Origin of the sequence: Blautia sp. OF09-25XD, from assembly GCF_003482095.1 — a bacterium.
GTDB lineage: Bacteria > Bacillota > Clostridia > Lachnospirales > Lachnospiraceae > Fusicatenibacter > Fusicatenibacter saccharivorans.
Map to the genome: position 1 here is coordinate 1 of NZ_QUMG01000016.1, position 100,907 is coordinate 100,907.

At 47.9% G+C, this 100,907-nt stretch carries 97 protein-coding genes, 7 pseudogenes and 1 riboswitch; of the genes and pseudogenes, 99 read left to right on the plus strand and 5 right to left on the minus strand.

The features are described 5' to 3' along the window. Positions 1–443: 443 nt before the first annotated feature. From DXA93_RS12575 to DXA93_RS12630, 13 genes and pseudogenes are all read left to right on the plus strand, one after another. On the plus strand, positions 444–926 hold the full coding sequence (locus tag DXA93_RS12575; RefSeq protein WP_158583298.1) for a helix-turn-helix domain-containing protein: 483 nt from the start codon (positions 444–446) through the stop codon (positions 924–926). A gap of 195 nt (positions 927–1,121) precedes the next feature. Next, positions 1,122–1,649, plus strand: coding sequence for an acyclic terpene utilization AtuA family protein (locus DXA93_RS20005; protein ID WP_330427357.1), 528 nt, complete (start codon positions 1,122–1,124; stop codon positions 1,647–1,649). After that, the gene (locus DXA93_RS12580; RefSeq protein ID WP_330427358.1) at positions 1,568–2,473 is read left to right on the plus strand and encodes an acyclic terpene utilization AtuA family protein; all 906 of its coding nucleotides are present in this window, start codon (positions 1,568–1,570) and stop codon (positions 2,471–2,473) included. The genes DXA93_RS20005 and DXA93_RS12580 overlap by 82 nt, the downstream gene beginning before the upstream one ends. A gap of 4 nt (positions 2,474–2,477) precedes the next feature. Next, complete coding sequence (locus tag DXA93_RS12585; protein WP_055227777.1) at positions 2,478–2,777, plus strand: AtuA-related protein; 300 nt, start codon at positions 2,478–2,480, stop codon at positions 2,775–2,777. 4 nt (positions 2,778–2,781) lie between these two features. Next, positions 2,782–4,476, plus strand: a complete 1,695-nt coding sequence (locus tag DXA93_RS12590) for a CocE/NonD family hydrolase (protein WP_158583299.1) — start codon at positions 2,782–2,784, stop codon at positions 4,474–4,476. A 149-nt stretch (positions 4,477–4,625) separates the two neighbouring features. Then, positions 4,626–6,299 (plus strand): alpha-glucosidase, encoded by a 1,674-nt coding sequence (locus DXA93_RS12595; protein WP_118601085.1) that lies wholly within the window; start codon positions 4,626–4,628, stop codon positions 6,297–6,299. 113 nt (positions 6,300–6,412) lie between these two features. Then, entirely contained in the window at positions 6,413–8,911 is a 2,499-nt protein-coding gene (locus tag DXA93_RS12600; RefSeq protein ID WP_158568555.1) for a GH39 family glycosyl hydrolase, read from the plus strand. A 165-nt stretch (positions 8,912–9,076) separates the two neighbouring features. Continuing rightward, positions 9,077–10,627: a carboxylesterase/lipase family protein gene (locus DXA93_RS12605; RefSeq protein WP_117761434.1), complete on the plus strand. Its 1,551-nt coding sequence runs from the start codon at positions 9,077–9,079 to the stop codon at positions 10,625–10,627. Between the two features lie 350 nt (positions 10,628–10,977). Beyond that, positions 10,978–14,816 (plus strand): annotated as a pseudogene (gene rpoB, locus DXA93_RS12610) (DNA-directed RNA polymerase subunit beta). Positions 14,817–14,854: 38 nt separating this feature from the next. Further along, positions 14,855–18,578: pseudogene (rpoC, locus tag DXA93_RS20675) on the plus strand (DNA-directed RNA polymerase subunit beta'). Between the two features lie 308 nt (positions 18,579–18,886). Then, a complete protein-coding gene (locus tag DXA93_RS12620) occupies positions 18,887–19,123 on the plus strand; it encodes a hypothetical protein (RefSeq protein ID WP_055266947.1) in 237 nt (78 codons plus the stop codon). Between the two features lie 21 nt (positions 19,124–19,144). Beyond that, entirely contained in the window at positions 19,145–20,359 is a 1,215-nt protein-coding gene (locus DXA93_RS12625; protein WP_118640553.1) for a hypothetical protein, read from the plus strand. A 380-nt stretch (positions 20,360–20,739) separates the two neighbouring features. Further along, positions 20,740–21,831 carry a polysaccharide deacetylase family protein gene (locus DXA93_RS12630; protein WP_117761431.1) on the plus strand — a complete coding sequence of 364 codons (1,092 nt, stop codon included), beginning with the start codon at positions 20,740–20,742 and terminating at the stop codon, positions 21,829–21,831. Positions 21,832–21,918: 87 nt separating this feature from the next. On the opposite strand, the gene typA is transcribed toward DXA93_RS12630, so the two are convergent. After that, complete coding sequence (typA, locus tag DXA93_RS12635) at positions 21,919–23,748, minus strand: translational GTPase TypA (protein ID WP_055220803.1); 1,830 nt, start codon at positions 23,746–23,748, stop codon at positions 21,919–21,921. A gap of 405 nt (positions 23,749–24,153) precedes the next feature. Between typA and DXA93_RS12640 the strand changes: the two genes are divergently transcribed. From DXA93_RS12640 to DXA93_RS12685, 10 genes are all read left to right on the plus strand, one after another. Next, positions 24,154–24,783, plus strand: a complete 630-nt coding sequence (locus tag DXA93_RS12640; RefSeq protein WP_055220802.1) for a single-stranded DNA-binding protein — start codon at positions 24,154–24,156, stop codon at positions 24,781–24,783. Between the two features lie 55 nt (positions 24,784–24,838). Continuing rightward, positions 24,839–25,013: riboswitch (Lysine riboswitch) on the plus strand. Between the two features lie 151 nt (positions 25,014–25,164). Further along, positions 25,165–26,055 carry a 4-hydroxy-tetrahydrodipicolinate synthase gene (dapA, locus tag DXA93_RS12645; RefSeq protein WP_022461866.1) on the plus strand — a complete coding sequence of 297 codons (891 nt, stop codon included), beginning with the start codon at positions 25,165–25,167 and terminating at the stop codon, positions 26,053–26,055. Positions 26,056–26,090: 35 nt separating this feature from the next. Next, positions 26,091–26,852 (plus strand): 4-hydroxy-tetrahydrodipicolinate reductase, encoded by a 762-nt coding sequence (dapB, locus tag DXA93_RS12650; RefSeq protein ID WP_117510456.1) that lies wholly within the window; start codon positions 26,091–26,093, stop codon positions 26,850–26,852. Positions 26,853–27,243: 391 nt separating this feature from the next. Continuing rightward, positions 27,244–28,173 carry an ABC transporter permease gene (locus DXA93_RS12655; RefSeq protein WP_022461864.1) on the plus strand — a complete coding sequence of 310 codons (930 nt, stop codon included), beginning with the start codon at positions 27,244–27,246 and terminating at the stop codon, positions 28,171–28,173. A 12-nt stretch (positions 28,174–28,185) separates the two neighbouring features. Then, entirely contained in the window at positions 28,186–29,106 is a 921-nt protein-coding gene (locus tag DXA93_RS12660) for a carbohydrate ABC transporter permease (protein ID WP_022461863.1), read from the plus strand. A gap of 209 nt (positions 29,107–29,315) precedes the next feature. After that, positions 29,316–30,899 carry an ABC transporter substrate-binding protein gene (locus tag DXA93_RS12665; RefSeq protein WP_022461862.1) on the plus strand — a complete coding sequence of 528 codons (1,584 nt, stop codon included), beginning with the start codon at positions 29,316–29,318 and terminating at the stop codon, positions 30,897–30,899. A gap of 188 nt (positions 30,900–31,087) precedes the next feature. Next, on the plus strand, positions 31,088–32,062 hold the full coding sequence (locus DXA93_RS12670; RefSeq protein ID WP_055227760.1) for a LacI family DNA-binding transcriptional regulator: 975 nt from the start codon (positions 31,088–31,090) through the stop codon (positions 32,060–32,062). 21 nt (positions 32,063–32,083) lie between these two features. Next, positions 32,084–33,805, plus strand: a complete 1,722-nt coding sequence (locus DXA93_RS12675; RefSeq protein ID WP_022461860.1) for a glycosyl hydrolase 53 family protein — start codon at positions 32,084–32,086, stop codon at positions 33,803–33,805. 4 nt (positions 33,806–33,809) lie between these two features. Then, positions 33,810–35,876, plus strand: coding sequence for a beta-galactosidase (locus tag DXA93_RS12680; protein ID WP_022461859.1), 2,067 nt, complete (start codon positions 33,810–33,812; stop codon positions 35,874–35,876). Positions 35,877–35,896: 20 nt separating this feature from the next. After that, a complete protein-coding gene (locus tag DXA93_RS12685) occupies positions 35,897–37,891 on the plus strand; it encodes a beta-galactosidase (RefSeq protein ID WP_022461858.1) in 1,995 nt (664 codons plus the stop codon). Positions 37,892–37,960: 69 nt separating this feature from the next. On the opposite strand, the gene DXA93_RS12690 is transcribed toward DXA93_RS12685, so the two are convergent. Beyond that, entirely contained in the window at positions 37,961–38,878 is a 918-nt protein-coding gene (locus tag DXA93_RS12690; protein WP_022461857.1) for a metallophosphoesterase family protein, read from the minus strand. A gap of 203 nt (positions 38,879–39,081) precedes the next feature. Here DXA93_RS12690 and DXA93_RS12695 point away from each other — a divergent pair. Beyond that, a pseudogene (locus DXA93_RS12695) lies at positions 39,082–39,725 on the plus strand (DUF4317 family protein). 131 nt (positions 39,726–39,856) lie between these two features. Here DXA93_RS12695 and DXA93_RS12700 read toward each other — a convergent pair. Continuing rightward, a complete protein-coding gene (locus DXA93_RS12700; RefSeq protein WP_117761427.1) occupies positions 39,857–40,285 on the minus strand; it encodes a hypothetical protein in 429 nt (142 codons plus the stop codon). A 167-nt stretch (positions 40,286–40,452) separates the two neighbouring features. Here DXA93_RS12700 and DXA93_RS12705 point away from each other — a divergent pair, with 167 nt between their 5' ends. From DXA93_RS12705 to thiI, 11 genes and pseudogenes are all read left to right on the plus strand, one after another. Beyond that, positions 40,453–40,686 carry a MarR family transcriptional regulator gene (locus DXA93_RS12705; protein WP_022461854.1) on the plus strand — a complete coding sequence of 78 codons (234 nt, stop codon included), beginning with the start codon at positions 40,453–40,455 and terminating at the stop codon, positions 40,684–40,686. 37 nt (positions 40,687–40,723) lie between these two features. Next, positions 40,724–41,368: a chloride channel protein gene (locus DXA93_RS18970; protein WP_256372651.1), complete on the plus strand. Its 645-nt coding sequence runs from the start codon at positions 40,724–40,726 to the stop codon at positions 41,366–41,368. A 14-nt stretch (positions 41,369–41,382) separates the two neighbouring features. Further along, complete coding sequence (locus tag DXA93_RS18975; protein WP_256372473.1) at positions 41,383–41,946, plus strand: chloride channel protein; 564 nt, start codon at positions 41,383–41,385, stop codon at positions 41,944–41,946. A 265-nt stretch (positions 41,947–42,211) separates the two neighbouring features. Beyond that, positions 42,212–43,102, plus strand: coding sequence for a glucose-1-phosphate thymidylyltransferase RfbA (gene rfbA / locus DXA93_RS12715; protein WP_022461852.1), 891 nt, complete (start codon positions 42,212–42,214; stop codon positions 43,100–43,102). A 180-nt stretch (positions 43,103–43,282) separates the two neighbouring features. Continuing rightward, positions 43,283–44,151: pseudogene (rfbD, locus tag DXA93_RS12720) on the plus strand (dTDP-4-dehydrorhamnose reductase). Between the two features lie 495 nt (positions 44,152–44,646). Beyond that, positions 44,647–46,008 carry an MFS transporter gene (locus DXA93_RS12725; RefSeq protein ID WP_243109228.1) on the plus strand — a complete coding sequence of 454 codons (1,362 nt, stop codon included), beginning with the start codon at positions 44,647–44,649 and terminating at the stop codon, positions 46,006–46,008. Between the two features lie 112 nt (positions 46,009–46,120). Further along, positions 46,121–47,077, plus strand: coding sequence for a 50S ribosomal protein L11 methyltransferase (gene prmA / locus DXA93_RS12730; protein WP_022461849.1), 957 nt, complete (start codon positions 46,121–46,123; stop codon positions 47,075–47,077). A 42-nt stretch (positions 47,078–47,119) separates the two neighbouring features. Continuing rightward, positions 47,120–47,872 carry a 16S rRNA (uracil(1498)-N(3))-methyltransferase gene (locus tag DXA93_RS12735; protein WP_022461848.1) on the plus strand — a complete coding sequence of 251 codons (753 nt, stop codon included), beginning with the start codon at positions 47,120–47,122 and terminating at the stop codon, positions 47,870–47,872. After that, positions 47,872–49,025, plus strand: a pseudogene (locus DXA93_RS12740) (cysteine desulfurase family protein). Before DXA93_RS12735 ends, DXA93_RS12740 begins: the two are co-directional and overlap by 1 nt. Positions 49,026–49,041: 16 nt before the next feature. Next, complete coding sequence (gene thyX / locus DXA93_RS12745; protein ID WP_022461846.1) at positions 49,042–49,698, plus strand: FAD-dependent thymidylate synthase; 657 nt, start codon at positions 49,042–49,044, stop codon at positions 49,696–49,698. A gap of 9 nt (positions 49,699–49,707) precedes the next feature. Further along, entirely contained in the window at positions 49,708–50,886 is a 1,179-nt protein-coding gene (gene thiI / locus DXA93_RS12750) for a tRNA uracil 4-sulfurtransferase ThiI (protein WP_082424694.1), read from the plus strand. A gap of 133 nt (positions 50,887–51,019) precedes the next feature. Here the strand turns inward: thiI and DXA93_RS12755 are convergent, their stop codons facing one another. Continuing rightward, positions 51,020–51,253 (minus strand): HPr family phosphocarrier protein, encoded by a 234-nt coding sequence (locus DXA93_RS12755; protein ID WP_022461844.1) that lies wholly within the window; start codon positions 51,251–51,253, stop codon positions 51,020–51,022. A 162-nt stretch (positions 51,254–51,415) separates the two neighbouring features. Here DXA93_RS12755 and mtaB point away from each other — a divergent pair, with 162 nt between their 5' ends. From mtaB to DXA93_RS12780, 5 genes and pseudogenes are all read left to right on the plus strand, one after another. Further along, on the plus strand, positions 51,416–52,750 hold the full coding sequence (gene mtaB / locus DXA93_RS12760) for a tRNA (N(6)-L-threonylcarbamoyladenosine(37)-C(2))-methylthiotransferase MtaB (RefSeq protein WP_119208524.1): 1,335 nt from the start codon (positions 51,416–51,418) through the stop codon (positions 52,748–52,750). A gap of 236 nt (positions 52,751–52,986) precedes the next feature. Next, positions 52,987–53,921: pseudogene (murB, locus tag DXA93_RS20975) on the plus strand (UDP-N-acetylmuramate dehydrogenase). A 29-nt stretch (positions 53,922–53,950) separates the two neighbouring features. Further along, complete coding sequence (gene rapZ, locus DXA93_RS12770; RefSeq protein ID WP_055227737.1) at positions 53,951–54,832, plus strand: RNase adapter RapZ; 882 nt, start codon at positions 53,951–53,953, stop codon at positions 54,830–54,832. 10 nt (positions 54,833–54,842) lie between these two features. Beyond that, on the plus strand, positions 54,843–55,781 hold the full coding sequence (gene whiA / locus DXA93_RS12775; protein WP_055227735.1) for a DNA-binding protein WhiA: 939 nt from the start codon (positions 54,843–54,845) through the stop codon (positions 55,779–55,781). Next, entirely contained in the window at positions 55,778–56,041 is a 264-nt protein-coding gene (locus tag DXA93_RS12780) for an HPr family phosphocarrier protein (RefSeq protein ID WP_055227733.1), read from the plus strand. The genes whiA and DXA93_RS12780 overlap by 4 nt, the downstream gene beginning before the upstream one ends. 98 nt (positions 56,042–56,139) lie before the next feature. On the opposite strand, the gene DXA93_RS12785 is transcribed toward DXA93_RS12780, so the two are convergent. After that, positions 56,140–56,895: a GNAT family N-acetyltransferase gene (locus DXA93_RS12785; protein WP_055220765.1), complete on the minus strand. Its 756-nt coding sequence runs from the start codon at positions 56,893–56,895 to the stop codon at positions 56,140–56,142. Positions 56,896–57,082: 187 nt separating this feature from the next. On the opposite strand from DXA93_RS12785, the gene DXA93_RS12790 reads away from it, so the two are divergent. The 59 genes and pseudogenes from DXA93_RS12790 to DXA93_RS13075 all read left to right on the plus strand — a co-directional run bounded on the left by DXA93_RS12790 (position 57,083) and on the right by DXA93_RS13075 (position 100,591). After that, positions 57,083–58,129, plus strand: coding sequence for a hypothetical protein (locus tag DXA93_RS12790; RefSeq protein ID WP_119208526.1), 1,047 nt, complete (start codon positions 57,083–57,085; stop codon positions 58,127–58,129). Between the two features lie 509 nt (positions 58,130–58,638). Further along, the gene (gene rpsJ / locus DXA93_RS12795) at positions 58,639–58,956 is read left to right on the plus strand and encodes a 30S ribosomal protein S10 (RefSeq protein ID WP_117510469.1); all 318 of its coding nucleotides are present in this window, start codon (positions 58,639–58,641) and stop codon (positions 58,954–58,956) included. A gap of 193 nt (positions 58,957–59,149) precedes the next feature. Next, on the plus strand, positions 59,150–59,785 hold the full coding sequence (rplC, locus tag DXA93_RS12800) for a 50S ribosomal protein L3 (protein ID WP_022461666.1): 636 nt from the start codon (positions 59,150–59,152) through the stop codon (positions 59,783–59,785). Between the two features lie 26 nt (positions 59,786–59,811). Next, complete coding sequence (gene rplD, locus DXA93_RS12805; RefSeq protein WP_055220759.1) at positions 59,812–60,432, plus strand: 50S ribosomal protein L4; 621 nt, start codon at positions 59,812–59,814, stop codon at positions 60,430–60,432. Beyond that, positions 60,432–60,731: a 50S ribosomal protein L23 gene (gene rplW / locus DXA93_RS12810; RefSeq protein WP_022461664.1), complete on the plus strand. Its 300-nt coding sequence runs from the start codon at positions 60,432–60,434 to the stop codon at positions 60,729–60,731. Before rplD ends, rplW begins: the two co-directional genes overlap by 1 nt. A 61-nt stretch (positions 60,732–60,792) precedes the next feature. Then, positions 60,793–61,638 carry a 50S ribosomal protein L2 gene (rplB, locus tag DXA93_RS12815; protein ID WP_055266980.1) on the plus strand — a complete coding sequence of 282 codons (846 nt, stop codon included), beginning with the start codon at positions 60,793–60,795 and terminating at the stop codon, positions 61,636–61,638. Positions 61,639–61,649: 11 nt separating this feature from the next. Next, complete coding sequence (gene rpsS / locus DXA93_RS12820; protein ID WP_022461662.1) at positions 61,650–61,931, plus strand: 30S ribosomal protein S19; 282 nt, start codon at positions 61,650–61,652, stop codon at positions 61,929–61,931. Positions 61,932–61,964: 33 nt separating this feature from the next. Beyond that, positions 61,965–62,351 carry a 50S ribosomal protein L22 gene (gene rplV, locus DXA93_RS12825; protein WP_022461661.1) on the plus strand — a complete coding sequence of 129 codons (387 nt, stop codon included), beginning with the start codon at positions 61,965–61,967 and terminating at the stop codon, positions 62,349–62,351. Between the two features lie 12 nt (positions 62,352–62,363). Continuing rightward, positions 62,364–63,020, plus strand: coding sequence for a 30S ribosomal protein S3 (rpsC, locus tag DXA93_RS12830; protein WP_022461660.1), 657 nt, complete (start codon positions 62,364–62,366; stop codon positions 63,018–63,020). Between the two features lie 2 nt (positions 63,021–63,022). Then, on the plus strand, positions 63,023–63,460 hold the full coding sequence (rplP, locus tag DXA93_RS12835) for a 50S ribosomal protein L16 (RefSeq protein WP_022461659.1): 438 nt from the start codon (positions 63,023–63,025) through the stop codon (positions 63,458–63,460). Beyond that, positions 63,450–63,659 carry a 50S ribosomal protein L29 gene (gene rpmC, locus DXA93_RS12840; protein WP_022461658.1) on the plus strand — a complete coding sequence of 70 codons (210 nt, stop codon included), beginning with the start codon at positions 63,450–63,452 and terminating at the stop codon, positions 63,657–63,659. The genes rplP and rpmC overlap by 11 nt, the downstream gene beginning before the upstream one ends. A gap of 16 nt (positions 63,660–63,675) precedes the next feature. Next, positions 63,676–63,933, plus strand: coding sequence for a 30S ribosomal protein S17 (rpsQ, locus tag DXA93_RS12845; RefSeq protein WP_022461657.1), 258 nt, complete (start codon positions 63,676–63,678; stop codon positions 63,931–63,933). A gap of 35 nt (positions 63,934–63,968) precedes the next feature. Then, complete coding sequence (gene rplN / locus DXA93_RS12850; RefSeq protein WP_022461656.1) at positions 63,969–64,337, plus strand: 50S ribosomal protein L14; 369 nt, start codon at positions 63,969–63,971, stop codon at positions 64,335–64,337. 10 nt (positions 64,338–64,347) lie between these two features. Then, positions 64,348–64,689, plus strand: a complete 342-nt coding sequence (gene rplX / locus DXA93_RS12855; RefSeq protein WP_022461655.1) for a 50S ribosomal protein L24 — start codon at positions 64,348–64,350, stop codon at positions 64,687–64,689. 20 nt (positions 64,690–64,709) lie between these two features. Continuing rightward, the gene (gene rplE, locus DXA93_RS12860; RefSeq protein WP_022461654.1) at positions 64,710–65,249 is read left to right on the plus strand and encodes a 50S ribosomal protein L5; all 540 of its coding nucleotides are present in this window, start codon (positions 64,710–64,712) and stop codon (positions 65,247–65,249) included. A 16-nt stretch (positions 65,250–65,265) separates the two neighbouring features. After that, a complete protein-coding gene (locus DXA93_RS12865; RefSeq protein ID WP_022461653.1) occupies positions 65,266–65,451 on the plus strand; it encodes a type Z 30S ribosomal protein S14 in 186 nt (61 codons plus the stop codon). Between the two features lie 24 nt (positions 65,452–65,475). Continuing rightward, on the plus strand, positions 65,476–65,877 hold the full coding sequence (gene rpsH / locus DXA93_RS12870; protein ID WP_022461652.1) for a 30S ribosomal protein S8: 402 nt from the start codon (positions 65,476–65,478) through the stop codon (positions 65,875–65,877). Between the two features lie 81 nt (positions 65,878–65,958). Beyond that, positions 65,959–66,498: a 50S ribosomal protein L6 gene (rplF, locus tag DXA93_RS12875; RefSeq protein ID WP_022461651.1), complete on the plus strand. Its 540-nt coding sequence runs from the start codon at positions 65,959–65,961 to the stop codon at positions 66,496–66,498. 17 nt (positions 66,499–66,515) lie between these two features. Then, positions 66,516–66,884, plus strand: coding sequence for a 50S ribosomal protein L18 (rplR, locus tag DXA93_RS12880; protein ID WP_022461650.1), 369 nt, complete (start codon positions 66,516–66,518; stop codon positions 66,882–66,884). Between the two features lie 20 nt (positions 66,885–66,904). Further along, entirely contained in the window at positions 66,905–67,414 is a 510-nt protein-coding gene (gene rpsE, locus DXA93_RS12885; protein WP_022461649.1) for a 30S ribosomal protein S5, read from the plus strand. A gap of 14 nt (positions 67,415–67,428) precedes the next feature. Next, positions 67,429–67,611, plus strand: a complete 183-nt coding sequence (gene rpmD, locus DXA93_RS12890) for a 50S ribosomal protein L30 (RefSeq protein ID WP_022461648.1) — start codon at positions 67,429–67,431, stop codon at positions 67,609–67,611. Between the two features lie 12 nt (positions 67,612–67,623). Next, positions 67,624–68,064: a 50S ribosomal protein L15 gene (gene rplO, locus DXA93_RS12895; RefSeq protein WP_022461647.1), complete on the plus strand. Its 441-nt coding sequence runs from the start codon at positions 67,624–67,626 to the stop codon at positions 68,062–68,064. Continuing rightward, positions 68,064–69,380 (plus strand): preprotein translocase subunit SecY, encoded by a 1,317-nt coding sequence (gene secY / locus DXA93_RS12900; RefSeq protein WP_118750449.1) that lies wholly within the window; start codon positions 68,064–68,066, stop codon positions 69,378–69,380. The genes rplO and secY overlap by 1 nt, the downstream gene beginning before the upstream one ends. 167 nt (positions 69,381–69,547) lie before the next feature. Then, on the plus strand, positions 69,548–70,192 hold the full coding sequence (locus DXA93_RS12905; protein ID WP_022461645.1) for an adenylate kinase: 645 nt from the start codon (positions 69,548–69,550) through the stop codon (positions 70,190–70,192). A gap of 3 nt (positions 70,193–70,195) precedes the next feature. Further along, a complete protein-coding gene (map, locus tag DXA93_RS12910) occupies positions 70,196–70,966 on the plus strand; it encodes a type I methionyl aminopeptidase (protein ID WP_022461644.1) in 771 nt (256 codons plus the stop codon). Further along, positions 70,963–71,214: a KOW domain-containing RNA-binding protein gene (locus DXA93_RS12915; RefSeq protein ID WP_022461643.1), complete on the plus strand. Its 252-nt coding sequence runs from the start codon at positions 70,963–70,965 to the stop codon at positions 71,212–71,214. Before map ends, DXA93_RS12915 begins: the two co-directional genes overlap by 4 nt. A 3-nt stretch (positions 71,215–71,217) precedes the next feature. Beyond that, positions 71,218–71,436: a translation initiation factor IF-1 gene (infA, locus tag DXA93_RS12920; protein ID WP_022461642.1), complete on the plus strand. Its 219-nt coding sequence runs from the start codon at positions 71,218–71,220 to the stop codon at positions 71,434–71,436. Between the two features lie 685 nt (positions 71,437–72,121). Continuing rightward, complete coding sequence (locus DXA93_RS12925; RefSeq protein ID WP_147399555.1) at positions 72,122–72,685, plus strand: hypothetical protein; 564 nt, start codon at positions 72,122–72,124, stop codon at positions 72,683–72,685. Then, positions 72,673–73,593 carry a VanW family protein gene (locus DXA93_RS12930; RefSeq protein ID WP_119208531.1) on the plus strand — a complete coding sequence of 307 codons (921 nt, stop codon included), beginning with the start codon at positions 72,673–72,675 and terminating at the stop codon, positions 73,591–73,593. Before DXA93_RS12925 ends, DXA93_RS12930 begins: the two co-directional genes overlap by 13 nt. Before the next feature lie 93 nt (positions 73,594–73,686). Further along, the gene (locus DXA93_RS12935; RefSeq protein ID WP_055220743.1) at positions 73,687–73,890 is read left to right on the plus strand and encodes a hypothetical protein; all 204 of its coding nucleotides are present in this window, start codon (positions 73,687–73,689) and stop codon (positions 73,888–73,890) included. Continuing rightward, complete coding sequence (gene rpmJ, locus DXA93_RS12940) at positions 73,887–74,000, plus strand: 50S ribosomal protein L36 (protein WP_003022746.1); 114 nt, start codon at positions 73,887–73,889, stop codon at positions 73,998–74,000. Before DXA93_RS12935 ends, rpmJ begins: the two co-directional genes overlap by 4 nt. 295 nt (positions 74,001–74,295) lie before the next feature. Beyond that, positions 74,296–74,664 (plus strand): 30S ribosomal protein S13, encoded by a 369-nt coding sequence (gene rpsM / locus DXA93_RS12945; protein WP_022461573.1) that lies wholly within the window; start codon positions 74,296–74,298, stop codon positions 74,662–74,664. Positions 74,665–74,714: 50 nt separating this feature from the next. Beyond that, positions 74,715–75,107 carry a 30S ribosomal protein S11 gene (gene rpsK, locus DXA93_RS12950; protein ID WP_022461574.1) on the plus strand — a complete coding sequence of 131 codons (393 nt, stop codon included), beginning with the start codon at positions 74,715–74,717 and terminating at the stop codon, positions 75,105–75,107. Positions 75,108–75,123: 16 nt separating this feature from the next. Beyond that, positions 75,124–75,717: a 30S ribosomal protein S4 gene (gene rpsD, locus DXA93_RS12955; protein WP_022461575.1), complete on the plus strand. Its 594-nt coding sequence runs from the start codon at positions 75,124–75,126 to the stop codon at positions 75,715–75,717. A gap of 72 nt (positions 75,718–75,789) precedes the next feature. Next, positions 75,790–76,752 (plus strand): DNA-directed RNA polymerase subunit alpha, encoded by a 963-nt coding sequence (locus tag DXA93_RS12960; protein ID WP_022461576.1) that lies wholly within the window; start codon positions 75,790–75,792, stop codon positions 76,750–76,752. Positions 76,753–76,856: 104 nt separating this feature from the next. Beyond that, complete coding sequence (locus DXA93_RS12965) at positions 76,857–77,393, plus strand: bL17 family ribosomal protein (protein WP_022461577.1); 537 nt, start codon at positions 76,857–76,859, stop codon at positions 77,391–77,393. A gap of 186 nt (positions 77,394–77,579) precedes the next feature. Further along, positions 77,580–78,479, plus strand: coding sequence for a diacylglycerol/lipid kinase family protein (locus DXA93_RS12970; protein ID WP_022461578.1), 900 nt, complete (start codon positions 77,580–77,582; stop codon positions 78,477–78,479). A 182-nt stretch (positions 78,480–78,661) separates the two neighbouring features. Next, on the plus strand, positions 78,662–79,525 hold the full coding sequence (gene fba, locus DXA93_RS12975) for a class II fructose-1,6-bisphosphate aldolase (RefSeq protein WP_022461579.1): 864 nt from the start codon (positions 78,662–78,664) through the stop codon (positions 79,523–79,525). 415 nt (positions 79,526–79,940) lie between these two features. Next, positions 79,941–82,055 carry a glutamine synthetase III family protein gene (locus tag DXA93_RS12980; RefSeq protein WP_022461634.1) on the plus strand — a complete coding sequence of 705 codons (2,115 nt, stop codon included), beginning with the start codon at positions 79,941–79,943 and terminating at the stop codon, positions 82,053–82,055. Between the two features lie 205 nt (positions 82,056–82,260). After that, a complete protein-coding gene (locus DXA93_RS12985) occupies positions 82,261–82,947 on the plus strand; it encodes a WecB/TagA/CpsF family glycosyltransferase (protein WP_117510477.1) in 687 nt (228 codons plus the stop codon). A gap of 5 nt (positions 82,948–82,952) precedes the next feature. Beyond that, positions 82,953–83,822, plus strand: coding sequence for a YitT family protein (locus tag DXA93_RS12990; RefSeq protein ID WP_117761413.1), 870 nt, complete (start codon positions 82,953–82,955; stop codon positions 83,820–83,822). 185 nt (positions 83,823–84,007) lie between these two features. Next, on the plus strand, positions 84,008–85,096 hold the full coding sequence (locus tag DXA93_RS12995; RefSeq protein WP_117510479.1) for a PucR family transcriptional regulator: 1,089 nt from the start codon (positions 84,008–84,010) through the stop codon (positions 85,094–85,096). A gap of 26 nt (positions 85,097–85,122) precedes the next feature. Continuing rightward, positions 85,123–85,806: a cell division ATP-binding protein FtsE gene (ftsE, locus tag DXA93_RS13000; RefSeq protein ID WP_022461638.1), complete on the plus strand. Its 684-nt coding sequence runs from the start codon at positions 85,123–85,125 to the stop codon at positions 85,804–85,806. Next, positions 85,796–86,710, plus strand: a complete 915-nt coding sequence (gene ftsX / locus DXA93_RS13005; protein WP_022461639.1) for a permease-like cell division protein FtsX — start codon at positions 85,796–85,798, stop codon at positions 86,708–86,710. Before ftsE ends, ftsX begins: the two co-directional genes overlap by 11 nt. 83 nt (positions 86,711–86,793) lie before the next feature. Beyond that, entirely contained in the window at positions 86,794–88,053 is a 1,260-nt protein-coding gene (locus DXA93_RS13010) for a S41 family peptidase (RefSeq protein WP_243109226.1), read from the plus strand. A gap of 119 nt (positions 88,054–88,172) precedes the next feature. Next, positions 88,173–89,327: an aminopeptidase P N-terminal domain-containing protein gene (locus tag DXA93_RS13015; protein WP_256372652.1), complete on the plus strand. Its 1,155-nt coding sequence runs from the start codon at positions 88,173–88,175 to the stop codon at positions 89,325–89,327. After that, entirely contained in the window at positions 89,258–89,416 is a 159-nt protein-coding gene (locus DXA93_RS18980; RefSeq protein WP_256372654.1) for a M24 family metallopeptidase, read from the plus strand. The genes DXA93_RS13015 and DXA93_RS18980 overlap by 70 nt, the downstream gene beginning before the upstream one ends. Before the next feature lie 27 nt (positions 89,417–89,443). Further along, positions 89,444–90,322, plus strand: coding sequence for a NifB/NifX family molybdenum-iron cluster-binding protein (locus DXA93_RS13020; protein WP_118640540.1), 879 nt, complete (start codon positions 89,444–89,446; stop codon positions 90,320–90,322). A 226-nt stretch (positions 90,323–90,548) separates the two neighbouring features. Beyond that, the gene (locus tag DXA93_RS13025; RefSeq protein WP_118595661.1) at positions 90,549–92,624 is read left to right on the plus strand and encodes an efflux RND transporter permease subunit; all 2,076 of its coding nucleotides are present in this window, start codon (positions 90,549–90,551) and stop codon (positions 92,622–92,624) included. 64 nt (positions 92,625–92,688) lie between these two features. After that, positions 92,689–92,814, plus strand: a pseudogene (locus tag DXA93_RS13030) (transposase); the annotation flags it as partial. Positions 92,815–92,893: 79 nt separating this feature from the next. Further along, positions 92,894–93,130: a hypothetical protein gene (locus DXA93_RS13035; protein ID WP_117761408.1), complete on the plus strand. Its 237-nt coding sequence runs from the start codon at positions 92,894–92,896 to the stop codon at positions 93,128–93,130. Beyond that, the gene (locus DXA93_RS13040; RefSeq protein ID WP_147399556.1) at positions 93,127–93,318 is read left to right on the plus strand and encodes a hypothetical protein; all 192 of its coding nucleotides are present in this window, start codon (positions 93,127–93,129) and stop codon (positions 93,316–93,318) included. The genes DXA93_RS13035 and DXA93_RS13040 overlap by 4 nt, the downstream gene beginning before the upstream one ends. A gap of 330 nt (positions 93,319–93,648) precedes the next feature. Continuing rightward, positions 93,649–93,951: a hypothetical protein gene (locus DXA93_RS13045; RefSeq protein ID WP_119208535.1), complete on the plus strand. Its 303-nt coding sequence runs from the start codon at positions 93,649–93,651 to the stop codon at positions 93,949–93,951. Beyond that, a complete protein-coding gene (locus tag DXA93_RS13050) occupies positions 93,899–94,537 on the plus strand; it encodes a hypothetical protein (protein ID WP_119208537.1) in 639 nt (212 codons plus the stop codon). The genes DXA93_RS13045 and DXA93_RS13050 overlap by 53 nt, the downstream gene beginning before the upstream one ends. 163 nt (positions 94,538–94,700) lie before the next feature. Beyond that, complete coding sequence (locus tag DXA93_RS13055) at positions 94,701–94,925, plus strand: fibronectin type III-like domain-contianing protein (RefSeq protein ID WP_119208540.1); 225 nt, start codon at positions 94,701–94,703, stop codon at positions 94,923–94,925. A gap of 105 nt (positions 94,926–95,030) precedes the next feature. Continuing rightward, entirely contained in the window at positions 95,031–97,874 is a 2,844-nt protein-coding gene (locus tag DXA93_RS13060) for a beta-glucosidase (RefSeq protein WP_119208542.1), read from the plus strand. A gap of 57 nt (positions 97,875–97,931) precedes the next feature. Further along, entirely contained in the window at positions 97,932–98,093 is a 162-nt protein-coding gene (locus DXA93_RS20980) for a helix-turn-helix domain-containing protein (protein WP_117761403.1), read from the plus strand. A gap of 68 nt (positions 98,094–98,161) precedes the next feature. Continuing rightward, on the plus strand, positions 98,162–99,721 hold the full coding sequence (locus tag DXA93_RS13070) for a carboxylesterase/lipase family protein (RefSeq protein WP_117761402.1): 1,560 nt from the start codon (positions 98,162–98,164) through the stop codon (positions 99,719–99,721). A 21-nt stretch (positions 99,722–99,742) separates the two neighbouring features. Further along, complete coding sequence (locus tag DXA93_RS13075) at positions 99,743–100,591, plus strand: MBL fold metallo-hydrolase (protein ID WP_158555036.1); 849 nt, start codon at positions 99,743–99,745, stop codon at positions 100,589–100,591. The last annotated feature ends 316 nt before the right edge of the window (positions 100,592–100,907 follow it).

Here is a 100,907-nt window from a genome sequence, read left to right on the forward strand (position 1 = left end):
AGAACCTCATGTGTTTATGCAGATCTGAGAGAACTGATTTCAGAAATGGAACTGCGTAAAGCAGCATAAACACAGGCAGATATGCAGTGGATTACCTGTTATGTGGAAATCTGCCGTATCCGGCATGGAAGAAGCACATATCTGTGCAAAATCTAAATAACAGGCGTATCCGCCGATATTTGGTCTGCCGCTTAAAGCGGCCGGAAGCACGTGGCTTTAGTCATGTGAGGTTCACCTGAGTCCATACTTTGTGGCAATAAAGTTAAAAATTGCCGGAAGGTATGGTGATGCCATGTGGTATCAAAATGTAATTGCGACCGTGGAGATAAAATTGAGAATGTGATCTATTTATACAAGACATTTAAGGAGGAGTATAAGGGCTAAATATCCTCATGACAGAAAGACTCCGAGAGTACAGAAAGAGAAAACGGGAGGAACGAAAAATGCAGGTACATTCCGTTCTGGAATCTCTACAGCAGGGAATCCTGATCTGCGATCAGCACAGCAGGATTGTGTTCTTTAATCAAGTCTACAGCGATTTCATCGGCGTTCCGCTTGAAACCGCGAAAGGTCATAAAATCACGGATTACCGCAAATCTGCCATTGCTCCGGAAGTCATTTGGAGCGGCATCCCGGTCGAGGGAATGGTGCGGAGAGAGGGAACACAGGAATACTTTGCAAGTGTTTATCCGATTCGGGAAGAGCATCATATCCGCGGAAGCATCTCAATTGTGACGAGTCTCGTACAGTTTGAAAAACGGGAATCAGAGGCTCACATGACGCTGGAAGAGCGGGTGCGCCGCTTTGAACGGCAGGAGATCAAAAATACGTTGTTGCTGTACGGACGGGATATGGAAGGGAAGCAAAAAGCGGCAAAGGAACTCGGAATTTCGCTGGCAACGTTATATAATAAAATCAAAGAATAAGACAGAAGGAGAATGAAATGCCGGAATTTCTGCAGCTTTGGGGCTTTGTGGTATTTTCTGTCTTTGCTGTAACAGAACTCACATAAAAGAGGGATCATGATTTCTAAAATTTTAGAAATTACGATCCCTTTTGTAGTATCTGCCCGGATATCGCATTACAATGATCTCAGATCAAAGAAAGCGAGGCCATAGAACATGAAAAAAATCAGAATCGGAAGCGGCGCAGGCTATGCGGGAGACCGCATTGAGCCGGCAGTGGAACTGATGGAAAAAGGAAATCTGGACTACATTATTTTCGAGTGTCTGGCGGAACGCACCGTTGCGATCGGGCAGCAGGACAAAGAGAAAGATCCGTCGAAGGGATACAACCAGCTGCTCGACTACCGAATGGAAAAAATTCTCCCGCTGATGGCGAAAAACAAAGTAAAAGTTATTACCAATATGGGAGCTGCCAACCCGGTATCTGCTGCAGAACTGACGTGTGAAATTGCCAGAAAACTGGGTGTCAGTGGATTGAAGATTGCCTGTGTGACCGGCGATGATATTACAGACGAGCTGGACAAGTATGAAAATGAAACAGTGCTGGAGGATGGCACGCTGTTAAAAGAGAAAAAAGATGTTCTGATTCTGCGAATGTCTATATGGGTGCGGAGGGCATCACAAAAGCGTTGGAAGAGGGTGCCAATCTTGTCATTACCGGTCGCGTTTCCGATCCTGCACTGACGATCGGACCGCTGGTACATGAGTTCGGATGGAACATTACCGACAACCCGGATCAGATGGGACAGGCGGTTCTGGCAGGCCATCTGCTGGAGTGTGCCGGACAGGTGACAGGCGGCTATTTTGCGGATCCGGGCTACAAGGATGTGCCGGATCTGTGGAAACTTGGATTCCCGCTCATTGAGATCGACGAGACAGGCGCATTTACCGTGACAAAAGTCGAGGGAAGTGGCGGACTGGTGAGCGTGGATACCTGTAAAGAGCAGATGATCTACGAAATCCACAACCCAAAGGCTTACCTGACCCCGGATGCAACAGCGGACTTTTCGAAGGTGACGTTCCGGCAGATCGGGGAAAACCAGGTTCACGCCGAGCATGCGACAACGCATGGAAGACCGGAAACTTTGAAAGTGAGTGTCGGCTACAAGGACTGCTTCATCGGTGAGGGTGAAATTTCCTACGGCGGAAGCAACTGTATGGCACGGGCGGAGCTGGCGGCGGAGATTCTGGAGAAGCGGATTGAACTGACAGGCATCGAGCTGGAAGAGTACCGTACTGATTTTATCGGATGCAATTCCCTGTATCGTGATGCAATTTCCAAGGAGATCGGAAGTGGAACTCCGTGTGAAGTGCGTCTCCGCGCCGCAGGCAGAACGAAAGACCGGAAAAATGCCGTTCTGCTGGCAAACGAGGTGGAGGCTCTCTATACCAACGGTCCAGCAGGAGGCGGCGGAGCGGTGAAACGGGTGTCCGAGATTGTCTCGGTCTGCTCAATTTTTGTGCCGCGCGATGCAGTAGAAGCAAAAGTTACATTCCGGGAGGTATAAGGCGATGAAATTAAAAGAGATTGCACATGCAAGAACAGGCGATAAAGGCGAGATCTCCAATATTTCGGTGATCCCATATGATGAGAACAATTATGAAATGCTGAAAGAAAAAGTAACAGAAACACGCGTAGCAGAATACTTCCGCGAAATCTGCCACGGAAAAGTAACCCGCTACGAACTGGACGGAATCCATGCGCTGAACTTTGTCCTCGACAAGACACTCGGCGGCGGTGTCACAAGATCGCTGGCGCTGGACAAACATGGAAAGACACTCGGTATGGCACTGCTGGAAATGGAGGTATAGGGCGATGGCAGAAGATTTTATGGCGGCAGTGGTAAAACGCGTGGAGGAACAGTTTGCGAAAAGCGGCGTTTCCGAAAGCTGTGCAGCATTTGAAAGAAAAGACAGCCAGATCGAGATGCGCGATGGTGTGAAGCTGCATACAATCTATTATTTTCCAAGGGAAGGCGGATCAGGAGAAAACAAGAAATATCCCGTCATCCTGACTCGTACCTGCTATCCGGGCAACGACCGTATTCACCGTGCCTACGGCGAGGGACTGGCGTGCAGAGGTTATGTGTATGTCTACCAGTATTGCCGCGGCAGGGAGCAGTCAGAAGGAAAATGGGAGCCAAACATTAACGAACGGAACGACGGCATCGACACGATGAATTACCTTGTAGAACAGCCATGGTGCGAGATTTTAGGCTACTGGGGTCATTCCTACACGAGTATGACCGGCTGGGCTTTTGCCGATGCCGCGGAAGGAAAGGTTGCTGCCATGTTCCTTGAAGATTATGGAACCGACCGCTTTACCTCAGCCTACGAAAAAGGTTGCTTCCGCCACGATATCCTGACGGCATGGTCGATGGAAAATGCAGAAAAACCGGTGTCCGCCGATTACCGCGAAAGCTGTCGCTATCTGCCGCAGGTCAAGGTGGATGAAGCTCTTTGGGGACAGCGTGTTCCGTCCTACCGCGAATACATCACAAGCCCGAACCCGGATGCGGCACTCTGGCAGACGGGCTGGTGGAAACAGTTGCGGGAAATCCCGCCAAAAACGAAAGTCCCGATCTATCTCTTGAGCGGCTGGTACGATCATCACCACGGCAGCAGTATGAAAACGTGGGAGCGCCTGAACGAGGAGACAAAACAGCACAGCTGGCTGGAAATCGGTGCATGGAACCACTTTTTCCAGATTTGTCTTGAAGATAAAGAGGTGCTGCACCCGCAGAATGAAGAAATTCCAAAGATGCTGGAATGGTTTGAGCTGACGCTGAAACAAAAAGAAATCCCGACACAGCGGATCCGTGCCTATGAAATCGGAGCGGACCGGTGGATTGACATCGTATCCGACCGACTGGGAGAAGAAGGAACTGCGGGAAGCATGACGCTGTATCTGGATGAGAAAACACTGCGGACAGACACGCCGGAACAGGAAAAAACGAGAAACTACACGTTTGACCCGGCCACTCCCGTCGAGAGTATCGGCGGAGAAGCCCTTCTGCATACGATGCCGCAGATCGGCAGCCATCTTCAGCCGGAACCGGACTATCGTGAGGATGTCCTGAGTTTTGTATCAGAACCGCTGGAAGAAACTTTCACGCTGAACGGAAAAGCTTCCGTCCGTCTGTTCGTGGAAAGTGACTGCGAGGATACGGCATTTACCGCTAAAATCATGGAGGTAACGCCGGAAGGAAAAGCGTACAACATTCGTTCCTCGATTGCAACATTGGAGCAGGGAAAAACGGAGGCCGGAGCCTATGAACCGGGCAGCGTGGCAGAGGTGCAGATTACTATGTGGAATATTGTATACACGATTCCAAAGGGTTCCCGCATTCGTGTAGATGTTTCCTCCTCCGACTTCCCGCAGTATCATGTTCACAGCAATCAGAAAGGGCTGTGGTCGGAAAAAACGGAGAATAAAATTGCACATCAGACCATTCATATGGGCGGAAAAGCTGCTTCCTGCGTGATTTTGCCGCTGATGAAAAAACAGTGAACCGTAACGGTAAGGCGAACATAGGAAAAATCAAAAAGAAAAAAGTAGCACAATCCATTCTTTTGTGATATAGTGAAAACACTATAGGTTTTGCGGTAAACCTAAAGAACGGCCCGCATCATAAAAACAAAATGAACAGGAGAAAAGCAATGGAGAAAAAGTGGTGGCACAAAACGGTTGGATACCAGATTTATCCGAAGAGTTTTCAGGATACCAACGGAGATGGAATCGGGGATCTGAAAGGCGTGATCCGTCATCTTGACAAAATAGAAAAGCTGGGAGCCAATGTCATCTGGCTCTGCCCGGTGTTTGCATCCCCGATGGTAGATAACGGATACGATATTTCCGATTACATGGATATCGACCCGTCGTTTGGAACGATGGAGGACATGAAGGAGCTGATCGCGGAGGCAAAAAAGCGCGGCATCCGCATCCTGATGGATCTTGTCGTGAATCATTCCTCTGACCGGCATGCGTGGTTTCAGGCGGCACTCAAAGATCCGTTTGGAAAGTACGGAAAGTATTATGTGTTCCGGGAAGGAAAAGACGGCAAAGAGCCGAACAACTGGCGGTCGATTTTTGGCGGCAGCGCATGGGAGAAAGTACCGGGATATGATAACCTGTATTACCTCCACATCTTCACAAAAGAGCAGCCGGATCTCAATTGGGAGAATCCCAAATTGCGGGAAGAAATTTATGAGATGATTTTAAAATGGATGGATCTGGGACTTGGCGGATTCCGTCTTGATGCGATCAGCCATCTGAAAAAGAATTATCAGTACACCAACCTTCCGCCGGATGGACCGGACGAGTACAATATGGCGTTCGAGTATTTCAACAATGTAGACGGTCTTGCCGATATCTTGTGTGAAATGAAGGAGCGCACCTTTGCGCCGACCGATGCGCTGACGATCGGAGAGTACGATCACATGGGACCGGAGGATGTGGAGGATGTGATTGGGGAAAACGGCAGTTTCTCGTCCGTTTTCGATTTTTGTCACACCCTCGACAATGTGCGTAACCCGAAATGGGGCAATACCGTGGCGCTGTTTGACGATTATCGCGATCAGCTTTTTGCGGCGCAGAAAATCGTGGATGGCCGCGGCATGCTCTGCAACTTTCTCGAAAACCATGACAAAACGCGCATCATCGACCGGTTCCTGATGCCGGAGGACCAGAACCGCTACAGCGAAAAGATGCTTCCGGTCACCAATTTCTTCCTGCCGGGTATTGTATTTCTGTATCAGGGACAGGAGATTGGCATGCGCGACAACCCGAAACAGTCTATTCAGGGATTCGTCGACAAACCGACCTTTGCTATTTACGACCGTCTGATTGCAGAAGGAAAAACGGATGCGGAAGCGCTCGAGCAGATCAACCGCGAGAGCCGCGAGCACAGCAGAACTCCGATGCAGTGGGATGCATCTGCCGAGGCGGGATTCACAACAGGTACGCCGTGGTTCCCGGTGAATAAAAACTATACGGAACTGAACTATGAGGCCGAGGAAAAAGATCCTGATTCCCTGCTGTGGTTTTACCGCAAAATGGTGGCAGTAAGACGACGTGAAGATCTGGAAGAAACCTTCCTCTACGGAACGCTGATTCCGGAATACGAGACGGTAAGCGGCGTTCTGGCGTACCGCAGGAAGGATGAGAAGAATAATATTCTGATCCTTACTACTTCTCTTGCGGATGGCATTACATTGCCATTTACAGACACAATCGAAGAAGTACTTCTGAATAACTATGACACCTGCGAGGCAGGCGAGGAAACGATCCGTCTGCAACCGTATCAGTGTCTGGTGCTGAAGGTGAAGGAATAATTGCAAAAACTAAAACAAAAACCGAAAAATTGGTCCCACAAAAGGAGAAGATCTTTTTGCGGGACCTTTTTTGTGGTACAATACAACAAAAAAAATCTATCATGAGGTGTGAAATGGAAAGAGACAACAGAGACGAAGACATGATGCTGAAAGGAACAAAACAGGAAATGCCGGGATTCCGTTTTCGGCTACTCCGGCCGGAGAAGAAACGGGAACTGTGGAATCCGGATTTTGAACTTTTATTTCTGCTTCGTGGGAGTGGAAGAGTCAGCTACGAGGACGGGGAAGTTCACAATCTCCCGATGGGATCTATCTTTGCGATCAACCGGTTTCAGATCTGTGACCTGGATCTGGACGAAGACGGACTTGCTCTGTCGCTCTGCGTTTCAGCGGAGACGATTGATTCATTTCACATTAAGCTGCTGAAATGTGAAGTCAAATGTCAGTCGTTTTTTTATATGGAAGATCAGCAGGAAAAATTTGATTTGATCCGGCGGGATATGGCACGGATCTTTCTTGAGATGTACAAGAATAATGAGGAACAACCGATCTATATGAAAAGCCGTGTGACGGCGCTTCTGGAGGATCTGCTTTTTTACTTTACATCCGGGGAAAAGGTGGAACAGGGCCGGGGCGGAAGGGAACGCATTCAGCGGGCATCAGACTATATTCTGCAGCATTGCCGGGAAGAGATTACGCTGGAGGATCTGGCGGATCATCTTTATCTGAGCCGTGCCTATATTTCACGGAGCTTTCCGCAGTATTTCGGTGTATCATTTCGGGAGTACGTGACGCAGGTGCGCCTGGCGCATGCCGTACAGGAAATGCACAGCGGCGCAACGCTGACGGAGATTGCCTATCACAATGGATTTGTCAATGAGACGGCGATGATCCGCGCATTCCGCAAATACCGCGGTATGACACCGAGCGAATACCGGAAGCAGATGGAATATACAGTAAAACAGCGTGAAAAGAAAGGAAAAGAGCGGGAAGAGGCGGCGGGAGACCATGATATTTTCCAGAGTCTCCTGCAGTATGCAGCGGTCACGGAGCAGGAGATTGAGACGATAAATGAGAGTGCCGTTTCCGTGACAGCGGCAGTAAACGGACGGAAACCAAGAGTGGCAGGCCACTGGAAGCGCGTGATCAATGCTGGCTATGCGGCAAGTGTGCTGAACCGCGAGGTGCAGGATGAGCTGGAACAGCTGGTGCAGGAGCTCGGCTATGAGCTGATCCGCGTAAAAGGAATTCTTGATGATGATATGTGCGTACTTCGGCGGAATATGTGGGGCGAGATTCAGTTCTGCTGGAACTATATTGATGAGGTGATCGATTTCATCCTTTCCACGGGAGCGAAGCCGTTGCTGGAATTCGGCCATATGCCGTTGCTGCTGGCAAAAACAGACCCGGGAAGAACGATGCGTCCGGCGCTAAGCAGCTCTCCGCGAGATCTGGCTGAGTGGCGCATGCTGATCAAAAACCTGATGGAACATCTAAGGGAACGGTATGGAATCAACCAGATGCGGCGCTGGATTTTCAACCCGTGGATCAGCGGAGACGTGATCACGATTGATGGAGGAGATGAGTTCTTTGAGACGTGGAAAGCATCGTACGAGGAGATGAAACGTGTGAGCCCGGATCTTGTAACATGTCTTTCCTTTGGTCTTGGACCGGAGGAACATCTCAAAGCCTTTATCGAAACTATGAAGGAAAAGGAATGTGTGCCGGAAATTTTTGCATTCCGCTCGTTTGGCACGGTGATCTATGGAGAGGAAGAGGAGAAAATGAATCTGATCCAGAACAACGAGAGCGTCAATATGATTGTGAGCCGCGACCCGGATTTTCTGCGGAACCGCGGGGAGAAGGTAAAAGGTCTGCTGCAGAAGGCTGGGCTTGGTGCACTGCCGGTTCTGGTGGATGAGTGCAGCAGCAACATCTGGCAGAGGGATCTGTGCAACGATACCTGTTATAAAGCGGCATGGCTGTTTAAAAATCTTCTGGAAAATGAAGAGGCGCTGCAGGGAATTGCGTATTTCTCGGTCAATGACCGTTTGGATGAAGTATTTCCGGCGCGGGAAACGTATCATGGAGGTTTTGGGCTGTTCACGATGAACGGCATTCCAAAGGCGGTCTGCACTGCGCTGCGGCTGCTCGGCAGAATGGGATCTCGTCTGGTGAAGCGTGGGGACGGCTATTTTATCAGCACGGAGCCGGAGAAAAACCAAAGCCAGATTTACCTGTACAACTATGTTCACTACGATATGCTGTACCGCTACCGCCATGCCGTGAATATTTCCCGCACGGACCGTTACCGCGTATTCAATATGGGGGAAATCCGGACCTTTTCAGTGAAACTGACCGGACTGGAACCGGGAAAATATTGCCTGCGGCTGTATAAAGTGACAAAAGAGCACGGCAGCAGCTACGATGCGTGGGTGCGGATGGGAGCTCCGGAGCGGATGAACCGGATGGAGCGCGCGATGCTGTGCCACAGTGCGGACCCGGAATACCGTGTCTGGGAGCAGGAAACCGACCCGGAAGGCAGCCTCACGGTGCAGGAACGCCTGGAGCCGCACGAGACGGCGCTGATTGAGGTGGAGCAGATTCTGTAAAATCTTCAAAAAATTGCACTCGCGGTGGGAGAATACAGAGAAAGAGTGGAAAAAAAGCAACAATATAAGAAGATCTTGCGACAATTCGAGTAGAAAAGGACGAAAATATTGTTTATACTGAAAACAACATAAATGCTAAATTCTACAGAAAAGAGGTATTTCAAAATGGGGAAAATATTTGATTACGATGGCGTGCCGGTGCTGCATACCACATCCGGCGATTTAAAAGGTTATTTTTATGACGGTGTTTACATTTACAAAGGAATTCCGTATGCATACGCAGACCGTTTCCAGATGCCGGTTCCGTCCAAATGGGATGGCGTGAAGGATGCGACAAACTACGGCTTTGTATGCCCGCTTCAGAACCAAGATACACCGAACGGCGAGCTTATGGTTCCGCACCGCTACTGGCCGCAGGATGAGCACTGCCAGTCCTTAAATATCTGGACAAACAAACTTGATCCGGAAGCCAAAAAACCGGTTCTCGTATGGTTCCACGGCGGTGGATACGCAGCGGGATCTTCCATCGAGCAGGTTGCGTATGACGGCGTCAGCATCGCAAAGAAAGGTGATTCGATTCTTGTTTCTGTCAACCACAGACTGAATATTTTAGGATATCTGGATCTGTCTCCGTTTGGGGAAAAATACAAAAACTCCGCAAACGCAGGCCACGCCGATATGGTGGCAGCCCTGCAGTGGGTACATGACAATATTGCCCTGTTCGGCGGCGATCCGGAGAATGTAACCATTTTCGGCCAGTCCGGCGGCGGAATGAAGGTGATTGACCTGATGCAGATTCCATCAGCAGACGGCCTGTTCCAGAAAGGCCTTGTCATGAGCGGTGTTATGGAGGACGATCCGCTCGGCGCAGGAGAGAAAGACGGCACGGAGATTATTACGGCAATGATGAAAGCGCTCGGCTTTGACGATGTGGCTCAGCTGGAAACTGTACCGTATCCGCAGCTTGCTGCTGCATATGCAAAAGTGGCTCCGGCGATTGCACAGAGTGGCGGCTACATCGGCGGCGGCCCGAAAAAGGGCGATTACTTCTATGGAAATCCATTCGACGCAGGCTTCCGTGAGCATGCACATCAGATTCCGATGATGATCGGAACCGTATACGGCGAGTTCGCAACGTTTGCACCGGCAGCTTATGATAAGAACAAACTGACAGCGGAAGAGATTCTGGAAATCCTCAAAAAGGTTTATGGAGACAATGCCGAAAAGGTTCTGGACGCTTTCAAAGAAGCATATCCGGAGAAGAACGGCGTAGATGTTCTTGCCATCGACCGTGCAATGCGTGAGCCGACCGTAAAACTTGCCAAACTGTTCGCAAAAGGCGGCGGCAAAGCATATCTCTACAACTTCGCTCTGGAATTCCCGTTCCAGCACGGCAAGCCGGCATGGCACTGCTCCGATATCCCATATTTCTTCGGAAACGCAGATCTCGTAGAAATTTGTGGCATCCCGGATGTCAGCGATAAACTGGAAAGCGAAATCTTCGGAGCACTTCTTGCCTTCGCAAAGAACGGCACCCCGGATCATGCCGGACTCCCGCACTGGCCGGAAGTAGAAGCAGAGGATGCGGATACCATGGTGTTTGACCGCAAAACGGAAGTAAAACACAACTACGATGATAAAGTGTTTGCAGAGATCAACAAAGTTCTGAAACCATGGAGCTTTATGGACATGATGGCTGACAATATTCAGCATTAAAAAGAACGATTCGACGCGGCATAAGCGAAATCGGGATGGAGCTCTGAAATATTAAAAAATTAGAATAAAAAAACCGCCTGTTTGATTTGAAAAATAAAAAAATCAAACAGGCGGTTTTTTCTGAAAATTCGGTGCTTTCAATCACATCTAAAGTATTATTCTAACAGGGTCACGGAAGAAAAACCAGTAAAAAACAGATTGTACTGAAAAAAATACAATCTGTTTTGTTGACACACTTGAAAAAACATGATAATCTAGAAAATGCACTATTATGGCAAGATATGCCTAAAACCTTTTGTTCAGGCATGAGCGGTAATAAATATATTATAACACAAGGGGTGACAACGTCAATGGAGAAAAACAGAATACGTCCGATACCTACCGGAAAAAGTATGCGAATGAGTTACCAGAGACAAAAAGAAGTATTGGAAATGCCCAACTTGATTGAAGTCCAGAAGGATTCCTATGACTGGTTCCTGAGAAGCGGACTCAAGGAAGTCTTTGATGACATTTCACCAATCTCCGACTACGGCGGACGGCTGAGCCTTGAATTCGTAGACTTTACACTGTGTGAAGATGACGTAAAATACTCAATCGAAGAGTGTAAACAGCGTGACGCTACTTATGCGGCACCGTTAAAGGTAAAAGTAAGATTATATAATAAGGAAAAAGACGAGATCACAGAGCACGAAATTTTCATGGGTGATCTGCCGTTGATGACAGCAACAGGAACATTCGTTATCAATGGTGCAGAGCGAGTAATCGTCAGCCAGCTGGTACGTTCCCCTGGTATTTATTACGGCATCGCACATGATAAGCTCGGAAAGAGACTGTTCTCCTGTACCGTAATCCCGAACCGTGGAGCATGGCTGGAGTACGAGACCGATTCCAACGACGTCTTCTATGTCCGCGTAGACCGTACCAGAAAAGTTCCGATCACAGTCCTCATCCGTGCACTTGGAGTAAGCTCCAATGCAGAGATCGTAGAGCTGTTCGGTGAAGAGCCGAAGATTCTTGCAAGCTTCACCAAAGATACTTCCACCAACTATCAGGAAGGTCTTCTCGAGCTGTACAAGAAAATTCGTCCGGGCGAGCCTCTCGCAGTAGAAAATGCAGAGAGCCTCATCATGAGCATGTTCTTTGACCCGCGTCGCTATGACCTGGCAAAGGTAGGCCGTTATAAATTCAACAAGAAACTTGCACTGCGCAGCCGTATCCGCAACCAGATCCTCGCTGAGGATGTTGTAGATCCGTCCACCGGTGAAATCCTTGCAGAAAAAGGCACCACCGTTACTCTGGAACTCGCAGACAAGATTCAGAACGCAGCAGTACCGTATGTATGGATTCAGACAGAGGAGAGAAACGTAAAAGTTCTTTCCAACTTAATGGTAGATCTGAAAGCATGGGTAGATGTTGACGAGGAAGAACTTGGCATCAACGAGAAAGTATACTATCCGGTTCTGGAAAAGATCCTGGAGGAAAATACCGATATCGAAGAGATCAAACAGGCGATCAAACGTGACATTCACGACCTGATTCCGAAACATATCACAAAGGAAGATATTTTCGCTTCCATCAACTACAACATGCATCTGGAATACGGCGCAGGAAATGCCGATGATATCGACCACCTGGCAACCGTAGAATCCGTGCCGTAGGTGAGCTGCTTCAGAACCAGTACCGCATCGGTCTGTCCCGTATGGAGCGTGTGGTACGTGAGCGTATGACAACACAGGACATCGACGGAATTTCTCCGCAGTCCCTGATCAATATCAAACCGGTTACAGCTGCAATCAAAGAGTTCTTCGGATCTTCCCAGCTGTCCCAGTTCATGGATCAGAATAACCCGCTTGGAGAGCTGACGCACAAGAGACGTCTTTCCGCCCTTGGACCTGGCGGTCTGTCCCGTGACCGTGCCGGATTCGAGGTTCGAGACGTACACTACTCCCATTACGGAAGAATGTGCCCGATCGAGACTCCTGAGGGACCGAACATCGGTCTTATCAACTCTCTGGCATCGTATGCGCGCATCAACGAGTATGGCTTCGTTGAGGCTCCATACAGAAGAATTGACAAATCAGATCCGAAAAATCCGCGTGTTACCGACGAAGTAGTCTACATGACCGCAGATGAAGAGGATAATTACCATGTAGCACAGGCAAATGAGCCGCTGGATGCAGAAGGACACTTCCTCAACAAGAACGTTTCCGGACGTTATCTGGATGAGACCCAGTCCTACGAGCCGCACATGTTTGATTACATGGACGTGTCTCCGAAGATGGTATTCTCCGTTGCTACGGCGCTGATCCCGTTCCTTCAGAACGACGATGCGAACCGTGCGCTGATGGGATCCAACATGCAGCGTCAGGCCGTACCGCTGATGATCACCGATGCTCCTGTAGTAGGAACCGGTATCGAAGCAAAAGCAGCCGTAGACTCCGGTGTCTGCGTCGTTGCAAAAAAAGCAGGAACCATTTCCTATTCCTGCTCCAACGAGATCCGCATGAACAATGATGACGGAACAAAAGATGTTTACCATCTGACCAAATTCATGCGAAGCAACCAGAGCAACTGCTACAACCAGAAACCGATCGTATTTAAAGGTGACCATGTAGAGGCCGGCGAAGTAATCGCAGACGGTCCGTCTACCTACCAGGGCGAGCTTGCTCTTGGTAAAAACCCGCTGATCGGATTTATGACCTGGGAAGGATATAACTACGAGGACGCCGTACTCTTAAGCGAGCGTCTGGTACAGGATGATGTTTACACTTCCATCCACATCGAGGAGTACGAGGCAGAGGCCCGTGACACCAAGCTTGGACCGGAAGAGATCACAAAAGACGTTCCGGGCGTCGGCGATGAAGCCTTAAAAGACCTGGACGAGCGTGGAATCATCCGCATCGGTGCAGAGGTACGTGCCGGTGATATTCTGGTCGGAAAAGTAACTCCGAAGGGAGAAACCGAGCTGACCGCAGAGGAGCGTCTGCTCCGTGCCATCTTTGGCGAGAAAGCAAGAGAAGTACGTGATACTTCCCTGAAAGTACCGCACGGTGAGTATGGTATCATCGTGGACGCCAAAGTATTTACCCGTGAAAACGGCGACGAACTTTCTCCTGGAGTAAACCAGGCAGTCCGCATCTACATCGCACAGAAGAGAAAAATCTCTGTCGGCGATAAGATGGCTGGTCGTCACGGAAACAAGGGTGTCGTTTCCCGTGTACTTCCGGTAGAGGATATGCCGTTCCTGCCGAACGGACGTCCGCTGGACATCGTGCTGAATCCTCTGGGTGTGCCGTCCCGTATGAACATCGGACAGGTGCTGGAGATCCACCTGAGCCTTGCAGCAGCAGCGCTTGGATTTAACGTATCCACCCCGATTTTCGACGGCGCAAACGAGAAAGATATTCAGGATACCCTGGAACTGGCAAACGATTATGTAAACATGGAATGGGATGCATTCTCCGAGAAATATAAAGATATTCTGCTTCCGGAAGTATATCAGTATCTGGAAGAGCATCTGGATCACAGAGAACTGTGGAAGGGTGTTGATATCGCAAGAGACGGTAAGGTACAGCTCCGCGACGGACGTACCGGTGAGCCGTTCGATGGAAGAACGACAATCGGACACATGCATTACCTGAAACTGCATCACCTGGTAGACGATAAGATTCATGCCCGTTCTACCGGCCCATACTCCCTCGTTACACAGCAGCCTCTGGGTGGTAAAGCTCAGTTCGGTGGACAGCGTTTCGGAGAGATGGAGGTTTGGGCTCTTGAGGCGTACGGTGCATCCTACACGCTGCAGGAGATCCTGACTGTGAAGTCTGACGATGTGGTTGGCCGTGTGAAGACATACGAAGCCATCATCAAGGGCGACAATATTCCGGAGCCTGGTATTCCGGAATCCTTCAAAGTATTGTTGAAAGAGCTGCAGTCCCTGGCACTCGATGTCCGCGTACTGCGTGATGACAATACCGAAGTTAAAATTATGGAATCAGTTGATTACGGTGATACCAACCTGAACCACATCATCGAGGGAGACCGTTACTCTGACAGAGAGGACGAGAGATTTGGTGACTATGGATTCTCCAAGAAAGAATTTGACGGAGAAGAAATGGTAGATGTGGAAGAGGATGAAGAAGAAGACTCTTATCTTGATCTGGATGAAAGTTCAGATGATGACATGTAACTTGTAGATCTTCGCTTTGCGAGGAAAGGGGTAATCAAATGCCAGAAACAGCAAAAAAAGAAAATTACCAGATGAGCTTTGATGCCATCAAAATAGGACTTGCCTCCCCGGAGAAAATCCGGGAGTGGTCCCATGGCGAGGTAAAAAAACCGGAGACCATCAACTACAGAACGCTGAAACCGGAAAAAGACGGTCTGTTCTGTGAAAGAATCTTCGGACCAAGCAAAGACTGGGAGTGCCATTGCGGTAAATATAAGAAAATTCGCTACAAAGGCGTAATCTGCGACCGATGCGGCGTAGAAGTAACAAAATCCAGTGTGCGCCGTGAGCGTATGGGACACATTGAGCTGGCAGCTCCGGTATCCCACATCTGGTATTTCAAAGGAATTCCGTCCCGTATGGGACTGATCCTGGATCTGTCTCCGAGAACTCTGGAAAAGGTTCTGTATTTCGCAAACTACATCGTTCTTGATGCAGGCGATACCAAATTACAGTACAAACAGGTTCTGACCGAGAAAGAATACCAGGATGCCAGAGAGGAGTTCGGAAACAGCTTCCGTGCAGGTATGGGTGCGGAATCCATCAAAGAGCTTCTGATGGCAATCGATCTGGAAAAAGAGTCTGCTGAATTAAAGGCAGGTCTTAAAGATTCTACCGGACAGAAGAGAGCCCGCATCATCAAGAGACTTGAGGTTGTTGAGGCATTCCGTGAGTCCGGAAACCGTCCGGAGTGGATGATTCTTGATGCGGTTCCGGTTATTCCGCCGGATCTGCGTCCTATGGTACAGCTTGACGGAGGACGTTTTGCAACATCCGACCTGAATGATCTGTATCGCCGTATCATCAACCGTAACAACCGTCTGAAGAGACTGCTGGAGCTCGGTGCACCGGATATCATCGTGCGCAACGAGAAACGTATGCTCCAGGAGGCAGTTGATGCCCTGATCGACAACGGCCGCCGCGGCCGTCCGGTAACCGGTCCTGGAAACCGTCCTCTGAAATCTCTGTCCGACATGCTGAAAGGTAAATCCGGCCGTTTCCGTCAGAACCTTCTTGGTAAACGTGTTGACTACTCCGGCCGTTCTGTTATCGTCGTAGGACCGGAACTGAAGATTTACCAGTGCGGTCTGCCGAAAGAAATGGCAATCGAGCTGTTTAAACCGTTCGTTATGAAAGAGCTGGTTTCCAACGGCACTGCACATAACATCAAAAATGCAAAGAAAATGGTCGAGAAACTCGAGCCGCAGGTATGGGACGTTCTCGAGGACGTCATCAAAGAGCATCCGGTTATGCTGAACCGTGCCCCTACCCTGCATCGTCTGGGTATCCAGGCGTTCGAGCCGATTCTGGTAGAAGGTAAAGCGATTAAGCTGCACCCGCTGGTTTGTACCGCATTCAACGCCGACTTCGACGGTGACCAGATGGCTGTCCATCTGCCGCTGTCTGTAGAAGCGCAGGCAGAGTGCCGTTTCATGCTTCTTTCTCCGAACAACCTGCTGAAACCGTCCGATGGTGGTCCGGTAGCCGTTCCTTCCCAGGATATGGTTCTTGGTATCTACTATCTGACACAGGAGCGTCCGGGCGAGAAGGGCGAAGGAAGCTTCTTCCGCGATATGAACGAAGCCATCCTGGCATACGAGAACGGATACATTACCCTGCAGACCAAGATTACCATCCGCTGCGAAAAAGAGATGGAAGATGGTACTGTAATGCAGCAGAACGTAAGCTCCACACTCGGAAGATTCCTCTTCAATGAGATTCTGCCGCAGGATCTGGGATACGTAGACCGTACGGTTCCGGGTAACGAGCTTGCGCTTGAGGTTGATTTCCTCGTTGCAAAGAAACAGCTGAAACAGATTCTGGAAAAAGTCATCAATACACACGGAGCTACCAAAACCGCAGAGGTTCTGGACTATATCAAGCAACCGGATATAAATACTCCACCCGTGCAGCCATGACCGTATCCATTTCCGATATGACCGTGCCGCCGCAGAAGCCGGAGATGCTCGCCGAAGCACAGGCAACGGTAGACAAGATTACAAGAAACTTCAAACGTGGTCTGATTACAGACGAAGAGCGTTACAAAGAGGTTGTAGATACCTGGAAGAAGACCGACGATGCGCTGACAAAAGCACTGCTCGACGGACTGGATAAATACAATAACATCTTCATGATGGCTGACTCCGGAGCCCGTGGTTCCGATAAGCAGATCAAACAGCTGGCCGGTATGCGAGGACTGATGGCCGATACAACCGGACACACCATCGAGCTGCCGATCAAGTCAAACTTCCGTGAAGGTCTTCAGGTACTGGAATACTTCATGTCCGCACATGGAGCACGAAAAGGTATGTCCGATACCGCGCTTCGTACCGCCGACTCTGGTTACCTGACCCGTCGTCTGGTAGACGTTTCTCAGGACCTGATCATCCGTGAAATCGACTGTGCCGAGGGCAAGGACGAAATTCCGGGTATGTGGGTCAGCGAGTTCACAGACGGAAAAGAGCAGATCGAGAGTCTGCAGGATCGTATCACAGGCCGTTTCTCCTGCGAGACGATCAAAGACAAGGACGGCAACGTCATTGTAAAAGCAAACCATATGATCACCCCGAAACGTGCTGCCCGTGTCATCAAAGACGGCATCAACGAGAACGGTGAGCATTATACGAAAGTAAAAATCCGTACCATTCTTACCTGCCGTTCCGGTAACGGAATCTGCGCAAAATGCTATGGTGCCAACATGGCAACCGGCGAGGCAGTACAGGTTGGTGAGTCTGTCGGAATTATCGCAGCACAGTCGATCGGTGAGCCTGGTACACAGCTGACCATGCGTACCTTCCATACCGGTGGTGTTGCCGGTGGAGATATCACACAGGGTCTTCCTCGTGTCGAGGAGCTTTTCGAGCAAGAAAGCCGAAAGGACTTGCCATCATCACCGAAATCGCCGGTGTTGCACAGATCAAAGACACCAAGAAGAAACGCGAAATCGTTGTTACCAATCCGGAAGACGGCGTATCCAAGACATACCTGATCCCTTACGGATCCCGTATTAAGATCGCAGACGGAACTGTTCTGGAAGCCGGAGACGAGCTGACCGAAGGTTCTGTCAACCCGCATGATATCCTGAAGATCAAAGGTGTACGTGCCGTTCAGGATTACATGATCCGCGAGGTACAGAGAGTTTACCGTCTGCAGGGTGTAGAAATCAACGATAAGCATATCGAGGTTATCGTTCGCCAGATGCTGAAGAAGATCCGCATCGAGGAAAACGGAGATACCGAATTCCTTCCGGGCGACATGGTAGACTTCCTGGATTACGACGAGACCAACAAAGCTCTGATCGCAGAAGGCAAAGAGCCGGCAGAAGGAAAACAGGTACTGCTTGGTATCACCAAAGCATCCCTGGCATCCGATTCCTTCCTGTCCGCAGCATCCTTCCAGGAGACCACCAAGGTTCTGACCGACGCTGCTATCAAGGGTAAGGTTGACCATCTGGTAGGCCTGAAAGAGAACGTTATCATCGGTAAACCGATCCCGGCCGGTACCGGTATGAAGTGCTACAGCAACATTCATCTGAATACCGACAGCATGATCGAGGAAGAAGAGGACGAGGATCTGATTCTGACCGAAGATCTTGAGGACGATGCTCCGGCAGCTCCGATGGCAGAAGCTCCGGTTGAAGAGCCGTCAGCTGAAGAGGAAGAGCCGATGCTCGACTTCGACTTTGAGGAAATGATTCCGTCAAAGGATGATACCGAGGAGTAAACCCTTCAACAAATAATAGCAAGGATTCTCCCACCTCTATAGGTGGTGAGATGAATTGCAAATAAGAAAGTTAACGGCAGTGGCGGGCGGAGAGAAATCGGTATCCCCCACTGACATGAGGCAAACCACAGTCAGCATTCTGCTGACATGTCAGACTCTGTGAAATTACCGACTGTGGATTGAAACAAGGTTAAAAAATAAATATGTCATTTGTGAAAAGCAGAGAATTTTCGGTTCGCCGGGGTCTCTGCTTTCCTTGTGTTTTCGGGAGCATTTTGTTACAATGGAGACAGAAAAGAGGGAAGCCTATGTGGATAAAAAAATTACCTGGCATCGTGGCAAATGCGGCGGTACTGATTCTGGATATATTTGTGATTCTGATGATTGCAGCGCTGTTTCTCCACCAGCAAACGGCGGGAGAGCGTGTGAAAGAGACGATTACGCGTTTTTCCACGACATCGGAGGAGTATTATTCCGAGGGAGAGGCATACAGCCAGAAGAGCGACCGGGTGCATACGTATGCGGTGAAAGAACAGTCTAAATAAGAGGAAAAGATGAGGTAAACTATGCTCCAGAAGTGGAAAAGAAAAGGAAAAAGATTCCGCCATGTGGAAAAAGACGGAGAAGAGACGACGGAGCTTTCTGTGAAAATACGGGCGGCAAAATTTCGTGATCTGCCGATGAGTCTGCGGATTCTGATCGTGAATCTCAGTCTGTTTCTGATTCTGTGCGCCGTATTTTTTATGGCAGGCGCGTATCTGTATGCGCCGCAGGCGGCAGGACGGAATTACGTGGAAGCATGCCTGGCAGGAGACTGGAACAGTGCATACGATGTATGCCAGTTCCCGGACAGCACGTTTCTGTCGCGGAAGAACTACGTCAATGCAATGACCTGGAAAGCAAAACAGGACGGCACTGACGGGCAGGGAACACCGGAGATCAAGAGCTTTTTCATGCGCAGAAAACAGAATCTTGAGACCGGGGAAAACAGGATTTATACTGTGCGGTACACGTTAAAAGGCATGAGCGACTCGCAGGAAGAAACATTGGAGATCGCCGCCGGGGATACCGTAAAATGGAACTTCAAAGAGTGGTACGTTGTGCCGAAAGACAGCTGCGTGACGGATGTCGAAATCACCGTCCCGGCGGATGCCTCGTTCTATCTGGACGGCGTGCAGGTCGGGAAAAAGTATTTAAAAGAGACGGCAGATAACGTCAGCATCTACAAAATCCCGTATCTCTTCCTCGGCGGCCACACCATTGAACTGACCGAAAAACAGAAAGACCCATACCGCGAGATCGTCCTCGTGCAGGACAACAGCAGCATGGAATTCCTGCCGGATTTAAAACTCAACGATTCCACCGGCAAAACCATCGCCGACCGCGCAGAAGAGTCCCTGGACAAGGTATTCACAGCCGCAGCCGCCGGAAAATCCTTCAGCACCATCAAAAATGAATTTTCCGCCGACACCGCCGTACAGAAAACCGCCAAAGAACAGTACCAGCAGCTCTGCGATGCCTACCTGAACAGCGACACCAACACCGGAATCACCAGCATCACCGTGAGCAGCGTCTCCACAACCGTAACCAACGAATCCAACCAGATGAAGATCGAAACCAACGTGACCGCTGCGATCGAGCGACGAACCCGTTTCCTCCATTTCTTCCGCAAAACCAAAATAGAGACCGTCACCTGGAAACTCGAGTCCGTTGTGACGCTGGAAAACGAAAAATGGGTGATGGGCAGCGATTTCCTGACTAAAATAGGACATGAGGCATAAGGTGTTTGCTTCCGTTGTTCTGGCAACGTTAAAACTTTGCAGTTACTCTTAAGCAGAGAGGATAATCAGGCTGGACAGGTGAAAGACTTGTGATTTGGTGGCAAAGCACCAGAAAGAAACCAGGTTTTTTAAAAGAGAGTGACAAAGAGTGATTTTGTATCCGCTTTTACCATGGGTGCAGAGTCACTCTTTTTTTGTGACAAGATGTTAAGAAACGATAAACATTAATTTACCAGAAGTGGAAAAATGTAAGAATTTGTGCCTTGCATCTTAGGTCAGATCACGTTATGATAGTAAGTAGAAAAATGTCGAAAAACGTTTGTGTTACGATGGAAGAAAGTTCCGCAAAGGGGCGGGACGATGGAGTATAAACAGATCATATGGAAAGAAAATCATTGAAACAGAGAAGAAAGCAGATGCGCCGCAGACAGATGATGCAGAAAGTATCACGGATTTCCCTGTGTGTGGTAATCGGCCTTCTTTTTCTTGCGCTTATCTGGAAATTTGCGGGAGCGCAGCTTGCGAAAAAAGGAATTGTACTGAGTAATGACACAGCCGCAAAGACGGTGAGCGAGACGGCGCCGGAGGCGGAGGACGGATCGGGAAATGCGGGAATTAAGAAGCTTGCGGAGACCACGCCGCCGAATGAGACGCCGGGATGGCAGTACAGCTCGTCGGGCTGGTGGTACGCAACGGATGCCACAACGTACTACGTCAACGGCTGGGCAGATATCGACGGAAACCAGTACCATTTTGATTCCAATGGTTACATGGCGACTGGCTGGAAAGCGATCGGCGGAAAAGGCTGTTACTTTGATGACCAGGGTGTTTACCAGCCAGACCGCAACGGCTCGATGATGGTAGCCCTGACCTTTGATGACGGCCCAGGCGTCTATACCAGCACGCTTCTCGATACGCTGGAGCAGTACGGGGCACAGGCGACGTTCTTTATGCTCGGCAGCAATGTGGAAAAATACGGTGCAGATGTGATCCCGCGCATGGCGGCGATCGGCTGTGAGCTTGGAAACCACTCCTATGCGCATCCGAATATGAAAGAACTGAGCACCGACGACGGCCTTGCCCAGTTCCAGATGACGGATGATCTGATCGCCCAGTACAACAACGGACAGGGTGCAACTGTCATCCGTTTCCCGTATGGAAACAGCACCGATGAACTGCTCGCATCTATCGGCCGCCCGAGCATCATGTGGGATGTCGATACCCTGGACTGGCAGACAAAAAATGTACAGGCAAACATCAGCGCCGTTCTCGACAGTGTAAGCCCGGGAGACATTATCCTGATGCATGATATCCACGAGACGACCGTAGAATCGTGTGCAACGATCGTGCCGGAGCTGATCAACCGCGGGTATGAGCTTGTCACGATTCATACTCTTGCAGCGGCAAACGGCGTGGATCTTGCAGCGGGAGAGACGTATTACGGCTTCCATGGCGGAACGACAAACGAATAGAAAACAGAATAGAAAAACGACAAAGAACCGCCGGTTTACTCTCAAATCAAGAGTGAACCGGCGGTTCTTATGTCATTTTATGAAAATTTATTTCATTGCCGCTCTCTTACGAAGTCTGGAATCCAGCTCTTTCTTACGGATACGTAAGGAAACCGGAGTAACCTCAAGAAGCTCGTCCTTGTCGATGAAGTCCAGAGCCTGCTCCAGGGAAAGGATTCTCGGCGGAGTCAGACGCAGTGCCTCGTCGGAGGAAGAAGTACGGGTGTTGGTCAGGTGTTTCGTCTTGCAGACGTTCAGCTCGATATCCTCGGCCTTACCGTTCTGTCCGATAACCATACCGGCGTAAACCTTCTCGCCAGGTCCGATGAACAGAGTACCGCGCTCCTGTGCGGAGTACAGACCGTAGGTAACGGACTCGCCTGCCTCGAAAGCGATCAGGGAACCCTGTTTGCGGTATTCGATGTCGCCCTTGTACGGTGCGTAATCTTCAAACTCGGTGTTCAGGATACCAGTTCCTTTGGTGGAAGTCATGAAGATTCCACGGAAACCAATCAGGCCTCGTGCCGGGATTTCGAACTCCAGACGGGTGGAACCATCGCTTGCGCGGCTCATGCCGTGAAGCTCGCCTTTACGCTCGCTGAGGAGCTGGATGACAGTACCGGAGAACTCATCCGGAACGTCAACGTATGCGATTTCCATTGGCTCGAGTTTGCGTCCGCGCTCGTCCTCTTTGTAGATAACCTCTGCCTTACTTACTGCGAACTCATATCCCTCACGGCGCATGTTTTCGATCAGGACGGACAGATGCAGCTCACCACGGCCGGAAACCTTGAAGCAGTCTGCGGAATCAGTCTCCTCGACGCGGAGAGAAACGTCAGTGTTCAGCTCACGCATCAGACGGTCACGCAGGTGGCGGGAAGTTACGTATTTACCTTCTTTACCGGCCAGCGGGCTGTCGTTTACGATGAAGTTCATGGAAATAGTCGGCTCGGAGATTTTCTGGAACGGGATGGAAACCGGGTTGTCCAGATCGCCGCAGAGAGTATCTCCGATGTGGATATCCGGGATACCGGAAACAGCAACGATAGAACCGATGCCTGCCTCAGTAACCTCTACTTTTTTCAGTCCGTCAAATTCATACAGTTTGCTGACCTTTACTTTTTTCTTCTTGGTCAGATCGTGGTGGTTGACCAGCATAACGTCCTGGTTCACGCGGATCGTTCCGTTTTCAACTTTGCCGACACCGATACGTCCAACGTATTCGTTGTAGTCAATGGTACTGATCAGAAGCTGTGTGCCAGCTTCCGGATCGCCGGTCGGAGCCGGGATGTATTTCAGGATGGTCTCGAACAGAGGAGTCATATCCTTCGGGGTATCGTTCAGATCGAGTACCGCATGACCCATCTTTGCGGATGCGTACAGAAACGGACAGTCAAGCTGTTCGTCAGATGCATCGAGGTCCATCAGAAGCTCGAGCACTTCGTCGATAACTTCATCCGGGCGTGCTTCCGGGCGGTCGATCTTGTTGATGCAGACGATAACGGACAGATCCAGCTCGAGTGCTTTTTTCAGCACGAATTTGGTCTGCGGCATAGCGCCCTCGAATGCGTCTACAACCAGAATAACGCCGTCTACCATTTTCAGAACTCGCTCAACCTCGCCGCCGAAGTCCGCATGGCCTGGGGTGTCGATGATGTTGATTTTCGTTCCTTTGTAGTAAACTGCTGTATTTTTGGAAAGAATGGTGATTCCACGCTCACGCTCGATATCGTTCGAGTCCATGACACGTTCCTGAACCTCCTGATTGGCACGGAAAACGCCGCTCTGTTTCAGAAGCTCGTCTACCAGTGTAGTTTTACCATGATCGACATGGGCGATGATGGCAACGTTTCTTACATCTTCTCTCGTTGTTTTCATTTCTTCATTCCTCTTCCTATGAGTTGACCCTGCCGGGTTCAATTTTTCAAAATTTCAAGCCGGCCGGGAATGTTTATCACAGCACAAAGGCAGGTGCCTTGCCGTTTTGTCTCTGCTGGATGCCTGCCTATCTGAACTATTATAGCACAGAACAGAGAAAAAAAACAGGGAAGATGTGACATTTTTTGTATTGCAATGGTAGAAAATACGAAGCATGTGGTGCGGTTTTTACAGAAACATATACAAAAAATTGGGCAGAATGCTGATTTGAATAGAAATAAAAAAATCTGGAAAAAAGTGGTTCTGAAAAAGAAATGTGGTTCATACATTAGGATTATAGATCAGCAAAGTACCGATCAGAAATCAATATTCAGAAAGAAAAGACAAAGGAAGGGGATTTTCATTATGGCAGACAAGATGATTGAAAACAATCAGGTGGTTATCATGGGAGAGATTGTCTCCCCGTTTACATTCAGCCATCAGGTATTCGGAGAGGGCTTTTACCTCGTCGATGTGATGGTCAAGCGGTTGAGTGAATCGCAGGACATCATTCCGGTGATGGTCTCCGAGCGGCTGGTGGATGTATCACAGGATTACCAGGGTGAGTGGATCTGCATCAGCGGTCAGTTCCGGTCCTACAACCGCCACGAGGAGAAGAAGAACCGTCTGGTACTCTCCGTATTTGCGCGGGAATTAAGCTTCGTGGAGGAAGAGGACGATTCCGTCAAATCCAACCAGATTTACCTCGATGGATACATATGTAAACCGCCGGTCTACCGGAAAACACCTCTGGGAAGAGAGATCGCCGACCTTCTGATCGCGGTCAACCGTCCGTATGGAAAATCAGATTATATCCCGTGCATCTGCTGGGGACGGAATGCGCGGTATGCCTCTGCGTTTGCCGTGGGCGGCCACGTTCTCATCTGGGGACGGATCCAGAGCCGGGAATATATGAAGCGGCTGAGCGAGACGGAAATGGAAAAGCGGACTGCATATGAGGTTTCGGTGAGCAAGCTGGAATATAGTGAGAGTTAAAGCGCGATCCGCTGTTGACAAGAAAATTTAATGATGCTATAGTAAAAGCAGAACTGAAGTGGATAGAGGTCGCATTACTTCAAGAGTACCTTTTCGGATGCCTCAGCAGCAAAAGAAGAAGAGGAAAAGGGAAGAATGCCGAAGGACATCCGGCGCTGAACCGGTATGCTCCTGGGCGCAGGTTGAAAAAATCTGCGACTGTCATCGAGAGATGGAGAGCTATCTGATCATAGATACTGCGTATGTGTGAATTTGGAGGCGATCTTATCTGGGATGAGGCGCCTCTTTTTTAAACGGAAAGTGAAATTTTCCGTGGGAGATAAGCTCCGGCGACTGATTTCTTATGGTTTTATCTGACACAACATACAGGAGGAAAAGAGAATGTCTATTTTTAAAGGTGCAGCTGTTGCAATTATCACACCGATGACCGAAACACAGGAAGTGAATTACGAAAAACTCGGAGAACTGATTGAGGAGCAGATCGCCGGCGGAACCGACGCCATCGTTATCTGCGGAACCACCGGTGAGGCTTCGACCCTGTCCCATGAGGAGCATCTGGATGCCATCAAATATACCGTGGAAAAAGTAAATCACAGAATCCCGGTAATTGCAGGAACCGGCTCCAACAGCACGGAGACAGCAATTTATCTGTCTCAGGAAGCAGAAAAATACGGCGTGGACGGACTTCTTCTCGTTTCTCCGTATTACAATAAAGCAACACAGAAGGGCCTGATTGCACACTTTACCGCAATCGCAGACAGCGTCAAAGTGCCGGTCATCCTTTACAACATTCAGGGCAGAACCGGCGTAAACATTGCACCGGAAACGATCGTCTATCTGTTCAACAACGTTGAGAATATCGTTGCAGTCAAAGAGGCTTCCGGAAACATTTCCCAGGTCGCAAAAATTATGCAGCTGACCGATGGAAAGATCGATCTGTACTCCGGAAACGACGATCAGGTTGTGCCGATCCTTTCCCTTGGCGGAAGCGGTGTAATCTCCGTTCTTTCCAACGTAGCACCGCGTGAGACCCACGACATGGTACAGAAATTCCTCGACGGCGATGTGGCCGGATCCAGAGAAATCCAGCTGAGAGCACTGCCGCTCATCGATGCGCTGTTCTGCGAAGTAAACCCGATTCCGGTAAAAGCAGCGCTGAACCTGATGGGCAAAGAGGTTGGACCGCTTCGTCTGCCGCTGACCGAGATGGAGCCGCAGAACCAGGAGCGCCTGGCAAAGGCTATGAAAGATTTTGGAATCAAACTGGCTTAAGTTAAGAATACACGAAGTAAAGAAGGAAAAAGACAATGGTTAAAATTATTATGCATGGCTGCAACGGCCATATGGGACAGGTCATCACCGGCCTGGTAAAAGAAGATGCAAATGCAGAAATCATAGCCGGAATCGATATGAACGACAACGGCCAGAACGATTATCCGGTATTCAAAAGCCTGGCAGAATGCGATGTTCCGGCAGACGTAGTCGTTGACTTTTCTTCCTACAAGGCAGCCGACGCACTGCTCGATGCCTGCAAGGAGAAAAAACTTCCACTCGTCCTCTGCACCACAGGCCTCACCGAGGATCAGCTCAAAAAAGTGCAGGAGACCAGCAAAGAAATCCCGGTTCTCCGCTCTGCAAATATGTCCCTTGGTGTGAATACGCTGATGAAACTGGTACAGGCAGCTGCAAAAGTGCTTGCCGAAGCAGGCTTTGATATGGAGATCGTGGAGAAACACCACAAACTGAAATGCGACGCTCCAAGCGGAACCGCCATCGCCCTGGCAGACAGCCTGAACGCGGCAATGGACAACCAGTACCACTACGTATACGACAGAAGCCAGCGCCACGAGCAGCGTGACCCGAAAGAAATCGGAATCTCTGCTGTACGCGGCGGCACCATCGTCGGCGACCACGACGTCATCTTCGCAGGCCCGGACGAGGTTGTTACCCTGTCCCACAGAGCATATTCCAAAGGAGTTTTCGGAAAAGGAGCTGTAGAGGCTGCAAAATTCCTGGCTGGAAAACCGGCTGGCATGTATGACATGCAGGATGTCATTGCTGCGAAATAAGGCAGAAACAGGGAAAAAGTGAATAGAAACCAGAAAGTGCGCAACGAAAATGCGAAACGTTGCGCACTTTTTCTTTTCTTACAACGGGATTTTCGGAATTGAGGAAGTTATTTTGCAGAATATTTGGCAGAATACACAAGAAAAAATACGGAATATCAAAAGAGAACGTGAAAATCGCAAACGGTAATGGAAAAATCAATGCGCAACAAGGTAAAACGCTAAAGTTGCGCATTTTGCACAAAAAATAGTAAAACAGTATATTTCGACAAGAAATATCTTATAAAAACTGCGAATTGTAAACAATATGCCGAAATGATATGATAATGGCACAAAGAAAAATAAAGAGTTGAGCAACAAAAAAAGTTGCGCAAACAAGAAAGGGAATGAGAAGATGAAAAAGAATGGTTGGAAAGGGTTTTGCAAAAAGCTCTACAAGTACCGGGTATTTCTTCTGATGCTTGCACCGGCAGTAATTTATACCCTGATTTTTTCCTACTACCCGATGACAGGAATTGTAATGGCATTCAAAAAATACTCCTACGCAGGAGGTATCTGGGGAAGCCCGTGGAACGGATTTGATAACTTCAAGTTCTTCTTTAAATCAGGACAGGCCGGACTCGTTACCAGAAATACCGTGCTGTATAATCTGGCATTTATTGCGATCAACACGACGATGCAGATTGCCGTTGCCGTGCTTCTGACCGAGATCCGCAACAAACATTACCGTAAGATCACACAGTCGCTGATGTTTCTGCCGTATTTCATTTCCTGGGTTATCGTAGGAGTTATGGCATTCAATATTTTCAGTTCCGACTACGGTTTTCTAAACCGACTGATTGAAACCTTCGGTGGAACACCAATCAAGTTTTACACGACACCAAAGGCATGGCCGTTTATCCTTGTCTTCTTTAATGTATGGAAGGGAATCGGATACGGTTCTGTTATGTACCTGGCAGCGATTATGGGAATTGACACTTCGATTTATGAAGCAGCCCGCATCGACGGAGCAAACGTGTTCCAGCGAATTTTCAAAGTAACAATCCCGATGATCATGCCGACCACAATCATCCTGCTTCTGCTATCCGTCGGAGGCATCTTCAAAGGAAACTTTGATATGTTCTACAACCTGGTTGGAAGTAACGGTCTTCTGTACAACTACACCGATGTAATTGATACCCTGACGTTCCGTGCCTTAATCAGCAGCAACGACTTCGGAATGTCCGCAGCTGTTGGTCTGTATCAGTCGGTACTGTGCTTTATCACTGTCGTAATCGTAAACAAACTGGTTGGTCTTTATGATAAAGACTACACCTTATTCTAGGAGGGATGAAAAGTGGGATCTTCCAGTCATACAAGTAAAATCAAAAGAGGAAAAGATGCGGTTGCACTTGATATCATCGCGTACGGATTCTGCGGAATCATCGCGCTGGTCTGCCTCGTTCCTTTCATCATGATCGTATCCGGCTCGTTTTCTTCGGAATCGGCCATTATCCAGAACGGTTTCAGCCTTCTGCCGCAGGATTTCAGCCTGGAGGCATACAAAACCGTATTTAAAGATCCTATGGTTGTCTTCCGCGCATACGGCACGACCATCGGTCTGACCATCGTCGGAACGGTACTTGGTCTGCTGCTGCAGACTATGACAGCTTATGTACTGTCACGCAAGGAGTTTGAGTGGAGAAATCAGTTTTCGTTTTTCTTCTACTTTACCACTTTGTTTTCCGGCGGTCTTGTTCCGTACTACGTACTGATGACACAGACCCTGAATCTGCGGGACAGCTACCTTGCACTGCTCCTTCCGCTGCTGTTCAGCGTATACAACCTTCTGATCATGAAGAGTTACATCGTGGGACTTCCGGATTCTCTGATTGAAGCGGCCAAGATTGATGGCTGCGGCGAGTTCCGTATTCTGTTCCGGATTGTAATGCCGCTGATCAAACCGGCACTTGCTACCGTGGGCCTCTTCATTGCACTGGCTTATTGGAATGACTGGTACAATGCGATGCTGTATATCAAAGACACGAACAAGTATCCGCTGCAGTATTTCCTGTATCAGCAGGTTAATGATATTGAGGCATATAAAAAGCTTCTTGCAAACAACGCCGCAGGCTCTGCCGTCAGCGCAATCTCATTGCCGACCCAGTCCCTGAAAATGGCACTTACCATTGTAGTAACCGGCCCGATCGTTCTGGCATATCCGCTGGTACAGAAATACTTTGTACAGGGTATCACAATCGGAGCAGTCAAAGGCTGATACAAATCATGTTAATTTAACTGAATCAAGTAAGTCCCTGTTTCCATTGCGAAAAGCAATAAGCAGGCGGGTGGGGACTTGCTTGTATCAGGAGGAGTGCAAGCTCCTTCTGATAAACTGCGGAGCAGTTATTCGGTTATGAGCAAGTAGCAAAGCGGATTGCGAATATCCGCTTGAATTACACATTATATTTATGAAGGAGGTTCTTTATGAAAAAGAGCACAAAAAAACTGGTATCTGTATTACTTGCATCCGCAATGGCAGCCGGCATGCTGGCAGGATGCGGTTCCGGCAACGGAAAGGGAAGCACGGGCGACAGCAAAAGCAGCTCCGCAGCTTCCGGCACATCGGGAGACAACCTGAGTGCAGACACTTCGGAGCATGTCGATCTGACGATGTATCTGATCGGCGACCGTACCCCGGATTTTGATGAGGTTTACGCCAAAATCAATGAGATTCTGGAAGAGAAGCTGAACTGCTCTCTGAACGTAGAATTCCTTTCCTGGGGCGAGCATGACACGAAATATTCCCTGCTGTTCTCCTCACAGGAAGATTTTGACCTGATCTTTACCGCATCGAGCTGGTGCCATTACGAGCAGACCGTTTCCCTCGGCGGATTTGCACCGCTTTCTGAGGACTTTATCAAAACGTATGCACCGGATATCTGGGAGGTTGTTCCGGAAATGGCATGGGAGCAGGCAAAGATTGACGGACAAATCTACATGGTTCCGAGCTATGCCAACGAGTTTGGTCAGGAAGTTCTGGCAGTGCGCGGTGACCTGATGGAAAAATACGGTATGGATGATATTACATCCTGGGATGACCTGATGAAGTTCTACAAAGCATGTGCAGCAGACGGTATCTATGCAAGTCAGGGCGGACCGTGGTATCCATTCTTCCAGTCCCAGGGCTATTCCACAACGGGCGGAGCACCGAAGGGCGGCGAGCTGATTCTGTATCATACCCAGGATCCGAAAGATCTTGAATTCCAGTACATCGGTGAATGGGATGCGTTCCGTGAGTACTGCCAGGAGATGAAAGACCTGGTAGACGCCGGAGCATGGTCCAGCGACGTATTAAACAGCAGCGATGAGAGACAGACCGGACTTCTGACCGGAAGAACAGCAAGCATGAGCTGGAATCTCGGAACCTGTCTTACCTACGGAAAACAGGCAAATGAGGAACATCCGGATTGGAATGTAACGATGGTAGACCCGAACAAAAACCTGTCGAAAAAAGTAAACTCTTACATCAACAACGGTGTTGCCATCAACGCAAACAGTAAAAACAAAGAGAGAGCCATGATGGTATTAAATGAATTCTACACCAACCCGGATGTTTACGATCTGGCTATGCTCGGTATCGAAGGAAAGCACTGGGAAGCAGTCGGTGATGATCAGTACAAAGTTATTGATGAGAGCGGCTATGGTGTAGCAAGTAACTGCAACTGGGGATGGAACAACTGCACCATCCAGAGAGAGGAATATCTTGAGAACAGAACGGCTCTGGACGACAAGTATGAAAGCATCAAAGATGCCTTCAACAACAACATCAAAGAAGATCATGTTTACGACGGATTTAACTTTGATTCCAGCAATGTAAGTACACAGTTTGCAGCAGTAGAGGCAGCCATCGACAATTATTATAACCCGCTGATCAACGGTCTCGTTGACGATGTGGACGCTTCCATCGATGCCATGAACGCAGCTATGGACAGCGCCGGAATCCAGGATATTCTGGATGAGATGAACCGTCAGGCAGCAGAGTATGTAGCGGAGAAAGAAGAAAAATAAAACAGTAAAATAAAACAGGGAATGGACGCGCTGGTCTGCCAGAAGCTCCGGCGCGGCCGTTCCTTCTTTTAGAGATCAAGTGATGGTTCAAAAAGCTTTGAGGGATGACTTGATTTCTAACAGCATTCGTATTAAATATAAAAATATAGGAATTTTTCAAATTTAACAGAAAGTGACAGGGTATTTTTATGACACTGGAGGAAATTGCAAAAGAGATAGGGGTATCAAAAAGTACCGTTTCCCGTGCACTGTCCGGTAAGGGCAGAATCGGAGAGAAGACCAGAAACCGGATTCTCGAGGTGGCAAAACGGGGAGAAGAGCGGGAGGAGATGGCGCGGACCCGAACGGTGACGCACAACATCGGCGTGGTACTGCCTTCAGACGTTTATTATGGAAGCGGTGTTTATTTCCAGAACTGTCTGCTCGGCGTCTGCGAATCGGCATCGATGCTCGGGTACAATGTGCTGATTACGACGAGCAACGCGCATGATATTTCAGAGCTGCAGTCGCTGGTGGAGTCGAACCGGGTGGATGGTATGCTCCTGACACGTGCGCTTGAGGATGACCGTGCGCTGCAGTATTTAAGTCAGGCAAATTTCCCGACAGCACTGACGGGAACATGCCGGTATGACAACATTATCCAGGTGGATACCGACAATGAGGGTGCGGCAGAGAAAATGACAACGCTGCTGATCGGAAAGGGATTCCGCAGATTTGCGTTTCTTGTCAAGGATATGAGCTATAACGTAGACCGCAAGCGTCACGAAGGTTTCTGCCGGGCGCTGATTAAAAATGGAATTTCCGAGAAGGATCAGCTTTTCTACAATGGTTCGATCCGTATGGAGTTTCTGGATGCGATCATTGAAAATATTATATCCAAAAAAGTGGAATGCATCATCTGTGGCGACGACGAGATTTGTACGATGGTGATGTCCCGGCTCCAGGCGGAAGGCTATCGAATTCCCAAGGACGTCGCGATTGCTTCGCTCTACAACAGCACCAATCTGGACTGCTATTCCCCTGCAGTTACAGCAGTCAGTGTGGCAGCATCCCAGATGGGAGGCACAGCCGTGCGTCAGCTGATCCAGCGGCTCCGAGGGGAAAATTATGAGAAGAAGACGATGCTGGATTACGACATTTTATTCCGAAAATCGACAAACTAACGTAGCAGGGAGGACAGAACAATGGAATTTCAGAAGGGAATGGATCTATCTTTTATACCGGAGCTGGAAGATGCCGGAGTACAGGTGAAGGACTTTGACGGAACTGTTATGGATCCGCTGGATCTCGTTCAGAAATACGGGGTAAATTCCGTACGGCTCCGTATTTGGAATGCGCCGGAGCATGTCAGGGAGTCCGGCGGATACTGCAGCTATGCGCATACACTGGCGATGGCAAAACGGATCCGGGCACATGGCATGAGCTTTATGCTGGATTTCCATTATTCTGATTTCTGGGCGGATCCCGGTCAGCAGAGAAAGCCGAAAGATTGGGAAAACTTAAGCTTTAAAGAATTAAAAGAGGCTGTTTTTTCTTATACAAGAGATACGCTGACGGCATTAAAAGAGGAGGACGTTCTGCCGGATATTGTTCAGATCGGAAATGAGATCCGAAGCGGCCTTCTGTTTCCGGACGGAGAGCTGCCGGATTATACAAAAATGGTACAGCTTGTAAATGCCGGAATCCGCGGTGCGCGGGCTGCAGCCGGAAAAGATGAGATGCAGGTTATGATCCATCTCGACCAGGGCGGACGGTATTTCTATCTGAAAGAGTGGTTTGACTGTTCCTTTGAGGCAGGACTCGAGGATTTTGACCTGATCGGACTTTCCTATTATCCATTCTGGCACGGCACTTTCACGGATCTGAAAGAGACAATGACGAAGCTGATCCAGGATTACAAAAAGCCGATTATGGTCGTTGAGACGGCGCATGCATGGAGAAAGAGTGCGCATGGGTTTATCGATGAACAGCAGGAAAAAATCGCAGGATTTCCGGCGACGCCTGCCGGACAGAAGCAGGTGCTGGATCTGGTTGCCAATATCGTTGCTTCGCTGCCGGATGAAATGGGGCAGGGTATCTATTACTGGGAACCGATCTGTGTTCCGAAAGACGGTGAGGGCGGCTGGTCGGAAAATATGGGTCTGCTGGAGGAGAAGGGAACCATCATGGAGGGCATTCGTTCTTTCCTGTTTACACGGAATGATGCCTGTCCGGAAAAACCGGCCAAGATTTACGAGCCGGAGCCAATGACCGTAGTAAAAGACGAAGCATGCGGTCTGCCGGAGATGCTCCCGGTTTTGCTGTATGACGGAATGGTGGAGCAGCGGCGGGTAAACTGGAACGAAGTGCCGGACACACGCGTGACAGGCGAATATGATGTGACAGGAAATGTGGAAGGTGTTCCGTTTGCTGCACATGCGAAGATCTGCGTGGTGGAAGAGCTGCCGGAGGCGGAGAATCTGTTGCTCGATGTCGGCTGGGAAGACGGCCTGGCGCGCTGGAACGTAGAAAAATCCGAGGATGCCGTTGCAGTACAGCTGTTTCCGGAGTTTGTCGATCCGTTCCCAGCTCCGCCGGTGAATGCGGTACGCGTAGAAGCACCGAAAAACTTTACGTTTTCGATCTGCCAGACGGTAAAGGTACAGGAGGCAGGAACGTATACATTATCTGTTGCCTTTCAGGGAACCGATACAACAAATGTGGATGTGCGGCTGTTCCTCAATACGGAAGAGGGAAAAGAAGAGACTGTGATTCATCCGACAGAACATGCATGGACCGGCTACAAAGTGACATGCGAAATCAGAAAACCGCAGGAAGTCACTGCCGGAATCCGAATTTCATCGCCGCCGATGTACGGCATGATGCGGAATTTCTGTCTGCAGACAGTAAAAAGAGAGGGACAATAAGACGATGAGAGCAGAGTACAGCTATTGCAGGGATTATCTGATTAAAAATGGAAAACCGTGGTTTCCGGTGATGGGCGAAATGCATTACAGTCGGTACCGCAAAGAGTGGTGGGAGGAATCACTGCGCAAAATAAAGGCGGGCGGAGTTTCTGTCGTCTCGGCCTATGTGATCTGGATTCACCACGAGGAAGAGGAAAATGTGTTTGATTTTGAAGGATGCCGGGATATCGGAACGTTTGTAAGACTGTGCCGGAAAGTCGGACTGTCGGTATTCTTGCGTATCGGACCGTTTGTGCACGGGGAAGTGCGGAACGGCGGATTCCCGGACTGGATCATCGAGAGAGAGAAAGAGGGCATGGCGATCCGCTGTAACAACGAGGAATATCTTGGCTATGTCAGACGGTTCTGGAAAAAGGTTTATGCGCAGGTCGATGGATGCATGGAAAAGGACGGCGGTCCGGTGATCGGTATTCAGATCGAGAATGAGTACGGCCACGTCGGCGGTCTGCAGGGACCGGAGGGCGAGGCGCATATCCGCACATTGACAGCAATGGCAAAGGAAATTGGCTTTGATGTGCCGCTGTACACGGCGACCGGTTGGGGCGGAGCCTGCATCGGCGATCTGCTTCCGGTCATGGGCGGCTACTGTGAAGCACCATGGGATCAGAGAACGTGCGAGATTGAGCCGAACGCAAACTTTGTGTTCAGCCACACAAGGAACGATGCACTGATTGCGTGTGATCATCATGTGGAAAATGCAAACAGTTACAACGAGGAGGATTTTCCGTTTTTGACGGCAGAACTTGGAGGCGGGCTTCAGGTTACCATGCACAGAAGACCGGTGGCGAAGGGATGCGATGTCGGAGCGATGTCTACCGTAAAAATGGGAAGTGGAGCAGGGCTGCTCGGCTACTATATGTACCACGGCGGCAGCAATCCGAAGGGAAAACTGTCCACCCTGCAGGAGAGCCGCGCGACAGGATATCTGAACGACCTGCCGGAGATCAATTACGATTTCAACGCGCCGATCCGGCAGTACGGAACAATCTCGGACAGCTATCGGGAGATCAAGCTGCTGGCGCTGTTTTTGAATGATTTTGGCGAGGATATGGCCTCACTTCGGTCTGAAATTCCAACGATAAGGATTCTGCCGGGAGATATGCACACTGTTCGGACAGCGTGCCGTCACGATGCGGACCATGGATACGTCTTTTTTAACAATTACCAGAGAAGATGGAAGATGGATGATCATCCACAGGTGAAACTGGAGGGACTCCTGGATGGAAAAGCGAGCGTGGGATTTCCGGCATTTGACCTGAAAGAGGGAATGTATGGATTTTTTCCGTACAATATGAAACTAAACGATGCGGTTCTTCACACGGCACTTGCCACACCGCTCTGCGTTTTACATACGAAAAAGGGAGATGCGTTCGTATTTTACGGTGATCTCGACCCGCAGATTCAGTGGGAGGGCGATGCGCGCGCAGAACTCTGCCTGATTTCCCGGCAGGAGGCGCTGAATGCATGGAAGGTGCATCTGGATCAGGATTATCTCGTTCTTTCCGAAAATTATGTCTGGGAAGAAAACGGTGAGCTTGTTGTGACAGGCAGTGGAAAAACCATGATCGCTGTGTATCCGGCAGTGGAAAAAGGCATTGTGGATTTCAAAGAGTGTGGAAAAAGAGGAAACTTTACGCTGTATGAGCGTATTTACAAAGCACAGGAGCCGGAGGCAGAGCTTGTCTGCAAAGAGCAGGATAAAGAGAAAGCAGTATACGAACTGAAGCTTGCTTATCCGGGCGAAAAAAATTATCACGATGCGTTTGCTTTTCTGACCTGGTACGGAAACCGTATGGAAGTGTTTGATGGGGAAGAGAAAATCAACGATTATTTCTATACCGGTCAGGAGGCCCTGTTAAGCCTTGGCTATTTTGAGTTTCCGGAGAAACTGAAACTCGTTGTCTATCCTCTGCATCCGGGTGATCCGATTTTTCTGGAAAAGCAGCCGGATGCAGCGGATGGATGTGCCTGCAAAATTGAGAAGCTGCACGTAGAGACGATATTTCGATGAACAGAGAAAGGAAAACGAACATGAACCAGAGTGGATTTATCTATGGAGGGGATTATAACCCGGAGCAGTGGCTTGCGATGCCGGAAATTCTGGAGCAGGATATCGAATATATGAAGGAGGCGCATATCAACGAGGTGACGCTTGGTGTCTTTTCCTGGTCTGTGCTCGAGCCGGAGGAGGGTGTATACCACCTGGAATGGCTGGAAAAGATCATGGATCAGCTGTATAAGAATGAGATTTCAGTAATTCTCTCGACACCGTCTGCAGCACGCCCGAAGTGGCTTGCAGACAAATACCCGGAGGTACTGCGCGTAAACGCGGACCGCACGAAAAATCTGTTCGGCGGACGCCATAATCACTGTTATACTTCGCCGGTTTACCGGGAAAAGGTGGGGAAAATTGATCGCCTGCTGAGCGAGAAGTTTGGAAAGCACCCGGCGGTAAAAATGTGGCACATTTCGAATGAACTGAGTGGAGAATGCCATTGCCCGCTCTGCCAGAAGGCATTTCAGGGGTGGCTGAAGAAAAAATATGAGACGATTGATGCATTGAATATGTCGTGGAATACAACGTTCTGGAGCCATTCGTATCAGAATTTTGAGCAGATTGAGAGTCCGTCCCCAAAGGGTGAGATGGGGCTTCACGGACTGAATCTTGACTGGAAACGGTTTGTGACAGATCAGACAGCAGACTTTGTTGCCTGGGAAAAAGCAGCGATCCGCGCGGGCGGTTCCGAACTTCCGGTGACAATCAACATGATGTATGATTTCCAGGGACTGAATTATCATAAGTTCAAGGATCTGATTGATGTGGTGTCATGGGATAATTATCCGACCTGGCACAAGGAAGCAGAAGAGGTGACTGCGCTTGATGCGGCACTGCAGCACGATTTTATGCGGAGTTTGATGAAAAAACCGTTCCTTCTGATGGAGTCCTGCCCGACAAGCACGAACTGGCAGAGTGTCAGCAAGCTGAAACGGCCTGGGCTTTTAAAGGCGGCATCGCTGCAGGCAGTGGCGCATGGTTCCGACAGTGTCCAGTATTTCCAGATCCGCCAGAGCCGCGGTGCGAGCGAGAAGTTCCACGGGGCGGTCATTGACCACTACGGCGGAAAGGATACGCGCGTGTTCCGTGAGGTGACAGAGACGGGCGAGGCGCTTTTGGATCTGGCGCAGATTGCGGGAAGCACGACGAAGGCACAGGCTGCAATTTTGCATGACTGCGAAAGCCGCTGGGCCATGGAGGATGCGCAGGGACCACGGAATATGGGACTGCATTACATGAATACCGTGAAGAAAGTATATGGCGGTCTTCGGAAACTGGGTGTGAATGTGGATTTCCTTGATATGGAGGAGAGTCTTTCCGGCTACCGGATTGTCTTTGCACCGATGCTGTATCTGTTTCGGGCCGGAATTGAGGAAAAAATCCGGAATTTCGTGGCAGACGGCGGCACCTTTGTGATGACATACTGGTCGGGAGTTGTGGATGAAAACGACCTCTGTTTCCTCGGCGGAACCCCGCACGGACTGATGGATGTATTCGGCCTGCGGAGCACCGAGCTGGACGCATTGTATGATCAGGATGTGAATGCGGGTGTGGGAGAAGGAAAGACATATGAAATCCGAAATTTCTGCGACCTGGTAAAAACGAACGGTGCCGAAACGCTGCTGGCATACCGTGACGATTTCTATGCGGGATATCCGGCACTGACGAAAAATGTATTTGGAGAGGGCGAGGCGTATTATGTCTGCGCAGATTTTGAACAGGCATTTTACGATGACTTCTGCCGGAAATTGGCAGAAGAAAAAGGCCTGGAACGCGCGGCAGCCGAAATCCCGGAAGGGCTCGATGTTGCAACAAGGGAGGATGAGAAATACAAGTATCTGTTTGTACAGAACTACGGAGCTGAACCGGCTGCATTTCCGATGGATACGGAAACATACCAGCCGATGACGGGAGAGTATGATGGAGTGGTCAGAAGATTTGAGACGGTTGTGTTTCGAAAAGAAAAATAGAAGTTAGGGAATAGAAACAGACGGCAGGCTGTGTGTGAGTACACAGCCTGCCGTCTTTTGAATGGACGGTTATTTCAGTTCCTGTTCCGCCTTTTTCCAGACCTCTTCGTCCAGATCGGTCAGTGCCAGTGCATCGGCGAGTTCACGCACTCGTTTTACGGTGAGATAAAAATAATTCACGCCGCAGGTCAATGTCCGTTTTAAGGAACGGGCAAGGACACTGCCATGCGTTTCCAGCCCGGCGCGGTCGAATTCGGCGAGGTAGCCTTCGAGATCGTAGGGAATCTGAAAACATTCGATCTGCCATGTGCTGTTTTCCAGCGTCAGAATCGCGAAATGGGCATGGCCGCCGACTCCATCAAGCGCAAGCCCAAGGGAACCGGGATTCAGGTATGTTTTTTCGGCATATTCTCTTTGCTCCTGCTTGTGGCTGTGCCCGCCGAGCAGGATTGCGGCATCGAGATTTTTCAGATGGGACAGCAAAAGCTCCGGATGCAGACCGAAATTCCCACGGAGTTCTCCGGGCGCGCCGTGACAGAGACGAAGTGCCGGGAAGAGAGATTCGCGGCAGGTATCCGGTGTGATTTCTTCCTGCGGAACAAAAACAGGAATCAGCCGGCCTGATTCATTTATTTTTCCGACCAGAACACCGTCTGTCGGCAGATGTTCGAAAAATTCCAGATCCTGTCCGGTAAGATTCCGAAACGTATAATCCAAAAGTCCGCTTGTCGAGGAACCTGCCTTCCAGTTCTGCGGATGCCGGATATTTTCCAGCAGATATTCTTCCCTGTTTCCCCGCACCAGATAGCAGGGAAACTCCTCCTGCATTTCGCGAAGCACTCTCATCATCCGTTGCGGAAAAGGCCCGTCTGTTACAAAATCTCCCAGCCCGATGATACCGTCGATCTCCTGACTGCGAAGAAATGCCAGCACCTTTGCGAGCGCATAATAATTCCCGTGAAGATCACTGATTACTGCTAATTTCATGTGTCGTCCTTTCTGTGATATTGAGTCAAAAGGTGTTTTGTCCCAACATCTCTCTATATCAAAATTATAAAATGCGAGATACTGTTTCGATTTTATCAGATGGAGAGAAAGAACGCAATTTAAAAACCTGCTGACAGAAAAAGCATGTTATGATAAGATCAAAGGCAGAGAGTTTCGAATATCTTTACTGTCGGAGGGAATGTATGATTAATCGGGAAGACATGCTGGAGCTGACGAGGAGGATGACGCCGGCGCGGACTTCGTTTGTGCGGATGGCGGGTTGCTATACGGATTCGGATGGGGAGTATGACGGCAGTTTCAACATTCATTTTCTGAAACTGTCCGGTTCGGAAAAGGCCAGGAATCTGGCGATTGCCAAGAAAATTCCGTTTGCGGAATCGAATGAGAAGCTGCGAGAATACCGTTTCCGGAAACATCCCAGGGGCCGGGCAGTATCTGGCAGATGCTGATGGCGCTGCGGGAATGCGGACTGAAGAACGATGCGCTGTTGGAAACGTTCTATGATATCCTGATCGAAGGATTGCAGATTCACGGGGCTTATGCCATTTACATGTTTTATGACCGGTATGATATTCCTGCAAAGGCTTCCGATAAAGAGCGCCTGGGGGAATCCGAGGAGATGTTCCCCTATCTGATCTGCGCTGTCTGCCCGCTGGTTGGAGAATACGAGCCGGGAAATCCTATCTGTGGATTCCTGTTCCCTGCCTTTGTGGACCGGAGCGGAGATCTGGAACGGGTTGATATTTATGCAGAGCGTGCAGCGTGGGGCGATCGGATGGCCAGCATTCTTGGCGCGAAGGGCAGAAAATTCAGATGCGGTCTGTAAAAGAAAAAATCAAAATTGACGGATTAAACCAGGTGCTGATGTGCCTGGCAGTAAAAAAACTTCCCGGCGAACCTGCATATATCGTTCGCCAAGGGAAGTTTTTTAGATACGGGAGCAGCAGAAGTGCATATTTACTGTGCCATCCCCGCTCCATTCTGTGTAGTTGCTCCGTTTTCCTGCGGATTCTGCGTCTCATTGTCGCCGCCGCTTACCACATCGTCCACCGCGCGGCCGACATCCTCAACGCCCTCACCGACACCACGGGTCACATCTTCAGCGGCGTCGCCGACATCATCCCCAAGGGTATTTCCATCCCCGGTATTTGTACCGTTCGTACCGTTGGCATTCCCATCGGTGCCCTCCGTCACATCATTTACATTGTCGTTTGACGGCATCTCTGTCGTATTGACATCGTTTCTGTTATCCGTCTGTCCCATGTCGCTCTCCGTGTTGGTATTGCCATTTCCGGTGTCGTTCGTGGTGTTGTTTCCACAGGCCGTCATCCCGGCCAGTAATACCGCCAATGCCAGCGTCATATACACTCTTCTGATTTTTCTCATCTTCAAAATCTCCTTTCCCTAACAGTGTCTGGACAGTTGCTAGTATTTGAAAAATGCCGGAAAATATACGGAAAAAAGAGGCTTTTGGAAATCTTGACAAAGGAAGAAAAAAACACTAAAACAAAAAGTACGAAAACGGACTAAAAACGAAAACAGGATATATCGAAATGGAAGTCAATCCGGCAAACCGGCGGGAAAAAATCATCAGTCTGACTGAAACGGGAAAACAGTATGCGAGAGAGCTGGTTCTTCCGCTGTTTCAGTCCGAGGAGGAAGCTGCGGCGCAGTTTACGGAGCAGGAGATGACAGAAGCAATCCGGATGCAGGAAAAATTTGCCGACGCACTGGCAAAGAGTATGGAGGAAAAGGTATCCATAGTTCACAATCTGTCCGCTTCGTGATATGATAACAGCAGAATTCGAAAAGGAGAGAAAGAGAATGAAAGAAGAACTGAAGAAATCCCTTCGCACCTACGGCGCCCTGCTGCTGCTCGGTGTGACCGGCGTTCCGCTCGGTGCGGCAGTCGGTCTGATTGAGGCGCTGTTCTGCCGTCTGCTTTTGAAAGTCACGGCTGTTCGCGTGGCACATCTTTTCTGGTGTCTGCCGTTTCTCGCTATGGCAGGTCTTGTGATCGTGGCAGTCAATCAGAAATTCGGTGGCAGGGGAAAAGGAGGCATGAGTCTGATTTTTGATGTAGCGTATGAAGAGGAGACAGAGCTTCCGCTTCGCATGATTCCGCTGGCAATGCTCTCAACGGCGTTGACGCATCTGTTCGGTGGAAGTGCCGGCCGCGAGGGCGTTGCCGTTCAGATCGGTGCTGTGTTTTCCTATTTTGCCGGCAAAAAATTACCGTTTAAAAACGCGCCCGGTATCTTTCTGGTAACCGGTATGGCCGCCGGCTTTGCGGGCATGTTCGGAACGCCGATTGCAGCTGTGATCTTTGCGGTAGAGGTGCTCGCTGCGGGTGAAATGCGGTACGAGGCACTGCTTCCGGCGTTTACCGCATCTTTCTCTGCGAGCGCTGTAGCTCCCTGCTTGGAATCCGCAAAGAAAATCTGGCTGTCCACATCAGCGAAAGCCTGACACCGTTCCTGCTGGTGCGTCTGATTACACTTGGTATTATTTTTGGAATCACAGGCGGCCTCTTCGCCTGGTGCTTAAAGCACACGAAAAAATATCTCGGCGAAAAAATCAAAAATCCGCTGGTGCGTGTTTTCTCCATCGGTGTTATCCTTAGCATTCTGTTCCTGCTTCTGTACCGCGGACGGTATTGCGGCTTTGGAACGAATCTGGTGGAAGCGGTATTTCATGGGGAAAAGGTATATGCATATGACTGGGCGCTGAAATTTATCCTGACAATTCTGACGCTGTCCGCCGGGTTTCAGGGCGGCGAGGTAACACCGCTGTTTACCATCGGAGCAACCCTGGGAGCAGTCCTTGGCAATCTGTTCGGTATTCCGGTGGAGCTTTCCGCGGCGCTTGGCTATGCGGCGGTTTTTGGCGGCGGAACCAACACCTTACTGGCGGCTATTTTCATTGGCGGCGAGATTTTTGGCTACGATTATCTGCCATATTTCTTTATTGTCTGCACCGCGGCCTACGTATTCAACCGCAACAGCTCGATCTATTCCCGCCAGAAACTGACGAAATACAGCTGCTGATAACAGAAACGTCACAAAGTTATCACACACCGTTACGTGTTACAGTTCACTGGTGCCCAGCGAACTGTAACATTCGCAACCCTCATTTAAAGTTTTGCTTCGCAAAAGGAGGGTTGCTCACACCTGAAACATGTTCTTACGCAGCGAAACAGCAAGTGTTTCACTGCTGGGTGAACAGTAACGGTTACGTTACGATACGGGTTGACGCGTTTCCGGGAATGAGGTTATACTAGAGGTATCATATACGAAAAAGGAGTAACGAATTATGAAAGGTATCGTACTTGCCGGAGGTTCCGGCACACGTCTTTATCCGTTAACTATGGTAACATCGAAACAGCTTCTCCCGATCTATGACAAGCCGATGATCTATTATCCGCTGTCTGTTCTTATGAATGCAGGCATCCGCGACATCCTGATCATCTCCACCCCGCAGGACACCCCGCGTTTCGAGGCACTGCTCGGTGACGGCCATCAGTTCGGTGTACAGCTTTCCTACAAGGTACAGCCAAGCCCGGACGGACTGGCACAGGCCTTCATCATCGGCGAGGAGTTCATCGGGGATGATTCCGTTGCCATGGTGCTCGGCGACAACATCTTCTTCGGACACGGTCTGAACAAACGCCTGAAAGCAGCAGTAGAAAACGCTGAGACCGGAAAAGGCGCAACCGTATTCGGCTATTATGTAGATGATCCGGAGCGTTTCGGGATCGTAGAATTTGACTCCGAGGGAAAAGCCATCTCCATCGAAGAGAAACCGGAGAAACCGAAATCAAACTATTGCGTTACAGGTCTGTACTTTTATGACAACAAAGTCGTAGAGTATGCAAAAAACCTGAAACCGTCACCGCGCGGAGAGCTTGAGATCACCGACCTGAACCGGATCTATCTGGAAGACGGCAGCCTGAACGTTGAGCTTCTCGGACAGGGCTTCACCTGGCTGGATACCGGTACACATGAGAGTCTGGTAGAGGCAACCAACTTCGTAAAAACCATCGAGACGCATCAGCACCGCAAGATTGCGTGCCTCGAGGAGATCGGTTACCTGAACGGCTGGATCGGCAAAGACCAGCTTCTGACCGACATCGAGCCACTGAAGAAAAATCAGTACGGCCAGTATCTGATGGATGTGATGAACGGAAAATATATCGACAAATAAAAGCGAACAGCGTTGAAGAAAACTGCCCCGGAAGAAAAATCCGGGGCAGTTTTTGAAAAAAGTGCTTGACCATGACATAACGTCATCCTTTATACTCATGGTACAAACAGAAAATCAGACTGAAAAACAAGAGACAGACAAAACATAACGATAACAAAATCAGAAAAAAGGAGAACCATTATGAGAGTATTTGTAACAGGTGTAAAAGGCCAGCTCGGCCATGACGTCATGAATGAACTTGCAAAACGCGGTCATGAAGGAATCGGCGTTGATATTGAAGAAATGGATATCACCGATGCAGAAAGCGTAAGAAAAGTCATTACCGAAGCAAATCCGGATGTCGTAATCCACTGTGCAGCATGGACGCTGTAGACCTTGCTGAGGATGATGACAAAAAAGAAAAAGTACATCAGGTCAATGCAGTCGGAACCGAGAACATCGCAAAAGTCTGCCATGACCTTGACTGCAAAATGATCTACATCTCCACCGACTACGTATTCGACGGCCAGGGTACCCGCCCGTGGGAGCCGGATGATGAGCGTCATCCGCTGAACGTATACGGCCAGACGAAATACGAGGGAGAGCTCGCGGTAGAGAAATGGGTGAAAAAATTCTACATCGTCCGCATCGCATGGGTATTCGGCGTGAACGGAAAGAACTTCATCAAGACCATGCTGAACCTTGGAAAGACACACGATCATCTGACTGTTGTAGATGATCAGGTAGGAAGCCCGACCTACACCTACGACCTGTCCCGCCTGCTTGTTGACATGGCAGAGAAAGAGAACTACGGCCGCTACCATGCAACAAACGAGGGACTCTGCTCCTGGTATGAGTTCGCCTGCGAGATTTTCAAACAGGCCGCTGAGATCGATCCGGCTTACGGAAAAGTAAGTGTATCACCGGTAAGCTCTGACCAGTACCCGGCAAAAGCAAAACGTCCGTCCAACAGCCGCATGAGCAAAGAGAAACTGACCGAGAACGGATTCGAAAAACTGCCGACCTGGCAGGATGCGCTGCACAGATATCTGCGCGAGATCGAATTCTGATAGCAAACCCCGAAAATAATGCAAAAAAGCAGTTCTGAATTTTTTTATCCTCTTCCGGCAAGAAGATACGTTCTGCGGTGGGAGATGAATTTATAGCAAGACCAGAAAATAACGCAAAAAATTCAGCACTGCAGAACGTGAATTACTGCGTCACGGATTTTCGTCGTACCCCGGTACGCCTTCAAATCCGTTCCTTGTAATTCGCGCCCTGCAGCACTGCCTTTTTTGCGTTATTTTCTGGTCTTGCTATAGTTTCTGAGATTGCTATAAACATTTCCAATAGGCGGAGCCCCAGGTAAAACGGGGGCTCCTTTTTCTTATGCCAAACCCATGCATTCAACAGGGAAAATGCCCTTTTTTCTTTTGTGAATATTGACAGAAAATGCCGTTAAAATTCTCACATCGGATCCGGGTATTTCTGTTGACATTTGAACATGAAATTGCCATTATGAGAGCAGAATCTTTACGTATCCGGCAGGGGGCAGGAACGTGAAGATGACAAAAGAAGGCATGGGGGATGAAGCAATGAAAAAGAGTCTGTTTTACCGGGCAAAGAAGATGCCGCCATCTGCGCAGATCATGCTGCTGTTTGCCGTCGAGGGTGTATTTCTGCAATATATCACATCGATCAACGGTTTCGGCCTGAATCTGTATGCGACAAACATGGGTGCAACCGACAGTCAGATCGGCATTATCCAGATGGTGCCGAACATTGTAGCGTGTGCAGCATTGCTGCCGCTTGGAATTCTGGCGGATCATCTGAAGTCGACAAAGACGATACCGCTGCTTACGCTTCTTATGATGTGTGCCGGTTATGCATTTCTTGGCAGTGTACCGGTACTCGGCGAGAGACGTATGGATCTGTTTTTTGTATCGCTGGCATTTACTGCGGGTGCACTTGCCATCTACAATGCGCAGTGGCAGGCGATGTTCGGTGCTGCGGTTTCGCTGCGACAGCGAAATGATGTCTATGCCTTTCGGAATCAGTTCATGTTTGTGATTGGCATTTTTGCACCGGTGATCTGCGGGATTCTGATGGGAAGATGCCACACGGCCGATGGAAAGCTTCTGGTACTCCGAAGCTTCTTTTATTTGTCTGCTGTCTGTGTTCTGTTGCAGGCCGCTGCAATCAAAAAAATTCCGGTGAAACAGCAGGAGGAGGGCAAAGCTTCGGCAGAAGCGGGAAATGCATCCTCACGTTTTTCTGTTCCTGACCTGCTGGAGGCGATCACAAGTGTGGGAAAAAATAAAGCACTGCGCTGGTTCTTCGTGCCGGTGGTCTTTTTCTATATCACCTGGCAGCTTGACTGGAGCATGTGGTATTTAGGACAGGTCAAATACTGCAAAATGTCGGAGATGACACTTTCCATCTGCAACGGTGTTTTCAATATCGGTCAGCTTGCGGCAGTTGGAATGATCGCGAAGGTTGTCCGGAAAAAATCGCCGGATTTTGCACTGATTTTCGCCGGGATCGGTCTTTGCTTCTGCCCGGTTATTATGATTTTGGTTCCACATTTACCGTTGGCGTACCGCGGGGTTACTTTTATTGTTCTGATGACGGTTCTGAACGCTCCACAGTGTGCCGTTGCACTCTGCACGGTACAGATTCTTTTAAATGCCGCACCGGAAAAGAACCGTTCGCTTTTGATCAGCCTCTTTACGATGATGACGACGCTGACCAACAGTGTTCTGCCGTTGCTTGGTGTCCGTCTGTATACGGCACTTGGGGCAGATCTTACGGCACTGTACCGGTTCAACCTGATAGATCTTGGGGTTCGCATTTTATCCACACTCGGGCTGATATGGCGTTATCAGAAGGCGAAAAAAGATGGCTTTCTGACAAAGATTTCGGATTGAGACGGGCCGTAAAAGCCGAAAATAACATTTACAACAGGAACGATATCGTGTATGATAAATGTGGTTTTCTTTGCACGTATGGAAAAGAGAAGCGCAAAAAGGAGTTTAAACAATGAAATGGAATAAATTTACATTAAAAACAAGATCGGAAGTGGAAGACATTGTGATCTCCACTCTGGCCGATGTGGGAATCGAAGGCGTGGAAATTCAGGACAAACAGCCTTTGACCGAGAGCGACAAACAGCAGATGTTCGTGGATATCATGCCGGATATTCCGGATGACGACGGCATTGCCTACCTGAATTTTTACCTCGATGTGGATGAGGACAAGGAGAAGGTTCTTGCAGATGTCCGCGCGGCACTTGCAGAAATGCAGGAGTTCCTGGACCTTGGAGAGTGCACCATCACAGAGTCTGAGACAGAGGACAAGGACTGGATCAACAACTGGAAACAGTATTTCAAACAGTTCTATGTGGACGACATTCTGATCATCCCGTCCTGGGAGGAAGTAAAGCCGGAAGACCGGGATAAAATGATCATCCATATCGATCCGGGCACAGCCTTTGGAACGGGTATGCATGAGACAACACAGCTTTGCATCCGTCAGTTAAAGAAATATGTGACAAAGGATACCGAGCTGCTTGATGTCGGAACCGGAAGCGGTATTCTTTCGATTATTGCACTGAAGCTTGGTGCGCGTCATGCGGTCGGAACAGACCTCGATCCGTGTGCGGTTCCTGCGGTTGAGGAAAACAAAGAAGTTAATGGAATTCCGGTAGAAGCTTTTGATATGATGATCGGAAATATCATTGATGACAAAGAAGTACAGGACAGAGTCGGATACGAGAAATACGATATCGTTACCGCCAATATTCTTGCAGATGTTCTCGTTCCGCTGACGCCGGTAATCGTACACCAGATGAAGCCGGGCGCTGTTTATATCACATCCGGCATTCTCGATGTGAAAGAGGAAGTTGTCAAAGAGGCAGTCGTTGCAGCGGGACTTGAAGTAGTTGAAGTTACACATCAGGGCGAATGGGTTTCTGTTACAGCAAGAAAACCGATGTAAATTAAGAAAAGCGAAACACCAGAAGAGAAAGAGAACAGATTCATGTACCGTTTTTTTGTAGAAGAAAGTCAGATTTATGACGGCACTGTCCACATCACGGGCAGTGACGTTAATCACATCAAAAATGTGCTCCGCATGCGGCCGGGCGAAAAAATACTGGTCAGTACCGGAGGCGAAAAGGAATATCATTGTGCCGTTTCGGATTTCCCGGAAGGGGAGGTTCTTGCCGCAGTAGAAGAAGTCACAGCAGCAGACAGAGAACTCCCGTCCGGAATTGTACTGTTTCAGGGTCTGCCAAAAGGTGACAAAATGGAACTGATCATCCAAAAAGCAGTGGAACTTGGTGCGACGGAAATTGTTCCGGTGGAGATGAAACGCTGCGTTGTGAAGCTGGACCGGAAAAAGGCGGAAAAGAAAGCAGAGCGTTGGCAGACGATCGCGCTTGGTGCGGCAAAGCAGTCCAAACGGATGCAGATTCCGACGGTACACATGCCTGTTACATTTCAGCAGGCGCTTGCAATGATGGCAGAATCAGACGTTCGCCTGATGCCGTATGAGAACGCAGAGGGGATGGAAGGAACGAGAAGAATTCTGGAATCCATTGAACCGGGTGAATCTATTGCGATCCTGATCGGACCGGAGGGCGGCATCGACGAAGCGGAAGTGGAAATGGCCATGAAGGAAAAGGTAGAGCCGATTACGCTCGGAAAGCGCATTCTGCGCACGGAAACGGCCGGAATGACCGTGCTTTCCATTCTGGTGTATCTTTTAGAAGGAAGGGAACGAACAAGATAATGGAAGCATATCTGGACAATTCCGCAACCACCTGTGTTTATCAGGAAACCGCAGATCTCGTCTGTGATCTGATGGTAAATCATTATGGAAATCCGTCTGCGATGCATCAAAAAGGGGTAGAAGCAGAACAATATATCAGAACCGCCCAGGAAACGCTGGCAAAGATTCTGAAAGTCAAAGAAAAAGAAATTTTCTTTACCTCCGGTGGCACAGAGTCCGACAACTGGGCGCTCGTCGGAACAGCAATGGCAAATAAGAGAACGGGAAACCACATCATCACAAGCGCGATCGAGCACCCGGCCGTGTCGGCACCGCTGGCATTTCTGGAGGAGCAGGGATTCCGTATTACGCGCCTGCCGGTAAATAAAGAAGGCCTTGTGGATGTGAACGAACTCGAAGAAGCGATCACGCCGGAGACGATTCTCGTTTCGATTATGTATGTCAACAATGAGATCGGTGCTGTTGAGCCAATCGGGGAGATCGGACGCAGAATCAAGGCGAAAAATCCGAAAACGTATTTTCATGTCGATGCGATCCAGGCGTTCGGCAAATACCGGATTTATCCGAAACGGATGGGCATCGACATGCTCTCCGTGAGCGGCCACAAGATCCACGGACCGAAGGGAAGCGGCTTTTTATATATTGATGAGAAAGCAAAAATCCGTCCGCTGATCTTAGGCGGCGGCCAGCAGAACGGCATGCGTTCCGGAACCGACAATGTGCCGGGCATCGCAGGCCTTGCGAAATCCGCTGAGATCGTTTACAGGCATTTTGACGAGCAGACTGCGCAGATGCGTGCCTGCAAACACCGTCTGATCGAAGGCTTGCGGGAGCTGGACGATGTGGTCATCCATGCATGCCGGAAGAAGAGGGTGCGCCGCAGATTGTCAATGCATCGTTCTTAAATGTGCGTAGTGAAGTGCTGCTGCACACGCTGGAGGACCGCCAGATCTACGTTTCCGCCGGAAGCGCCTGCTCATCACACAAGAGAGCCGGAAGCCCGACGCTGACTGCCATCGGCGCATCGAAAGCCGAGATGGAGTCTGCCGTGCGGTTCAGCTTCAGCGAATTTACGACACTGGAACAGATTGATTACACCCTGGATACGCTGCGCGAGGTACTGCCGATGCTGCGCAGATTTACCAGGAAATAATAGAAAGAGGAAAATTATGATTACAATACAGCCGGAAATTGAAATCCTGAGCACCGAATCCTACGAGGATATGCTGCGCCGGATCGAGAAAATCGGAAGAGTCTGCTACAAGAGCGAGGAGCGCATTGGAGAAGGCACTGCAGAGAAATTCATCGCAGGCATCATCAAACGCGGCCATGAATCCGTCATTGAGCACGGCTCCATCACCGTAAAAGTAACGTGCGACCGCGGCGTGACCCATGAGATCGTCCGCCACCGTATCGCAAGCTACAGCCAGGAGAGCACCCGCTACTGCAACTATTCGAAAGATAAATTTGGAAACCAGATCACCTGTATCGATCTGGCAACCGGATTTTCCTATGATCTGGACGACGAGAACGACCGTAAAAAATACGAGGTATGGCAGAAAGCAATGGAAGCTGCAGAGCAGTATTACTTCCAGATGCTCGAACTCGGAGCAAAGCCGGAGGAGGCAAGAAGCATTCTTCCGAACTCCCTGAAAACCGAGATCGTCATGACCATGAACTTAAGAGAGTGGCGCCACTTTATCCGGCTTCGAAGCGCCAACGCCGCACATCCGCAGATGCGTCAGGTATCTGACCTGATCCTGAAGAAATTTTCTGAGGAATATCCTCTGTTCTTCCGTGATCTGGCTGAGAAAAAAGGAGAATAAAAAACGATGATGTACAAAGCATTTCTGGTAAAATATGCCGAGATCGGCATTAAAGGAAAGAACCGTCATCTGTTCGAGAAAGCGCTCTGCGTACAGATGGAGCACGCGCTTGCCCCGGTAGACGGAAATTTCCAGGTCACCCGTGAGATGGGACGAATCTATGTCAACACCGAAGGAGACTTTGATTACGAGGGCGCTGTCGATGCGCTGACAAGAGTTTTCGGTATCGCCGAGATCTGCCCGGTTGTCATTTTAGAGGACACCGGCTTTGAAGATCTGGCAGAGGCAGTGGTTTCCTACGTGAAAGAGCTGTACCCGACCGAGGAGAAAACCTTTAAGGTATGCGCACGCCGTGCGAACAAAAACTATCCGATGCACACAATGGAAGTCAACTGCGAGCTGGGCGGTCGCATCCTCGATGTCTGCCCGAACCTCAAAGTAGACGTTCACGAGCCGGATATCTATCTGAACGTCGAGCTGCGTCAGAAGATTTATCTGTACTGCGAGAGCATCGCAGGCCCTGGCGGTATGCCGGTCGGCACAAACGGACAGGCCATGCTGCTGCTTTCCGGCGGTATCGACAGTCCGGTTGCCGGATACATGATCGCAAAACGCGGTGTTAAGATTGATGCCGTTTACTTCCACGCTCCGCCGTACACCAGCGAGAGAGCCAAACAGAAGGTTGTGGATCTTGCAAAACTCGTTGCACGCTACAGCGGCCCGATCCGTCTGCATGTGGTCAACTTCACCGAGATCCAGCTTGCAATCTACGAAAAATGCCCGCACGACGAGCTGACCATCATCATGCGCCGTTATATGATGAAGATCGCAGAAGCGTTTGCACGTCAGGACAAATGCCTTGGCCTGATCACCGGAGAGAGTATCGGACAGGTGGCAAGCCAGACGATGCATTCCCTCGCCGTTACCAACGAAGTCTGCACCATGCCGGTCTTCCGTCCGCTGATCGGTTTCGACAAACAGGAGATCGTCGATATTTCCGAAAAAATCGGTACGTACGAGACATCTGTTCTGCCGTATGAGGACTGCTGCACGATCTTCGTTGCAAAGCATCCGGTGACAAAACCGAACCTGAATGTCATCAAATGCTCCGAGCGCCATCTGGACGACGTGATCGACGAGATGATGGAACGCGCAGTTTCTACCGCAGAGACGATCGAGGTCTGCTAAGGAAAACTTGCTTTAAAGAACAAAAAGGCCGGATCTTGTTTTGGGGGTTCTGAAAAACAAGATCCGGTCCTGATGATAAACAAAGACAAAAAAAGAGCCGCGGCGAGTGCGCGGCCCTTATGTTCTATCGTAATTATACAATGTACGGAGCAAGAACATCAAGTACGGTCTGAAGAGCATCTCCATCAGCATGGACGTTCAGGTCGATCGGTTTGGAAAGGTCGAGGCTGAAGATTCCCATGATGGATTTTGCGTCGATCACGTATCTTCCGGATACCAGATCGAAATCAAAATCGAATTTGGAAATGTCGTTGACGAAAGATTTTACTTTGTCGATAGAATTAAGAGAAATCTGTACTGTTTTCATGTTTGTAATCCTCCCTGTTATTTGGTTAACATTATTTATTACCCTCATTTAACAGCTTTATCTTACCGTCTGGAGGGGAAAAAGTCAATGCGAAAACATACAAAGATAAAGTGGAATCTTCGTGATTTTTAATAATAAAGATGAAGAAGAAAGGAGTATGGCATGAAAAAAACGGTAGCTTTGCATAATCTTGGGTGTAAAGTGAACGCATATGAGCTGGAAGCCATCCAGCAGCTCCTCGAAAACAGAGGGTACGAGATCGTGCCTTTTGCACCGGGAGCGGATGTTTACATTATCAATACGTGTACCGTGACGAACATTGCGGACCGGAAATCGCGGCAGATGCTGCACAAAGCGAAAAAGATGAATCCCGATGCGGTTGTCGTGGCCTGCGGCTGTTATGTGCAGGCGGCTGGGGAAAAACTCGAAGAGGATACGGCGATTGATCTGATCATCGGAAATAATAAGAAGAAAGATCTTGTGGATATTCTGGAAAACTTTCTGGCAGAACGTGAGGATGGTGGAAAACCATCCGACGCGGAGTGTAAGAGCTTCCTCGTGGATATGACACACAACCGTGAGTACGAGACACTCTCGATCAGCAAAACGGCGGAGCACACCCGCGCATTCCTGAAAGTACAGGATGGATGCAATCAGTTCTGTACTTATTGTATTATCCCGTACGCGCGCGGCAGAGTCAGAAGCCGCCGCCAGAGTGATGTGGTAGAAGAAGTAAAACGTCTGGTGGAGGCCGGATACCAGGAAGTCGTGCTGACCGGTATCCACCTTTCCTCCTACGGACTCGATTTCCCGGAGGGCGAAAAAGAGACGCTGCTCGACCTGATCCGCGCTGTTGATGCAGTGGACGGCATCAGAAGAATCCGTCTCGGATCCCTGGAGCCGGGCATCATCACCGAAGAGTTTGCAGAGGCGATCGCCGCAATGCCGAAGGTGTGCCCGCATTTCCATCTTTCGCTGCAGAGCGGAAGCAATGGAACACTGAAGCGGATGAACCGGAAATATACCGCAGAAGAATACAAACACAAATGCGATCTGCTGCGTAAGGTATATGGAAATCCGGCGCTGACGACCGATGTGATTGTCGGTTTCCCGCAGGAGAGTGAGGAGGAGTTTGAAGAGTCGCGCGCCTTTGTCGAGGACATTCATTTCTTCGAGACTCACATCTTCAAGTATTCGAGAAGAGAAGGCACCCGCGCCGCAGCGATGGCAGGCCAGATTCCGGAGCAGGAGAAGACGAAGCGCAGCCACGTTCTGCTGGAACTGGACGAGAGACGGAGACAGGAATATATGGAAGGCTTCCTCGGAAAAGAGCTGGAAGTGCTCATGGAAGAAGAAGTCGAGATCGACGGCGTCCGTTACTGGACGGGACACACGAGAGAATATCTGCGCGTTGCTGTTCTTTCAGAAGAAAATCTCATGAATCAGATGGTGCTTGTCACCCCGTCGAGAATCCATGGAAAAGACTGTCTGATGTAGGAAATGATACTGATCCGGAAGATCTGATAGAAAAAAGAGCCGGAACGAAAAAGTTCGTTGCACTTTTTGAGGGTTCGTGGTAGAATACCCCGTGAGCCTGCAAAAAGGCGGGCAGACGAAGAAGAAAAACAGCGGCTGGCAGAACGAACGAAGAAGTGAGGGATGTCGGCTGCTTTCGCGTCTAAAAAGTATAATCTGTAATTCGTAGTAATTCGTAATGAAATGTTCGGCCGCAGATGCGGCAAAGGGTAAAAATCGTGATCAAAGAAGAGATTGTCAGAGAACTTTATGCAATTGCAGGGGAAGATGCGGTACAGACCGCAGAACCGATGAAAAATCATACGACCTTCCGTGTGGGCGGTCCGGCAGATTATTTCGTCGCTCCTCATACAGAAGAAGAAATTAGAAAAATCGTGGCTCTCTGCGAAGAAAAAGAGATCCCGTGGTTCGTCACCGGAAACGGCAGCAATCTCGTTGTAAGTGACGAGGGCTACCACGGTGTGATTCTTTCGGTTTACAAAAACTTTCAGGGAATCGAAGTGGAAGGAAACAGAATCCGGGCGAAAGCTGGAAGCATGCTCGTATCCATCAGCCGGGCGGCAAGAGAAGCCGGTCTTTCCGGTATGGAGTTTGCCTCCGGAATCCCTGGAACTTTAGGCGGCGGCGTCCGTATGAACGCGGGAGCTACGGCGGAGAGGTGAAGGATATTGTACAGAATGTCACTGTACTCACAAGAGAAGGTGAGATCCGGGAACTGGAAAAAGAAGAGCTCGGCTTCGGCTACCGTGCCAGCGTCATCAAAGACAGAGGCTACGTCGTACTTGGAGCAGAACTTATGCTTGTTCCGGGAGATAAAGAAGAAATTCTTGCCCGCATGCAGGAATTGAAAAACAAGCGGGTAGAGAAACAGCCGCTCGAGTATCCGAGCGCCGGCAGCGCATTCAAGCGGCCGGAAGGCTATTTTGCAGGCAAGCTTGTGATGGATGCCGGATTTTCCGGCTACGCAGTCGGCGGTGCAAAAGTATCGGAAAAACACTGCGGCTTTCTGATCAATGCAGGCGGTGCAACCGCATCGGATGTGATGGAACTGATCCGTCAGATCCAGGCAAAAGTAAAAGAACAGTTTGGCGTACAGCTTGAGCCGGAAATCCAGTTCCTCGGGGAATTCTGATTTTCGTTATCCACCAAAGGAGAAAAAACATGCGTTTTGTAATTGTGACCGGCATGTCCGGTGCGGGAAAAAGTACAGCGTTGAAAATGCTGGAGGACGCGGAATATTTCTGCGTCGATAACCTTCCGATCCCGCTGGTTGAAAAATTTGCACAGCTTACCGCCGACGGTACTTCCGGAGAAATCCAGAAAGTGGCAGTCGGAATCGATATCCGAAGCGGCCAGGCGCTCCCGGACCTGCAGAGTGTTCTGGAGTGGATGAGCATCAACGGAATCTGCTATGAGATCCTGTTTCTGGACGCGTCCGATGACGTGCTGGTCAAACGATACAAAGAGACGAGAAGAACGCACCCGCTGGCAGGTCTTGGACGGGTGGATGAGGGAATTAGAAAAGAGCGCAAAGCACTTGAGTTCCTGAAAAAAGATGCGGACTACATTCTCGATACGAGCCAGCTTCTCACAAGAGAGCTGAAAGCGGAGCTCGATAAGATTTTCGTGCAGGATCAGAAATTCAAAAATCTGATGATTACTGTGCTCTCATTTGGATTCAAATACGGAATCCCGGCGGATTCGGACCTTGTTTTCGATGTGCGGTTCCTGCCGAATCCCTACTACGTAGAAGGCATGCGCCCGCTCTCCGGCAACGATGCTCCGGTGCGGGATTATGTGATGGGATTTGAGACAGCGCAGGTGTTTGCGGAAAAATTAGAGGATATGATCCGTTTTCTGATTCCGAATTATATTTCCGAGGGCAAGCATCAGCTCATTATCAGCATCGGCTGCACCGGCGGAAAACACCGTTCCGTAACCCTTGCCAACGAGCTGTACCGGCGTCTTTCCAACGCGAAGGACTATGGAATCCGGATTGAGCACCGGGATCTGGAAAAAGACGCCATCCGAAAAGGAATTTAGAGGTGGAAGGATGTCATTCTCAAGCGAGGTAAAAGAGGAATTATCGAGACATCTTCCGACGGCACGCCACTGCCAGATTGCGGAAACAGCGGCGATCCTGTCACTCTGCGGACAGATTTCCGAGAAGGACGGGACGATACGGATTCAGACAGAGAATGCGTATGTGGCAAGAAAGTACTTTACTTTATTGAAAAAAACATTTAATATAGAGGCAGAGCTTGCAGTTAAGCTGAATCAGAAGGAAAATACGTATCTGATCCGCGCAAATGACAGGGAAGAAACCCGTCAGATTCTGCAGGCAGTGAAGTTACACGAGACAGACCGGCAGTTAACAATGCCGATTCCGGCTGTTGTGGTACAGCGTCAGTGCTGCAAACGGGCATTTCTGCGGGGCGCATTTTTAGCGTCCGGTTCCATCAGCGATCCCAACCGGTTTTACCATCTCGAAATTGTCTGCCCCGATGCGCCGAGAGCAGAACAGGTGCAGGAACTTCTGAAAAGCTTTGGAATTGATGCACGGATCGTTCTCCGGAAAAACCACCATGTGGTTTATATGAAAGAAGGCGCACAGATTGTGGAGATGCTTGGCATCATGGAAGCCAACATCGCACTTATGAATCTGGAAAACGTGCGGATCTTAAAAGAAATGCGCGGCAGTGTCAACCGAAAGGTGAACTGTGAAACTGCCAACATCAACAAAACGGTCAGCGCGGCGATCCGCCAGATCGAAGATATCCGGTATATCGAAGAAACCACAGGCTTTTCTTCTCTGCCGGAACCGCTGGAGCAGATGGCAAGGCTCCGCTTACAATACCCGGAAGCATCGCTTCTGGAACTGGGCAAGATGTTAACGCCGGTTGTTGGTAAATCCGGAGTTAATCATAGATTAAGGAAACTAAAAGAGATTGCAGAAGATTTGCGAAGGAAACAAGGAGGAGAAGTATTATGATTAAGAAACCAATCACAATTCGTCTTTCAAGCGGCCTGGAGGCGAGACCAGTTGCCATGCTGGTACAGGTAGCGAGCCAGTACGAAAGTGAAATCTACGTCGAGAGCGGCAGAAAAAAAGTAAATGCGAAGAGCATTATGGGTATGATGACACTTGGTCTGGACAATGGCGAGGAAGTTACCGTGACCGCAAACGGAAAAGACGAGAGCGAAGCCATGGACGGCGTTGAAAAATATTTAAGCAGTCCTTCTGCTGAATAATCTTACTGCACTTATAGCATAAACATAGAGCAAAACGGCATGTCAGAAAATTTTGACATGCGTTTTGCTATGCTTTTTTATGCGAAAACAGACGAAAATCAGACCACGTTCTTCGCGCGGAACCAGTAGGTATAGAGATAGGAAAAACCGAGCGATTCATACAGTGTGATCGCAGGCGTGTTTCCCTCGACAACCTGAAGATACGCTTTCGTTGCACCGAGCCGGATTCCCTCGGAGAGGATTGTGCGGCAGATCGAGGAAGCGTAGTGGCGGTGGCGGTACGCAGGATGCACATGGATGGCATAGACACCGACGTAATCGCGGTCGCGGATGCCAAGGCCGGTGGCAACGATTGTTCCGGTTTCATCCTGGATGGAGGTACAGATGGTTTCTTTTGGAATGGCGCGGTACATCGAAGGAACGACCATACGGTGCATCACGTTCGTCGTGCTCTTTAAAGCAAAGAGGCTGTCAATCCATTTCGGCGGGATAAAGCTGCTGACGGTCACGGCAACGGCAGGATCCTTTTTGGCAAAGTTCGCCAGATCCATTGTCATGACGTGCGTCGTGTGCTGGACTACATAGCCGCGGTCGGCGAGCATTGCATCAAAGCCCGGATTGACAAGCGGACTGATCTTGAAAATTGCCGGTGTACCCCAGCGACGGTAGATCTCCTCACAGTACTGCACTTTTTCCTCCACCGGAATCGTGGACGGCCCGATCTGCTCGACGCTGTTGGTCCGGTGTGTATAAAAATAAGAAAAACGAAGAATCCATCCGTCGTACAGCTCGATCTGGTGAGACGGCCATGCGTTCAGGGAAAGATCTTCGATGGTTTTGATCAGTGTATTCATATGAAAGTATTCCCCCTTTGGTTATGCATATAGTATAGAAGAAACAGGACAGATCTTCAAGAAAAAATCGAAAAATTCGACACGCGGAACCGGGCGGCCGGGACACGATGCGTAACGTTTTCTTGCATAATCGAAGAAAAGGGGTTATAATAGGGGGCAAAGACTGAGAATACAAGGAGAATTGAATATGTCAAAATTACTGAAGGTAATTGTGAATACGCTGCTTCTGCTTGCAATCCTGTCAGCAGGCGCACTGGTGATTCCGCCGTTTGCCGGCATCACGACACTTGTCTCAGACGGGATGGGAAATACCAACATTTCCCGCGGCGCTGTTACGTACGCAAAGAAGACAGATACGTCATCGGTTGCGACGGGAGACAAAATCCTGGTTGATGACAATTCCGGAAAGTATATCTATACGATACAGTCCCTCGACATCGCTGCCGGAACCGCATCCGTAAAAAATGTGATCAGTGGAGACACAACGGAAATTACCGTGAGAGCAACCGTGAGCAAAGTGATCATCACGATTCCGGTGATCGGCTTTCTGTCGATGGCGGCGCAGAGCAGAGAGGGAATCATGATCATCGGACTTGCCATTCTGTTTCTGGTCATTCTGTTCATCCTTTCCGAGGTATGGAAACGTGATGAAGAAGAGGATGAGGAAGAAGAGGAAGAAGACGAAGACGAGGACGATGAGAAAGCGTCCGAAGAGCTTCGCAGCAGAAAGAAAGCTGCCCTGGAAGAAAAAAAGAAACGGGAAGAACAGGAAATGACCGAACAGTTGAGAGCAGCCGACCAGAAAACGGCAGAAGAAGAGAAACAGGACGAATTTGAAATTCCGGATCTGGAAGAAGAAGAAACGGAGCAGGTGTCCTTTAATACCGTCGATCTGCAGAACCTTGTAAGAGGAGAAGAAACCGAAGAAATTCCGGAAGCCGTGGAAGAAACGGAAATCGTCGAAGAAGCTGCCGCAGAAGAAACAGCGGAAGAAGTGACAGAAGAAACCGAAGAAACGGAATCTACAGAGCCGGAAACTGTGGAAGAAATCGAAGAGTTTGAAGAAACCATCGAAGAGCCGGAACCGGAACCGTCCGAGCCGATCGAACTTGCCATGCCGGTTTACACGGCGGAAGAACTCCTCCAGAAGGCCCACGCAGCCGGAGATGACCCGAAAGTCATTGAAGATCCTGCAACCGGCATCACAATCTTAGATTATTCCGACATTCTGTAACTATTCAGAGCCATGCGAACGAAAAGAAAAGAACGCGAATCATGCTTGCATGAATGAACGTTCTTTTCTTTTTGTTCATATGGCAAGAAGCCACATCGAGATGCATCGCAGCGGAATCGAGATGGGGCTCTGAATAGTTGGAAAACGTCAAAAAAGAGAGAAATATAGGAAAAGTGCACAACACGGCCCCCCTGTATTTCTCTTTTTGCATAAAAACGGATAAATCGAAAAAAATAAAAAAAAACCTTGATTTTTCGCGTGCTTTCTTGTATACTAACAACTGTTGTGACATTGATAGCGTTGAAGCGCGAGGTTGCCGCTGAGAAACAGCGGGTTTTCCGTGGAGCGAATGTCAAGTTAAAGAAACTGGCGACAAGTCACTGTACCCACAATTAAGTCCACCTGTAAGAGTGGAAACGACCGTGTGCAAACATCAGGACACACACGGGTAAGTGTACAGTCACCGCTTGTCGTACTCGTAAAAGTGCGAAAAGGAGGCGACTTTTTTTATGGCAAGTCAAGTAATGAGAATTACACTGAAAGCGTATGATCATCAGTTAGTAGATGCATCTGCACAGAAAATTATCGAAACTGTAAAGAAGAACGGAGCAACGGTGAGCGGACCAGTACCGCTTCCAACGAAGAAAGAGGTAGTAACTATCCTTCGTGCAGTTCATAAGTACAAAGATTCCCGTGAGCAGTTCGAGCAGAGAACCCACAAGAGACTGATTGATATCATCGCACCTACCCAGAAAACAGTGGATGCATTATCAAGACTGGAAATGCCGGCTGGTGTTTACATCGACATCAAGATGAAAAACAAATAAGATCAGCTGCAAAAAGTCCGGGATCAGCCCCCGGCCATCAATTAAGTAAGCAATGGATGATATAGAAGCAACACTCATTCGAAGGAATCAACATCCCTAAGGGTCATAGTGTTCCACTTATATCAACTGTTCGCTAGAATGAACTTCTTTATAATAGGAAGTTCCGCTGTAGATAAAACAGGAGGTAAAAGGAATGAAGAAAGCAATTTTAGCTACAAAAGTCGGAATGACTCAGATCTTCGACGAAAACGGTGTTTTAGTACCGGTAACTGTATTGCAGGCAGGTCCGTGTGTTGTAACACAGGTGAAAACCGCAGACAACGACGGGTACAGTGCAATTCAGGTAGGCTTCGGCGAGAAGAAAGAAAACCGTGTGAACAAACCGATGAAAGGCCAGTTCGCAAAAGCAGGTGTTTCCTGCAAGAGATATCTGAAAGAGTTCAGATTTGAAGATGCCGAAACCTATACATTAGGACAGGAAATCAAGGCCGATATCTTTGGCGCAGGCGACAAAATCGACGCTACTGCAACAAGCAAAGGTAAAGGATTCCAGGGTGCCATCAAGAGACATGGTCAGTCCAGAGGACCTATGGCTCATGGTTCCAAATATCATCGTCACGCAGGTTCCAATGGTGCTTGCTCCGATCCGAGTAAGGTATTCAAAGGAAAAAGAATGCCAGGACAGATGGGTGGAAAGAAAATCACCGTACAGAACCTGGAAATCGTAAAAGTTGACGTAGAGAACAATTTACTGTTAGTCAAAGGTGCTGTACCAGGACCGAAAAAATCCATGGTTACCATCAAAGAGACAGTAAAATGCGGTAAATAAGTTCGTTGAAAGGAGGAACACACGTAATGGCTAACGTATCTGTATTAAATATGGAAGGCAAAGAAGTTGGCAGCATGGAGCTTAATGATGCAGTGTTCGGTGTAGAAATCAACGAGCATCTGGTACATCAGGCTGTAGTGCTTCAGCTTGCAAATAATCGTCAGGGAACTCAGAAAGCTAAAACCCGTTCCGAAGTAAGCGGTGGCGGAAGAAAACCGTGGAGACAGAAAGGAACAGGTCACGCAAGACAGGGTTCAACAAGAGCTCCTCAGTGGACAGGCGGCGGAGTTGTATTCGCTCCAGTACCAAGAGATTACTCTTTCAAAATGAACAAGAAAGAGAAAAGAGCTGCATTAAAATCCGTTCTGACAAGCAAAGTTCAGGAGAACAAATTCATCGTTCTTGATGAGCTGAAACTTGCAGAAGTTAAAACAAAAGAGATGAAGAAAGTGCTTGACAACCTCAAAGTAAACAACGCACTGGTAATCATCGGAGATGATAGCGAAAACGTAGCACTGTCCGCAAGAAACATTGCTGGCGTTCAGACTGCATCTGTTAATACCATCAACGTATTCGACATGCTGAAATACAACACCATCATCGCAACCAAAACAAGTGTTGCATCTATCGAGGAGGTGTACGCATAATGGCAGATATCAGATATTACGACGTAATCCTGAAACCAATCGTAACTGAGAAGAGCATGAACGCTATGGGCGAGAAGAAATACACATTTATGGTTCACCCGGAAGCAAACAAATCTCAGATTAAAGAAGCAGTTGAGAAAATGTTCGAAGGAACAAAAGTAAAAAGCGTAAACACCATGAACATGGACGGAAAGAACAAACGTCGTGGAATGGTAGTTGGAAAAACTGCAAAGAGCAAGAAAGCAATCGTTGCTCTGACCGAGGACAGCAAAGATATCGAAATCTTCGAAGGACTTTAATTAGCAGCTGTTCGAAATATGCACACATAAGTGCGATACGAAATGAAAGGAGAACAAAGTAATGGGAATCAAAAGCTTTAACCCATATACACCTTCCAGAAGACACATGACCTCCTCTGATTTCAACGAAATCACGAAGAGCACACCGGAGAAATCTCTGGTAGTGTCCCTGAAGAAAAACGCTGGTCGTAACAACCAGGGTAAAATCACTGTAAGACACCGCGGAGGCGGAAGCAGAAGAAAATACAGAATCATCGACTTCAAGAGAAGAAAAGATGATGTTCCGGCAATCGTTAAATCGATCGAGTACGATCCGAACAGAACAGCAAACATCGCTCTGATCTGCTATGCAGACGGCGAGAAAGCATACATCCTGGCTCCGGAAGGACTGAAAGTTGGCATGAAGGTTATGAGCGGCGCTGCTGCCGAGGTAAGACCTGGAAACTGCCTGCCGCTGTCCGAGATTCCGGTTGGTACCATGGTTCACAACGTAGAGCTTCATGCAGGCAAAGGCGGACAGCTTGTTCGTGCAGCTGGTAATGGCGCTCAGCTGATGGCTAAAGAAGGCAAATACGCAACCCTTCGTCTTCCGTCCGGAGAGATGAGAATGGTTCCGATCAACTGCCGTGCATCCATCGGTGTTGTTGGAAATGGCGAGCACAGCCTGATCAACATTGGTAAAGCAGGACGGAAACGTAACATGGGTATCCGCCCGACTGTACGTGGTTCTGTCATGAACCCGAATGACCATCCACATGGTGGTGGAGAAGGAAAGACCGGTATCGGACGTCCGGGCCCGTCTACTCCTTGGGGAAAACCGGCTCTTGGCCTGAAGACCAGAGCAAAGAACAAGCAGTCTAACAAGTACATCGTAAGAAGACGCGATGGAAAAGCTTTATCGAAATAAGGAGGTAAACGATGTCTCGTTCATTAAAAAAAGGACCATTTGCAGATGAAAGCCTGTTAAAGAAAGTTGACGCTGCAAACGCTTCAGGAGATAAAACAGTCATTAAAACCTGGTCACGTCGTTCTACAATCTTCCCGTCATTCGTTGGACACACAATCGCTGTTCATGACGGAAGAAAACATGTGCCGGTATACGTTACAGAGGATATGGTTGGACACAAACTCGGTGAGTTCGTAGCAACCAGAACCTACAGAGGTCACGGCAAGGACGAGAAGAAATCCGGCGTCCGCTAAGTAGAATGATTTGAGAGAGGAGGTTTTTTAGCAATGGCTAAAGGACATAGAAGTCAGATTAAAAGAGCAAGAAATGCTAACAAAGATACCAGACCGTCTGCAAAGTTATCCTACGCTAGAATGTCTGCGCAGAAAGCTGGATTTGTTTTAGATGCAATCCGCGGTAAAGACGTAACAACCGCACTTGGTATTGTAACTTATAACCCGAGATATGCCTCCAGCGTAGTGAAAAAACTGCTGGAGTCCGCAATCGCAAACGCTGAGAACAACAACGGTCTTTCCAGAGAAAACCTGTATGTAGCTGAGTGCTTCGCTAACAAGGCTCCGACCATGAAGAGAATTCATCCGAGAGCACAGGGCAGAGCTTACAGAATCCTGAAGAGAAACAGCCACATCACGATTGTGTTAGACGAGAAATAAGGAGGACATGTCATGGGACAGAAAGTTAATCCACACGGCCTGAGAGTCGGTGTTATTAAAGACTGGGATTCCAAATGGTATGCCGAGGGTGATTTCGCAGATAACCTCGTAGAGGACTACAACATCCGCACATACCTGAAGAAGAAACTGTACAGCGCAGGTGTTTCCAAGATCGAAATCGAAAGAGCATCTGACAGAGTAAAAGTTATCATCTACACCGCAAAACCGGGCGTTGTTATCGGTAAAGGCGGAGCAGAGATCGAGAAAGTAAAAGCTGAAGTTCAGAAACTGACTGACAAAAAGCTTATCGTAGATATCAAAGAAGTAAAAAGACCGGACCGCGATGCACAGCTCGTTGCTGAGAACATTGCATTACAGCTGGAAAACCGTATTTCCTTCCGTCGTGCTATGAAGTCTACCATGCAGCGTACGATGAGAGCTGGCGCTAAGGGAATCAAAACATCTGTATCCGGACGTCTTGGTGGAGCTGATATGGCTCGTACCGAGTTCTACAGCGAGGGAACTATTCCGCTGCAGACCCTGCGTGCCGATATCGATTATGGATTCGCTGAAGCAGATACCACTTACGGTAAAGTTGGCGTAAAAGCATGGATCTACAATGGCGAAGTACTTCCAACCAGAACTAAAAAGGAAGGGAGCGAGAATTAATTATGTTAATGCCGAAGAGAGTAAAACGTCGTAAACAGTTCCGTGGTTCCATGAAGGGTAAAGCCCTCAGAGGAAACAAAATTAACTACGGTGAATTTGGTCTCGTAGCCCTTGAGCCATGCTGGATCAAATCCAACCAGATCGAGGCAGCCCGTATCGCCATGACACGTTACATCAAACGTGGTGGTAAAGTTTGGATCAAAATTTTCCCGGACAAACCAGTAACCGCACAGCCGGCTGAAACCCGAATGGGTTCCGGAAAAGGTTCTCTGGAGTACTGGGTAGCAGTAGTAAAACCAGGCCGTGTAATGTTCGAAATCGCAGGTGTTCCGGAAGAAACAGCCCGCGAGGCATTACGTCTTGCCATGCATAAGTTACCATGTAAATGCAAAGTTGTTTCTCGTGCAGACTTAGAAGGCGGTGATAACAGTGAAAACTAACGAATTTGTAAAAGATTTAAATACAAAGAGCGCAGCTGAGCTGAATGACGAATTAGTAGCTGCTAAAAAGGAACTCTTCAATTTAAGATTCCAGAATGCAACCAACCAGCTTGACAATACAAGCCGAATCAAAGAGGTTCGCAAAAATATTGCAAGAATCCAGACTGTTATTGCCCAGAAGGCAAACGCAGCTGAGTAATTAGGAGGAAAATATCGTGGAAGAAAGAAATCTTAGAAAAACTCGCGTGGGCAAAGTTGTCAGCGATAAGATGGATAAGACTATCGTGGTTGCCATCGAAGACCATGTAAAACATCCTCTGTACAAGAAAATTGTAAAAAGCACATATAAGCTGAAAGCACACGATGCAAACAACGAGTGCCATGTAGGTGATACCGTACGAGTTATGGAAACAAGACCTTTATCCAAAGATAAGAGATGGAGACTTGTGGAGATCGTTGAGAAAGCGAAATAAATAAGAGATCAGAATGCTAAAGGAGGAATACCAGCATGATTCAGCAGGAAACTAGACTGAAAGTCGCTGACAACACCGGTGCAAAAGAAATCTTATGCATTCGTGTTATGGGCGGTTCTACAAGAAGATATGCCAACATTGGTGATGTAATCGTTGCTTCAGTCAAAGATGCAACACCAGGCGGCGTTGTTAAAAAAGGTGACGTAGTAAAAGCTGTTGTTGTAAGAAGCGTAAAAGGCGCTCGTCGTAAAGACGGTTCTTACATCAAATTTGATGAGAACGCAGCAGTTATTATCAAAGATGACAAAACTCCAAAAGGAACCCGTATTTTTGGACCAGTAGCCAGAGAGCTTCGTGAGAAACAGTTCATGAAGATTGTTTCCTTAGCTCCGGAAGTATTATAGGAGGACAGCTATGTCAATGAAGATTAAAAAAGGCGATACCGTAAAGGTAATCGCCGGCAAAGATAAAGACAAAACCGGCAAAGTGGTCAGCGTTGACGTAAAGAACAACCGTGTTGTTGTTGAAGGCGTAAACATGATTACAAAGCATGAGAAACCGTCTATGAGCAATCAGCAGGGCGGAATCGTTAACAAAGAAGCTCCTATCGATGCATCCAACGTAATGCTGGTTGTAAAAGGAGTTCCGACCCGCGTTGGAATCAAAGTTGAGATGGTTGAGAAAAACGGCAAAACAAAAGCTGTTAGAACCCGCGTTGCAAAAGCAAAAGAGCTGAACGGCGCAGTAATTGATTAAGGAAGAGAGGAGGCAAAACCGTGAGTAGACTGAAAGATCTTTACAACGAGCAGATCGTTGATGCAATGACCAAAAAATTTGGATACAAAAACGTGATGGAAGTGCCGAAGCTCTCCAAAATCGTAATCAACATGGGTGTTGGTGAAGCTAAGGAGAACGCTAAACTTCTGGACGCTGCAATCAGTGATATGGAAGCTATCACCGGACAGAAAGCAGTTACCACCAAAGCGAAAAATTCCGTAGCAAACTTTAAAATCCGTGAGGGTATGCCGATCGGATGCAAAGTTACCCTTCGTGGCGAGAAAATGTACGAGTTCGCAGACCGCCTGATCAACCTGGCACTGCCTCGTGTACGTGACTTCCGCGGCGTAAATCCGAACGCTTTCGATGGCAGAGGAAACTATGCTCTTGGTATCAAAGAGCAGCTGATTTTCCCAGAGATCGAGTATGATAAAGTTGATAAAGTCAGAGGTATGGACATTATCTTCGTTACCACTGCTAACACAGATGAAGAAGCTCGTGAATTACTGACATTATTCAACATGCCATTCGCAAAGTAATAGGAGGAATTGATTCATGGCTAAAACAGCAATGAAAATCAAACAGCAGCGCAAAGCTAAATTCTCTACAAGAGAATACAATCGTTGCAGAATTTGTGGCCGTCCACACGCATATTTAAGAAAATACGGAATCTGCAGAATCTGCTTCCGTGAATTAGCATACAAAGGCCAGATTCCTGGCGTTAAGAAAGCTAGTTGGTAAAATTTTAGAAGGAGGCAAATTCAAATGAGTATGAGTGATCCGATTGCAGATATGCTTACAAGAATCCGTAACGCTAACACTGCAAAACATGATACAGTAGATGTTCCGGCATCCAAAATGAAAATCGCAATCGCTGATATCCTGGTAAACGAGGGATACATTGCAAAATATGAACTCAGCGATGAGGGTGCATTCCAGAATATGCACATCACCCTGAAATACGGCGCTGACAAAAACGAGAAGATCATCACCGGTCTGAAGAGAATCTCCAAACCGGGTCTGAGAATCTATGTTGGCAAAGATGAGCTGCCGAGAGTACTTGGCGGACTTGGAATCGCTATTCTTTCCACAAACCAGGGTGTTATCACCGATAAAGAAGCTCGCAAGCTGCAGGTTGGCGGCGAGGTTCTGGCATTCGTTTGGTAATCTGAAACGAAACAAAGCAACTGAAAACAGAGAGAGCGTAAGGCTCTCTCCGAAAATCTAAGTTAATAGGAGGAAATTGGTATGTCACGTATTGGAAGACTGCCAGTGGCAATTCCTGCAGGTGTAACAGTAGACATCCAGGAAAACAACCACGTTGTAGTAAAAGGACCAAAAGGAACATTAGAGAGAACTCTCCCGTCTGAAATGACCATCAAACTGGAAGACGGACACGTAGTAGTTACAAGACCGAACGATCTGAAGAAAATGAAAGCTCTTCATGGCCTGACCAGAACTCTGATCCACAACATGGTAATTGGTGTTAGCGAAGGCTATACCAAAACACTGGAAGTAAACGGTGTAGGTTACAGAGCTGCAAAACAGGGCAACAAATTAGTTCTGTCTCTTGGATATTCTCATCCGGTAGAGATGATCGATCCGGAAGGACTCTCCTCCGCTGTAGACGGCAACAAGATCATTGTTTCCGGTATCAGCAAAGAGAAAGTTGGCCAGTATGCCGCTGAAATCAGAGACAAGAGAAGACCTGAGCCATACAAGGGCAAGGGAATCAAGTATGCTGATGAAGTGATCAGACGTAAAGTTGGTAAGACTGGTAAGAAATAATTAAGGAGAGTGTGAACATGATTAGTAAAGTATCAAGAGCGCAGATGCGCCAGAAAAAGCATAGAAGATTACGTAATCATATCGTAGGTACTGCACAGCGTCCGCGTCTGTGTGTATTCCGCAGCAATAACCATATGTATGCTCAGATTATCGACGATACGATTGGAAATACTTTAGTTTCTGCTTCTACTCTTCAGAAAGATGTTAAAGCAGAGCTTGAGAAAACCAACAATGTAGATGCAGCAGCATATCTTGGAACCGTTCTTGGAAAGAAAGCTGTAGAAGCAGGTATTACTGAAGTTGTATTTGACCGTGGCGGATTCATCTACCAGGGAAAAATCCAGGCATTCGCAGACGCAGCTAGAGAAGCTGGGCTGGTATTCTAAGAAAGGAAGGAAAAGAACACATGAAGCATACAATTATTGATGCAAGCCAGTTCGAACTGGAAGAAAAAGTCGTATCAATTAAGCGTGTTACAAAAGTTGTTAAAGGTGGTCGTAACTTCCGTTTCACAGCTTTAGTAGTTGTCGGCGACGGCAATGGACACGTAGGCGCAGGCCTTGGAAAAGCAGCCGAGATTCCGGAAGCTATCCGCAAAGGTAAAGAAGACGCTATGAAGAAACTGGTAAGCGTAGCAATCAATGAGAACGGAAGTATCACTCATGACTACGTAGGTAAATTCGGAAGCGCAGAGGTTCTGTTGAAGAAAGCTCCTGAAGGTACTGGTGTCATCGCTGGTGGCCCAGCCCGTGCCGTAATCGAGTTAGCTGGTATTAAGAACATCCGTACAAAATCCCTTGGATCCAGAAATAAGCAGAACGTAGTTCTGGCTACCATCGCTGGTCTGTCTGAGCTGAAGACTCCAGAAGAAGTAGCAAGACTTCGCGGCAAATCTACAAACGAGATCTTTGCTTAAGGAGGATGTGAAAAATGGCAGATAAATTAAAAGTAACACTGGTGAAATCCCCGATCGGATGTGTTCCGAAACACAGAAGAACCGTGGAAGCACTGGGTCTGAAAAAAGTTAACAAGACGGTAGAACTGCCGGATAACGCAGCAGTTCGCGGCATGGTTAATCAGGTTTCTTACCTGGTTAAAGTAGAAGAAGCATAAGGAGGTACCGTAATGGACTTATCTAATTTACAGCCGGCTGAAGGTTCCAGACAGAACGATAACTTCCGCAGAGGCCGTGGACATGGTTCAGGAAATGGTAAAACAGCAGGTAAAGGCCACAAAGGACAGAAAGCACGTTCCGGAGCACCGAGACCGGGATTTGAAGGTGGTCAGATGCCTTTATACAGACGTCTTCCGAAGAGAGGTTTCAAAAACAGAAACTCCAAGGAAATCGTTGGAATCAATGTAGATGCTCTGAATCGTTATGAGGACGGAGCTGTTGTAACCGTAGAAACTATGATTGAGACTGGTCTTGTTTCCAATCCGAGAGATGGCGTAAAAATCCTTGGAAACGGTGAAGTCACCAAAAAACTCACTGTAAAAGCAAATGCTTTCAGTGAGAGCGCAAAGGCAAAAATTGAAGCGGCAGGTGGAACAGTCGAGGTGATCTAATGTTTAAGACCTTTATCAATGCATTTAAGGTCAAAGATGTTCGTCGCAAAATATTTTATGTGCTTATGATGCTTGTTGTCATCCGGTTAGGCTCTCAGATGCCTGTACCGGGTGTCAATACAAGCTTTTTTGCGAATTATTTTGCAAATAATACGAATGAGGCATTCAGCTTCCTGAATGCATTCACGGGCGGCGGTTTCGACCGTTTCTCCATCTTTGCTCTGAGTATTACACCGTACATTACTTCTTCCATCATTATTCAGCTGCTCACCATTGCAATTCCACGACTTGAGGAAATGCAGCGTGACGGCGAAGAGGGAAGAAAGAAAATGACTGCGATTACTCGTTATGTGACAGTAGGTCTTGCATTGTTTGAGTCTGTTGCCATGGCAGTAGGCTTTGGACGCCAGGGACTCCTCACCACTTTTAACGCAGTTAATGTGATTGTTGTAGTGGCAGCTCTGACAGCCGGTTCTGCCTTCCTTATGTGGGTGGGAGAACAGATCAACGACAAGGGCGTTGGAAATGGTATTTCTATGGTCCTGTTAATCAACATCCTTTCCAGAATCCCGCAGGATATGGTAACCCTTTACGAAACCTTCGTAAAAGGCAAAACCATCGCGCGTGGTCTGCTGATGTGGATTATCATCGCTGTTGTGATCATCGCTGTTGTTGTGCTGGTACTGATCCTGAATGGCGCTGAGAGAAGAATTCCGGTACAGTATTCCAAGAAAATGGCCGGAAGAAAAATGGTTGGCGGACAGTCATCCAATATTCCGCTGAAGGTAAATACAGCGGGCGTTATCCCGATCATCTTTGCATCATCCATCATGTCTTTCCCATCGATTATCCTGTCGTTTGTCGGAAAGTCGGATATCAAAGGTATCGGCGGAGCGCTGATCAAGATGCTGAATTCCAACAACTGGTTTGACAAAACCAATCCAGTTGCTTCGCTGGGCCTGATTCTCTACATTGTCCTTGTTATTTTCTTCGCTTATTTCTATACCTCCATCACCTTCAACCCGATGGAAGTTGCAGATAACATGAAAAAACAGGGCGGCTTTATCCCAGGCATCCGCCCGGGTAAATCCACGGTAGATTATCTGAACAATCTGCTCAGCTATATTATTTTTATCGGTGCAGCAGGTCTTACCATTGTTGCAGTGATTCCATTTTTCTTTAATGGATTTTTCAAAGCGAATGTATCCTTTGGAGGTACTTCTCTGATCATTATTGCCAGCGTAATTCTGGAAACCTTAAAACAGATTGAATCCATGATGCTGGTACGCAATTACAAAGGATTCTTAAACGATTAAGGCATAAGAGGGACTGTCTGGATAAGACAGGCCCTTTCTTTTGTTTAAAGCGCTTTTAAAGAGGCTTTAACAGAGAAAATTTTTGCTATTGTGGTTTACTTTATGGTATAATAGGGTAAATTACACGCAGCGGATTGCTGCAAATTCAAACATGGGAGGAAAAGCGCATGAAAATTATTATGTTGGGGGCACCTGGTGCCGGAAAAGGTACGCAGGCAAAACAGATCGCTGCAAAATATGAGATTCCTCATATTTCAACCGGCGATATCTTCCGCGCAAATATCAAAGAGGGAACCGAGCTTGGAAAGAAAGCGAAAGCATTCATGGACAAGGGAGAACTCGTTCCGGACGAGCTGACCTGCGATCTTGTTGTAGACCGTATTTCCAAACCGGACGCAGCAAAGGGCTACGTGCTGGATGGCTTCCCAAGAACGATTCCGCAGGCAGAGGCACTGACCAAAGCCCTGGAAGCACGCGGAGAGAAAATTGACTACGCAATCAATGTAGAAGTACCGGATGAAAATATCGTTCACCGTATGGGCGGACGCCGTGCCTGCATCGGATGCGGAGCAACGTATCATGTAGAATTTAACGCACCAAAGGTAGAAGATGTATGCGATACCTGCGGCGGCGAGCTGGTTCTTCGTGATGACGATAAACCTGAGACCGTACAGAAGAGACTGTCTGTATACCATGCTCAGACACAGCCTCTGATTGACTACTATAAGAAAGCCAATGTTCTGGTGGAAGTTGACGGAACCCAGGATATCAACGTGGTATTTCAGGATATAGTAAAGATTTTAGGAGCGTAAAGGATGTCCATATCAATTAAAACTGCCCGGGAAATTGAAAAAATGCGCCGTGCCGGTGAACTGCTGGAGAAGGTACACGATGAATTAGGCCGCGCCATCCATCCGGGAATGTCAACCTGGGAAATCAACAAGCTCGGAGAAGAGATGATCCGCAGCTTCGGATGCACTCCCAACTTTTTAAACTATAATGGGTATCCGGCTTCGATCTGCGTTTCTGTGAACGAAGAAGTGGTTCACGGAATCCCAAGTAAAAAACGGATTCTGAAAGAGGGCGACATTGTCAGCCTGGATGCGGGACTTATCTATGAAGGATACCATTCCGACGCAGCCCGCACACACGCGGTCGGTGAGATCTCGCCGGAGGCAAGAAAACTGGTGGAAGTAACACGCCAGGCCTTTTTTGAAGGAATCAAATACGCAAAAGCAGGCCATCATCTTCATGAGATTTCGGCGGCGATCGGTGCATACGCAGAGAGCTTCGGCTACGGCGTTGTCCGCGACCTGGTAGGCCACGGCATCGGAACGCACCTGCACGAAGATCCGGCAGTGCCGAACTTCGCACAGCCAAGCCGCGGCGTCCGTCTGCAGCCTGGCATGACGCTCGCCATCGAGCCGATGATCACAGCCGGAGGCTATGCAGTCAGATGGCTGGATGATGACTGGACCGTTGTGACAGAAGACGGCTCTCTTGCCGCACATTATGAGAACACGATTCTGATTACGGAGGGAGAACCGGAAATTCTGACACTTTCGCATACGGAGGAGGATTTATGAAACCGATTGTGAAAGGAATGTTTGCCAGAAGCCTGGCCGGCCACGATAAAGGAAAGCTGTATGTGATTTCGGATGTACAGGAGCCATACGTATTCCTGGTGGACGGAAAAATCCGTACCGCCAACCGGCCGAAAAAGAAGAAGCTGATTCACGTACAGCCGGATTACGAAATGACGGATGCGGTTCGTGATGAAGATATCCGTAAGGCATTAAAAGAAAAAAGTTGCAAAGAGTTGAAGGAGGATTAATCAATGTCTAAGGCAGATGTAATTGAGGTAGAGGGAACTGTCCTCGAGAAATTACCAAACGCAATGTTTAAAGTAGAACTGGAAAATAAACACGTTGTACTGGCTCATATCAGCGGAAAGCTGCGTATGAACTTTATCCGTATTCTTCCGGGAGACAAAGTAACCATCGAGCTGTCCCCATACGATCTGGACAAGGGACGTATTATCTGGAGAGATAAATAAGAAATACGATAAAAAAAGCCATCCGGCATGCCGGATGGCTTTTTCTCTGTATGTGTTTCTCTGTATTCATCCCCAATAACAGTAACCGTTCTACAGAACAAAGATTTCGATCACCGGCCTTCAGATTTCTGACAGCCACAAAGCAAGCACCAGTCTGCAAACCCTGCAGCATCCGCGGCGGCGGGCATCTGAATTTCTTTTCAGTCCCTTTTGAAACCTTCCAGATGTATTATGCAATATTTTAATAGAAAAAGCAATGAAAAAAGTATAAAATTTTATGAAAACTTTTTGTAAAAACCAGGAGAATTTGTGCACTTTTGAAACAAAATTTTTAAACCGTCAGAAGAAAAAAGAAAAAGTGAAAAGACAGGAGAAAAGAGCGGCCGGAAAACCGTGAAAATGACAGATGAGGGCTCGAAAGCGACAGAAGAATATATGTTCGTGAATTCTGTGTGAAGTTGAAATATTTGGTTGAATTCTCAAAATAATGTGATACAATGCAATAGAGAAACTTTACGGGGAAATTTTACCGGGAAGGGTCTCCTGGGCGGTGTGGTAAAATCCATGCACCGGCAGAAATCAGGGAAACATTTTATGAAACAGCAGGCTGCAGTCTGAAAAATAATTCGGATCTGCAGCAATGGCATCGCTGCTCCTTACAGATAACAGGAAAGGAAAATGTGCAATGACAAAAATGGGAAAGAAAAAGAAAAAAGGCCTTGTTGCAGCACTCTGCGTAATTGCAGTGATTGTTTTACTTGCCGCTGCATATGGAATCTTCTGTCTGATCATCGAGGATGACAAAATCTGGGCAGATGCTTCTGTTAACGGAGTAAACATTCAGGGAATGAGCAAAAAAGAAGCTGCACAGACAGTGGAACAGAAGTTTGAAGAAGATTATAAAGATACAGCTGTTACCGTTGAGCTGGATGGTCAGCAGTATACGATGAACGTATTTCCAATGCTGGGGATGGATGCTTCCGCAGAAATTGAAAAAGCATATGAAAAAGGCCATGGAAATCTTCTGGTTCGCGGTCTGGAGTGGGTCGAGATGAAACGGGGAAAGGCAGAGAAACTTTCCTATGATGTGCAGCCGACTGTGGCCCATCCAGATGAGGTGGAAGGAATTGTACAGGCATCCGGCATTCAGGATTACAACTCCATGCAGGATACTACATATGAAGTAACAGATACCGGCCTGATCGTGCATAAAGCATTGCCGGAACCAGACCGGATGTGGATGCCTTAAAACAGCAGATCCAGACGAATGTGACAGCAATGAATTTCCAGGATGTAATTTCCTGCCCGACGGCAGAAAATCAGCTGACGGAGCCGGATTTTGCCGGAATTGCAAGCCAGATTTATACCGAGCCGGTCAATGCGACGCTGGATCCGGACAACGGATATTCCGTTGTGGCATCGAAAAACGGAACCTCAATGGATGCGGACAGTGCGAAAGCCGAGTATGAGAGTGCAGAAGAAAATACGGATATCACGATTCCGTTTACCTTTACCGAGCCGGAGATTACAACCGAGAAGATGAACGCAAATCTGTTTAAAGACACGCTTGGAAGTTACAGCTCCAGCGCAGCAGGTGGAACGAGCGGAAGAATTCACAACGTCGGACTTACGGCATCTATCTGCAACGGACAGATCGTTCTGCCGGGAGAAACCTTCTCTTTTAATGGTGTCGTAGGTGATACAACGGCAGAAAAAGGATACCAGGAGGCAGCAGGCTATCAGGATGGCAAAGTCGTCCAGGTACTTGGAGGAGGCGAATGCCAGGTGTCCTCCACACTGTTTTCCGCTATTTTGTATACAGACCTTGATGTGTTGGAAAGAGCCAACCATTCGATGCCGGTACATTATGTGCCGTCAGGAATGGATGCAACCGTATTCTGGGATTCACCGGATTTCAAATTTGAAAATAATCATAAGTATCCGGTGAAAATTGTGATGAATATGGACAGCAGTGATACACTGACCGTAAAAATTCTCGGAACAAAAGAAAACGACTATACCATTGAGCCAAGGGTAGAGCAGATCGATGAGATGAGTAATGTAACGTATCGTGATTATAAAGATGCAAGCGGAAATGTAGTAAAATCAGAATCCGTATGCGCAAGCAAATACAAACCGCTGAACTCAGGATCATGATGCAAAAAAGATGTTACCTGTAAAAAACAGGCGAGATAGAGAAGAGAAATCTGTCCCGCCTGTTTTTTTCTTACCGGTGGGAGAGATGAAAAAATGCACAGAAAAAGAGCAAAAAAAAATGAAAAAATATGTAAAAAATTTCTTGCATTTCCGGGAACAAAATGCTATACTATAAAACGAACTTTTGCGCGTGGACTTTTTTCTAACCCACAAAAAGAAAACGCATTCCAAAAGTTTACAACAGAAAATTCCCCTACACGGGGCGCTAAGGAGCAAAGAAAGGAGGATTCATCATGAAGGTTAGATCTTCTGTAAAACCGATCTGCGAGAAATGCAAAGTTATCAAAAGAAAAGGTAGCATCAGAATCATTTGTGAGAATCCAAAGCACAAACAGCGCCAGGGCTAATCCGTCATTAGGCTTGATCGTAATTGTGCAGATTTTAAGTGCGGCTGCAGCGAGGACGCGCGTGAATGCGTTGTTCTGCTGTTAATATTATAAAGTGAGACACCTGGCAAGTTGCAGCCAGGACACCTCCGGCGGGTGGACGCGCGGAGCGCAGACATCCCTTATAATATTGCTTAATACTCCGATCTGTCAGGTGGCAGAAGGAGAAAGGTCGTGCGAACACGGCTGGATACACGCATACCTGTATCCCAATTAGGAAAATATTAATGTTTTAGAAAAATGGAGGACAAAGTACATGGCTCGTATAGCTGGTGTAGACTTACCAAGAGACAAACGTGTTGAGATTGGTCTGACCTATATCTACGGAATCGGTAGAACAAGTGCAGATCGTATCTTAAAAGAAGCTGGAGTAAATCCGGACACACGCTGCAGAGATTTGACAGACGATGAAGTAAAGAGACTCAGCGCAGTTATCGATGAGAGTCAGGTTGTAGAAGGAGATCTTCGTAGAGAAATCGCTATGAACATCAAACGTCTGCAGGAGATCGGATGCTACAGAGGTATCCGTCATCGTAAAGGCCTTCCGGTTCGTGGTCAGAAAACAAAGACCAACGCAAGAACCCGCAAAGGTCCTAAGAGAACTGTTGCAAATAAGAAGAAATAATTTAACCAGTAGTCCAATATAAGATTAAGAAAGTGTAGGTTAGTTTTAAAATGGCAAAAGTGACAAAGAAAACGACAAAACGTCGTGTCAGAAAAAACGTTGAACACGGACAGGCACATATCCAGTCTTCCTTCAATAATACAATCGTAACACTGACTGATGCAGAAGGAAATGCTCTTTCTTGGGCAAGTGCCGGCGGTCTGGGATTTAGAGGTTCAAGAAAATCTACTCCATACGCAGCTCAGATGGCTGCAGAAACTGCTACCAAAGCAGCGCTGGTTCATGGTTTAAAGACTGTTGACGTTATGGTAAAAGGACCAGGATCAGGTCGTGAAGCTGCAATCCGTGCCCTTCAGGCATGCGGTCTTGAAGTTACAAGCATCCGCGACGTAACACCGGTTCCGCACAACGGATGCCGCCCACCAAAACGTAGAAGAGTCTGATTAGGAGGTTAAGAACATGGCAGTAAATAGAGTACCAGTCCTGAAAAGATGCAGATCCCTCGGAATGGATCCTGTATATCTTGGAATTGATAAGAAGTCCACAAGACAGCTGAAAAGAGCAAACAGAAAAATGTCTGAGTATGGTCTTCAGTTAAGAGAAAAACAGAAAGCAAAATTCATCTACGGCGTTCTGGAGAAACCTTTTGTTAACTATTACAAAAAGGCTGACAGAATGGAAGGACAGACTGGTGAGAACCTGATGATCCTTCTTGAACTCCGTCTGGACAACGTTCTGTTCCGTATGGGAATGGCTAGAACCAGAAAAGAAGCACGTCAGATCGTTGACCACAAACACGTTCTGGTTAACGGCAAACAGGTAAATATCCCGTCTTACCTTGTAAGCGCTGGTGATACCATCGAAATCAAAGAGGGTAAAAAATCCTCTCAGAGATATAAAGACATCGTAGAGGTTACAGGCGGCCGTCTGACTCCGGAATGGATCGAGGCTGATCTTGAGGCACTCAAAGGTGTTGTAAAAGAGCGTCCTACCCGCGAAATGATCGATGTTCCGGTTGACGAAGTGCAGATCGTCGAGCTGTATTCTAAATAAAGAATCGCCATACGCGGAAGGCTTTATTCCCATGAGTAATGAGCCAACCAATTTAAAAGGAGGGGCTTTCGAGTGTTTGATTTTAACAAACCGAAAATTGAAATTACTGAGATTTCTGATGACAAGAAGTACGGCAGATTTGTGGTTGAACCTCTGGAAAGAGGCTACGGTATCACATTAGGTAATTCTCTTCGCAGAATTATGCTTTCTTCCCTCCCTGGAGCAGCAGTAAGCCAGGTTAAAATCGAGGGCGTTCTTCATGAATTCAGCTCCATCCCTGGAGTAAAAGAAGACGTTACAGAAATCATCATGAACCTGAAGAGCCTTGCAATCCGCAATAACAGCGAAACCAACGAAGCAAAAGTTGCTTATATTGAGTTCGAGGGCGAGGGAGTTGTAAGAGCATCCGATATTCAGGTAGATCAGGATATTGAGATCATGAATCCGGATCAGGTAATCGCAACCCTGAACGGCGGCCCGGACAGCAAGCTGTACATGGAGCTGACGATCACAAAAGGCCGCGGTTATATCAGTGCTGACAAAGGCAAGAGCGATGACATGCCGATCGGCGTTCTCGCTGTGGATGCTATCTATACACCGGTTGAGCGTGTAAACCTCAAAGTGGAGAACACCCGTGTAGGTCAGATTACCGATTACGATAAACTGACACTGGATGTTTACACCAGAGGAACACTGGATCCGGACGAGGCAGTCAGCCTGGCAGCTAAGGTTTTAAGCGAGCATCTGAAACTCTTCATCGATCTGTCTGAGAATGCGAAGACAGCAGAAGTTATGATCGAGAAAGAGGACAATGAGAAAGAGAAAGTTCTGGAGATGAACATCGACGAGCTTGAGCTTTCCGTGCGTTCCTATAACTGCTTGAAACGTGCCGGTATCAATACCGTAGAAGAGCTGTGCAACAAAACTTCCGAAGACATGATGAAGGTTCGTAACCTGGGCCGCAAGTCTCTGGAAGAGGTACTTGCAAAGCTGAAAGAACTGGGACTGTCACTGAGTCCTGGGGACGGAGAATAAATCACAGCGATTTATCTTTCCGTTTGATTTGTAGACGAAAACCCCCTGTCAGTAAGTCCGAGGCAGCATGACTTGTGGGTTCCACAAATGGAGGAAAATTTAAAATGGCAAAATATAGAAAACTTGGCAGAACATCTGACCAGAGAAAAGCATTATTAAGAAACCAGGTAACCAACCTTCTGTATCACGGAAAAATCGTTACCACTGAGACCAAAGCAAAAGAGATCCGTAAGATCGCTGAAAGCATGATCGCACTGGCTGTAAAAGAGAAAGATAACTTTGAGACCGTTACCGTTACTGCTAAAGTAGCTCGCAAAGATGCTGATGGCAAACGTGTGAAAGAAGTAAAAGACGGCAAAAAAGTTACCGTATACGATGAAGTTCAGAAAGAGATCAAAAAAGATCTTCCGTCCAGACTTCACGCTAGACGTCAGATGGCAAGCTTCTTCTATCCTGTAACAGAGGTTCCGACCGAAGCAGCAGGACGCAAGAAAAACACCAAGTCCATCGATATGCCACAGAAAATGTTCGATGAGATCGCTCCGAAATATGCAGACCGTAACGGCGGATATACCCGTATCATCAAGATCGGACCGCGTAAAGGTGATGCAGCTATGGAAGTTGTAATCGAGCTGGTTTAATCTGTAAATAGTTTTGAAATCCGCAGGGGCTGCCTCTTAGTAGGTGGCTCCTGTTTTGTTGTATATCATATTTTATATGACACAATTGCGAAATTGTGGCAATGTACGGGGTTGCATCTGCTTTGCGAATAAGGTACAATACAGAATACAGAACAGCTAAAATGGGATACAAAGGAGAGCATTTGCATGGAGAGCAAGAAAAAAATGTTGTTTATTTTTAATCCGTTTTCCGGAAAAGCACAGATTAAAAGTAAACTGTTTGAAATTATCGATGTTTTTGTAAAAGGCGGATATGAAGTCATTGTCCACCCGACGCAGGCAGTCGGAGATGGTTTCGAAAAGACAAAGGAGCTTGCGCCGCAGGTGGATCTCGTTGTCTGCAGCGGGGGCGACGGAACACTGGATGAAGTTGTCAGCGGTCTGATGGAAGTGGATCAGCGCGTTCCGATCGGTTATATTCCGGCCGGAAGCACCAATGACTTTGCAAACAGTCTTTCTATTTCGAAAGATATGGTACAGGCGGCAAAGGATATCATCGAGGGAAACCTGTATTCCTGTGATGTGGGAGCGTTCAACAACGACAGCTTTGTCTACATCGCTGCATTCGGCCTTTTCACGGATGTTTCCTATGAGACAGACCAGCACATGAAAAACATTCTCGGCCATCTGGCATACCTGCTGGAGGGATCCAAACGGATCTGGAATGTGCCGACGTACTGGATTAAAGTCGAGGCAAACGGGGAAACCTTTGAGGGAGAGTATATCTACGGTATGGTGACGAATGCCAAGTCCGTCGGCGGCTTCAAAAACCTGCCGGGACAGGATGTACGCCTGGATGACGGACTCTTCGAGGTAACCCTGATCAAACGCCCGAAAAACCCGCTGGAACTGAATGAGATCATTGCGTCCCTGCTGATGCAGGAGGATCACACAGACCTCATCGATTCGTTCAAGACCGACCGCATCATCATCGAGTCCAACCAGGAGATTTCCTGGACTCTGGACGGCGAATACGGCGGAGATCACGGCTATGTCTGCATCGAAGCGCGCAAACATGCCATGGAACTGGTTCTGAACAATAAGTAGGCACGGCTTTTTGATAAGTTTTTCACAAAAAAGTGCAAAAAAATGGATTTCGCCACGAAAACCATTTGGCATTTGCAGAAAGATGTTGTATAATAAAACTAGTTATGAAAGTAACAAGTATGCGGCGGTCTGTTCTAAAAGGGCACGCGGCACAATTACAGACACAGGAGGTCATTTGAGCTATGTTAGTATCAGCAAAAGAAATGTTGGACAAAGCAAAAGCCGGCCATTATGCAGTTGGTCAGTTTAACATCAACAACCTGGAGTGGACAAAATCCATCCTTCTTACCGCACAGGAGATGAATTCTCCAGTTATCCTTGGTGTATCCGAGGGTGCAGGAAAATACATGACAGGCTTCAAGACCGTAGCTGCTATGGTAAAAGCTATGATCGAAGAGCTGAACATCACTGTTCCGGTTGCTCTGCATCTGGATCACGGAACCTACGAAGGATGCTACAAATGCATCGAAGCAGGTTTCTCATCCATCATGTTTGACGGATCTCATTATCCGATCGAAGAGAACGTTGCAAAAACAAAAGAACTGGTAGCTGTTTGCAAAGAGAAAGGAATGTCTCTGGAAGCAGAAGTTGGTTCTATCGGTGGAGAAGAAGATGGTGTTGTAGGTATGGGCGAATGCGCTGATCCGAACGAGTGCAAGATGATTGCAGACCTCGGTGTAGATATGCTTGCAGCAGGTATCGGCAATATCCACGGTGTATACCCGGCTAACTGGCAGGGACTGAGCTTTGAGACTCTGGCAGCTGTACAGGAGCTGACAGGAACTATGCCGCTCGTTCTTCACGGTGGTACAGGTATCCCGGATGACATGATCAAGAAAGCCATTGACCTTGGCGTTTCCAAAATCAATGTAAATACAGAGTGCCAGCTTGCATTCGCAGCAGCTACACGTAAATACATCGAAGAGGGCAAAGATCAGCAGGGTAAAGGATTCGATCCTCGTAAACTCCTTGCTCCTGGCGCAGAAGCTATCAAAGCTACTGTAAGAGAAAAAATCGAACTGTTCGGTTCTGCAAACAAAGCCTGAGTTTAAGCACGAAAATGCTGTGCAGGATTCCTGGGGGACTTCCTCCTCAGGGTCCGCACAGTATTTTTTTTCGCGAGCAACGAGTCGAAGTCCGTGCTTGCACGAGACCTTGACGACTGCCGCGAAAGCTTTCATCGAATCCGCTAATTTTTTCGCCTGAATTAGGAAAGTTTTGTAAAATAATACGAAAAAGGGACTGAGTTCAAAAAAGCACTTGCGTTTTTTTAAGTTTTTGAGTTATTTTAGTATCAGTTGGAAATCAAATCCATATGCGAATGTAAAACAAGGGCGTTCTACAAAAACTTAGCTTTCCTTAGCTGCTTTTTGAGAACCCCTTTTTCTTGTATCAGGACCTTTTTAGAGTCCGGCGGGAAGGTCGCATCGCAAAATTCACAAATGGAAAGGAAGAAAGAAAATGGGAGAATATGTAAATCCGGCCAAAATCTTTGGCGAAAATGTATTCAATGACACTGTAATGCAGGAACGTCTTCCAAAAAATGTTTACAAGAAGCTGAAAAAGATCATCGAAGAAGGCGGTGAGCTGGATCTTGCTACTGCAGATACGATTGCACATGAGATGAAAGAATGGGCAATTGAAAAAGGAGCAACACACTATACACACTGGTTCCAGCCGCTGACTGGTACAACTGCAGAAAAGCACGATTCTTTTATTACAGCACCGATGCCGAACGGCAAAGTACTGATGAGCTTCTCCGGTAAAGAGCTGATCAAAGGCGAGCCGGATGCATCTTCTTTCCCGTCCGGTGGACTGCGTGCTACCTTTGAGGCAAGAGGATATACAGCATGGGACTGCACCTCACCGGCTTTCGTTCGTCAGGACGCAGCAGGCGCAACCCTCTGCATTCCGACTGCATTCTGCTCCTACACAGGAGAGGCGCTTGACCAGAAAACACCGCTTCTTCGTTCCATGGAAGCTCTGAATGTACAGTCCCTGCGTCTGTTAAAACTGTTCGGAAACACCACTTCCAAGAAAGTAACTCCTTCCGTAGGACCGGAGCAGGAATACTTCCTGGTAGATGCAGAGAAATTCCTGCAGAGAAAAGACCTGATCTACACCGGCCGTACCCTGTTCGGCGCAATGCCTCCAAAAGGACAGGAGATGGACGATCACTATTTCGGAACCATCCGTCAGAGAATTGCTTCCTTTATGAAGGAGGTCAACATTGAGCTGTGGAAGATGGGCGTTACCGCAAAGACACAGCACAATGAGGTTGCACCGGCACAGCATGAGCTGGCTTCCATCTATTCCGAGGCAAACGTAGCAGTCGACAACAACCAGCTCGTAATGCAGACCTTAAAGAGAGTTGCATGCCAGCACGGACTGAAATGCCTGCTGCATGAGAAACCGTTCGCAGGTGTCAACGGTTCCGGAAAACATAACAACTGGTCCATCACCACAGATGACGGCATCAACCTTCTTGAGCCGGGCAAAACACCGCACGAGAACATTCAGTTCCTGCTTGTGTTAAGCTGCGTCCTGAAAGCTGTTGATGTTCACGCAGATCTGCTCCGTGAGTCCGCAGCCGATCCAGGAAACGATCACAGACTGGGAGCCAACGAGGCACCGCCGGCCATCATTTCCGTATTCCTTGGCGAGCAGCTGGAGGACGTTGTTGAGCAGCTGATCAGCACCGGAAATGCAACCAAGAGTAAAAAAGAGGGCGTTCTGGAGACTGGTGTTAAGACGCTTCCGGATCTCAAGAAAGACGCTACCGACCGTAACAGAACCTCACCGTTCGCCTTCACCGGAAACAAATTCGAGTTCCGTATGGTTGGTTCCCGTGACTCCGTTGCAGCTCCGAACATCGTACTGAACACCATCGTTGCAGAAGCATTCCGCGATGCATGCGATGTACTGGAAGGCGCTGAAAACTTTGAGGACGCTGTCCATGATCTGATCAAGAAGAACTTAAGTGAGCATCAGAGAATCATCTTCAATGGCGACGGATATGCAGATGAGTGGTTAGCTGAGGCAGAGAGAAGAGGACTTCCGAACATCAAATCCATGGTGTACGCAATCCCGGCACTGACCACTGATACCGCAATCAAACTGTTCGGCGATTTCAAAGTATTCACCGAGGCAGAGCTGGTATCCCGTGCAGAAGTTAAATTCGAGAACTATGCAAAGACCATCAACATCGAAGCAAAGACCATGATCGACATGGCAAGCAAACAGATCATCCCGGCAGTCATCAAATATGCGACTTCCCTGGCTGGATCCATCAACACCATCACCGCAGCAGGTGTTACGGCAGTTGGTGTACAGAAGAATCTGCTGAACGAGACAAGTGCACTGCTTGAGGAAACCCAGAAAGCACTCGATGAGCTGATCGCAATCGAGAATGCAGGATGCGAGATGGAAGACGGTGAAGCAAAAGCAAAATACTACTACGAGAAAGTTACTCCGGCTATGGAGGCACTCCGTGCACCGGTTGACAAACTGGAGATGATCGTAGACAAAGAGATGTGGCCGATGCCGTCTTACGGCGATCTGATGTTTGAGGTTTAATCCGCAGACGGTCCGATAAATTGTAAAAATTCTGTGAAAACAGGGCAGAAAAAGAGGCTGTTTTTGACAACAGCCTCTTTTTTTAGTATAATGGGGATTAGCTGTTGCCAGAAGAAAAGGGCGGACAGCGCTGCCGGAAGAAACGGCAGGAAAACATGGAGGAAACGCTTCTGGATTTCGAAGGAAAACAGAAGTATACAGAACAATGAATGCAGAACTGGAAATTTTAGGTGTGAAGCTGAAACATTACCGCGTCGATGCGGCAATGGAGATTGCAGAGGAATACCTCTCGAATGATAAGCTGAACACCATCGGGATTGTGACGATGCAGATGCTGATGCAGGCGAGCAAGGAACCGACGTGGAAACAGTATATCGAAGATCTGGATCTGACGGTCATCGGGGAAACCGAAGTGCTGGAGGCAGCAGGAATCGACCCGGAGACGCCGTCCTATGAGGAAGTGGAGACGAACGAGTTCATCGCACGCTTTTTCTGGGGACTGATTCAGAAAAAAAGCCGGATTTTCGTACTGGGCGACACTGGGGAAGAACTGCAGACACTGCAGAAATATCTGACAGAAACGTATCCCGGCATTGAGATCGGAGGCGGTGCTGTCGTCGAGACGCTGGAGGAATCCGCGTTTGACAGCCTGGTCAACGAGATCAACAGCCAGACGACGGACGTGATTGTGAGCGGCCTTGCGGGAACGCGGCAGGATCGTTTCGTTCTGGAAAACAGCAGCAAAATCAGCGCGAAAATCTGGCTGAGCCTTGGCGAACACTCAACACTGCAGAACGAGGCCGGTATAAAAACGAGCTGGTGGGGAACTCTGCTAAAGAAGAATACGTTCAAGTGGATGGTAACAAAATATAACAGCGAAAAGGACGGTTGAAGTTCATGAACTGGATACGGAACAAACAGCAGTGGAGAGATTATCTGCTGATTACGCTGGGAACCGCGGTCATGGCGGTTGCGACCAGCTCGATTTACGACCCGGCGGGGCTTGTTACCGGAGGATTTTCCGGTCTTGCAATCGTCATCAAACAACTGAGCCAGATGCTGTTCGGAAAAGGAGTTCCGCTCTGGGTGACGAACCTTGTGCTGAACATTCCGCTCTTTCTTTTTGGAATCCGCATGAGCCGTGATTTTCTTGTGAAAACCATTTTTGGAACCCTGATGAACACGTTCTGGTTTGCCGTTCTCCCGGTTCTGCAGCTGGTGCCGGATGACAGGATGCTCTCCGCACTTTTTGGCGGCGTTCTGATGGGAGCCGGCATCGGCCTTGTCTTTATCGGAAACGGAACGACGGGCGGAACGGATATGATGGCGGCTCTGATCCAGAGAAAGCTGCGCCACTATTCCGTTGCACAGGTTATGCAGGTGCTTGATGGAATCATCGTCATCGCCGGTATTTTTGTCTTCGGTATCCACGCTTCGCTCTATGCGATCGTGGCAATCTACGTGACGACGAAAATGACGGATGCCCTGATGGAAGGTATGAATTATGCGAAATCCGCGTTTATCATTACCGCGCATCCGGAGCAGGTAGCCGATGAGCTCATGAAAGAACTCGACCGCGGCGCGTCCGGCATCCACATCAAGGGAATGTACACGGGCGAAGAGCGTATGATGGTATTCTGTGTTGTGGGCAAAAAACAGATCCCGCAGCTCAAACAGATCGTAGGAACGATCGATCCGGACGCGTTTGTCGTTGTGTCGGATGCAAGAGAGGTCTTAGGAGAGGGCTTCCAGACGGATTTCTCCTGACCTTTTTACGTATTTTGTGGTATAAATGTTGTGTTTTCTCTTCCTTTTTTGTCTATTTTGTATTAAAATAAGTATATCTGTGAGGTACTTTGCATCAGGCGCAGAACCATAGGGGTGTGGATATGCCTGGCAATGAAAGCGGGTGCAGCCGGAGACAAACTATAGGATGAAAGAGGGAAGAAAATATGATTTCAAATCAGATTTTACAGAGTACCATTGAGGGAATCAAAAATATTTCGCGTGTCGAACTCTGCGTGACTGATGTAGAAGGAAAGGTTTTGGTAACGACGTTTCCGGAGGTTGAGATCAGCCAGAATGATATTGTAACGTTTGCGCAGTCTCAGGCAGATTCCCAGACCATGAAAAATTATCAGTTTTTTAAAGTATACGATGAACACCAGCTGGAGTACATTCTGGTTGTAAAAGGCGGAAACGATGACATTCACCTGATCGGGAAAATGGTTACCTTCCAGATTCAGGGCCTCCTTACCGCCTACAAGGAGCGCTTCGATAAAGACAACTTTATCAAGAATCTGCTGCTCGACAACCTGCTGCTGGTCGACATCTACAACAGGGCGAAGAAGTTACATATTGAAGTGGAAGCACGCCGCCTTGTATTTATTCTTGAGACAAATCCGGATAAAAACAGCGGGGCGCTGGAAAGCGTCAAGAGTCTGCTCGGTACCAAATCCGGTGACTTTATAACTGCCGTCGATGAGAAAAACATTATCATCGTCAAGGAACTTGCTCCAGGTGAGGATTATGCCCAGATGAACAAAGTGGCAGCCACCATTCTGGAAGCAGCAGGAAGAGATGAGGAGGGGAAAACCCACGTTGCTTACGGTACCATTGTCAAGGAGATCAAAGAAGTATCGCGTTCCTACAAAGAAGCCAGAATGGCGATGGACGTCGGAAAAATCTTCTCCGCTGAGAATGATATCTATGCATACAGCTCACTGGGTATCGGCCGTCTGATTTACCAGCTTCCGATCCCACTGTGCAAAATGTTCATCAAAGAGATTTTTGGCAACAAATCGCCGGATGACTTTGATGAAGAGACACTGACAACGATCAATAAATTCTTTGAAAATTCTCTGAATGTCTCGGAAACCTCGAGACAGCTTTATATACACCGAAATACCCTTGTCTATCGGCTGGATAAGCTGCAGAAGAGCACGGGACTCGATCTTAGAGTTTTTGAAGATGCGATCACATTCAAGATTGCGCTTATGGTTGTGCAGTACATGAAATACATGGAAACGCTCGATTATTAAGCGAGAACCCTTGAAGGAGGAATTGCATGATAACATTGGATAGTGTAAGTAAGAGTTACGCGAAAGGCCAGCCGGCCGTCAACAACGTATCCTTACACATCGAGAAGGGGGAATTCGTCTTTATCGTGGGAAACAGCGGTTCTGGAAAATCGACGCTGATCAAGCTCCTTTTGAAAGAACTCGAGCCCACATCCGGTACCATTAAGGTAAACGGACAGATCTTAAATAAAATGAAACGCTGGAGAGTGCCGAAATACCGCCGCGGTGTCGGCGTCGTATTCCAGGATTTCCGCCTTTTAAAAGACCGGAATGTCTATGAAAACGTAGCATTCGCACAGCGTGTCATCGAGAAACCGAACCGCGTCATCAAAAAGCGCGTGCCGGAAGTCCTGACGCTGGTCGGACTGGCAGAGAAGTACAAATCTTTCCCGAAGGAGCTTTCCGGAGGAGAGCAGCAGCGAGTTGCCGTGGCAAGAGCCATTGTCAACCGGCCTGACATTCTTCTGGCGGACGAGCCGACCGGAAACCTGGACCCGGGAAACTCCATGGAGATTATGAAGCTCCTGGAGGAAATCAACAACAGAGGAACGACCGTTCTTGTGGTAACCCACAACCGTGAGATCGTCAACTCCATGAAAAAACGCGTTATTACCATGCGAAAAGGCGTGGTAGTCAGCGATGAGAAGGAGGGCGAGTACCATGAGGTTTAGTACACTGGGCTACAGCATCAAACAGGGTGTCAAAAACATCTGGAGAAACAAGATGTTCTCGCTGGCATCCATCGCAACCATGGGAGCCTGTATCTTTCTTTTCGGTATCTTCTTTGCGGTTGTCATCAACTTTAACTACATCGTAAAAAATGCCGAGACAGATGTATCCATGACCGTCTTCTTCAACGAAGATGTGGATCAGGCGACGATCGATGAGATCGGAACGGAGATCAAGGCCAAGACCGATGTGGTCAAGGAATGTAAGTATGTTTCCGCGGATGAGACGTGGGAAAACTTTGCAAAACAGTATTTCGAAGGAAAAGAGGAATACAAGGACGGCTTTAAGCCAAACGACAACCCGCTCGCAACTTCTGCTCACTACGAGGTTTACGTATACCAGGTAGAGACGCAGGATGCACTGGCTGAGTATATCCGCTCGCTGGACGGTGTCCGTGAGGTTAAACAGGCCGAGGGTGCAACAACAACGTTGACGACGATGAACCGTGTCATTGGCTACGTTTCCATCGCGATCATCCTGATTCTTCTTGCCGTATCTGTTTTCCTGATCAGCAATACCGTCACGATCGGTATTTCGGTCCGGAAAGAGGAGATCGGTATCATGAAGCTGATCGGTGCGACGAACCTGTTTGTAAGGGCTCCGTTCCTGATCGAGGGTATCCTGATCGGTCTTGTCGGAGCAGCGATTCCGCTGGGGCTGCTGTACGTTGTATACAACAGAGTCATCAGCTACGTTATGACGGAGTTCAGCGTACTGTCGAACTTTATGGCATTCATGCCGGTATCGGCCGTATTCCGGATTCTGCTTCCGGTCGGACTCATTCTCGGTATGGGAATCGGACTTGTCGGCAGTATCTTTACGATTCGAAAACACTTGAAAGTCTGATAGGATTAGACAATATAATAAAGTAAAAATAAGTCCCGGAATCCGTCAAAAGATTCCGGGATCTTTCGATTGGGAGGCATATTTTGGAAGAACTGATGAAGGAAGAAAAAGAGGGCATAAAAGCGGCAGAGCAGGAAAAACCGAAAAAGCGCAGAAACAGAAAGAAAAACCGAAAAAATGAGATGCGGAAGAGCTACTTTGCGGGCATGATTTCCATGCTGGCGCTTGTAATGATCGTGCTTGTCGGAACAACGTTTCTTTGGCCGGGAAGCAGTGCGGACCACCCCGGCGGCTTCTGGTCGTGGCGGAAGACGGCGGCGATCAAAGCGATGATCAGCCAGCTTTACGCGGGCGATGTGGATGACACAGAGCTGTCGAATGCGATGTATAAAGGGATGATCAGCGGCCTCGGCGACAAGTATTCTACGTATTACACGAAAGAGGAATACGAAGCGATCAAGACAGCGCAGGAGGGTTACTATCAGGGCATCGGTGTTACGGTGACGCTGGACGGCGATAAGCTGCAGGTCACCGGCGTACAGGACGATACCCCGGCGGCGAAGGCCGGTATTCAGGCGGATGACCGTATTGTGAAGATTGACGGGCAGACACTCGAAGGCTTAAACCTCAACGATGCGGTCGGTCTTCTGAAAAACAGCGAGAACGACACCGTGACGCTTTCCATCGAGCGGGAAGGCGAGGCGGATCTGATTGAAACGGAAGTCGAAAAAGAGAAGCTTGCGGCGATTGTGGCAGACGGTAAAATGCTGGACGACAAGATCGGCTATCTGGCCATCAGCGAGTTTACAGGGCTTACCTCCGAGCAGTTCCAGAAAGCATACCAGTCACTGCAGGATCAGGGCATGGAGCGCCTGATCATCGATCTGCGCGGCAATCCGGGCGGCCTCGTGACGGCAGTCTGTGACACCCTGCGCCAGATCCTGCCGGAGGGACTCATCGTGTATACCGAGGATAAAAATGGAAAACGGGAAGAGTATACCTGCGACGGCGATACCCCGATCTCGATTCCACTCGTCGTGCTGGTCAATGAAAATACGGCAAGTGCGGCAGAAATCTTCACGGGAGCAGTCAAAGATTACGGCATCGGAACGATTGTCGGAACGACGACATTCGGAAAAGGCATTGTCCAGAATACATTCCAGCTCTCGGACGGCAGCGTGGTGAAGCTGACGATTGCCCATTATTACACGCCGCTCGGAAACGACATCCACAAGGTCGGCATTACGCCGGATGTCGAGGTGGAGCTGCCGGATGACGCGACGAGCGATGTGCAGCTCGAAAAAGCGTTGGAAGTTGTCAAAGGACTGGAAAGTGCGGAATAAAATAAGAATTTTCACAGAAAAGCAGGAAAAAGGTAGGAAAAAAAGCACGAACGTGTTATCTTAGTAGAGGAGCCGAAAACAGATCTTGGCAGGCTCTAAAAGAAAGTGAGGAAAGACAGATGAATTTTACAGAAAGAAGAAAACAGGTTTTTGATAAAATGGACCAGGATTCCGCACTGCTTTTGTTTTCCGGAATCGAGCTGCATGTCAGCGCAGACGAATATCTGCCGTTTGAAGCAAACCGCAACTTTTTCTATCTGACCGGCCTTCGCAGAGATCACATGATCCTGATGATGAAAAAGACCGCAAAAGAGGAGAAATCCATTCTGTTTATCGAGGAAGCGGATCTGAACCAGGAGAGATGGTTTGGAAGAAAAGTAACCGTATCCGAGGCACAGGAGATCACCGGAATCGATGACGTTCGTTTCCTGGATTCCTTTGAGGGCATGGTAAATCGTCTGATGGCACGCGAGGATATCGGAACCCTGTATTTCGACTGCTACCGCTATCAGGTCGAGGATCTGCCGGATTACAACATGGTAAAGGCAGAGGAGTTCGCAAAGAAATTTCCAGGCAGACCGATTAAAAACATTGCTCCTGTCATCGCAGCACTGCGGATGCAGAAAGATGAGGATGAGATCGCTCTCGTCCGCCAGGCAATCAAGATCACCGACGACGCGCTGAAATTCGTGATGAAGAATCTGAAACCGGGCTGCACCGAGTATCAGGCACAGGCTGATTTCGAGTACAAGATTTTCCACGAGGGAGCAGACGGAACCGCATTCCCGACGATCGCAGGAAGCGGTGCAAACGGAACGATGCTGCACTACGATACCAACCGTGACGTGTGCGAGGATGAGACCCTGCTTCTGATGGACCTCGGAGCAAAATTCCAGGGCTACTGCGCAGATATCACCAGAACGTATCCAGTCAACGGAAAATATACGGACCGTCAGAGACAGGTTTACGACGTTGTTCTGGCAGCAAACCGCGCCGTTGCAAAAGCAGCAAAACCGGGTATGACATTAAAAGAGCTCGACGATATCGCAAAGGATGTTCTCGGCGAGGGCTGTGTGAAACTTGGCCTGATCGAGAAGAAAGAGGATGTCGGAACCTATTACATGCACGGCGTTTCCCATCACCTCGGCATTGATGTACACGATGTGACCGCGGCATGGACGACAAGCTGCGTCCAGGCGCCATCATCACCGATGAGCCGGGTCTTTATATTGATGAGTGGGAGATCGGAATCCGGATCGAGGATGATATCCTGATTACAGAGGACGGATGCGAGGTTCTTTCCGAGAATCTGATGCGTGATCCAGACCAGATTGAAGCCTTTATGCAGGAAAAAGAGGCGTAAGAAAAAAACTACGGAGGATTTAGTTAGATGAAAATTGCAGTTACATACGATAACGGGAATATTTTCCAGCATTTTGGAAAAACAGAGAATTTTAAGGTTTACGAAGTAGAAGACAATCAGGTGGTTTCCAGCGAAGTGATCGGATCCAACGGAACCGGCCACGGCGCACTGGCAGGCCTTCTTTCCGAGCAGGGCGTGGATGTTCTGATCTGCGGCGGCATCGGCGGCGGTGCACAGGCTGCTCTTGCTGAGGCAGGCGTAGAGCTCTGCTCCGGAGCGGAGGGAGATGTGGATGCAGCGGTGGAAGCTTACTTAAACGGAACGCTCACATCTGCGGGTGCAACCTGCGATCACCACGATCACGAGGAAGGCCATTCCTGCGGCGACCACTGCGGAAGCCATGAGGAAGAGGAGAGCTCCTGCGGCGGTTCCTGCGGAACCTGCGGCGGCGGATGCGGTGCACCGACTCCGGTTATGGAAGGTAAGAATGTCGGAAAAACCTGCCGTACCCACTACAGAGGAACCTTCAACGATGGAACCCAGTTTGATTCTTCCTACGACCGCGGCGAACCGCTCGAGTTCATCTGCGGTGTGGGCCAGATGATCCGCGGCTTCGATGCAGCCGTTGCAGAGATGGAAGTCGGCGAAAAAGTCAACATCCATCTGATGCCGGAGGAGGCTTACGGAATGCCGGATCCGAACGCAATTTTCACCGTTGCGATCGCACAGCTTCCGGGAGCAGAGGAAGTAGAGGTCGGACAGCAGGTTTATCTGCAGAACCAGTACGGCCAGCCGTTCCCGGTAAAAGTTACCGCAAAAGACGAGACCAATATCACGTTTGATGCCAACCATGAGATGGCTGGAAAAGAGCTGAATTTTGAGATTGAGCTGGTTGAAGTGAAATAAAAAAATGCATAAAAAGAGTGTCAGGACGAAGGAGCCAGGCACTCTTTTTTGATGCGCAGAAAAATCAACGATTCCCATTTCCGATTTCCGTTATTTTTTGTAAAAGTAAACAAAAAATGACCAAATTCATTTTTTGCCATTTCAAATATTGACTAATAGTCATTTAAGTTGTAAGATGTGGTACTAGAAAAACAAGTTAAAAATGAATCAGAGGAGATGAATGAAAATGGTTAAAGTTGGCAAATGGATTGCCAAGCACAGGATTCTGATGCTGATCATTGGATTTCTGCTGATTATTCCGTCAGTCATCGGAATGGCAGCAACGAAAGTAAACTATGATCTGCTCAGCTATCTGCCGGAGCATCTGGAAACTGTAAAAGGACAGGACATTCTGGTAGATGAATACGGCATGGGTGCGTTCTCCATGGTTGTCGTGGAAAACATGGAAATGAAGGACGTACAGAAACTCGAAGAAAAATTCGAGCAGGTAAACCACGTAAAAGAAGTTTTATGGTATGACGATGTGGCAGACATCAGCGTGCCGGTTGAGATGATCCCGGAAAAACTCCGGAAAGCATTCTACAATGGGGATGCAACCATGATGCTCGTTCTGTTCGACAATACGACTTCTTCCGATGACTCCATGGAGGCAATCGAGGATCTTCGTAAAATTGCGAACGAGCAGTGCTTCATCGGCGGTATGACCGGTGTTGTTACCGATATCAAAAACGTAGCATTAAAAGAGCTGCCGGTTTACGTTGTCATCGCCGCAGTTTTGAGCCTCGTTGTCATCGAGCTGACATCGACTTCCTTCGTTGTTCCGATCCTGTTCCTGTTAAGTATCGGACTTGCAATCCTTTACAACCTGGGAAGCAACGTGTTCCTTGGTGAGACTTCCTACATCACAAAAGCGCTGACCGCCGTGCTGCAGCTTGGTGTTACGATGGACTACTCCATCTTCCTGCTGAACAGCTTCGAGGAGAATAAAAAGCGTTTCCCGGATGACAAAGAGCGTGCGATGGGCCATGCAATCGCCAACACGTTCAAATCCGTAGCCGGAAGCTCCGTTACCACCGTAGCCGGTTTCCTGGCACTGTGTGTTATGACCTTTGCCCTTGGCCGCGACCTTGGTATCGTTATGGCAAAAGGTGTTTTGATCGGCGTTGTCTGCTGTGTCACCGTCCTGCCGGCCATGGTTCTGGTATTTGACAAGGCAATTGAGAAAACGAGACACAAACCGCTGGTAAAAAGCCTGGATAAACCGTCCGCCTTTATCACCAAACATTATAAAGTATGGGTTGTGATCTTCCTGGTTCTGCTGTTCCCGTCGATCTACGGAAACAATCATACCCAGATTTATTACAACATCGCACGTTCCCTTCCATCTACCCTGGACTGCAACGTGGCAAACGATGAAGTAAAAGCGCAGTTTGACGTAAGCAACATGCATATTGTGATGATGGATCGCGATATGGATTCCAAACAGAAAAAGAAAATGATGGAGGAGATCGGCAACGTAAAAGGTGTCAAATCGACCATCAGCATGAGTTCCCTGCTTGGACCGACGATTCCGGAATCCATGATCCCGGAAAATCTCCGAAGCATGCTGCAGAGCGATGAGTATGAGCTTGCATTTGTGAGCTCTGAATATGAGTCCGCAACAGATGAAGTAAACGAACAGGTCAAAGCGATTGACAAAATCGTAAAATCCTACGATAAAGATGGAATGGTCATCGGTGAAGCACCGTTGATGAAAGACCTGCAGGATGTTACCGATGCTGACCTTGTCAACGTAAACGTGCTTTCCATTGGTGCAATCTTTATCATCATTCTGCTGATCTTCAAATCGATTTCTCTGCCGATTATTCTGGTAGCAGTCATCGAGTTTGCAATTATGCTGAATATGGCAATCCCGTATTATCAGGGAACCAGCCTTCCATTCGTGGCCAGCATCGTAATCGGAGCGATTCAGCTCGGTGCAACCGTGGACTACGCTATCCTGATGACAACCCGTTATCAGAAAGAGCGCCAGAATGGAAAAGACAAAAAAGAAGCTATCAGTATTGCGCATAAGACCAGTATGCCGTCCATCATCAGCAGTGGCCTGAGTTTCTTTGCCGCAACCTTCGGTGTAGCCTGCTACTCTCAGGTTGAGATGATCGGTTCCATCTGTACCCTGCTTGCGCGGGGCGCGATCATCAGTATGGTCGTTGTTATCCTGATTCTGCCGGCAATGTTTATGATTTTCGATAAACTGATCTGTAAGACATCGATTGGATTTTTAAAGAAGAAAACAAAATAAAGTATGACAAATCCCCTGTACCGGAAGTAGCTGGTGCGGGGGAATTTTTTTGCTTTATGTTCAAATTTCTGATGTGACGGATAAGATTCTGCCACGGATTGAAGACTGGCAGAACCGGCCACTGGACGAGGTCTATCCTATTCTCTACATCGATGCAATCCATTATTCTGTAAGGGATAATGGCGTGATCCGAAGTGTACGGAATCAGGCAAAAGAAATCGGAAAGACACTGCAAGATAGGACGGACAAGGACTAAAGGAGAAGAAAAAATGGCAAGAATACGTAGAAACAGTGAGCAGACATTGGAATTTAAGATCGAACAGGCTGAAGCAAAAGTAGCAAGAACAAGAGAAGCCCATGAAAAAGCGGTGGATGAACTGAAAAAGTTATACGATATCCGAAAAGCATATCAGAGAGATGAACTTCTAAAAGCATTAGAATCCAGCCATCGCTCGTATGATGAGATCCTGGCATTTATCACGTCATCCGCAGAGGAGAAATCATGATGATCAAGGAAAAGAATTTAACCAACGCAGAGAAAAAACGAATCGAATCACTGGATAAGCGAATCGAAAAAATCCAGAATAAAATTGCGATCAACCGCAAAGAGTATGATGCCATGACAAAAGAACTTCAAAAGCTGCTCGAAGAGAGATATCCCGAGAGAAGGTCTGAAAAGATAAAACATTCTTAGCAAAAGACATAGGATCACCTCACAAATAATCTGAGATCATTATACCATTTCCTGACATAAATTTGTTGTTTTATATGAAATTTTTAAGGTTCGCACGGGTGTACCTTTTTTCACAAAAATGATTAGTCAATATTTCTAAATTTAAAGGTTAATTTTCCTATATCTTCCAATATACTATCCATGATATCTTTCAGATAAGCAAAAACGCGCGTGAAAATCTAAAATAATCTTGGAGAGTTATTGCAATGAGAGACAAATAATAGAGGTATTGTAAAATCTCAAATGTTTGGCCTTATAGTAGGACTTTCTAAGAATATAGGGAGGAATAACATGAAAAGGAAGAAAATTTTAGCTCTGCTTATGGTAGCAGCACTCTGCGTTGGAACAGTGGCAGGATGTGGCTCCAAGGATACGGAAAGCAGTAAGAGCGAAAGCGGCAAGAATGAAAACAGCGAGAGCAGTACTGGGGACAGTAAGGATGATTTGTCACCTATAACTTTCAAGTACTACAATGCAGACGGAAAAAATGGTAACTGGGAAAATCCTGTTGCTCAGGCGATTACTGAAGCCCCCCACACTGATGTATCAGGGTCTTCAGGTTGGATACGGACTGGCAATCACAAAGGACTGTGAGGATCCGGTTCGTGCAATTAAATTCCTTGATTATCTCTGCTCCGATGAGGGTGCAGTACTTTACAAATGGGGTGTTGAAGGAGAAAACTATTTTGTAGATGAGAATGGAATGAGATATCGTACGGAAGAAGAGATTGCAAAAGCAAGTTCTGATCCGGATTACGGAAAAAATACTGGTATTGGCAATTATACGGGATTTCCGATTTATGGAGACGGTGCAGTGGATGAAAATGGTAATCCTTACACACCTGTTACGAGAGAATCTGTAATTGCAGAGTATAACGAGGAGCAGAAGGCAGCTTGTGAAGCATGGAATGTAGAGATGCTGACCGATATCTTCCCGCAGCCAGATGAATTCGAAACACCGCCGTATTCCCCACTTTGGGCATATGCGACACCGCAGGAGATTACGAGCAATGTGGAAATTCTGAATGAGATTGCATGGCCGGGACTGGTTAAGTGCGTAACAGAAAGTGTAGATAATTTTGATGCAAACTGGGATAAGCTGATTGCGGATTATGAGGCTAATGGATTGGAAGAAACAGAACAGATGATGACAGATTTCCTGGCAGAAAAAATTTCATAAACAAAAATATGGAAACTGATAAAGGGACCTGATTTGTAAGGAGTCAGGTTCTTTTCATAAATGGATAAGAGGGGAATAGAAGAGTATGAAGAGTGATAAAACGACTCCTTTTTGGGATTCATCACTGTCTATGGAAGAACGTCTCGACTGACTGCTGGCAGAGATGACGCTGGAAGCAGTGCAGCCTGGAGAAACCCGCCGCATGCAGTTTAGTATTCCGGTTGAGGAACTTCGTTTTTATGATGTCATCAGCCAGTCTCTGATGGTTGAAGAAGGATGCTATATCATCGGTGCGGGAACATCGAGTGCCAATATCCTTATAAAAACAGAAATTCAGATACCGGGAAAAAAAACAGGGCAACGTGATTTCTCTTCAAAGGATACCTGATAAGACATTTACATTGAGTGTACGTATGCGGGGGGATGCAAAGATTACATATCTTCGGATACAATAGTTTTTTAGTGAGTTTTAAATGAAAGGCAGGGAAAAAATATGAAAAGTAATACGATATATCCGCCGATGTCCGAACGTGAGATCAGCGGTGCTGCAATATCGAGAGAAGCGGCGACGCAGGGAATGGTACTTTTAAAAAACATAAATGGGGTTCTTCCGTTAAAGGGCAGGGGAAAGATTGCCTTGTTTGGAAACGGAGCTGCCAGAACAATCCGCGGCGGAACGGGATCGGGAGATCCTTTTAACGGCGGTCTTTCCGGCGGTGGTGATCAGGATGTGGATCAGTCTCTGCGTTATCATATTAATATTCTGAATGCTATGGAAACAGAAGGTTTTGAGATTGTGAACCGGGAACAGCAGATGGCGTGGGCCAGATGCTATGATCTGGCCAAAAGAGAGATGAAGGACCAGGTCATGAGTGTTTTTGCGTTTCCGGAGGAACCGCTGACAACAGAAAAACTGGAAGAATATGCAAAAGAAACAGAAACTGCTATTTGTGTCATTTCGAGAAATTCCGGTGAGGGAAATGATCGTTTCATGAAAAAAGAAGTATCCATTGGGGATAAAAGGTATGAAATTGGAGATTACAGGCTTTCTGCAGTGGAGATGGATAATCTTAAAAAGCTGCGGTCAGCTTTTTCTTCATTGATACTGGTGCTGAATGTTCCGGGCTCCATATCGGTGCAGGATCTGGAGGCGGCTTGTGCGGATGCTATTCTTCTCATGGGGCAGGCAGGACAGGAGGGAGGAGCCGCCGTTACCGATATTCTCACAGGTAAGGCAACACCGTCAGGAAAGCTGACCGCAACCTGGGCAAAAAAATATGAAGATTATCCTACGGCAGGCAATTTCCTTCAGGATTTTAATAAGGCAGTATATACGGAAGGAATTTATGTAGGTTATCGTTACTTTGATACATTTAATGTTGAGCCGGGTTATCCTTTTGGTTATGGAATCTCCTATACGACATTTGCATTGGGAAATCTGGAGGCATCGCTGGATGAGGATACACTGGTTCTTGGCGTAACAGTAGAAAATACAGGAGCGTTTGCCGGACGTGAAGTTGTGCAGGTATATGTTTCTGCACCGGTATCGGAGATGGATATGCCGCAACAGGAGCTGAAAGGTTTCCAAAAAACGATGTTACTGGCACCGGGCGAAAAGGAAGATATCAAAATCCGCATACCGCTGCGTAATCTTGTATCTTATAGTGAAAATGCAGGAGGTTATATTCTGTCAAAAGGAGATTATGGAGTGCGTATCGGTACTTCTTCCAGAGATACAAAACCGGTGTGCAAGATTCGGCTGGAACAAACTGCTTTGACAGAACAGGTATTGGTGGAGCTTCCGTTAACGGAAACTTTGGAGGAAAAGAAGGGGTTAACTGACCGAAAGGATGAAACTATATGGAAGGATGTACCGGTTCTTCTGGCTGTGCAGATACCGGAAACGCTGGATTCGCGTTCAGCCTATAGCGATGAAAAGGTGGTTACATATGCGACAGATACCAGCTATCAGCCGGTTATGCCTTACGAAACAGTACGGTATGTGGAAAAGAAAGAATGGAAGCTGAATGATGTGGCTTCGGGCAGAGTGTCAATGGAAGAATTTGCCGCACAGCTTGATGCTGCACAATTGGCGGATCTTTGCTGTGGTACAGGCTGGGGTGTGCAGGATGAGAACAATCCTGTGATTGGAGCCAGTTCGGAATCTGTACCTGGAGCGGCAGGGGAAACAACACACGCACTGGAAAGTTATGGTGTTTCTTCTATTGTATTGGCAGACGGTCCGGGCGGTGTGCGTATCACACAGCAGTTTGAGGCAACCGATCTGGAATCGGGGGAAAAGAGGCAGGTATACCATTACTGTACGGCATGGCCGGTGGGTACGCTTCTTGCTCAGTCTTTTGATCCGGAAATTTTGGAACAGGTAGGATGCGGAATGGCAGCAGATATGCAGGCAATGCGGATTGATTTGCTTCTGGGACCAGGAATGAATATTCAGCGTGATCCTATGTGTGGACGAAATTTTGAATATTTTTCTGAAGATCCTCTCATATCTGGAAAGATGGCGTCAGCAATGGTACGCGGTCTTCAGAGCCTGCCAGGAGGAGGTGGATGCATTAAGCATTATGCAGCTAATAATCAGGAGACGAATCGGAATGCTGTGGATTCTGTGATTGGTCAGCGGGCACTGAGGGAGATTTATCTGGAACCCTATAAAATTGCTATTCAGGAATCTCAGCCGTTGTCTATCATGAGTTCCTACAATCTGATCAACGGTGTTCCTACAGCAGATAGTTATGACTTATGTACGGATCTTGCCCGCGGAGAATGGGGATTTGAAGGTCTGATCATGACTGATTGGAACGGAGGCAGCAGTACACCCTGGAAATCCATGCATGCCGGAAATGATTTGATTATGCCGGGAGGAAAAGGAAGGGCCATGAATATTCTTCAGGCTGTGAGAACAGTTATGCCGGAGTTTGATGAACGTGGGCAGGTAATTATGGTGCAGGAAGTACCATTTGCACCGGTTTTCGCAGCCCGCTGGAATTCCTTTACGGTTGATCCGGAAGGACCGGATACAGTCATGGCACCTCTGGGTGAAGGACATACTGCCGAGATGAAGGATGGAGAGATTTTGGTTGATGGGGAAAAAGTCTACATGCAGGCAAATGATATGAAAACATTTTTCAATGATCCGGCAAGCTTTGTGCCAAAGATATGCCCGGCCAATGAGGAAGTTGCTTTTATTTTAGATGATGGCAGAGCAATCGGGTACAAAGGACATTTAGATAAGAAACCTCGTCTGTGTCTCGGAGATGTGCAAAGATGTGCAGTCCATAATCTTCGGATCATTCTGAAATGTATGGGATTATAGTAGATGGGTATCAACAATTATTGCATAATGAGGTGAAAAAGTTTAGAAAATGAGAGGATGACTGAAGTCGGAAAAGAGATTGGATATGAAAATACGGAAAACTTTTTTCGTGCGTTTAAAAAGCATTATCATATGACTCCCTCTCAGTATCGGGCTACAATACAGGAAGAGACCAATATGCAAACTGTATGTGGAGATAGAGATGTAATAAAACGGTAACAAAAAAATGACAAAATGGTAATGAAATAAGATATACATAAAATTACTAAAGAAAGGTGGAATACAAAATGGGAGATTGTTTTTACTGTAGTAAGGCAGAACCGGTAGTTCAGACTAAGGCGGGTAAGATACGGGGATTTAAGATGAATTCTACATACACTTTCCATGGCATCAAGTATGCTGATGCTGATCGCTTTCAAATGCCCAGAGAGGTAAAACCATGGAAAGGTATTAAAAATGCTCTGGCCTATGGTTATGTGTGCCCTATGCTGATGCAGGATCATCCGTTGATGGAGGTTATGATCCCACATCGTTACTGGCCAATGGATGAGAATTGCCAGTATCTGAATATTTGGACACAGAGTCTGGATCCGGAAGCAAAAAAACCGGTTATGGTATGGTTGCACGGAGGTGGATTCTTTGCAGGCTCATCCATTGAACAGGTGGCGTATGAAGGAGATCATCTGAGTGAGTACGGAGATGTGGTTGTCGTGTCATTGAACCATCGTCTGAATATTTTGGGATATCTTGATTTATCTGCTTATGGGGAAAAATACTACAATTCTGCTAATGTGGGAAATGCAGATATGGTCGCAGCCCTTCATTGGATTCAGGACAATATTGCTGGTTTTGGCGGAGATCCAGGTAATGTAACCCTGTTTGGTCAGTCCGGTGGTGGAATGAAAGTTTATTCCCTGATGAATACACCGGCTGCAGAAGGTTTATTCCATAAGGGGATTATCCAGAGCGGCGTAATAGAAGAAGGTAAAAAAGAGGCAGAGGATGACGGTACCGCAATTGTGGAGGCCCTTCTGACGGAATTGAAGTTGGAATCCGTTGAGGATTTGGAAACGATTCCTTACTATTTCCTTGCGGAAGCATATAATAAGGTGTCACCCAAGCTGCAGGAGAAAGGACTCTACGTGGGAGGAGAGCCGAGAGCAAATTCATGGTATGCCGGTGATCCGCGCAGAGTAGGATTTACCGATGGAGCAAAAAAGATTCCGGTGATAGTGGGTAGCGTTTTTGGAGAATTTGATTTCAAGCCGGTTCTGGAGAATAGGGATGAACTGACCCGTGAGGAAACGATGAAACTTCTGGAAAAATGCTTTCAGGAGGATGCAGAAGAGATTGCAGCAGAATTCGAAAAAGCATATCCAAATAATCGCCTTGTAGATGTTCTGTCGCTGGATTATATTTTCCGTTATGCATCGAAAGATTTCATTGCGAAGAAGTCAGTACATAAGGAAGCTCCCGTATATTCCTACATGTTTAATTATGAATTCCCATATGAGGGAGGAAAACTGGCATGGCATTGCTCTGAAATCCCGTTTGTTTTCCATAATATTGACCGAATTCCTATCTGCAATGTGCCGGGAGAAACAGACCGCCTGCAGGAGAGAATATGTGGTGCCTGGATAAACTTTGCGAGATACGGAAATCCTTCCGTTCCTTCTCTTCCGCAGTGGCCGGTATGTGAGCCAGGTAAAGAGGCAATTATGATTTTTGACAATATCTGCGAAGTTAAAGATAATTATGACCACAGGCTGATGGAGCTTCTTGTTAAACATGCTCCGGCATTTACTGTACCATTAGATGAGGATGCAGAAAATGTATTTATGCACTGATGCGGAAAGGATGGAATGCATATGGCAAAGCTGACTACATATCAGGTGACGGAGATTGCAAAAGACACCTGGGTTATCAATGAGGCTGGTATGACAGCCATGTTTTTGTTAAAAGGTACGGAACGTGCATTACTCATCGATACGGGTGTCGGAATGACAGACCTGAAAAAGCTGATTTCCTGGCTGACTCCGCTTCCCTATGATGTAGTGCTGACACATGGACATCCGGATCATATCGGAGGAGCTGCTCAGTTTGAAGAGGTATATATTCACGAAAAAGATGAGGATAGTCTTAAACCGATAAATTATGATAGCATCGCAGATTATGTGGAACTTTTGGGAAATATGGGAGCTTACGATGTGTATGACTGTAGCCCTGCGGATATCCGGCGGATACAAAAGATGCCAAAATGTCTTCCTTTGAAGGAGGGAATGGTGTTTGAGCTGGGGGGACGCAGTATCGAGGTAATTGAGACACCGGGTCATACATCGGGAGGCTGTTGTTTCCTTGATCGGAAAGAGCGAATCCTGTTTTCTGGAGATGCCTGCAATGGTAATCTGCTCTGCAGAGACAGTATTAATACACTATTGGGAGCTCTGGATAAAATCAAGTCCTATGAAAGTGAATTTGACCGCAATTTTAATGGCCATGTGGGATATGCGGGAATGCCTTTCGTTGGTTCCATGGATCATAGCATCATGAATACAGCGATACGCATCTGTGAGAATATCCTTTCAGGAACTGCGAAAATCGAGGATGGCGGTAAGAATGCGTTTGACGGAGATTGCAAGGTTGCGACAGACGGAAGAATCCGTATTGTATTTTCCCCAGACAGACTGATAGATGAAGGTGAAATTCCAGTAAGATAAACACAACAGACTCCGCTGGGGTTAACTTAAGCCTGAAAGCCTTGAAATCAAGACCTTTGGGCTTTTTATAAGTGTGCCATCAAGGCAGAATCTCCGGTTCTGGTGGCTTACAGTACCATAGAAATGATGAGGTAATAAGAATGAAAAAATATTTTTTATATTTTCTTGGTTTGAATTTAATAGCTTTTGCTGTTGTATTAAATGTTCGATTTGATTTAGGAGTTGCTGCTTTTAGTTCTGTGATGTATTCAATATCACAAATCTATAACATTTCTTTAGGAACAGCTTCTATTATCTGTTACTTAATATTTGTTAT

Coding starts and splice junctions, on each gene's coding strand:
- DXA93_RS12575 (WP_158583298.1), top strand. CDS start 444: ATGCAGGTACATTCCGTTCTGGAATCTCTACAGCAGGGAATCCTGATC.
- DXA93_RS20005 (WP_330427357.1), top strand. CDS start 1,122: ATGAAAAAAATCAGAATCGGAAGCGGCGCAGGCTATGCGGGAGACCGC.
- DXA93_RS12580 (WP_330427358.1), top strand. CDS start 1,568: ATGGGTGCGGAGGGCATCACAAAAGCGTTGGAAGAGGGTGCCAATCTT.
- DXA93_RS12585 (WP_055227777.1), top strand. CDS start 2,478: ATGAAATTAAAAGAGATTGCACATGCAAGAACAGGCGATAAAGGCGAG.
- DXA93_RS12590 (WP_158583299.1), top strand. CDS start 2,782: ATGGCAGAAGATTTTATGGCGGCAGTGGTAAAACGCGTGGAGGAACAG.
- DXA93_RS12595 (WP_118601085.1), top strand. CDS start 4,626: ATGGAGAAAAAGTGGTGGCACAAAACGGTTGGATACCAGATTTATCCG.
- DXA93_RS12600 (WP_158568555.1), top strand. CDS start 6,413: ATGGAAAGAGACAACAGAGACGAAGACATGATGCTGAAAGGAACAAAA.
- DXA93_RS12605 (WP_117761434.1), top strand. CDS start 9,077: ATGGGGAAAATATTTGATTACGATGGCGTGCCGGTGCTGCATACCACA.
- DXA93_RS12620 (WP_055266947.1), top strand. CDS start 18,887: ATGTGGATAAAAAAATTACCTGGCATCGTGGCAAATGCGGCGGTACTG.
- DXA93_RS12625 (WP_118640553.1), top strand. CDS start 19,145: ATGCTCCAGAAGTGGAAAAGAAAAGGAAAAAGATTCCGCCATGTGGAA.
- DXA93_RS12630 (WP_117761431.1), top strand. CDS start 20,740: ATGGAAAGAAAATCATTGAAACAGAGAAGAAAGCAGATGCGCCGCAGA.
- typA (WP_055220803.1), bottom strand. CDS start 23,748: ATGAAAACAACGAGAGAAGATGTAAGAAACGTTGCCATCATCGCCCAT.
- DXA93_RS12640 (WP_055220802.1), top strand. CDS start 24,154: ATGGCAGACAAGATGATTGAAAACAATCAGGTGGTTATCATGGGAGAG.
- dapA (WP_022461866.1), top strand. CDS start 25,165: ATGTCTATTTTTAAAGGTGCAGCTGTTGCAATTATCACACCGATGACC.
- dapB (WP_117510456.1), top strand. CDS start 26,091: ATGGTTAAAATTATTATGCATGGCTGCAACGGCCATATGGGACAGGTC.
- DXA93_RS12655 (WP_022461864.1), top strand. CDS start 27,244: ATGAAAAAGAATGGTTGGAAAGGGTTTTGCAAAAAGCTCTACAAGTAC.
- DXA93_RS12665 (WP_022461862.1), top strand. CDS start 29,316: ATGAAAAAGAGCACAAAAAAACTGGTATCTGTATTACTTGCATCCGCA.
- DXA93_RS12670 (WP_055227760.1), top strand. CDS start 31,088: ATGACACTGGAGGAAATTGCAAAAGAGATAGGGGTATCAAAAAGTACC.
- DXA93_RS12675 (WP_022461860.1), top strand. CDS start 32,084: ATGGAATTTCAGAAGGGAATGGATCTATCTTTTATACCGGAGCTGGAA.
- DXA93_RS12680 (WP_022461859.1), top strand. CDS start 33,810: ATGAGAGCAGAGTACAGCTATTGCAGGGATTATCTGATTAAAAATGGA.
- DXA93_RS12685 (WP_022461858.1), top strand. CDS start 35,897: ATGAACCAGAGTGGATTTATCTATGGAGGGGATTATAACCCGGAGCAG.
- DXA93_RS12690 (WP_022461857.1), bottom strand. CDS start 38,878: ATGAAATTAGCAGTAATCAGTGATCTTCACGGGAATTATTATGCGCTC.
- DXA93_RS12700 (WP_117761427.1), bottom strand. CDS start 40,285: ATGAGAAAAATCAGAAGAGTGTATATGACGCTGGCATTGGCGGTATTA.
- DXA93_RS12705 (WP_022461854.1), top strand. CDS start 40,453: ATGGAAGTCAATCCGGCAAACCGGCGGGAAAAAATCATCAGTCTGACT.
- DXA93_RS18970 (WP_256372651.1), top strand. CDS start 40,724: ATGAAAGAAGAACTGAAGAAATCCCTTCGCACCTACGGCGCCCTGCTG.
- rfbA (WP_022461852.1), top strand. CDS start 42,212: ATGAAAGGTATCGTACTTGCCGGAGGTTCCGGCACACGTCTTTATCCG.
- DXA93_RS12725 (WP_243109228.1), top strand. CDS start 44,647: ATGACAAAAGAAGGCATGGGGGATGAAGCAATGAAAAAGAGTCTGTTT.
- prmA (WP_022461849.1), top strand. CDS start 46,121: ATGAAATGGAATAAATTTACATTAAAAACAAGATCGGAAGTGGAAGAC.
- DXA93_RS12735 (WP_022461848.1), top strand. CDS start 47,120: ATGTACCGTTTTTTTGTAGAAGAAAGTCAGATTTATGACGGCACTGTC.
- thyX (WP_022461846.1), top strand. CDS start 49,042: ATGATTACAATACAGCCGGAAATTGAAATCCTGAGCACCGAATCCTAC.
- thiI (WP_082424694.1), top strand. CDS start 49,708: ATGTACAAAGCATTTCTGGTAAAATATGCCGAGATCGGCATTAAAGGA.
- DXA93_RS12755 (WP_022461844.1), bottom strand. CDS start 51,253: ATGAAAACAGTACAGATTTCTCTTAATTCTATCGACAAAGTAAAATCT.
- mtaB (WP_119208524.1), top strand. CDS start 51,416: ATGAAAAAAACGGTAGCTTTGCATAATCTTGGGTGTAAAGTGAACGCA.
- rapZ (WP_055227737.1), top strand. CDS start 53,951: ATGCGTTTTGTAATTGTGACCGGCATGTCCGGTGCGGGAAAAAGTACA.
- whiA (WP_055227735.1), top strand. CDS start 54,843: ATGTCATTCTCAAGCGAGGTAAAAGAGGAATTATCGAGACATCTTCCG.
- DXA93_RS12780 (WP_055227733.1), top strand. CDS start 55,778: ATGATTAAGAAACCAATCACAATTCGTCTTTCAAGCGGCCTGGAGGCG.
- DXA93_RS12785 (WP_055220765.1), bottom strand. CDS start 56,895: ATGAATACACTGATCAAAACCATCGAAGATCTTTCCCTGAACGCATGG.
- DXA93_RS12790 (WP_119208526.1), top strand. CDS start 57,083: ATGTCAAAATTACTGAAGGTAATTGTGAATACGCTGCTTCTGCTTGCA.
- rpsJ (WP_117510469.1), top strand. CDS start 58,639: ATGGCAAGTCAAGTAATGAGAATTACACTGAAAGCGTATGATCATCAG.
- rplC (WP_022461666.1), top strand. CDS start 59,150: ATGAAGAAAGCAATTTTAGCTACAAAAGTCGGAATGACTCAGATCTTC.
- rplD (WP_055220759.1), top strand. CDS start 59,812: ATGGCTAACGTATCTGTATTAAATATGGAAGGCAAAGAAGTTGGCAGC.
- rplW (WP_022461664.1), top strand. CDS start 60,432: ATGGCAGATATCAGATATTACGACGTAATCCTGAAACCAATCGTAACT.
- rplB (WP_055266980.1), top strand. CDS start 60,793: ATGGGAATCAAAAGCTTTAACCCATATACACCTTCCAGAAGACACATG.
- rpsS (WP_022461662.1), top strand. CDS start 61,650: ATGTCTCGTTCATTAAAAAAAGGACCATTTGCAGATGAAAGCCTGTTA.
- rplV (WP_022461661.1), top strand. CDS start 61,965: ATGGCTAAAGGACATAGAAGTCAGATTAAAAGAGCAAGAAATGCTAAC.
- rpsC (WP_022461660.1), top strand. CDS start 62,364: ATGGGACAGAAAGTTAATCCACACGGCCTGAGAGTCGGTGTTATTAAA.
- rplP (WP_022461659.1), top strand. CDS start 63,023: ATGTTAATGCCGAAGAGAGTAAAACGTCGTAAACAGTTCCGTGGTTCC.
- rplN (WP_022461656.1), top strand. CDS start 63,969: ATGATTCAGCAGGAAACTAGACTGAAAGTCGCTGACAACACCGGTGCA.
- rplX (WP_022461655.1), top strand. CDS start 64,348: ATGTCAATGAAGATTAAAAAAGGCGATACCGTAAAGGTAATCGCCGGC.
- DXA93_RS12865 (WP_022461653.1), top strand. CDS start 65,266: ATGGCTAAAACAGCAATGAAAATCAAACAGCAGCGCAAAGCTAAATTC.
- rpsH (WP_022461652.1), top strand. CDS start 65,476: ATGAGTATGAGTGATCCGATTGCAGATATGCTTACAAGAATCCGTAAC.
- rplF (WP_022461651.1), top strand. CDS start 65,959: ATGTCACGTATTGGAAGACTGCCAGTGGCAATTCCTGCAGGTGTAACA.
- rplR (WP_022461650.1), top strand. CDS start 66,516: ATGATTAGTAAAGTATCAAGAGCGCAGATGCGCCAGAAAAAGCATAGA.
- rpsE (WP_022461649.1), top strand. CDS start 66,905: ATGAAGCATACAATTATTGATGCAAGCCAGTTCGAACTGGAAGAAAAA.
- rpmD (WP_022461648.1), top strand. CDS start 67,429: ATGGCAGATAAATTAAAAGTAACACTGGTGAAATCCCCGATCGGATGT.
- rplO (WP_022461647.1), top strand. CDS start 67,624: ATGGACTTATCTAATTTACAGCCGGCTGAAGGTTCCAGACAGAACGAT.
- secY (WP_118750449.1), top strand. CDS start 68,064: ATGTTTAAGACCTTTATCAATGCATTTAAGGTCAAAGATGTTCGTCGC.
- DXA93_RS12905 (WP_022461645.1), top strand. CDS start 69,548: ATGAAAATTATTATGTTGGGGGCACCTGGTGCCGGAAAAGGTACGCAG.
- map (WP_022461644.1), top strand. CDS start 70,196: ATGTCCATATCAATTAAAACTGCCCGGGAAATTGAAAAAATGCGCCGT.
- DXA93_RS12915 (WP_022461643.1), top strand. CDS start 70,963: ATGAAACCGATTGTGAAAGGAATGTTTGCCAGAAGCCTGGCCGGCCAC.
- infA (WP_022461642.1), top strand. CDS start 71,218: ATGTCTAAGGCAGATGTAATTGAGGTAGAGGGAACTGTCCTCGAGAAA.
- DXA93_RS12925 (WP_147399555.1), top strand. CDS start 72,122: ATGACAAAAATGGGAAAGAAAAAGAAAAAAGGCCTTGTTGCAGCACTC.
- DXA93_RS12935 (WP_055220743.1), top strand. CDS start 73,687: ATGCACAGAAAAAGAGCAAAAAAAAATGAAAAAATATGTAAAAAATTT.
- rpmJ (WP_003022746.1), top strand. CDS start 73,887: ATGAAGGTTAGATCTTCTGTAAAACCGATCTGCGAGAAATGCAAAGTT.
- rpsM (WP_022461573.1), top strand. CDS start 74,296: ATGGCTCGTATAGCTGGTGTAGACTTACCAAGAGACAAACGTGTTGAG.
- rpsK (WP_022461574.1), top strand. CDS start 74,715: ATGGCAAAAGTGACAAAGAAAACGACAAAACGTCGTGTCAGAAAAAAC.
- rpsD (WP_022461575.1), top strand. CDS start 75,124: ATGGCAGTAAATAGAGTACCAGTCCTGAAAAGATGCAGATCCCTCGGA.
- DXA93_RS12965 (WP_022461577.1), top strand. CDS start 76,857: ATGGCAAAATATAGAAAACTTGGCAGAACATCTGACCAGAGAAAAGCA.
- DXA93_RS12970 (WP_022461578.1), top strand. CDS start 77,580: ATGGAGAGCAAGAAAAAAATGTTGTTTATTTTTAATCCGTTTTCCGGA.
- fba (WP_022461579.1), top strand. CDS start 78,662: ATGTTAGTATCAGCAAAAGAAATGTTGGACAAAGCAAAAGCCGGCCAT.
- DXA93_RS12980 (WP_022461634.1), top strand. CDS start 79,941: ATGGGAGAATATGTAAATCCGGCCAAAATCTTTGGCGAAAATGTATTC.
- DXA93_RS12985 (WP_117510477.1), top strand. CDS start 82,261: ATGAATGCAGAACTGGAAATTTTAGGTGTGAAGCTGAAACATTACCGC.
- DXA93_RS12990 (WP_117761413.1), top strand. CDS start 82,953: ATGAACTGGATACGGAACAAACAGCAGTGGAGAGATTATCTGCTGATT.
- DXA93_RS12995 (WP_117510479.1), top strand. CDS start 84,008: ATGATTTCAAATCAGATTTTACAGAGTACCATTGAGGGAATCAAAAAT.
- ftsE (WP_022461638.1), top strand. CDS start 85,123: ATGATAACATTGGATAGTGTAAGTAAGAGTTACGCGAAAGGCCAGCCG.
- ftsX (WP_022461639.1), top strand. CDS start 85,796: ATGAGGTTTAGTACACTGGGCTACAGCATCAAACAGGGTGTCAAAAAC.
- DXA93_RS13015 (WP_256372652.1), top strand. CDS start 88,173: ATGAATTTTACAGAAAGAAGAAAACAGGTTTTTGATAAAATGGACCAG.
- DXA93_RS13020 (WP_118640540.1), top strand. CDS start 89,444: ATGAAAATTGCAGTTACATACGATAACGGGAATATTTTCCAGCATTTT.
- DXA93_RS13025 (WP_118595661.1), top strand. CDS start 90,549: ATGGTTAAAGTTGGCAAATGGATTGCCAAGCACAGGATTCTGATGCTG.
- DXA93_RS13035 (WP_117761408.1), top strand. CDS start 92,894: ATGGCAAGAATACGTAGAAACAGTGAGCAGACATTGGAATTTAAGATC.
- DXA93_RS13040 (WP_147399556.1), top strand. CDS start 93,127: ATGATGATCAAGGAAAAGAATTTAACCAACGCAGAGAAAAAACGAATC.
- DXA93_RS13045 (WP_119208535.1), top strand. CDS start 93,649: ATGAAAAGGAAGAAAATTTTAGCTCTGCTTATGGTAGCAGCACTCTGC.
- DXA93_RS13050 (WP_119208537.1), top strand. CDS start 93,899: ATGTATCAGGGTCTTCAGGTTGGATACGGACTGGCAATCACAAAGGAC.
- DXA93_RS13055 (WP_119208540.1), top strand. CDS start 94,701: ATGACGCTGGAAGCAGTGCAGCCTGGAGAAACCCGCCGCATGCAGTTT.
- DXA93_RS13060 (WP_119208542.1), top strand. CDS start 95,031: ATGAAAAGTAATACGATATATCCGCCGATGTCCGAACGTGAGATCAGC.
- DXA93_RS20980 (WP_117761403.1), top strand. CDS start 97,932: ATGACTGAAGTCGGAAAAGAGATTGGATATGAAAATACGGAAAACTTT.
- DXA93_RS13070 (WP_117761402.1), top strand. CDS start 98,162: ATGGGAGATTGTTTTTACTGTAGTAAGGCAGAACCGGTAGTTCAGACT.
- DXA93_RS13075 (WP_158555036.1), top strand. CDS start 99,743: ATGGCAAAGCTGACTACATATCAGGTGACGGAGATTGCAAAAGACACC.